This is a genomic window from Lutibacter oceani (assembly GCF_003384935.1).
In the GTDB taxonomy this organism is placed as follows: domain Bacteria; phylum Bacteroidota; class Bacteroidia; order Flavobacteriales; family Flavobacteriaceae; genus Lutibacter; species Lutibacter oceani.
Window position 1 is genome coordinate 230,686 of the sequence record NZ_QTTQ01000012.1, and the last position, 115,343, is coordinate 346,028.

Genomic DNA, 115,343 nt, shown 5'->3' on the forward strand with positions numbered 1-115,343 from the left:
CATGAACGAAGATGTTGAAAAAATTACCGCAAAACTAATTGATAAATACAACTTGCAATTAACTGAAACTTACAATTTAAATGTTGGTTCAAAAAATAAAGAAAGATTGATTAGACAGTTTTATTTAGTTTCAAAAAAATAGTACTTTTGATATATGAAAACACTTACAAAATTTGATAAAATCGGCTACCTTTTTTTACTAATTATATTTGGATTAGGCATTTATTACGCGAACACGAACCTTCAATATTTTGATGAAGTTTATACTGTAGAAGATGGTTTTGTTGAAAATGGATCGGCCATTTTTCTGTTTAGTTCATGCCTGTTGTTGCTGTACCGTTTTTTTAAATTGTTTAAACAAAAAGACTTCTTTTGGAAAATTGGAATTTTAGCAATAGCAATTGTTTTCTTTTTTGGAGCTGGTGAAGAAATTTCTTGGGGACAGCGTATTTTTAATATAGAATCTTCAGAATATTTTTTAGAAAATAACGCCCAAGGTGAAACCAATTTACATAATATGGTGGTTGATGGAAAAAAGATTAATAAGTTAGTTTTTAGTCAGCTTTTAACTGTAGTATTAGTAATATACTTAATAATTACTCCTTTTTTATTTAGAAAATACGGTTGGGTTAAAAATTTAGCAAATAAGTTTGCAGTTCCAATTGTACAATGGCATCATACCATTTCATTTTTAGTTGGCACATCATTACTGGTTTTTATTTCATCAAATAGAAAATGGGAAATATACGAATTGGCGTTTAGTGTAATTTTCCTTTTGATTTTTATAAAGCCATTAAATAAAGAAATCTATAGTTCTAATTAGGCATAAACTTTTTTAAAAATACTTTAAAAAGTTTAAATAGTATAAATCCATAAAAGGCTCCAATTAAAGCTCCTGTAAACACATCCAAAGGAAAGTGTACGCCAATATAAATTCTACTAAATGCTACTAATAACGCCCAAACTATTAGAAAATAGGTTATAAATTTATACGTGTTTTTTAATAGTAAACTAAAAAATACTGCAAGTACCATGGAATTGGATGCATGCGCTGAATAGTAGGAATATAAACCCCCACAACGCTCTTTCACCAATCTTATTAAACCTTGAATAGACTCGTCATGGCAAGGTCTTAATCTTTTAAAACCATACTTAAACAAGTTGCTAGTTTGATCACTTATTGTAATAAACAAAACAACAAATAATACCATTACAAAAGTTTTCTTTAAACCGAAGTTTTTAAACGATAAATAAAGTAATAATAAATACAATGGGATGGCACTGAACTTGTTTGAAATAAACAGCCAAAAACCATCCCATTGTGTAGTTCCTAAATTATTTAGGAAAATTAATAATTCAATGTCTTTATCAATAATTGATTCTATCATTGAATATAAAAAATTTATTATTGTTCTGTTGATTTTACAATTTGAACTAGTTCTAATTCAAAAACTAAATCCGTATTTGGAGGAATTACACCTCCAGCACCTTGCATACCATAACCTAAATGAGAAGGTATAAAAAGCATTGCTTTATCACCTATTTTCATTTGTTGAATACCCTCTTTAAAACCAGGAATTAACCTTGCTTCTGGTCCATATTCAGTTGTAAATGGAGCATATCCATTTTTTTTATCTCTAGCTTCACTATAAACTTGGTAAGCTTTGGCAACATCTTTATAACTTGTATCAAATAATTTACCATTAGTAAAATAACCTGCGTAATTTACTTTTACTTGAGCTCCAATAACTGGAACTTCACCATTTTTGGTTTCAGTTATTACATACTTCAAGCCAGATGTTAATTCTGTAGCTTTTAATAAATTATCTTCAATCTTTTTTAAAGTATTTGCAATTGCCAACTGAATTTTCTCTTCTTCTATTTTTTGTGCTGCTTCATGTTCAGCATAATATTCAGAAAAAACTGCTCCAGCCTTGAATTTCTTCGCAGCCCTTCCAATATTTATAATTTCTACTTTTCTAATTGTATCATTTTGAGCAATTGAATCTACAACAGACTGCCCTTTAATTACATTTCCAAATACTGTATGAATACCATCTAACCAAGGAGTTTTAGTATGTGTTATAAAAAACTGACTTCCATTAGCAGCAGGTCCTGAATTTGCCATTGACAAAATTCCGGCTTTGTCATGTTTTAATAAAAGGCTATCGTTTTCACCTCTAGGAAACTCATCAATAAACTTATAACCTGGCCCTCCAGAACCTGAAGCTAAGGGATCGCCACCTTGAATCATAAAATTCTTCATTACTCTATGAAAAGTTAAACCATCATAATAATGTTTTCCCTTTAAAGAATCAACTACATGTTTATTTGTCCCTTCTGCCAAGGAAACAAAATTAGCAACGGTTATTGGTGTTTTTTCAAATTCAAGTTTTAATAAAATAGTTCCCTTATCAGTTACCAAATCTGCATACATTCCATCTTCTAAATCAGTATATTTAGTTGGCTTGCAGGATACAGTTATTAAAGCAAATACAATAATAAATAATTTTAATATTCTCATATTTAAATTATCTTATTTTTTTACAATATCTAATAACTCAACTTCAAAAATTAAAGTATCAAATGGTCTTATAGCACCACCTTGACGTGGAGTTGAACCGTAACCTAATTCCTGAGGAATAAAGAATTTGTATTTAGAACCAACAGCCATTAATTGCAAACCTTCAGTCCACCCTTTAATAACTCTATTAACACCAAATTCAGCTGGAGTTCCTTTATCTACTGAGCTGTCAAATACAGTACCGTCTATCAAAGTACCATGATAATGTACTTTTACTTTTGAAGTTGCTACTGGCTTTTCACCGCTTCCTTCTTTCATAACTATATATTGTAAACCACTTTCTGTTGTTATAACACCAGCTTTTGATTTATTTTCTTCTAGAAATTTTTCTCCTTCCGCTTTTACATCAGCAAATTTTTCTGCGGCAATTTTTGCAGCCTCCTCTTGTTGCTGTTTTCTTTTTTCTTGCTGAAGTTTTTGGAAATAAGTATTTACTATTTTAGTAACTTCATTTGCATTAAACTTTAAATTTGTTGAGTCAATTCCGTTTTTTAATCCTTGAAAATATAATTCTTCATTAACATTTTCAAAATTACTTTTTATTTTAAGCCCCATATCCATTCCCAAAGCATAGCTAACAGAGTCTATTTCAGATTTCAATGGTTTATTTGAAACTCCATTTGAGTTACAAGAAGCTAATGATATTACAATTACACTTAGAAATAAAGATTTAATTACTTTCATTTTTTTTATTTATTTTAATTAATTGAACTTTATATATCAAGGGTTGGTTTACCCTAATTTTATTTTGATCTCCCAAATATCCAAAAACTTTATGAGATGGAAACAAAAAAGTTGCATTGTCTCCAACATTCATAAGTTTTAAACCTTCTCTAAGACCTTCAACAATCTCTTCTTTATCCACAATATAACTTTGAATACCTATTTCATTTTCGCTATAAATTAATTGATTATTTACATCAAATATTTCATAGGAATACAAAACTTCATCTTCGGTTTTAGGAAAATATGTATTTTCAGTTTTTAAATTAAACGAATACCAAAAACCATAATCACTTGCAATATAATTGTTTAATGAATCTGTTTTCATCAATTCTTTAAAAATATTTTCCTGAATTGCTATTAAAGATTTATTGTATTGCACAGATTCTTGCATTGTAGAAGATGACTTTCTTAATATAGGTTTTCTTGGTTGTGGATTATTACAAGAAAGCATCATTAAAATTAAAAAATAACTATAAAAACTAAGCCTCATAAGAATTTAATAATTCGGTTTTATAACCTGGTAATATTTTTAAAAATTTTGAAACTGTAGCATCTAAAGAAACCTCTGACCTTCCTCCTGCTGCATTGTCATGTCCTCCTCCATTAAAATGGTTTCTGGCAAATTCATTTACAGAAAAACTACCTTTTGATCTTAAAGAAATTTTTACAATTTTTTGCTCTACATCTTCAATAAAGATTGCTGCGAAAATAACATTCTCAACCGACAAGGCGTAATTAACTACTCCTTCTGTATCCCCTTTTTGATAATTAAATTCGTCTAATTCTTTCTGAGTTAACGTTATATAGGCTGTTTTTAGTTTATGAATAACTATTAAATTACTTAAAGCACAGCCTAAAAGCTGTAATCGTCCATAAGAATTTGTATCATAAACATGATTATGAATAGATGCATTATTAGCACCATTATCAATTAAATCGGCAATTATTCTATGCGTAACACTCGTTGTTGAAGCAAACCTAAAAGAACCCGTATCAGTCATAATACCAGTATATAAACAAGTAGCAATTTCATTATCTATTGCTGTTACCTCATCTAATTTTTCTAAAAAATGATAAACCATTTGGCAGGTAGAACAAATTGATGTGTCTGAAAATAAGTACTTTGCAATGTCATCTGGTTGTTGGTGATGATCAATCATAATAAAATTGCCAATAAAATCCTTTAACGTATTTTCCATATCAGAACCCACACGATGTAAGGCATTAAAATCTAATAAAAATATAATAGAAGCTTCATCAATTGCATTTTTAGCTTGTCTATTTTGCATATCAAACTTTAAAACGTCTTTGGAGCCTGGCATCCATTTTAAAAAATTAGGGTAATCATTTGGAGCAACAACAGTTACTTTATGTCCTTTATTATTTAAATAATGATACATTGCTAAACTAGCTCCAATTGCATCCCCATCGGGATTTCTATGTGGAACCAATACTATTTTTTTTGGGCTTGCAAGCAGCTGCTTTACTTCCTTAAAATCTCTTAACTTCATAAGTGGCAAATATACAATTTAATACTATAATTTTATTTGATGCACAATTGTATATTTGTTAAATTGAACTTAAAATTATAAAATGAATTATTTTAAACATCTATTACTGCTCTTGATAATAACTTTAGCAAGCTGCAAAACTGAACAAAAAACAAAAAATATAGCTTCCGAAGAAATAACAAGCGATTTTATAATTGCATTTGGTTCTTGTAACAATCAAAATTTAAACAATAATTTATGGGAGGAAATATTAAAAAACAATCCTAATATCTGGATTTGGGGAGGAGATGTTATTTATTCTGACACGGAAGACATGAGTTATTTAAAAAAAAATTATGAACTTCAAAAAAGTAATAAAGCCTATTTAAATTTTACAAAAAACATTGAAATACTTGAAACCTGGGATGATCATGAATATGGTTTAAACGATGGTGGAGAAGAATATTCAAAAAAAGAAGAATCACAAAAAATTTTCTTAGATTTTTATGATGTACCTAATAACGATGAAAGAAGAAAACGCACAGGTGTTTATTATGCCAAAGATTATACTATTAATAACCACCAACTTAAAGTTATTTTACTAGACACTCGTTATTTTAGAACTAAACTTACACCAGACACAAAAACTAAAAAAAGGTATAAACCTAACAAGTATGGAGAAGGAACAATGTTAGGAAAAACACAATGGGATTGGTTAAAAAAACAACTTGAAAATTCTACTGCCGATTTTAATATTATAGTAAGCAGTATCCAGTTTTTGTCAGCCGAACATGGTTTTGAGTGCTGGGGTAATATGCCCCATGAAATTGATAAATTAGAAAATCTTCTTAAAACTACGAAGGCAAAAAATACAATTATTCTTTCAGGAGATCGTCATATTTCTGAAATATCAAAAAAAGAAATTAAAGACTTAAAATATCCGTTAATTGATTTTACATCAAGCGGCCTTACACATTCTTATACAGGTTTTACAGCAGAGTCAAATAAATACAGGGTAAGTAATGTTGTATCAAAAAAGAGTTTTGGTTTATTAAAATTTGATTTCAAAAACAGTAAGGTAAATATGGAAATGAGAGGTGAAAATAATAAACTTTATGAAGCTTTTATTCAAAAATATTAGCTCATAATCTAATTTTAATAGGAAAACAGTATATTTGCCACGATTTTTTAAATTTAAGAAACATAAAATGGTAACAAACAGAACATTTACAATGCTAAAACCTGATTCTATTGAAAAAGGAAACATTGGAGCAATATTAGAAAAAATAAATGCTGCAGGTTTTAAAATTGTAGCATTAAAAATGACACAATTAAGTGTAGCTGATGCTAAAGAATTTTATGCGGTTCATAACCAACGTCCTTTTTTTGGTGAATTAGTTCAATATATGACACGTGGACCAATTGTAGCTGCAGTTTTAGAAAAAGAAAATGCAGTTGAAGATTTTAGAGTGTTAATAGGAGCTACAAATCCTGCTGAAGCTGCTGAAGGAACAATAAGAAAAATTTATGCTGAATCTATGAGTATTAACGCTGTTCATGGTTCTGATAGTAATGAAAATGCTGCTATTGAAAGTAATTTTCACTTTTCAGGAAGAGAAATGTTTTAAAAAACATTAAAAATAACTTAAAAAAAACCGCTCTAGAGCGGTTTTTTTTTATTAACACAATACTATTTTTGAAATAAGTGACTCTCCTAATTCCTCATTCATCATTTTAATTATTTTCTCTTTTCCGTAACTCAATTCTTCGCGTAATACAGAAGATTTTAATTTTACAATTAACGTTTTACCTTGTAATTCAATATTATTTGTATAAGATACAACCCCATTTCCCATAAGTTTTGCCCAAGCATCTTTAACCGACAATTGATGCATTCCCTTGGTAAGTTTATTCTCCTTTATTACATCTTTCATTAAATCTTGAATTGAATAAAATTCGTTTTGTCTTTTAGCCATTATAATTTAAATATTTTATAGGATTGCTGTGTTCGTTTTACAACTTCTTCTGTACGTTCTTCGTGCGTATCACTTATAAATAATTGTCCAAAATAATCATTATTAACCAAACCAATTAATTGCTCAACACGTGAATCGTCTAATTTATCAAAAATATCATCCAACAATAAAATTGGTTTTACGTTTGATTGCGACTTAATAAAATCGAATTGCGCTAATTTTAAGGCAATTAAGAATGATTTCTGTTGACCTTGAGAACCAAACTTCTTAACAGGATAACCGTCAATTTCAAAGGTTAAATCATCTTTATGCACACCAACACTGGTATATTGTAAAACACGATCTCGTTCTAAATTTTTTTCAAATAACTTAAGTAAATCTTCATCTTGAAGCTGTGTTTTGTAATACATATTTACTTGTTCCTTACTATTTGAAATGGCTTCATATCTTTTTTTAAAAATAGGAATAAATGCCTCTAAAAAAGCGGTTCTTTTTTCAAAAATAACAGTCCCATAATTCAATAATTGTTCATCATAAACCTTCAAATTTATGGCATCAAAAGTTCTGTTTGCTGCAAAATATTTTAATAATGAGTTTCGTTGCGCTAAAACTTTATTATACTTTAATATTGTTAAAAGGTAATTTTTATCTGATTGCGATATTACATTATCAACAAATTTTCTTCGGGTATCACTTCCTTCAATAATTAAATCTCTGTCAGCAGGAGAAATAATAACTAAAGGTAAATAGCCAATATGATCTGAAAATTTTTCATAAGCTTTACCATTTCTTTTAAGCACTTTTTTATTTCCACGCTTTAAACTACAAATTACAGTATCTAATTTTTCAGCTAATTGATACTCTCCTTGAATCATAAAAAAGTCTTGTTGATGCCTTATATTTTGAACCGCAACCGGATTAAAGTAACTTTTAGCAAAAGATAAATAATAAATTGCATCTAATACATTGGTTTTTCCAACACCATTATTACCAACAAAACAATTAATTTTATCCTCAAAATCAAAGGTTTGCGATTCGAAATTTTTAAAATTTACTAAAGTAATTTTTTGTAAATGCATCTAATTTGTATGAAACTTTAAAATTATTCAAAATAAATGAAAATTTAGGCACAATTGCATTTTTACTTTCCAATTAAAAATTCTATTTTTGCGCCTACAAATTTAACAACAAATGGCAACATATAAAAAGAAAGGGAGTAAAGCAAATAAAGCTCAAAATTCTGTAGAGAATCATTCTACAACTGCTGAAGTATTTAATACCTTAGATGAAACTGCATCAAGATCAGAACAGTTTATAATAAAACACCAAAAAATTATTTTTATAATTTTAGGGTTAGTGGTTGCTTCAATTTTAGGTTATTTAGCTTACCAGAAATTTGTAAAAGGACCTCAAGAAAAAGTAGCTGCTGATGAATTAGCTTTTCCAAAAGCTTATTTTGAAGATGCATTAACTAATTCTGTAGCAGTAGATTCACTATTAACTTTAGGTTTAAACGGTGCTGATGGAAAATATGGTTTTGTAGATATTTCCAGTGAATATAGCGGTACAAAAGCAGGAAATTTAGCTAATTATTATGCTGGTATTTCTTACTTAAAATTAAAAAATTATAAAGAAGCAATTAATTATTTGGAAGATTTTTCTTCTGAAGATGAATTGTTAGGACCAACTGCAAAAGGTGCAATTGGAGATGCTTTTGCTGATATCAACCAACCAGAAGATGCGTTAGATTATTATTTAAAAGCAGCAAATTTAAGAGATAATAATTTTTCTACTCCACTTTACTTGTTTAAAGCAGCAAATACTGCAATGGACATAGAAAAATTCGATAAAGCCTTAGAACTTTTTAACAGAATTAAAAAAGAATATCCAAATTCACAAGAAGCAAAAAATATTGATATTTATATTAATAAAGCGAAATTTGCATCTAAAAACTAAGTTGTAATGGCAACAACTAATTTATCTTATTACGATAAAGCTACAATCCCAAATGCGAAAAATTTTCGATTTGGGATTGTTGTTTCTGAATGGAACGCTGACATTACAGATAATTTATATTTAGGAGCAAAACAAGCGCTGTTAGAAAATGGTGCTTCTGAAAGCAACATTATAAAATGGGATGTTCCAGGTAGTTTTGAGCTGATTTACGGTTGTAAAAAAATGATTGAAACTCAAAAATTGAATGCCATTATTGCTATTGGGAATGTTATACAAGGTGAAACAAAACATTTTGATTTTGTGTGTGACGGTGTTACGCAAGGCATAAAAGATTTGAATATTAAATACGATGTTCCTATAATTTTTTGTGTTTTAACCGATAATAACAAACAACAATCTCTAGACCGTTCTGGTGGAAAACACGGTAATAAAGGTATAGAAAGCGCTATTGCAGCAATAAAAATGGCAGCTTTAAGAGAGTTTTAACACGCTACTTTTTTAAAAAACTTGACCACAACTTTATAATTCAGTATTTTTGAGGATTACTGTATAACTTATATATTTATGTTTGGTAAATTATTTAAACCTCGTTCGCATTATGTTTTTGACTATAAACCTCGTTATTATGACGAGCGCAAAGAACGTTTGCAAAAATTAGAGGATAAATATCACGGTAATAAAGAAGATAATGACGGTGCACCAAGAATTACTTTATCAAAAAATAATTTAAAAAACGATTGGGTTAAAAATAAAAGAAGTGCTACTGATAAAGCTTCAAACTTAAGATTGGCAATTATTATTGCTATTTTAGTTGGTATTGTTGCCTATATTTTTGAACTACACAAATTATTTTAATGTCGGATATTATTCAGCTTTTACCTGATCACGTTGCAAATCAAATTGCAGCAGGAGAAGTCGTTCAGCGGCCTGCATCTGTTGTAAAAGAATTACTGGAAAATGCAATTGATGCCAATGCTACTGATATTAAATTAATAATTAAAGAAGCTGGTAAAATTTTAATTCAGGTTATAGATAATGGCAAAGGAATGAGCCAAACCGATGCGCGGTTGAGTTTTGAACGCCACGCAACTTCCAAAATTAAAAAAGCTGAAGATTTATTTAATTTACATACCAAAGGTTTTAGAGGAGAAGCATTGGCTTCAATAGCCGCTATTGCTCATGTAGATTTAAAAACAAAACAAGCAGCAACTGATTTAGGTACCTATATAAAAATTGAAGGAAGTACAATTATTTCTCAAGAAAACACTGCTACTTCAAATGGAACTTCAATTGCGGTTAAAAATTTATTTTATAATATTCCTGCACGAAGAAATTTTTTAAAATCTAACACTATTGAAACACGTCATATTGTAAATGAGTTTCAACGTGTGGCCTTAGCGCATCCACAAATTTCATTTACATTTTATCATAATGAAAATGAAATTTACAATTTAATCTCAAGTAATTTACGTCAACGAATAGTAGCTATTTTAGGTAAAAAAACAAATGAAAAATTAGTGCCAATAAAAGAAGTAACTGATGTTGTAGAAATAAACGGATTTGTAACAAAACCAGAATTTGCTAAGAAAAAAAGAGGAGAACAATTCTTTTTTGTAAATGATCGGTTTATTAAAAATGCATATTTAAATCATGCTGTTACAAGTGCATTTGAAAGTTTACTTTCTGGAGGCTATTATCCTACCTATTTTTTATTTCTGAAAGTTCCAACAAAAAGTATAGATATAAACATTCATCCAACCAAAACTGAAATTAAATTTGACGATGAAAAAACCTTGTACGCAATTTTACGCTCCACAATAAAACATAGTTTAGGACAATATAATGTTGCCCCTGTGCTTGATTTTGAAAGGAGTGCATCATTTGATACTCCATATGGTTATAAAGATAAAAAATCTACTACTCCAAGAGTACAAGTAGATCCAAATTTTAACCCTTTTAAAAGCGAAGAACAGCGATCAATACAATTTCCTTATAAACGTGAAAAAACTGCACAATGGGAAAGTTTATATACCGGTTTAGACATTCAAAATATTGAAGTTGAATCGGAAACTGTAAATACTTCATTATTTTCAGAAGAAAAACCAAATAGTAAAACCTATCAAATTCATAATAAATACATAGTAAGTAGTATAAAATCTGGTATTGTTTATATCAATCAGCATTTAGCACATCAACGTGTATTGTATGAAGAATTTTTAGAAAATATTACCGTTAAAGAAGCAATGAGTCAACAATTATTGTTTCCTTTAGAAATTTCTTTTAGTAAATCTGATATTTCATTAATAAAAGAAATTAAAGAAGATTTAGAAAGTGTTGGTTTTTTATTTGATAGTATTTTAGATGATACTATTGTGGTTAAAGGAATACCTGTAAATATTACAGAAAGCCAAATAACAATAATAATAGAACAATTATTAGAAGATATTAAAAATGATATTCCGGATGCAAGTTTTAGTCAGTTAGATATTATGGCTAAAAGTTTGGCTAAAAGTTTAGCTATAAAAACAGGTAGTAAATTAGATTTAAAGGAACAAGAAGAATTGGTAAATAAACTATTTTCTTGTAAACAACCTGATTTATCTCCGTTTGGAAAAACTACCTTTGTAACAATAAATATTGATGAAATTGATAAAAAGTTTAACAATTATTAATTTGTATTCTAATTAAAATTATGGGAAGAATTACCGAAGCTGTTAAGCACCTTATAATAATAAATGTTATTTTATTTATTGCACCTCAACTTATTCAAGGTTTTGATTTGCAAAGTATGTTTGCTCTTTATTTTCCAGAAAATCCAAAATTTGGGTTTTGGCAATTTGCTACACATATGTTTATGCATGGTGGCTTTTCACATATCTTATTTAATATGTATGGTTTATGGGCATTTGGAACTCCTTTGGAGCAAATGTGGGGAAGAAATAAATTTCTGTTTTTTTACCTTTCTGCAGGTTTAGGTGCAGGGGTTATTTATACATTGGTAAATTATTACCAGTTTAATGGTGTTTACAATCAGCTTATAAATATTGGCTTGTCAACGGGTGAGATTCAAAATATTTTAACAACTGGAAGCTACAACAATCTAATTTTGGAAACAGTTTCAGAAGCAAAATTAAATGAGTTTTACGCAACCTACCATACACCTGCTGTTGGAGCATCAGGTGCCATATACGGAATTTTAGTTGCGTTTGGACTTAGTTTTCCAAATGCTAAATTAGCATTGATATTTTTCCCTGTTCCAATTTCAGCAAAGTATTTTATTCCTGCTATAATTTTGGGAGATTTATTCTTTGGAATGACAAAATACTCTGTTGGAAATGTAGCTCATTTTGCACACGTTGGTGGTGCCTTAATCGGATTTTTAATTGCTTGGTATTGGAAACAAAACCAATTTAAACGCTGGAATTAAATTGAATATAGTAAACGACATAAAACAGGCTTTTAACAAGGCAAATAGTGTAGAAAAAATAATTTACGTAAACGTATTTTTATTTTTAGTTACCGTTATATTTACTAAATTTAGTATTCAGTGGCTTGCTTTACCTACAAGTTTTGATAGTTTTTTGTATAAACCTTGGACATTAATTTCATATGCATTTGTTCACGAAAGGTTATTTCATGTATTATCTAATCTTTTAATTCTTTATTATATAGGAAATCTATTCTTAGATTTCTTCACAAAAAAACAATTTTTAAATTTTTATTTTTTAGGTGCAATTGTTGGTGCAATTGTTTTTTTAACCTACAATTATATTGCAACTAAAAGTGGTGCTCCATTAGGCGGAGCTTCAGCTGCAGTTACTACAATTTTTGTTGCTATTGCCACTAAAATACCTCGATATTCTTTGCAATTACGTTTTATTGGTAGTGTTGAATTATGGGTTTTAGCTGCAATTTGGGTAGCTTTAAGTATTTTGCAGTTAGCAAATCCAGATAATGGTGGTGCAATTGCACATTTAAGCGGGGCAATTTTTGGATTTATTTACGTAAAACAATTAGAAAAAGGAAATGATATTGGTAAATGGTTTGAAAGTATTGTTAATTTCTTTACAAATTTAGCTAAGCCAAAAAAGAAATCGCCCTTAAAAACTGTTTATAAATCTAAAAGCAGCACTTCAAAAAATGAAGTAAATAAAACCAGACAACGTAAAATTGACGATATTTTAGACAAAATAAGTAAGTCTGGTTATGAAAGTTTAACCCAAGAAGAAAAAGATTTTTTATTTAGAGCTGGGAAAAAATAAGAAATGAAAAAATTATCAATACTAGATAAATTATTATTTTTTGTCAATTCCCTTTTGGCAACACTACTACTAGTCTCATATTTAGGATATTTTATTTCACCCAATATATTTGCATTCTTTTCATTCTTAAGCCTTACAATTCCTTTTTCAATTATACTCAATTTGATTTTTATTGTTTACTGGGTTTTAAAATTAAAGAAACAATTTTTACTTTCAACAATTGTATTGCTAATTGGATATCAATATATTACAAAATTTTACAGTTTATCAGAGAAAAAAGTATTGCTTACAGAAGATGCAAAATTAATGAGTTATAATGTGAGAATGTTTAACTTGTATAATTGGATTGATGAAGAAAACATTGATCAAAAAATATTTGATTTTATTAAAGAAAAATCACCTGATATTTTATGTATTCAAGAGTTTCATCCTTCAAAAAAACTAAACCTTAACTATCCGTATAAATATGTTAAGATAAGAACCAATCAAAATAATTTTGGGCATGCAATTTTTTCAAAATACAAAATTATAAATTCAGGTTCTCTAAATTTTTCCAACAGTAGCAATAATGCAATTTTTGTAGATTTAATTAAAAATAACGATACCATTAGAGTTTATAATATTCACTTAGAATCATTAAAAATCAATCCGAAAGAAGAAACCTTAACGCAAAAAAATTCTGAAAAATTAAAATTAAGAGTCGAAAATGCCTTTAAAAAACAAGCAAATCAAGCTAAATTAATTATACAGCATCAAGAAAAAATTAACCACAAATCAATTATTTGCGGCGATTTTAACAACAATGCTTTCTCTTGGGTTTATAATCAATTAAAAAAGGGTAAAAATGATGCTTTTGAAATTGCAGGAAAAGGTTTTGGAACAACGTTTTATTATAAATTTCCTTTTAGAATAGATTTTATATTTACTGATGAAAAAATTGAGGTGAATAATTACAAAACTTATGACGTAAAATATTCTGATCATTTTCCTATTATGGCCCGTCTAAATTTTGAAACAAACTGATAAACATCAGTTGAAAAATCCTTTAAATAATTAACTTTACCATTTATAACAAATACCATTTTCCAATGAAAAAAATAATTTCGTTTTTATTTATTTGCACATTTATTTTAGGATATTCACAACAAAAAGAATTAACCATTGAAGATGCTGTATTGGGCTATTATAAAGGTCTATATCCTGCATCATTAACAAGCCTACAATGGGTTGAAAATTCCACTAATTATATTTTTCAAAAGGAAAACGAATTCGTTTTTACGGATGCTAAAACTAATAAAATTGTAAAAAAAATTACTTTAGAAGCACTTCAAAAACAATATCTTACCCTAAAAAAACTACCACGTTTACAAGAAATTAATTCATCTTCTTTAACTTTTAGAAACGGAAATTCAATAGAAGTATTCAATTATATAACAAACTCAAAAAGCAATACAATTACTTTTGATGAACATGCTAATAACAGTGAATTTAATTCCAAAGCAAAAGCAATTGCTTATACAATAGACAATAATTTATTTATTGCCAATGCTACAAATCCAAAAATTGCAGTTACCAAAATTGAAGATAAAAATATAGTTTCCGGGCAAGCCATTCACAGAAGTGAATTTGGGATAGTAAAAGGTACTTTTTGGAGTCCTGAAGGAAATTATTTAGCTTTTTATCAAAAAGATGAAACTAACGTTAGCGATTATCCATTGGTTGATATTAACACCTACCCTGCTACTTTAAAAAATATAAAATACCCAATGGCAGGCCAAGGGAGTGAAATGGCTAAAATTGGTATTTTTAATTTAAAAACACAATCCACAATTTACCTTGATATTGATACTTCAGATGAACATTATTTAACAAATTTATCGTGGACTCCAGATGAAAAACATGTGTTAGTTGCTGAAATCAACAGGGGTCAAAATCACGTTTGGTACAACAGTTATAGTGTTGAAACCGGTAAAAAAGTAACTACTTTATTTGAAGAAACCAGCGATAAATGGACTGAACCAGAATTTGATGCTGTGTTTTTACCAAAAAGCACCACAAACTTTTTATGGTTTAGTGAACGAGGTGGTTTTATGAATTTGTACCAATATACAACCGAAGGTAAATTGGTAAAACAATTAACAAAATTTAATTGGGTTGTTACTGAAATCTTAGGTTTTGACGCTTCAGCAAAAAATGTATTTATTACAGGAACAGGGGTTGATGCCAGAGAATCTCATACTTTTAAAGTAAATTTAAAAACGGGTAAATACACCAAACTAACTGCAGAAAATGGAACTCATTATACACAATTAAGTTCCAATGGAACTTATTTAATTGATAGTTACAGCAACTTAAATACGCCAAGAAAAACAAGTATTATAACTACAAAAAAAGGTAAATCTACTGTTATTTATACAGCTGAAAATCCATTAAAAGAGTACAATTTAGGTACAACTGAATTTGTAACTTTAAAAGGGAATGATGGAACGGATTTATACACACGCATAATTAAACCTGCTAACTTTGATGCTTCAAAAAAATACCCAGTTTTAATTTATGTGTATGGTGGGCCACATGCTCAAATGGTTACAAACTCCTGGTTGGGAGGAGCTAGCCTTTGGATGACTGCTTTTTCAACTTTAGAAGACTATATTATTTTTACTTTAGACAATAGAGGATCTGCAAACAGAGGTTTTGCCTTTGAAAGTATTATTCACCGTAATTTAGGTGATGCTGAAATTGAAGATCAATTAACAGGTGTTGATTATTTAAAATCTTTAAACTATGTGGATAGTAACAGAATTGCAGTAAATGGCTGGAGTTATGGTGGTTTTATGACAACTAGTTTAATGTTGCGTAATCCTGGTGTATTTACTACAGCTGTTGCAGGCGGACCCGTTATAGATTGGAAATATTACGAAGTAATGTATGGTGAACGTTATATGGATACACCACAAGAAAACCCTGAAGGTTATGAAAAAACAAAAGTCGCCAATTATATTAAAGATTTAGATGGTAAAATGTTAATTATTCACGGAAGTGTGGATCCTGTTGTAGTTCCACAACATAGCATGACTTTATTACAAGAAGCTGTAAAACAAAAAACACAAATAGATTTTTTCACTTATCCAATGCATGAACATAATGTACGAGGTGTTGATAGAGTTCATTTAGTAACAAAAATGATGAATTATATTGTTGAAAATAATAAATAAATTCTCATCACCCTGAATTTTCGATTTCTTAACTTCTAACTTAACTAAAAATAAATGATTTTAATAAGCACAGATAAAAATTCTATTGTAAAAATTGAAAAAGGTGAATTAATCAGTTACCAAAAAAATGGAGAAGAATTAATGCACCAAAAAGGAAACCCGGGTTGGAGAAATTCTGATACAGAAATGTTTCCAATTATTGGCCCAACTGAAGCCAACAATTTTAGTGTAGTAACTCCAAAAGGAAATTACAGCCAAGATCAGCATGGGCTTTTAAGAGAATTACATTATACTGCTAAAAATCAAACAGAAAACTCTTGCACTTTTATAAAAAAATATACAGCATATACTGCCGTTGAAAATTCAAAATATCCTGAGAAATCTTCTGCCAGGTTACTTTCTTGGCCTTATAATTTTTCATTCAAAAAAAGTTTTGAGCTAACAAATACATCATTAAAAATTACTTTTGAAGTTATCGCAGAAAAAGGAATGCCTTTTATGTTGGGATATCATCCTGCATTTATGCTAAACGGTAATTTAGATGAACTTGTAAAAACTGAAACAAAAGAAGTTACCATACCAGAAATTATGGAAGGTGGTGATACAGCATACCCCGTTTTAAATACCTCTGAAATTTCATTGCTTAAAAAAACGGGGTTCAATATTAAGATCAAAACTAGAGGTTTTAATAATTTTATGTTATGGACACCTGTTAAAAATATGCTGTGTATTGAGCCAATTACTGCGTATCCATATACTGGAGGTGAAATGCTCGCAAAAGAATTATTTAATATTTCTAAAGAATCAGATATTTTTAAAGTTGAACTTATTCCTTCTTAACCTTTTTTAAATCCAACAAATTAACAGGGTTTATACCTAAACCTTTAACATTTTTTTGTGTAAACCGTACCACCTCATCATAATACAAAGGAATTACTGCGGCAGACTCCATAACCAAACTATCCATTTTCTGGTATAGTTTATGTCGTTCTTTATTATTTGTTATTGTAATTGAATGTTCATACAAACTATCAAATTCTTTGGAACTATAATGCGTATAATTGGGTCCATTCGGTGAAAAATTCTTACTATGAAAAATAAACAAATAATTTTCAGCATCGGGATAATCTGCTACCCAACTTCCTCTAAAAATACTTAATTTACCTTGAACCTTTGTTTGTCTTAATGTTGATGGAGGCATTACATCAATGTTTACATTTAATCCTGTTTTTTCAACCTCTCGCTGAATATATTCACACAAATCTAAATATTGACTGTTGGTGCTTATAGTAACTGACGGATTTAAATTTCCAGTTTCTTCTATATATTCCTGAACTAATTGTTTGGCCTTTTCAGGTTGGTATGTATAACCTTTCATTTCATTAAAACTAGGCAATCCTTTAGGAATAAAACCATTAACTGCTGGAGTTCCAATGCCGTTTCGTAAATACAGAATCATTTTTTCACGGTTAAAACCATAATTTAGTGCTTTTCTAATTTTAATAGCATGTACTTCTTTTTCTGCTGCATCTAAATAAATACCTAAATACTCTGTATTTAAATAAGGGCTACTAATCATATTTATTTTATCCTGGTAATGCTCTTTAAGCTTTCCATCTGTTGTTAATAAATCATCTTTAAAAGACGCATCAATACTGCTCATAAAATCAATATTACCTTGTACAAATTGCAAAAATTCACTTTGTTTATCTGGCAAAAAAGTAATAGCCACAGCTTCTAAATAAGGTAAATTTTGTCCATTTTCATCTTTTTCATAATAACTATGGTTTTTACGAAAAACCAATTTGGTATTTTCAACCCACAATTTAAACTGAAAAGGTCCGGTACCTATTGGGTTTGCTCTAAATTTATCTCCAAAATATTCCACTGCTTCTTTTGGAATAACCGAACAATATTTCATACTCATTAAACTTAAAAACGGTGGAAACGGTTGCTTTAAATTAATCACAAAAGTACTGTCGTTTTTAGCTTCAAATTTTTCAACAAATTCTAATACCCATTTTCCTGGTGAAGTAACTTCTGGATCAACTAATCTATTAAAACTATATTCAAAATCATTAGCAGTAACCGTTCGTGTAGAATCTTTACCAAATAAAATATGTTTATGAAATTTAATACCTTTTTTTAATATGAACTCGTATGTTTTTCCTTTATTTGAAATTGTCCAAGATTTGGCAATATCTGGATGCACTTCCAATTTTTCATCCAGTTGTACCAAACCATTAAATAATTGATTTGTAACCCAAATAGTTCGTAAATCTTTTGCAAAAGCAGGATCTAAAGTTGTAATATTTGCGTGTTCATTATACCTAAAAACCTGTAAATCTCTTTTTTTAATTGCTTCATCAGTACAAGAAACCAACAACAGCCAACTAACAGCCAACAAGCAAATACTACTTTTCAAACCCATAATCTCGCTCTACTTTACAAATTCTAAGCTGGTATTTTTTATACCAAAGTGTTCTTCCTTTTTCTCGTGCCAATGTGTGTTCTGCATTGTTTTTCCAATTTAAAATAGCTTCTAAACTTTCCCAATATGATACTGTAATTCCCACATCATTTCTAGCCGATTCCATTCCTAAATAGCCTTTTTGAAGTTTCGCCAATGCTTCCATTTTTTCAGCTGTTTCCAAATAACCCTCATCAATGTCTGTTCGTAAGGCAGAAAAAACAACTGCGTAATAGGGTGGTTTTGGTGTATTTGCAATCATATTATAAAAATAAAATTCTGTACTTTTGCACTCGATAAATGTACAAGAATGAGCGCACAAAAAAAAGTCGCATTTTATACACTTGGGTGTAAACTAAATTTTTCCGAAACTTCAACCATTTCAAGGAGCTTCCAAAACGAAGGTTTTAAACGTGTTGAATTTGAGGAAAAAGCTGATATATACGTAATTAACACGTGTTCTGTAACCGATAATGCCGATAAACGATTTAAATCTATTGTAAAAGCTGCTTTAAAGAAAAATGAAAAAGCTTTTTTAATTGCTATTGGCTGTTATGCACAATTAAAACCCGAAGAATTAGCCGCTGTTGATGGTGTAGATTTGGTGTTGGGTGCTACTGAAAAATTTAAAGTTACGGACTATATAAATGACCTTTCAAAAAACGACATGGGAACTATTCATTCCTGTGAAATTGAAGAAGCTGATTTTTATGTAGGTTCTTATTCCATTGGAGATAGAACCCGTGCCTTTTTAAAAGTTCAAGATGGTTGCGATTATAAATGTACCTATTGTACAATTCCATTAGCCAGGGGAATTTCAAGGAGCGATGCATTAGAAAATGTATTGAAAAATGCCAAAGAAATTTCAGAAAAAGGCATTAAAGAAATTGTGCTTACAGGTGTAAATATTGGTGATTACGGTAAAGGTGAATTTGGAAATAAAAAACATGAACACACGTTTTTTGAATTGGTAGAAGCATTAGATAAAGTTGAAGGAATTCATCGTTTACGGATTTCTTCTATTGAACCCAATTTATTGAAAAATGAAACCATTGAATTTGTGGCAAACTCTAACAGTTTTGTACCGCATTTTCATATTCCTTTACAAACTGGAAGCGATTCTTTATTAAAACTAATGAAACGCCGTTACTTAAAAGAAACTTATACAAATAGAGTTGCGGCAATTAAAAAAGTAATGCCAAATGCTTGTATTGGTGTTGATGTAATTGTTGGTTTTCCGGGTGAAACTGATGAATTATTTTTAGAAACTTACAATTATTTAAACGAATTGGACATTTCTTATTTACACGTTTTTACATATTCTGAAAGGCCAAATACAGAAGCTGCTGAAATGGAAGGTATCGTATCAAAAAATGTACGAGCTAAACGTAGTAAAATGCTAAGAGGTTTGTCTGTTAAAAAACGGAGAGCTTTTTATGAAAGTCAATTAGGAAATGAATTAACGGTGCTTTTTGAAAGTGAAAATAAAGAAGGTTATATTCATGGCTTTACAGAAAATTATGTAAAAGTAAAAACGCCTTGGAATCCTGACTTGGTAAATACATTGCACCCTATTAAATTAACAACTATAGATGAAGATGGAATTGTGCGCTTTGATTGGATTAAAGTTCCTACTTTTGTTCAATAACTTAAAAAACGCAAATGACTGAATTATATACATACGGACTTCTGGTATTTACATCATTTTTTACGTTGATAAATCCTTTAGGAACTATGCCTATATTTATGTCAATGACCTCAACATTAGATAAGCAACGTAGAAAACAAACTGCTAAAAAAGCAACTTTAGTGGCGTTTTTTACCATTTTAGCTTTCGCTTTTTCAGGTCAAATTTTATTCGATTTCTTTGGTATTTCTGTTAATAGTTTTAGAATAGTTGGTGGTGTTATTTTCTTTGCTATGGGTTGGGATATGCTACAAGCTAGGTTAGGAAATATAAAACATGCAGATAACGAAGAAAAAATTGATGCGTATATTGAAGATATTTCTATTACTCCATTAGCAATTCCTATGATTTGTGGTCCTGGAGCTATTACAAATGCCATTATTTTAATGGAAGATGCAGGAACAATTTCACAAAAAACAGTTTTAATTACTGTTATTGCTTTTGTATTATTACTAACGTATTTAATTTTAGTTGGAGCAAGTAAAATTACAGACAAACTTGGTTCAACTGGTAATAAAGTAATGATGCGTTTAATGGGATTAATAGTTATGGTAATTGCAGTTGAATTTTTCTTTAGTGGTTTAAAACCCATTGTTTTAGGTATGATCCATCCATAATGAATAGTAAAACACATATTTATTTTGTTCCTGGCTTAGCTGCAAGTTCAAAAATTTTTGAATACTTAAAATTACCAAAAGAAACCTTTGAACTTCATTTTTTAGAATGGTTAATGCCCTTATCTGAAAACGAAAAAATTGAGGATTACGCAAAAAGAATGGCTCAATTAGTTCGTGAAGAAAATCCTGTTTTAATTGGAGTGTCTTTTGGTGGCATTATGGTTCAGGAAATGAGTAAACACTTAAACGCAAAAAAAATAATTTTAATTTCTAGTGTTAAAAACAGAAATGAATTACCAAAACGCTTAAAGGTTATTCAAAAAACATGGGTTTATAAATTGTTTCCATCCAAATCCATAAATAATATTGAAGATTTCTCAAAATACGCATTTGGTGATTTTGCTAAAAAACGTGTAAAATTATATAAAGAATATTTGTCGGTTAGAAATTCCAACTACTTAAATTGGGCCATTTACAATGTGCTACATTGGAAACAGAAAAAAACTTTAAAAAATATTATTCATATCCACGGAACTGAAGACCACGTTTTCCCAATTAAACACATAAAAAATTGTATTTCTATTGATAAAGGTACGCATGTTATGATTTTAAATAAAGCGAACACTATTAGTAAAATAATTACACAGGTCTTAAATTAATTGTTAAAATCTTAATTTTTTATTGCCAATTCAAATAAATTTGTACATTAAGAAAATGTTTAATAAATGCTATTATGAAAAATACTATTAAAATTTTAAGCTTAATTACCATAATTATGGTGAGTTCATTATTAATTTTTGCTACAAAAAATAATAGTGAAAATGAAGAAAAGGTAAAAACTACACTCAACGAAAGTGATAAAAACACAAGTGAAACCTATCAAATAAAAGCATTAAAAATACCCTCAAATTTAAATTTTGCCGGTGAAAAAATCCCCTTAGAAAAAGCCGATATTAGAGAACGTATAGATCGTGAATTATTGGTAAATACTTATTGGCAGTCTAACGGATTACTTTTATTTAAAAGAGCCAATAAATACTTCCCAATTATTGAACCAATTTTGAAAAAAAATGGTGTTCCAGACGATTTTAAATATTTAGCAGTTATTGAAAGTGGTTTGCAGAATGTAACTTCACCAGCTGGAGCAAAAGGGTTTTGGCAAATAATGAGTGGCACTGCTAGGGAAAACGGATTGGAAGTAAATTCTAATGTTGATGAACGCTATCATTTAGAAAAAGCAACACAAGTAGCCTGTAATTATTTAAATGCTGCTAAAGAACGTTTTGGAAATTGGACTATGGCAGCAGCAGCCTATAATGCCGGAAATGCAGGTATATCTAGAAAAATTGATGCTCAAAAAGTAACCGATTATTATGATTTACTTTTAAATGAAGAAACAAAAAGATATTTACCTAGAATTGTTGCCGTAAAAGAAATATTATCCAATCCAACTAAGTATGGATTTATTTTTGAAGATGAAGATTTATATTATTTAAAACCAACCCGATTTATAGAAGTTGATACAGCTATAACAGATATTGCCCTCTTTTCAAAGAATTTAGGAATAAATTATAATATTCTAAAAATACACAATCCTTGGTTACGTGAAAATAAATTGAACAACAAATCACGAAAATTGTATCAAATTAAAATTCCTTCAGAAATCTAATATGAAAATGACTTTAACTACAATTATTACCTTAATTATTATTGGTTTACTAGCAGGAATTTTAAGTGGTTTAGTTGGTGTTGGGGGTGGAATTATAATGGTACCGCTATTTGTTTTATTTTTAGGCTTAACACAACACAATGCACAAGGCTTAAGTTTGGCCGTAATGTTACCTCCTGTAACTTTTTTAGCAGTTTATAATTACCATACTACTGGAGACGGTGGTAATATAGACTGGAGAGTTGCTGTAATTGTTTCTGCCTTATTTATAATAGGTGGCTTTATTGGCTCTAAAATAGCACTGCAAATTGATCAACGAATGCTTAAAAGAATTTTTGGAGTTTTTATGTTGATTGTTGCAATTAAATTAATTTTCACAAAATAAATTTTAAGTAAAAAGGTTTTAAGTAGTAAATAGTAAAAGGTTTATTAAAAATATGCCTATATTCCCCTTTTTAAAATTTAAAACCAACAAATGGATTTCACCAACCCATTAGTGTATGGAGTTCCTTGCTTCTTAGCACTAATTTTACTTGAACTTACTTATAGCAAAAGTCACGATAAAAAAAACTTATATGAATGGAAAGATTTAGGAGCTAGTTTATTTATGGGAATTGGATCAGCAGTAATTGCTCCTTTAATAAAAACCATTTCTGCAATTGTAATTTTCAATTTCACTTTTGAACTTTTTAATCCTGAAATTAACGGAATTCGTACTAATATTTTAGGATGGGAATCTTTTGGATACGCTTGGTATATCTGGATAGCTTGTCAGATCTTAGATGACTTTACGTATTACTGGTTTCACAGACAAAACCATATGGTACGCTTTTTATGGGCTGCACATATTGTACACCATTCATCAGATAATTTTAATTTAGGTACGGCAGTGCGTAATGGATGGTTTACAATTTTATACAAACCTTTATTTTATATGTGGTTACCTGCTTTAGGTTTTAGACCCGAAATGGTAGTTGTTTGTTTAGGAATCGAAGCATTATGGCAATTTCAATTACATTCAGTTTATATTCCAAAAATGGGCTTTCTCGAGAAAATATTTAATACGCATACAATGCACCAAGTTCACCACGCAAAAAATGTAGAATATATGGATAAAAATCATGGAGGTTTTTTAAATATATTCGATAAAATATTTGGTACTTGGAAAGAATTAGATGATTCTGTTGATGTTCAGTATGGAGTAACCCATGCACCAAATTCTTATAATCCGTGGGTAATTCTTACTCATGAATACAAAGATATTTGGAATGATACAAAAAAATCTAAAAATTGGATGCATAAATTTATGTATACATTTGGCCCTCCTGGTTGGAGCCATGATTTAAGTACACAAACCGTAAAACAAATGCAATTAGAACTTAAACAAGAAAAGATTTGATTTAAATTATAAAATAATTTTTTACTTTTGACACTACTAACTAAAAACTACTATGATGAAAAAAATTAGTTTTATTTTATTGCTTTTATTTTGCACAATTACAATTGCCCAAGAAAAAAAAGACATCAATCCTTTTAGGATTGGAGTAAAAATTGGTACGCCAAACGTATTAGGTGGAAACTTAGAGTTTGTGACTCCTATTTTAAATAATAGAATAGCTCTTTTTATAGATTATTCTGGTTTTACAATTAAGGAAGATGAATCAAAAATTGCATTGAAATATTTTGAAGCAGGTACAAACATCTATTTTAAAAGTAGTGGCAAAGGTTTGTATTCATCTTTATCGTATGGAAAACTAAATCTAGATGGAAACTATACCGATGCAGAAACAATTAATGGCACTCAATATGACGGAAAAGCAGAAGGAAATATTTCAGTGAGTACATTAAATGCAAAACTTGGAGCTAAATTAGGTAGTAAATTTTATTTTAGAATTGAAGCAGGATATGGTTTTGGTGATATTCCCCAACAAATTGAAATAACTGGAACCGAAAGTGGTACGGGTATTACTAAAACAGATTATGTTGATGTCCCTAGTGATATTCCTGGTTTAAACGAAAACGGATATTTGTTATTTAATATAGGTTTTGGTATTTCTATATAATTTTAAAACTTTAAATAACTTAATAAATCAATAAAATATGGGATTATCTAATAATGACGTTTTTAAAAAATTGCGTGTAGCTCATAAATTAAGAGATACTGATATTATAAAAATTTGTGAATTGGTTGATTTTAAAGTTAGTAAAAGTGAACTCGGTGCCATTTTTAGAAGTGAAGATCATCCAAAATATATGGAATGTGGAGATCAATTTTTACGCAACTTTTTAAACGGTTTAATTATTCATTTAAGAGGCCCAATGCCTCCAAAAGGAGCTAAACCAATTGAAAAAAAGAAATAAAAATTTAATAATTTTTAGCAAAAAGACTTTTTAATACTCTTATATTCTTCAATAATTTCTTGAACAATTTCAGCGGCTGGTTTTATCTCATGTATTAAACCAGCTATTTGACCTATTTCCAATTCGCCGTTTTCTAAATAGCCTTCAAACATTCCTTTTTTAGCTCTTGCCCTACCTAATTTTTCTTTTAGCTGTTCAACTGAAGGGTTTAGTTTGTATAACTCCTGCAACTCATTGTAAAATTTGTTTTTTATTAACCTAACTGGTGCTAATTCTTTTAACGTTAAATGTGTATCTCCGTCTTGTGCTTTTACAACTTCTTTTTTAAAATTAATATGTGCAGAAGACTCTTCACTCGCTACAAATCTACTTCCAACCTGAACACCATCTGCACCCAAAACCATTGCTGCTAACATTCCTCTTCCTGAAGCTATACCTCCTGCAGCGATTACAGGAATTTTTAATTTTTCTTTAACCATAGGAATTAAGGTAAATGTAGTTGTTTCTTCTCTCCCATTATGGCCTCCAGCTTCAAAACCTTCTGCAACAACAGCATCAACACCTGCTTCCTGTGACTTCAATGCAAATTTTACACTACTTACTACATGAACAACGGTAATTCCATTTTGTTTTAAAAAAGGAGTCCACGTTTTCGGATTCCCTGCTGAAGTAACTACAATTTTAACGCCTTCATCAACAATTATTTGCATTATTTCCTCAATATTAGGATATAACATTGGTACATTTACTCCAAATGGTTTTTTTGTAGCTTTTTTACATTTTTGAATGTGCTCATGCAACACCTCTGGATACATAGAACCTGCACCAATTAAACCTAAACCACCTGCATTACTAACAGCTGAAGCTAACCTCCAACCACTATTCCATATCATACCAGCCTGAATTAATGGGTATTTTATATTAAAAAGTTTTGTAATACTATTTTCCATTTATTTAATTTTTAAGTATTTTAAACGTTTTAATTTCATTATTGAATTCAATTTGAATAAAATACAATCCTTTTGTTAAAAAAGAAAGATTTGCTATTGGACTACTTTTTAAAATTTTAGTTTGACACCTATTTTTTCCTAATACATTATAAACTGAAATCTTCATTTCGGAAATAGTTTTGGGAAAATTAAAACGTATTACATTTGTTACTGGGTTTGGATAAAATAAAACTTCATCATTTTTAACTTCTAAATTTTCAATTTCAAGAGCATCAAAAATTGTTACAAAATTAGGAATCCCATATCCAAATTGATAATCTATTGTTGGAATTGCTGCCGTTGAAGTTGCATACAAATGTGCGGACTCTCTTACTAATTGTGTAATTTCAGTATTTGTTTTATTTGGAAACGCTTGCCATAAACATGTAACAACACCTGCTAAAACTGGTGAAGAAAAAGAAGTGCCATTTGCAGCGGCAACATTACCAGAGCTATTTATTATATAAGTTCCTTGTCCTTGAGCACAAACATCTGGCTTTATTCTTCCATCAAAGGTTGGTCCAAAAGAACTAAATGAGGCAATATCTCCTAATGAATTTACAGCCCCAACAGTTAAAATTGAAGGCCCATCAGCCGGTGCGTTTATGTAAGGCCAAACGGGATCATTACCTTCATTTCCTGCCGAATTAACAATTATCATTCCCCTAGAGAAAGCAATTTCAGCACCTCTTGTAATAAAAGCAGTTTGTCCATCCATGTCACTATATTCATAATTATGAGCTGGATTATCAAAAAAAACAGAATAACCTAGGGAAGTATTTATCACGTCAACGCCTAAACTATCTGCCTTTTCAGCTGCTTCAACCCACAAGCTTTCTTCTAATTTTACTTCAACTGGTGCATTTTCTGTTCTGAATAAATAATAACTAGCATCAGGTGCAGTACCCACAAAATTAGTAGTTGCTCCATCCACACCATTTTCTAAATAACCTGCAATTGTTGATAAAACAGAAGTTCCGTGAGAATCACCTGCATAAAAATTAGTGCTTCTATTAACAAAATCATAACCCCCTAAAATTTGACCATTGTCTCGAATTCTTTTAAAAGCTAAAAAATTATCTACGTTTGGAAATCCTGCATCCATAACTGCAATTTGCATTCCTGTACCTGTAAAATTATTTTGGTGCAAGGTATCTCCACCCAACATAACAATTTGGTTTTCAGCATTTCCATAATTAAAATTAGTAGTAATTTCTAGCTGTTTATTTTTTAATTTAGATACTTTATTTAGTTTATTTTCGGGTTTTGAACTATTTAAACTTGTATTGGCGTATTCAATGGAATCAACAAAAAAATTGCCTGCCAAATCTAAATTTAATAACGCATCAATATTTACCTGTGTACCTTGAATATGTAATGCATTTAACCATTTAGATTTTGCCAAAACAATAATTCCTGCACTATTTTTAACTGCTGTAATATAAACGGACTCAATAGGAATATCATTATAATCCAGTGGAATGCTAAAACGTGTTCTTCTATCCAACGCACGTTGACTTAACATATTTAATGGTGTGGAATAATATGAAGTTTCACTTGGCTTGTCTTTAAAATATACCCAAGCATCTTCAACCTGTGAAAATGTAGTTGAAAATGAACATATTAATAAAAAGGTAAGTATATATTTTTTCAAGCTTCAAATAATTTTGATTAAAAATACTAATTTTTGAAGACAAAAATTACTTTTACAATTATTAAACTAAGCAATTACTCCAGAACCTAGTAATTCATCATTTACATACCATGCAACAAACTGACCTTCTGTTATGGCTGATTGTTTATTTTGAAACTCAACATACATTCCGCTTTCTACTTTATATAAAGTTGCATTTTCTAATTTTTGACGGTACCTTATTCTTGCCAATACTTGTAAAGATTCACCATTTTTTAAAGCCAAATCAGTGCGAATCCAATGTAATTCTTCATTTGAAACAAATAGCACATTTCTATACAAACCTGAATGATTTTTTCCTTCTCCAGTATAAATTACATTTTCAACAACATCGGTATCAATTACAAATAAAGGTTCTTTTGTTCCACCAACTGCCAATCCTTTTCGCTGTCCCTTGGTAAAATAATGAGCCCCTTGATGCTTGCCAACAATTTTACCATCAGCTATGGAATATTTATATTTTTTAGCAAAAAATGCCAATTCTTCCTCTTTAGACCTAAACGATGGAATTTCTCTATTATAAATTGTTGAATTTTCTGAAATCTGAACAATTACACCTTCTTTAGGTTGTAATTTTTGTTGTAAAAACTCAGGCAATCGTACTTTACCAATAAAGCACAAACCTTGAGAGTCCTTTTTATCGGCTGTTATTAAATCTTGTTCTGTTGCAATTTTACGTACTTCAGGCTTTGTTAATTCTCCTATAGGAAATAATGCTTTTGAAAGTTGCTCCTGCGATAACTGGCATAAAAAATACGATTGATCTTTATTTTCATCTTTACCTGTCAATAGTTTATAAACAGATTTTCCATTAATTTCTGCTTCGCCTTTTCGGCAATAATGACCAGTTGCAACAAAATCAGCTCCTAAATCCAGCGCTATTTTAAGAAAAACATCAAACTTTATTTCTCTGTTACATAATACATCCGGGTTTGGAGTACGTCCCATTTCGTATTCCTTAAACATATAGTCAACTATACGCTCTTTATACTGTTCGCTTAAATCCACTACTTGAAAAGGAATTCCCAATTTATCGGCTACTAACATTGCATCGTTACTATCTTCAAGCCAAGGGCATTCATTAGAAATTGTTACAGAATCATCGTGCCAGTTTTTCATAAACAAGCCAATAACCTCATAACCTTGTTCTTTTAACAAATATGCAGCAACACTACTATCTACACCACCGGAAAGACCAACAATTACTCGTTTCATTTTTAAATTTTAGAGTGCAAAGTTACGGATTACTTTTAGGAAGGAAAAGTTAATTTTAAATTGTACTTTTCGCAATAAATAAAATTTATGAAATTCACAAATGCTATTTCCAAACATAGAATTCCTATCTTAAAAAACAACTTGTTACTATTTTTTTTAACATCATTTATAATATTTTGGGTAACTACACTTATTGGAACCACTGATTTAGCAAATTGGTTTTTAGAAAATGCACTGGTTATAATTTTTATACTTGTTTTATTTACAACTTATAAAAATTTGCAATTTAGCGATTTAAGCTATTTGTTAATATTTGTCTATTTAATTTTACATGTGTATGGCGCAAAATATACGTATGCAGAAAATCCATTTGGGTTTTGGTTACAGGACTATTTTTCTTTAGCGAGAAATCATTACGATCGTATTGTACATTTTAGCTTTGGTTTTTTATTAGCCTACCCAATGCGTGAATTATTTTTAATAGGTTTTAAGTTTAAACCTTGGGTTGCTTGGCTTTTACCAATAGAAATTACATTATCGGTTAGTGGTTTTTATGAATTAATTGAATGGGCAGTAGCCGATATATTTTTTAAAGATCAAGGCACTGCATATTTGGGAACTCAAGGAGATGTGTGGGACGCTCAAAAAGATATTTTCCTTGCTTTTTTAGGTGCCATATTAGCAACTACCATTGTTTCAATAATTAAAAAAATAAAAGAACGTACTTAAAGTTATTAAAAATAAAATCTTATTATTTGTTAATTAAAAATGATTTTATCCAATCATTAGGAATCAAATCAATTGTCATATTAATTCGTTCTGTTGTTCCTGAATTAATAATTTTGTGTGGATCACTCAAACGTAAATACCAACATTCTCCAGTTTTCATTGGAACTGGTTTATTATTAAGGTAAAAAACAACTGCATTATTTAAAAGTACTGGAATAGTTAAACGAATAACGGATTTTGGTATTTCAATACCAAGTGTTGGATCTTTATGTTCAGCTACAACAGCTCCGGGTTCTAACCGTAATAACCTAACTAAAGTTACAGTGCAATGTTCTCTGAAAAAATCAACAACACTAGACAAATATTTGGATTGCTTAAGCTCATTAGTATCTAACCAATCAGTCCAAGATCCATCTGCATAATCCTCGGCTGGAGGGGGTATTGGTAAGGATTTATCTACCATATATGCAGGAGACCTTAAAGGTAGCACATCATAATAAATAAAATTTTTTAGTTTTAATGCCTCTATTTCCTCCAACATTTTATTGGTTTCAAAAAAGAAAGGTAGTTGAATTCGATCACTAAAAGTAGTCGTTTTATTTTCTAGTTTTTTCAAAGTAATACTATTTTTTAATGAAATTATATTGAATTAAACCCCGTTTATTTATAGTTTCTAAAAGGTACAATACAAAATCACAAATTTGGGTTAGCTTTCTAAAGTAACACAAAATACTATTTTTTTTTAAAGTACATAAAAAAAGCCTATCAAAAAATTGATAGGCTTACAATAAAAAAAGGTAATTATTATATTAAATAACTTTTACGTTTACTGCGTTCATTCCTTTTCTACCTTCTTGTAAATCGAATTCTACTTCATCACCTTCACGGATTTCATCGATTAAACCAGAAATGTGTACAAAATGTTCTTTGTTTGAGTCGTCTTCTTTTATGAATCCAAATCCTTTAGTTTCATTGAAGAATTTTACTGTTCCTTTACTCATTATTAAAAATTTTAATTTATTATATTATTTGCAAATATAGTAATTTTTATTTAACAGTGTTATTATTAATATTTTATATTTTAATTTTCGAAATTTATTTGATTGGTTAAATATGCTAAGATAATTGATAAATTTCTCTGATATCTTTTAAAATTTTATCGAAGTCTATTTTTAAATCTATAAGTTCTCCCGTATGAATATCCCAAACCCAACCATGTACAGTAACTTGTTTTTCTAATAATGCCTTTTGAACATCCGATGTTTTTAGCACATTAACGCATTGTTCTTGTACATTTAGCTCAACAAGTCTATCATATTTTTTATCCTCATTTTTAATTAAATCCAATTCTGTATGATGTAACCTGTATACATCTCTTATATTTCTTAGCCAAGGGTTTAATATTCCTAAATCTGCCGATTGCATTGCTGCTTTTACACCTCCGCAAGAATAATGTCCACATACAACTACATGTTTAACTTTTAAATGCGTTACTGCATAATTTATTACAGACATCACATTTAAATCTGTATTAGGTACCATATTTGCAATATTTCTATGTACAAAAACTTCTCCAGGTTGCACTCCCATTAAATCTTCTGAAGACACTCTACTATCTGAGCAACCGATATATAATATTTGTGGACTTTGTCCCTTACCTAATTCTGTAAAATAATTTTCATCTTCGGATAGTTTTTCAGTTATCCATGCTTTATTATTTGTAAATATTTTTGATATATCCACGGTTAGTGTTTTTTATTTATACTAGTTTTCAAATATTAATATTCAATTGAAATAATATTTGCTGCAATATAAAATTATTGTTTTAATTTATTTACATTTTCTTTTTTGCCGTTTTCATAATACTCCCACTCTCCAACTTTTTCATCATTTTCGTATTTACCTGTGTAAATTAATTTTCCATCAACATTATAATATTTTGCCAACCCTTCAAGTTTGCCATTTTTATAATTTAAATCATCTAATAAAATACCATTATCAGCAAATCGTTTTGTATTTCCGTGTAGTTTTCCAGTTTTATAATTTAAAATTTCAGTTATTTTACCAGTTTTATAGTAACTTTTAAATTCACCTTCTAAAACACCATTTAAGTAATTTTCTTCAATCATTATGGTTTTTCCATCTGGATGGTAATACAGCCATTTCCCTATTCTTTTTTTTCCATCCATTTCGCCTTTACTTTCCAAAATACCTTCAACTGTATAAAATTTTACAGAAGCAATAGTATTGTTTGAATTAAACTTTTTTATTGCGATTGGGTATTTTGAACTTGTAATGCTATAATATTTAAAAACACCTATTTCTTTGCCATTTTTAAACTCTCCTTCATATCTAATATTATTGTTTGTATAGTATTTTTTCCAAATCCCATTTCTATTTCCTTTTAAATCAAACTGATTTATTTTTTCTTGTGCATTTAATTGAGCACAAAAAAACATTAAGAAAAGAGTTATGACCTTAAAAATAATGGCTTTTTTCATTTTTTAATTTAATCAACTTCAATAGTTTTTACCCAATCTAAAAGTATTTTATATTGTTCTGTACTCATTTTAGCATCTTTATGAATCCATAAATAGCTGTTTAAAGGCATTTTATGTTCTTCTAACTCTTCTTCTAAATCTTTTATAATATGGCTTTTTTGATTGCTATTATAGGCTGTCCATTCTGAAAAGTTTAAATGTTCTTTACCTTCATTTACGTGTTGTGCCAAATACCAGGAAACTGGTGCAATTTCACTATACCAAGGGTATTTTGTGTAATTTGAATGGCAATCGGCACATGAAGTTTTAATAATTTCCTGAACATTTTCAGGAACAATCATTACTGTTGCAATATCATTTTTTCCGTCTTTTGAATCGTTTTTTTCAGGTCTAATAAACTGAATTAGTATAAAAACAACTAAAATTCCTAAAAGTATTTTTTTCATTTTTTTTCATTTTAAAAATTAAAGATATAACTATTCTTTTTATACTTTAAGCTGCATTTAATTTTTGTTAAAAATTATTTTTTTTAAAAAAATTTAATACATTTAACAAAATTAACTTAAAACCAATACAAATAATGAAACAATTTAACAAAAGTACAAACATTCTTATTTTTACATTTATTATTACAATTTTTCTTTTTACTAGTTGTACTGATGATGATGTTAGGAATGATCCCCTATCTATAATTGAATCTTCAGCCCCAATACAAGATCAATATATTGTGGTTTTAAAATCTGATTATGAAGGAAAAACTACTCGTAAAAAATTAGGCTACGACGCTGAAATTAAACAATTACGAAAAGAAATACCTTCCAAATTTTCCGAATTAAATATCAGTAATGATCAAATAAAACAAACTTATGGTTTTGCTTTAAAAGGTTTTACAGCTGTTTTAAATAGTAATCAGTTAGAAAAATTAAGAATGGATCCAAGAGTAAAATCTATCGAACAAGATTATATTATCTCACTTGGTAAACCAAGTGGAACACCAGGAGGTGGCGGAGGAGGAACAGATCCTGCACAAGAAACTCCTTGGGGTATAAATAGAATTGGAGGTACTACAGATGGAACTGGAAAAACCGCATGGATAATTGATTCTGGGATAGACTCTGATCACCCAGATATAAATGTTGATGTAAATAGAAGTAGATCTTATGTAACAAAAGGAAAATATAGTATTGAAGATGGTAATGGGCATGGAACACACGTTGCTGGTACAGTTGCTGCATTAAATAATAATATTGGTGTTGTTGGAGTTGCTGCAGGCGCCACAATTGTTGCTCTAAGAGTTTTAGATAGTAGAGGTAGTGGTCAATTTTCTTGGACAATTTCAGCTTTAGATTATATTGCTGCAAATGGGAGCGCTGGTGATGCTGTTAATATGAGTTTAGGTCCACAATCAAGATACACAGATACAGCTGTTGATGGAGCCGCAGAAGCCGTTGCTAGCTTAGGTATTAGAATTGCAATTGCTGCAGGAAATTCAAGTGATGATTCATTATATTATTCTCCAGCAAGAGTAGGTTTAAATAATTCTAACATATACACTGTCGCATCAATGACTTCAAGTGATTCTTGGTCTAGTTTTTCAAATTATGGGACTCCAGTTGATGTGATTGCTCCAGGTTCTTCAGTAAAATCTACATATAAAGATGGTGGTTACGCAACGTTAAGTGGTACCTCTATGGCATCACCTCACGTTTGTGGATTATTACTTTTAGGAAATGTTACAACAGATGGTTCTGTAACTCGTACTGGCAATTCAGACTCCTACCCTATTGCACACAACTAATTTTTTTGAAATAAAATTTTAAAACGCCTGAATATTATTCAGGCGTTTTTTTATCTTTAAATACTAATTCTTGTATGATGGGTATTTCAAATTTTTGGTTTTATACAATAATGATTGTAGTTATTCTACATATAATCGTTGCCTTTGTGTATTTATTGTATAAATTATCTCCAAAGAAAAAAGATAAAATTAAGAAGGATGAATAAACAATTCTTAATTGAACAACTAAATAATATTGAAAATGCAAAGCGCGTAAATAGGTTACGAGTTTCTAATTTAGTTCTAAAAAACCCAGAAATTTTCCCTTTTTTATTGGATATTGTATTTGATATTAGCGACAAAACATCTATAAAAGCAGCTTGGGTTTTAGAATTTGTTTGTAAAGAAAAACTTGAGTGGCTAACTCCATATTTAGATTATTTTACAGAAAATATTGGAAGTATAAAACAAGATAGCGCAGTAAGACCAATTTCGAAAATTTGTGAATTTATTGCCAAAGCATATACCTCAAAAAATAATTCAATTGTTAAAGATATGCTTACAAAAGAACATTTAGATAGCATTATTGAAACTGGTTTTGATTGGTTGATTAGCCAACATAAAGTTGCTGTTAAAGCATACACTATGACAACTTTATTTTTGTTGGGAAAAAACTACGATTGGGTACACCAGGAATTAAAATTAATAATTCAACAAAATATTACAAAAGAAACTGCAGCATATAAAGCCAGAGGAAAGTTAACATTGGCTTTGATAAACAAAAAATAAAACTACATATTTTAGCTAATATTCATTAATTTTGCATTTTTCAACACAAAACTAAAAAATGTCTTTAACAAATTTAAATGCCATATCTCCAATTGATGGAAGATACCGAAGTAAAGTAGAAAATTTAGCTCCCTTTTTTTCTGAAGAAGCGCTAATAAAATACAGGGTAAAAGTAGAAATTGAATATTTTATTGCTTTATGCGAAATTCCTTTACCGCAATTAGCAGATTTTAATGTTTCTCTTTTTGATGAATTACGAAGTATTTATATCGATTTCACTGCTGCTGATGCTCAAAAAATTAAAGATATTGAAAGCATTACAAATCATGATGTAAAAGCAGTTGAATACTTTATTAAAGAAAAATTTGATGCTTTAAATCTTCAAAAATATAAAGAGTTTATCCACTTTGGTTTAACTTCTCAAGATATCAATAATACGTCAGTTCCACTATCCATAAACGATGCTTTTGATGTAGTTTACTACCCAGAATTAGCTACTCTTTTAGAAAAATTAAGACAATTAGCAATTTCTTGGGCAGATATACCAATGTTAGCCCGTACACACGGTCAACCGGCATCACCAACTCGTTTAGGAAAAGAAATTTTAGTTTTTATTGAACGTATTGAACAACAGGTAAAACAATTACAAAATATACCATATGCTGCTAAATTTGGTGGAGCAACTGGTAATTATAATGCCCATAAAGTTGCATATCCAAGCATAGACTGGAAAGCTTTTGGAACTCATTTTGTTGAAAAAGTATTAGGATTACACCATTCTTTTCCAACAACACAAATTGAACATTACGATCATTTAGCTGGTATTTTTGATGCTCAAAAACGTATAAATACCATTTTAATAGACTTTAACAGGGATATATGGACCTATGTTTCAATGGATTATTTCAAACAAAAAATTAAAAAAGGGGAAGTTGGTTCATCAGCAATGCCACATAAAGTAAATCCGATAGATTTTGAAAATTCGGAAGGAAATTTAGGTATTGCTAATGCATTATTTGAACATTTATCGGCTAAACTGCCAATTTCTCGATTACAACGTGATTTAACAGATTCTACTGTGTTAAGAAATGTTGGCGTTCCTTTTGCACACACAATTATTGGCTTTACTTCAACGTTAAAAGGATTGAACAAGTTATTATTAAATGAAGAAAAATTTGCGGAAGATTTAGAAAATCATTGGGCAGTTGTTGCAGAAGCAATTCAAACAATTTTACGCAGGGAGGCTTATCCAAATCCTTATGAAGCCTTAAAAGGCTTAACACGTACCAATGAAAAAATTACACAAAAATCTATGGCCAATTTTATAGATAGCTTGGAAGTTTCAAATGAAATTAAGACTGAATTAAAAGCAATAACACCAAGTAATTATACTGGTATTTAAAAAAAACTAACATGAAAAAAATTGTTCTAATAATATCAATATTTTCACTACTTATTAGCTGTAATAATGAACCTCTAAGTCCTGATAGATTTAAATCTGGAACTTTTGAAATTCCTGAAGGAAAAGGGTATGAAAAAACGATTATTATTAGGCAAGATTCAATTCAAATTGAAAAATATGAAGACCGAATAGATACTTTATCAATTTCTTGGAAAAACAATTTTAATTATACGTTAAAAATGTTACATCCAAAAACAGCTATTGATGAAGATCCAATTCATGTTAAAATAATAAATCTTGAAAAAAATTCCTACGAATTTGAAGCAGTAATTGGACATTCTAATTTTATACAAAAAGGTGAAATTTTTAAAATAACAGACTAGTTATGGAAATATTTTTACAACCAGATACCTGGATAGCACTTTTAACACTTATATTTTTAGAAATTGTTTTAGGGATTGATAATATTGTATTTATCTCAATTGTATCAAATAAACTAGAAGAAAAAGATAGACCAAAAGCAAGAAATATTGGTTTACTTTTAGCAATGTTTTTTAGAATTGCCTTGCTATTTGGAATTTCATGGGTTTTACAATTGCAAAATGTATTATTTCATATTGATACATCATGGCTAAAAGCTGGAATTACTGGTCAAAGTTTAATTATTATTGCTGGTGGTGTGTTTTTACTATATAAAAGTGTTACTGAAATTCATCATAAATTAGAAGGAGATGAAAATGGAAAAAACACCAAAACAAGTAGCACAGTTTTAAACGCAATTATTCAAATTGTAATGCTGGATTTAGTATTTTCATTCGACAGTATTTTAACTGCCATAGGTTTGGTTAGTTTTGACAATCCTCCAGCTGGATTTGGATATTTTGGTGGTATGGCTATTATAATTATTGCTATTGTAATTTCTATTATTATTATGTTAGTTTTTGCAGGCCCTGTTAGTAAATTTGTAAATGAACACCCTACAATTCAAATACTTGGACTTTCATTTTTAATTTTAATTGGAGTAATGTTATTGGCCGAAGGTTCTCATTTAGCTAATTTTAGGTTCTTTGGTAATGAAGTTCACAGTATACCAAAAGGATACTTGTATTTTGCAATTTTCTTCTCACTATTTGTAGAGTTTTTAAATTTGAAAATGAAAAAAGGAAAAAAACCTGTTCAATTACATAATTCTACCATACTTGATGAAAAATTAAAGGATAAAAATTTACTTGATGAATAAACCTTGCTTTAAAAAAGATTTTAATTATGAATGATAGAAAAACTACAAATATTTTATTACTAGTAATTGTAATACCGTTTGTTTTTTATTTGTTAAAAACATTATCGTTTATATTTATTCCATTAATAGCATCAATGTTTATTGCGCTATTATTTTTACCGCTAATGCGTTGGTTTAATAGAAGAAATGTTCCCAAATTTATAAGTATTTTTGTGGTACTCTTAATATTTGTTGCACTATTTAAAATTGGTGGAGAATTGATAAAATTATCATCTAGAGAAATTTTAGCTGCTGATAATTTTTTTATTGAAAAAGCCTCTAGTAAATTATCAAGTTTATTTGTTTCAATTGAACAATTTTTTGGCATACAATATTTTGGTGAAAACGAAAATATAATTTCAAATTTTATAAATAAAGAAAATATTTCAAAAAACTTTGGTTCTACCTTAGGGTTTATAAGCAACACTTTATCAATGACATTAATGACAGCTTTTTTTGTGGTTTTATGGTTGGCTGAATCCATTAATTTTGAAAAATTACTAAACAATACTATTCTTAAACAAAAATTTGCTTCAGTTAAAACATTTATAAAAATTGAAAATGATTTAATTAAATTTATTAAAGTTAAAATTTTAGTAAGTTTATTTACAGGAATTGGTATTGGACTGGCTTGCGTATTTTTTGACATTAAGTTCCCAATTTTTTGGGGATTGTTTGCTTTTGTAATAAATTTTGTTCAAATGATTGGTTCATTTATTTCTGTTATTTTATTAGCACTTTTTGCGTTTGTACAAATTGAACCAACAAGCACCTTACTATTTTTTATACTTTCAATAACCGGTGTACAAGTGTTATTTGGAGGGATTTTAGAACCTATTTTTATGGGAAAATCTTTTTCTATAAACATTATAACCATTTTAGTAATGCTAATGCTTTGGGGCTATATTTGGGGAATTCCAGGTTTAATAATGGCAATTCCACTTACCGTATTTATTAAAATTATTTTAGAACAATTCCCAAAAACTAAATTAATTGCAGCTTTTTTATCTGGAAAGCATTAAATATTTAATTAAAAAGTATTAAATCCTCCATATAATTTAGTAACTTTAAGCTATAGAAGTTACAATTTAATATTGTGTTATAAATGTTACAAACAACTGTAATGTTTATTACTGTTCACCCTTATCGCCTCATTTACATTTGCACTAAACTAAAAAAGCAAATAACATGCACGATAAATATATTATATTCATTTCATTTTTACTTTTCAACGTAATTATTACTAAAGCTCAACAAGAAGTTTCTATTTCTTTAAATGAAGTTTTAGATAAGGTTGAAAATAACAATCACACGGTTAAAATATCAGAACAGGATTATAATGCTGCAAAAGCAGATTACAACCAAACAAATTCTATATTACTGCCAAACATTTCTATTTCACATTCAGCGATAGCAACCACAAATCCGTTAATGGCCTTTGGCTCAAAATTAAATCAGGAAATTTTAACACAAGCCGATTTTAATCCGGCCTTATTAAATGATCCAGATGAAATTAAAAATTTTGCAACTAAAATTGAAGTTCAACAGCCAATTTTTAATGCTGACGGTATTTTTATGCGTAAAGCTGCTAAAGCAAAAATGAATGCTTTTGAGTTGCAAACGGTAAGAACAAAAGATGCCATAAAATTAGAAGTTACCAAAGCGTATATGCAATTACAAGTTGCATATAAAGCAGTTGAAGTACTTGAAAAAGCCAAAGAAGCTGCACTTGAAAACAAAAAAATAGCTGAAAATAATTTTAAGCAAGGTTTTATGCAAAAAGCAGATGTACTATCTGTTGAGGTCCATGTAACTGAAGTTGAAAACCAATTGCTAAGTACAAAAAGTAATGTAAAAAACGCTTCAGATTATTTATTGTTTTTAATAAATGATACTAGTGATATAGTATTAAAACCTTCAACTATGTTAGTTGCCGAACTTAATTTAGATGTTTATAATCAACAACTTTCTGAAAACAGGGCCGATATTGAAGCAATGCAAAAAAGCACTGAAGCGTACAGTAATATGCACAAAGCTGACAAAATGAGTCTTTTACCTAGATTAAATGCCTTTGGTAGTTATGAAATGTATGACGACAAACTTTTTGGCACAAATGCCAAAGGGTATTTAGTTGGAGCTCAACTTTCCTGGAATGTTTTTGAAGGTTATAAACGCATTGGAAAAACTCAAAAAAGTAAAGCTGAATTAGACAAAGCAGAAATAAGTTTAGAACAGTATAAAAATCAAAGTCAGTTAGAATTTAACAGGGCAAAACGCCAATTAAAAGATGCTGAAAATAAATTGGCACTCACAAATTTGGCCTTAGATCAATCTAAAGAAGCTTTAAGAATTAGAACAAACAGATTTGAGGAGGGTTTAGAAAAAACATCGGATTTGTTAATCTCCGAAACTCAATATTTACAAAAACAACTGGAATATTTACAAACTGTTTTTAATTATAATTATACAAAAGCATACGTAAGCTTTTTAACAAAATAAATTACACAACTAAAACAATCAAATTTATTATATCTCAAAATATAAAATCGATGAAAAATACATTTAAAATACTAGCAATTGTAACTTTAATATTTGTAACAAGTTGCGGAAAAGATAAAACAAAAATAGCCGACAACAGAGAAATTGTTGCAGTACAAGTTAGCACCCCAACTTCACAGGATGGAACATTTTTAACCGCAAGCGGAAAAGTTGAAGCAGTTCAAAATGCTAATTTAAGTACCAGAATGATGGGATTTGTAAACAATGTTCATGTAAAAGTTGGTCAAAAAGTATCTCAAGGACAATTATTACTAAGCATTAACAGTGCAGATATTTCAGCGCAAAAAGCTCAGGTTAACGCTTCTATTACAGAAGCAACAGCTGCTTTTAATAACGCAGAAAAAGATTACAACCGTTATAAAGCTTTATTTGAAAACAATAGTGCTTCACAAAAGGAAATGGATGATATGACTGCCAATTACGAAATGGCAAAAGCGCGTTTAGAAAGTGCAAATCAAATGAAAAATCAAGTTAACGCTCAACTTTCTTATTCAAATATTACAGCACCTTTTAATGGAATAATTACAGGTAAATATGTAAATAAAGGAGATATGGCTAATCCGGGGATGCCTTTATTGAGCATTGAAAATCCTGGACTTTTTCAAGTAATAGCAATGGTTCCAGAATCTGAAATTACAAAAATTAAAACTGGATCTGAGGTAAAAGTTGTTATAAAATCTAACAACCAATTATTAAAAGGTAAAGTTACTGAAGTAAGTACATCAACAAAAAATACAGGTGGTCAGTATTTAGTTAAAGTTATTTTAGATAAAACAGATGTTAAATTACTTTCTGGAATGTTTACTTCAGTTCAGTTTCCAATTGAACAAGCTACAAAAACTGAAAATGGATTAATTTTAATTCCAAAATCAGCTTTAGTTAAACAAGGACAGTTAACTGGTATTTATACTATTGGAAATGAAAACACTGCCATTTTAAGATGGTTAAGAATAGGTAAAAGTTTTGGAGAAAACGTTGAAATTTTATCAGGTTTATCTTCAAATGAGCAATATATAATTTCAGCAGAAAGTAAATTATTTAACGGAGCAAAAGTAGCAATTCAATAAACTAAAATTTGCGTTAGGGATAGCAGTGGAAATACTTTTTTTATAAAAAAAAGATTGAAACGAATAGCCCGACCCAAAGGGTAACGCCCAAAAAATATAAAATTATGCAAGAAGGTATATCAGGTAAAATTGCCAATGTGTTTATAAATTCTAAGCTAACTATTTTGTTAATGGTAGGTTTAATGGCAATTGGTATTTATAGCTCTTTTCTGATTCCAAGAGAAGAAGAACCACAAATTATTGTTCCTATGGCCGATGTGTTGGTTGGTTACCCAGGAGCAAGTCCTACGGAAGTTGAAAGCCGTGTGGTTAAACCATTAGAAAAAATTATTTCGAATATTAAAGGTGTGCAACACGTACATAGTATTGCTATGAATGGGCAAAGTATGATGATTGTGCAGTTTTATGTAGGTGAAGATACAGAACGGTCGTATGTTAAATTATATGATGAATTAATGCGTCATCAAGGAATGTTTCCTCCGGGTGTAACGCAACCGTTAGTTAAAACGCGCTCTATTGACGATGTTCCAATGTTAGGTTTAACTTTTTGGAGTGAAAATTACAATGATTTTGAAATTCGCCAAATTGCTGAAGAAGTAACTTCGGAAATTGAAAAAATAAAAGACGTTTCTATTACCAAAGTTATTGGTGGAAGAAACCGTGAACTTAAAGTTGTTTTAGACAAGGATAAAATGGCAGAAAATGGTGTAGATGCATTAGGAATAATGCAACTAATTAAAGCCAATAATAGCAGTTCACAATCTGGTAGTTTTGTAAAAGGGGATGAAGAATTTTTAGTTACAACCGGAAAGTTTTTAACATCAAAAGATGATGTTGAGAATTTGGTAGTTGGTGTAAATCAACAAATGCCTGTTTATTTAAAACAAGTTGCAACAATATATGACGGACCTGGAACACCAAAAAGTTATGTAAGTTTTGGATATGGAAAAGGAAATGAACAATTTGCTTCTAATCCTAGTGAATATTCAGCTGTAACACTTTCTATTGCAAAAGTGAAAGGTGCAGATGCAATGAAAATTTCAGAAAAGATTTTGGACCATGTAGCACATTTAAAACAAAATTTAATTCCTAACGATGTTCATGTGGAAGTTACCAGAAACTATGGTGAAACTGCTTCACATAAAGTTGGTGAATTATTATTGCATTTAGGAGTGGCAATTTTAGCGGTTACAATTTTGGTGATGTTAGCTATGGGCTGGCGTGGTGGATTGGTTGTGTTTTTCTCTGTTCCGCTTACCTTTGCTTTAACTTTATTCAGTTACTACTTATTAGGATATACACTAAATAGAATTACATTATTTGCATTGGTTTTTGTTGTGGGTATTGTGGTGGATGATAGTATTATTATTGCCGAAAATATGCACAGACATTTTAAAATGAAACGTTTACCATTTAAACAAGCAGCCATTTATGCCATTAATGAAGTTGGAAATCCAACAATTTTGGCAACATTTACTGTAATTGCTGCTATTTTACCAATGGCTTTTGTTTCTGGGATGATGGGACCTTATATGAGTCCAATGCCAATTGGAGCATCTATTGCAATGATACTTTCTTTATTTGTTGCATTAACCGTAACTCCATATTTAGGATATCATTTATTACAAGAAAAAGATGAACAAGAGCATAAAGAAGAGCATGGTATAGAAACTGGATGGATTTATAAAATATACAAAAAAACAGAACAACCATTTTTAGACAGTAAAATTAAACGTTTTGTTATGTTGGGTATAACAGTTGTATTATTACTTGGATCTGTATTGATGTTTTTTACCAAATCTGTTGCAGTAAAAATGTTGCCTTTTGATAATAAGAATGAATTTCAGGTAGTGATTGATATGCCTGAAGGAACTACTTTAGAAAGAACAGCTGCAGTTACAAAAGAAATTGCCCAACACCTTTCTACTATTCCTGAAGTTGTAAATTATCAGAATTATATTGGAACCTCTGCTCCTATTACATTTAACGGTTTAGTTAGGCATTATGATGTTCGTGGAGGAAGTAATATGGCTGATATTCAGGTAAATTTATTATTAAAAGAAGATAGAGATTTACAAAGCCACGATATTGCTAAACTTGTACGTCCTGAAGTTCAAAAAATAGCAAAAAAATATGGTGCAAATGTAAAATTAGTTGAAGTTCCGCCAGGACCACCAGTATTATCAACTTTAGTTGCTGAAGTTTATGGACCAAATTATAACGAGCAAATAAAAGTTGCTGGTCAGGTTAAAAATATCTTGGAAAATACAACAGATGTTGTTGATACAGATTGGATGGTTGAAGATGCTCAAACTGAGTATAAACTTGAAGTAGACAAAGAGAAAGCAATGCTAAATGGTATTGCACCTCAACAAATTGTTGGAAACTTAACCTATTTGTTAACTGAGTATCCTATTTCTTATTTATACGATGAAAATTCGTTTGATGAAGTAAATATAGTTTTAGGCTTACGTGATTCAGACAAAACAAACTTGCAAGACATTCAAAATATAAAGATAAAAGGAATTCAAGGAAATATGGTTCCTGTAAGTGATTTAGTAAAAGTTAAAACAGATACTTTACAAAAAACTATCTACAGAAAAGATCAAAAACGGGTAGTTTATGTATTGGCAGATATGGCAGGAGGTTTAGAAAGTCCTGTATATGCAATTTTAGGAATGAAAGAAAAATTACAGAATATGGAAATTCCTAAAGGCTATAAGGTAAATGAATTGTATATGGAATCTCCTTCAGATGAAACTGACTTTACTGTAAAATGGGATGGCGAATGGCAAATAACTTTAGAAGTATTTAGAGATTTAGGTGCTGCCTTTTTAATTGTTATTATTATTATTTACATGTTAATTGTTGGATGGTTTCAAAACTTTAAAACCCCTATGGTTATGATGGCCGCAATTCCATTATCATTAATTGGAATTGTTTTAGGACACTGGTTATTAGGTGCATTCTTTACGGCAACTTCATTTATTGGGATGATTGCTTTGGCAGGTGTTATGGTTAGAAACTCAGTGTTGTTAATTGACTTTATTGAAATACGATTAAATGATGGAATTCCTTTAAAACAAGCAATTATAGATGCCGGAGCAGTTAGAACAACTCCAATTTTATTAACAACAGGTGCAGTTGTAATAGGTGCTTCCATTATTTTATTTGATCCTATTTTCCAAGGATTAGCAATATCATTAGTAGCTGGTGCAATTGTTTCAACATTATTAACATTAATTGTTGTACCATTAATTTACTATATGACCGAAAAAAAGAAGTGGGAAAATAATAAGTAGGATTGCTGAAAAGTGATTTTAGATGTCGTATTGAGCTTGTTGAAATATTATTTTTTATAATTAAATAAACTTCCACAGGCTCAGTTTGACTAGGTAAACTTAAATAAACTATTAAAAAAATTTAAATATGAAGTTACTGATTATTACAGCAGTTAAGGTGTTTGAAAAAGAAGTAAAAATGATTCTAAAAAAATCAGACATCAAAATATTTTCTTATACAGACATCAAAGGTTTTAGAGATTCAACAGAAGAATCTGTAGAAAGTAATTGGTTCGCATCTGAAATGAATGAAAGTCAATCGATAATGTTTTATTCCTTTGCAGATAAAGAAAAAACAGATGTATTATTTAATTATGTTAATGAATTTAATACAACACAAAAAACACTATCAAAAATTCACGTAGTAATTTTAAACGTAGAAAAATCAAATTAAAAAAATATGAAAACTAGAATTATACACATTGTTGCAGGAGCTTTTATTTTAATTAGCTTAATTCTTGCCGTAAAAGTAAATATCAACTGGTTATGGTTTACAGCATTTGTTGGTGCCAATTTATTTCAATCCGGTATAACAAAATGGTGCCTAATGGGTGTTATTTTAGAAAAATTTGGCATAAAAGATTAATATGATTTTGTAATTTTGTGTTTAATACATTTTTTTTATTAAACAATCTATTAAACATATAATTTCAATTGTACTTGTTACAACGTTACTGCTCCCTTTTGCAGTGCAATTTGTACACTCTTTTGAAACTCACGAACAATCAGTTTGTAATGCTCAAAATAAAACTCATTTTGATACGCATAAAATTGATTGTTCTGTATTTCATTTTAAAATAAATACAAATGCAATTGATTTTAAATTAAAATTAACTTTTTTTAAAAAAGCGTTTCATTTAGAAAAAGTTTATTTCAGCAAAAAGCAATTTAAGGCTGTAAATCTTAATTTTAAATCCTCAAGAGCACCTCCATTTTTATTGACTTAAGAACTAAAAAACAACTAGTTATCAATAAAAATATTTTATATGAAAGTATATATTTCAATCCTTTTAATAGGATTAACAATTGTTGCACATGCGCAACGTTCAGTTTCGGGTACCATAACCAACTCCCAAAACGAGCCACTTTTTGGTGTTGACGTTTTTATAGAAGAATTGCACAAAGGCACATCTACTAATGAAAATGGCTATTACGAACTAAATAATTTACCAAATAATTCAATTAAATTAACTGTAGCATTTATTGGGTTTGAAACTCAAATAAAAACCCTAAACCTTCAACAAAACGAAACAGTCTTAAATTTTATATTGCAAGAAGCTGTATTTAAAATGGATGAAATAATTGTTTCAACAGCATTTAATAAATTACAATCTGAAAATGTAATGAAGGTTGAGCGGGCAACTGCACAACAGTTAAAAAATAAAGGAGCAGCAACATTAATAGAAGGTTTAAGCTCAATTGCAGGAGTTTCACAGGTTTCAACTGGAATTGGAATTGGTAAACCTGTAATTAGAGGTTTAAGAGGAAACAGAGTTTTGGTTTACACACAAGGAATAAGACTCGAAAATCAACAATTTGGAGATGAACATGGGTTAGGTATTGACGAATCAAGTATTGAAAGTGTTGAAGTAATTAAAGGTCCCGCATCCCTTTTGTATGGATCTGATGCTTTAGGTGGAGTTCTCTATTTTAATCCTACAAAATTTGCAGAAGCCAACTCCTTTAATTTAAATATTAACCAATCCTATTATGCAAATACACAAGGTAGTAATACCTCTTTTGGAGTTAAACAAACTAACGATTCTTGGAAATTTTTAGTAAATGGAGCTCGCAATCAACATAGTGATTATAAAACAGGTGACAATGAAAGAGTTACTAATACACGTTTTAATGAAACTATTTTTAATACTGCAATTGGACACTCAAATAGTTTCATTTCCAGCACATTACGATTTAATTTCAACAATACTAAAGTTGGTATCCCTGAAGAAATTGGAATTCAAAATACACATAAAACTCCACTATATCCATATCAAGATTTAACAAACAAAATGGTGAGTTTTAATAATATTTTCTTTTTACCAACTTCTAAAATCACCTCAACTTTCGGGTATACTTTTAATAATAGAAAAGAGTTTGAATTACATCATGAAGAAGGTGAAGTACACGCAGAGGAAGAAGTACATCCTGAAGAAGAACTAGTTGCTTCTTTAAATTTAGACTTAAAAACATTTAGCTATGATGTGAAATGGAATTTACCAAAATCAGAAAAAGTTGAAACTATTATTGGTATTCAAGGTTTAAATCAAAAAAATAAAAATTTTGGTGAAGAAATATTAATTCCAAATGCCACAACAAATGATTTTGGGGCATTTTTAACTAGTTCTTTCGATTGGAAACAACATAGCCTTCAAGGTGGAATTCGCTTTGACACAAGAGCTATTTCTTCAGAAAAACATATTGTTTTACACGAAGATGAAGCACATGTTTTTGAAGCTATAGATAATTCCTTTGAAAATTTTTCAGCATCACTGGGCTATAAAACTACTCTTTTTAAGAAAATTACAAGTAGGTTTAATTTTGCCTCAGGATTTAAAGCTCCAAATTTAGCTGAATTAACATCAAATGGTATACATCACGGATCGAATAGATTTGAAATTGGAAATAGTGCTTTAAAAAATGAAAAAAACTTTCAATCGGATATTGCACTGGAATACTACAGTAAACATTTTGAAATTTTTGCCAATGGTTTTTACAATCATATAAATAATTACATTTTTATAAATCCTACAGGTGAATTTGAAGATGAATATGCAATTTACAAGTATACACAAGAAAATGCCAACTTATATGGAGGTGAATTTGGTTTTCATTTACATCCTCACCCATTAGATTGGTTACATTTACAAAGTAGTTTCGACTTTATAATTGGTAAGCAAAATAACGGAAATTATCTGCCTCTTATTCCAGCTCACAAACTAACAAATACATTAAGAGCCGAATACGATATAAATAATTGGCTAAAAAATGGATTTACTTTAATAACCGTTGAAAGTAATTTTAAACAAAAAAATATTAGTGAATTTGAAACAGCTACTAATAATTATAATTTAGTAAATATTGGTACAGGTGGAAAAATAAACATTTCAAAAATGTCTTTTAATATTAATTTAAATATTAATAATTTATTTAACACCTCTTATTTTTCACATTTATCACGTTTAAAAACAAATGGAATTCCAAATATTGGAAGGAATTTTATAACAAGTATCAAATTTGAAATCTAATTTTAAAAAATAAGAATCAAAGAAAAGCCTAAGAAAAATTCTTAGGCTTTTTTTTAGATAATTTAAAAGTTTTATTCTATTGAAAACAAAACATCTCCTTTAGCAACAGTATCTCCAGAATCAAATTTAATACCTGAAATTACACCATCTTTATTTGCTTCAAAATTGTTCATCATTTTCATTGCTTCTAAAACAACTACAATTTCCCCAGCTTTTACTTCATCGCCATTCTTTTTCTTAAAATCTACAATCATACCAGGTATTGGTGCTGTACAAGCTCCTTCGGTAACCACTTCTTTTGCTGCTTTCTTTTTCCATACAGATCTTGTAGTAGCTTTTGTATTTGGAATAGACACCATAAATGATTCTCCATCTACAAACACTTCCATTTCATGCATTTCGCCATTAGTACTAGTACCGGCCTTCAATTCGCCTGCTAAAGCTTTGGTAATTAAATTATTTTCTTTCTCAACATCTTCTAGGGTTTTAGCTTTCATATCATCAGGCATTTCTTCTAAACCATATTTTATTTTTAAGAATTTTTTTCCAGTAACAGGATATAATGCCAATAGTACTTCATCATCAATATCTTTTGCTAAACCTTTTGAACCTTTTTTAACGGCATCCATTTCTGGTTCTAAAACACTTCCTGGTCTAACCTCAATATGTTGTTCACCTCTAGGATAATCTTTTAGAGCTTTCTTTCTAAGTTCTGGATTAATAGGCAACGTAGTTTTACCATATAAACCATAACATAAATCTTTTACTTCTTCTGTAATTCTTGAGTATTCACCTTCATAAGAATCAAACAATACATTATTAACAGTTTGAACTCCAACTATTTGACTTGTAGGTGTTACCAATGGAATTTGACCTAAATCTTTTCTAACTTTAGGCAACATTCTAAATACATCATCTAATCTATCTAAAGATTCCATTGCTTTTAATTGATTTACTAAATTTGATAACATACCTCCTGGCGTTTGGTGTAAAATAACATCAGTATCAATTATAGCATATTTCGGACTATTATCTAAATGCTTATATTTTGGTATTACTTTTTCCATTTGAGCACTAATTGCAGATAATTTTTTAATATCTAAACCAGTATCTCTATTTGTACCTAATAATGAAATTACCAATGGCTCAATTGCTGCATGTGAAGTTCTATATGCATACGGAGACATACAAGTATCAACAATATCAACACCTGCTTCAATAGCTTTTAAAATTGCTAAATCACCCATTCCAGAGGTAAAGTGTGTATGCAAGTTTAAAGGAATATCTGTAATTTTCTTTAGTTCAACTACTAAGTTATAAATATCATAAGGAGCAATTAAACCTGCCATATCTTTAATACAGATAGAATCAACACCAAATTGCACTAATTCTTTAGCTTTATTTAAGTAATAATCAATATTATAAACTTCACCACCTAACCTTGGTTCGGTTAATGTATAACAAATTGTACCTTGAAAATGTTTTCCATTGTGTTTCACAACTTTTGCTGCTGTTTCAAAGTTCCTATAATCGTTTAACGCATCAAAACACCTAAAAATATCCATACCATTATCGCAAGCACGTTGCACAAAATTTTCAACAACATCATCGGCGTAATTTCTGTAGCCAACTATATTTTGACCTCTTAACAACATAAAAAAAGGTGTTTTAGGCATATATTTTTTAAGTGTTCTTAAACGTTCCCATGGATCTTCGCCTAAATATCTATGCATAGTATCAAAAGTAGCTCCTCCCCAAGTTTCAACAGCATGAAAGCCTACTTCATCCATTTGTTCAGCAAAAGGTATCATATCTTCAGTTCTACCCCTGGTTGCAAACAAGGATTGATGTCCATCACGAAAACTTAAATCCTGTATTTTTATCGGGTTTTCAGCTTTTGGCCTATCTGCACTATAATCCATTTTAGTCATTAGTAATGCCCCATGTTTATCGTATATCATTGTTTCGTGATTTTAAATTAATTTATTCTAGCTCCTATTGTTCTTCCTTTGCTAAATAGTAAACCTCTGTCATTCATTCTTCTTACCAATCCTATTTTACTCCAGCCATAACGTGGTACAATTTTGTCCTTGTTTTCTTCCATTTGAACATAAACTGTTGCAGCTATTACTGCTGCTCTTTTCTTTTTTTCAAGTAATGTCATAATATTATTTATTGAGGGATGTTTCCGTGTTTTTTTGCTGGTACTAACTCTACTTTAGAACTTAAAGCATCTAAAGCCATTACTAATCTTTCTCTTGTTTCACTAGGTAAAATTACCTCATCAATATATCCTCTTTCTGCAGCCAAATAAGGCACACCAAAAGCAGTTTCATATTCTTCAATTTTTTCTTGCGATTTAGCTGCTTTATCTTCTGCTTGCGCAATTTCTTTTTTATATTTTGAAATTACTTCTACAGCTCCTTTAGCTCCCATTACAGCAATTTCAGCTGTTGGCCAAGCAAAAACCATGTCAGCACCTAAATGTTTTGAACTCATTGCAACGTATGCTCCACCATAATCTTTTCTTACAACAACTGTAAATTTTGGAACAGTTGCTTCTGCATAACTCCATAATAATTTAGCTCCGTGTCTAATAATTCCACTCCATTCTTGTTGAACTCCGGGTAAATATCCTGGCACATCTACAAAAGTTACAATTGGAATATTAAATGCATCACAGGTTCTAATAAATCTACTTATTTTATCAGAAGCATCTATATCTAAACAACCTGCTAAAATCATAGGTTGATTTGCAATAATACCAACAGAACGATTATTTAATCTTCCAAAACCAACAATGCAGTTTTCAGCAAAATGCTCATGCACTTCGTAAAAATGACCAGCATCCAGTACTTCTTCAATAATATTTTTCATATTATAAGGTACTTTTGAATCATCTGGAATAATAGTATCTAAAACATCACAAGATCTTTTTGGATCATCACCCATTTCTAATACTGGAGTCAATTCCATATTATTATTTGGTAAATAATCCAGTAACTCTCTAATTTGCTCAATACAATCACTATCATCTTCACAGGCGAAATGTGCATTTCCACTTTTTGAATTATGAACCATTGCTCCACCTAATTCTTCAAATGTAGTTTCTTCTCCTGTAACTGTTTTTATAACATACGGACTTGTAATAAACATATTACTTGTTTTTTTCACCATAAAAATAAAATCGGTCATTGCAGGTGAATAAACAGCTCCACCAGCACAAGGTCCCATAATTGCAGAAATTTGAGGAATCACACCAGAAGCCCTTGAATTTCTAAAGAAAACATCACCATACCCTTTTAATGCATCAACACCTTCCTCAACTCTTGCTCCTCCTGAATCATTTAATCCAACTACCGGTGCTCCGGCTTTCATAGCTAAATCCATAATCTTACAAATTTTTGTAGCGTGCATTTCTCCTAAAGCACCTCCACCCGATGTAAAATCTTGAGAAAAAGCAAAAACGGTTCTTCCGTTAATTAATCCGTGTCCCACAATAACACCATCTGAAGCTATTTCAACTTGTTCCATTCCAAAATTTACTGACCGATGTTTAATCAATGAATCTATTTCATAAAAACTTCCTTCATCAAACAATAAATTAATGCGTTCTCGAGCTGTCAATTTGCCCTTGGAATGTTGTTTTTCAATTCTCTGTTCACCACCCATTTGAGAAGCTTTTTCTCTTCGAGTAATTAAGTAGTTTAATTTATCAGCAACTTTCATTTTATATATTTAGTTTTTCTAATTTTTTAGGCTTTTTTTAGGCCTTTTTTCCTAAATAAAGATAAAGATAGTAATCCATAAAAACACTTGTTTTAAGTGTAAAAAAAATTAAAAAATTCTATTTTAATTATTTTTAACACATAAATTTATTAACTATTTGACAATAAATAATTATTTATTCTTCTTTTATTTAGTTTATTCGTATTTTTATTAACATTATATTGTTTTATTAATAAAAATACAACTTCTGTAACAAATGTATTTTTACGTTTTTTAGAAACTCTCAAAAAAAAGAAAAAAAGAAAATTTAACAACCAAAAAAATGCTATTTAAAACGATTTCGAAATGCCAAATAAAAAAGGTAAAAAAATATTTTATTTAAAATTTATTTTTCGCTAAATATGAATATTTTAAGTAAAAAATTAGGTCCAAAAATGAGTTTTAACAAAAAAAACACCTAAAAAATTCTTAAAATGAAAAAAAAGTAGCAATTTTTAAAGTTTAATTTTCTAGAATCATTCTAAATTTCTACTTCACAAAATAATCTATCACTTTTGCATTCGTTTATTTTGCTTTTATACCTAAATTAGCTCGATTAAAATTAAAACCACCCTATGAAACCTTCTCAAAACCAAACTTTGACAAGCACATCTAATCCAACCAAAAGAATTATTATTGGAATCCAATTTTTATTTGTTGCATTTGGTGCAACTGTGTTAGTACCTCTGCTAATTGATGTAGATCCGGCAGTAGCTTTATTTACCGCTGGAGTTGGAACACTCATTTTTCACTTTATAACAAAAGGCAAAGTTCCTGTATTTTTAGGAAGTAGCTTTGCTTTTATTGCTCCAATTATTGCAGCTACAAAACTATACGGATACCCTGGTACACTTGGAGGAATTATTGCAGTAGGTATCGTTTATTCTATTGTGTCTGCAATTATAAAATTATGGGGATTAAAAGTTATTGAAAAAATATTTCCAGCAGTAGTTATAGGTCCAGTTATAATGATAATTGGTTTGTCTTTAGCGACAGCAGCAGTTGATATGGCAAAAACGAACTGGCCAATTGCTTTGGCTGCTTTAGCTACAGCAATAATTATTGTAACTTTTACAAAAGGAATGATAAAACTAATACCTATTTTTATAGGAATTATTGTAGGTTATACCATCTCAATTATAGCCGGAATAGTTGATTTTTCAGTGGTAAATGATGCTGCATGGTTTGCTTTACCAAAATTTATAACTCCAGAATTTAACTGGGGAGCTATTTTATATATGATTCCTGTGGCAATTGCACCAATTATTGAACACATTGGAGATATGTACGCCATTGGTGGTGTAGCTGACAAAAAATTTGTAAAAGATCCTGGATTACATAAAACTTTACTAGGAGATGGTATTGCTACAGCATTTGCTGGTTTTTTTGGAGGTCCACCAAACACTACCTATTCTGAAGTTACAGGAGCTATTGCATTAACAAAAATTACAGATCCAAGAGTATTGCGTATTGCAGCAGTTACAGCAATAGTTTTTTCACTTGTTGGAAAAATAAGTGCTATTTTAAAAACAATTCCTCAAGCAGTTTTAGGAGGTATTATGCTATTACTTTTTGGAATGATTGCAAGTATTGGAATTAAAACATTAATTGATGCTAAAACCGATTTTTCCATTACAAGAAACCAGGTAATAATATCAGTTATTTTAACTGTTGGAATTGGTGGAGCTCAATTAGGTTTTGGAAACTTTTCTTTGGCAGGCATTGGTTTAGCCTCGGTTGTTGGAGTAATTTTAAATTTAGTACTCCCAAAATCAAAAGAATCGATTAAAAATTAAATCTAAAGTTTCAATTTAAGTTTTTTTTTTAGAAAAATTTAAAGAACCATTTTATTATTTTTTAATCGCTTTTATTGAATAAAGCAAAGGAAACAGCTGCTGATCTTTTTTCATTTTAAACAATCCATCATCAGTTTTTTCCATTTCGGGAAAAACATTATATGGTGATTTTTCATATTCATGTAAAAACTCAATATGCATCCCTGCGTTAGTTAATGCAGTAACAACTTCACCTAAACCATGGTTCCAACCATACTCCCTACTAATAATATCTGCATTATTATTTGTGTAAGTTCCTTTATATTCTTCATAAATTACGTCACTATTCTGATAAGGGTATACCAATTTTGGAGGCGTTTGTAAATAATTAAACATCCAAACTATAGGATGAAATTCTATTAAATAAAATACACCTCCATTTTTCAACTTATTTGCAATTATTTCTCCCCAGGTTTTTAAATCTGGTAACCAGCCAATTACTCCATAAGATGTAAAAACGATATCGAATTTTCCTTTCACTTTTTTAGGAACATCGTACAAATTACTCTCAATAAATGTAGCGTTTAAACCCAATTCAGAATTTAACCTTTTAGCTACTTTAATTCCTTCATCAGATAAATCTATACCCGTACATTTAGCACCTAACCTACTCCAACTTAAGGTATCCTGACCAAAATGACATTGTAAATGCAACAAAGATTTTCCGCTTACATCTCCTACTTCTTCTAATTCAAATGAATTTAATGACGTTTTACCTTTTTTAAAACCTTCAACATTATAAAACTCAGATTTTGAATGAATACTTACTTTCTTATTCCAAGTTTCCTTATTTACCTCAAAATATTTACTGTCATTATTTTTCATTTTATATTAATTAAAAATTATTAAAATTAACCATATTATAGGAATTGACTCTACCCAAAAACCTGTATAATATCTCGATTTTATTTCTGAAGAAAACCATAAAAAAATCCCTGTAATAATTGCAATTATGATATCAGTTGTTAAAAAGAAGTTATTCCAAAATCCCAAAATTACAAATAACACCAATAACACAGTTCCTAAAATTTTGGATTTTTTTACTCCAAACAATTGAGGTAAAGTTTTTAAACTTTTAAAATCTGATTTTACATCTCTAATATCAAAAGGGATGGTAATGGCAATTAAAATTAAAATTCGCTGAATAAATTCTATATAAATTGTTGAATTAAATTTAATTTCCGCTTCAACTAATGGAAAAAGTACCGAAATTCCAGCCCAAGCTAAAGCAATACTAAATATTTTTACTGTTGGAAAATACCTAAAAGAAAATTCCATCTTTTCAGTTTTAAAAAAAGGAATCACGTAAAATACAGTCATTACTGCAAATGGAAAAAGTATAATTAACGATTTTAAATTAAAACTTGTAAAAAAAGTTATAAAAATTACCATTATTATTGAAATAATTGATAAAACCGATACTTTAAATTTATTATTTAAAAACCAGCTTTTAAACCAGCTAAGCCGTTTTGTTTTTATTTCATAAAACCGAATAAAGTTATAGGAAGCCAAAATAGAAAATGCAACAAAAAAAGGGACTAGATTATTAAAAACATTAAATTTAAGCAACGTTATTTTAGTAATACAAAAACCTGCAAAAGCAACATGAATATTACTAAAAATATAAAAATCAAGAATCCTTTTTAAACTGAGCATTAAACAAAAATACAATTTATTAACATATTTAAATCTTGGTTAACAAAATATTATAATTAAGTAAATCAAGGCTATTTTCATTATAGTATTTTCTGTAATTTTGGCACATTAAATTATTCATATAACAATTTACTAAATGAAAACAGATTCTTTTGTTTTAAGACATGTGGGACCTCGTGAAAAGGGAACAAATGAAATGGTTAAAACTATTGGAGTTTCTTCAGTAGCCGAATTAATAGATAAAACAATTCCAAAAGATATTCGATTAACAAACGATCTAAACTTACCAAAAGCAATGAGCGAGTATGAATACATGACTCATATTCAAGAACTTGCAAATAAAAATAAGTTATTTAAAAACTATATAGGTTTAGGCTATCACCCTACAATTCTTCCAGGGGTAATTCAAAGAAATATTCTTGAAAATCCGGGATGGTATACGGCATATACACCATACCAAGCAGAAATTGCACAAGGTCGATTAGAAGCGCTGTTAAATTATCAAACAATGGTAACTGAACTTACAGGTATGGAGCTGGCTAATGCTTCTTTGCTTGATGAGGGAACTGCAGCTGCCGAGGCCATGATAATGTTATTAAATACAAGATCCAGAGAACAAAAAAAGAATGATGCAGTTCAGTTTTTTGTTTCAGAAGAAGTTTTACCACAAACCATTGATGTTTTAAAAACGAGAGCAATTCCTTTAGGAATTGAGTTAATTATTGGAAATCACGAAAATTTTGAATTCAATAAGAATGTTTACGGTGGAATTGTACAATATCCTGCAAAAAATGGTGAAGTCTATAACTATGAATCATTTGTAAAGAAAGCTCATGAAAAAGAAGCTAGAGTAACCGTTGCGGCTGATTTATTAAGTCTTTCAATTTTAACTCCTCCAGGTGAATGGGGTGCAGATATTGTAATTGGTACAACGCAACGATTTGGAATTCCAATGGGATATGGTGGTCCACATGCTGGTTATTTTGCTACTAAAGAAGCATACAAACGTAATATACCTGGTAGAATAATTGGTGTTACTCAAGATAAAGATGGCAACCGAGCATTACGTATGGCATTGCAAACCCGAGAACAACATATTAAAAGAGAAAAAGCGACATCAAATATATGTACTGCTCAGGTTTTATTAGCCGTTATGGCAGGAATGTATGGAGTTTTTCACGGTCCAAAAGGATTAATATATATAGCAAATACAATCCAAAATTTAACAGCAACCTTAAATAAAGGAATCACTAAAATTGGTTTAAAACAATTAAATAACACATTTTTTGACACATTAACTATTGAAGTTTCAAATGCTACAAAGGTGAAAGAAATTGCTGAAGGCAAAGGTGTTAATTTCTATTATCCAAATTCTAAAAATGTAAGTATTTCATTAAATGAAACTTCTAGTTTAGAGGATATCAATACAATTCTTGAAATTTTGACTGAAGCTGAAGGAAAAGAAACCTTTGTTTTAGATTCAATTACTGAAAATAATTTAGACTTATTTGCAAAACGTACATCTAACTTTATGACTAATGAAGTTTTTGAAAAATACCATTCAGAAACTGAAATGATGCGTTACATAAAAAAATTGGAGCGTAAAGATTTATCATTAAATCATTCAATGATTTCTTTAGGTTCTTGTACTATGAAATTGAATGCAGCAACAGAAATGCTACCTTTAAGTTGGCCAAATTGGGGAGTTATGCACCCATTTGTACCTATTGACCAAGCGCAAGGTTATCATGAGGTTTTTAAAGGTTTAGAAACCGCTTTAAATGAAATTACAGGTTTTTATGCAACATCATTACAACCAAATTCAGGTGCACAAGGTGAATATGCAGGTTTAATGGTTATTAAAGCATATCACGAATCGAAAGGAAATCACCATAGAAACATCTGTTTAATTCCTGCATCAGCTCATGGAACAAATCCAGCTTCTGCTGTAATGGCAGGAATGAAAGTAGTTGTAACAAAATCTAATGAACAAGGAAATATTGATGTGGATGATTTACGTGAAAAAGCGGAATTACACAAAGATAATTTAGCAGCTTTAATGGTTACTTACCCTTCGACACATGGAGTTTTTGAAAGTACTATTAAAGAAATTACTGAAATTATTCATAAATATGGCGGACAAGTTTATATGGACGGTGCAAATATGAATGCCCAGGTTGGATTAACAAATCCTGCAACAATTGGAGCAGATGTTTGCCATTTAAATTTACATAAAACTTTTGCAATTCCTCACGGTGGTGGTGGTCCAGGTGTAGGTCCAATTTGTGTTGTAAAACATTTAGCGCCATTTTTACCTTCAAACCCAATTATACAAACAGGTGGAGAAACTCCAATTACTGCAATTTCTTCAGCTCCTTGGGGATCGGCATTGGTTCTGTTAATTTCTTATAGTTACATTAAAATGCTTGGAACAAAAGGTTTAAAAGAAGCAACAATTTACGCTATTTTAAATGCAAATTATTTGAAGGCCCGTTTAGAAAAACATTACAAAATTTTATATTCAGGTGAAAATGGTTTTGCTGCCCATGAAATGATTGTTGATTTTAGAGAATTTAAAGAAAAAGGAATTGAAGTAACCGATATTGCTAAACGATTAATGGATTATGGTTATCACGCACCTACTGTTTCTTTTCCTGTAGCAGGAACGCTAATGATTGAACCAACTGAAAGTGAAAACAAAGCGGAATTAGATCGTTTTTGTGATGCTTTAATAAAGATAAAAAGTGAAATTGATACTATGGAAAGCGGAGACACAAATTCGCCTCTAAAAAATTCACCACATACGCAAGAAATGCTAACCGCTGATGAATGGAATTACCCATATACGCGTCAAGAAGCAGCTTTTCCATTACCTTATTTAAAAGAAAACAAATTTTGGCCTTCTGTTAGAAGAGTTGATGATGCATTTGGTGATCGGAATTTAATCTGTTCTTGCAACCCGATTGAAGATTATATGGATCACTAAAAGCACTTCATATTAATATGAAATTAAAAAAAAGTCTATGGAATTCCATAGACTTTTCTTGTTTTCAACAAAAAACATAATATCATTATTTATAGTTTCTTCAATTTTAACATCGCTTTAATATGTTAGTTTCAAAAAAATTAACATTTATTAGATAATTGTTAGTTCGAAAACATTATCGTAAAAAATATTTACACTTATTTTTATACTATTCTGCAAAGTAGTACTTTTGCAATTCGATATAAATTTAATATCTTATTATAAATGAAAAAAATAACGAAAGAAACCTATATCAATTGGTATAAAGACATGCTTTTCTGGAGAAAGTTTGAAGACAAATTAGCAGCCCTTTATATTCAACAAAAAGTAAGAGGATTTCTACATTTATATAACGGTCAGGAAGCTGTTTTAGCAGGTGCTTTGCACGCAATGAAAGAAAATGATAAAATGATAACTGCTTACCGTAATCACGTTCAGCCAATTGGTTTAGGAGTAGATCCCAAAAAAGTTATGGCAGAATTATTAGGTAAAGTAACTGGAACTTCCAAAGGTATGGGAGGATCTATGCATATTTTTTCACCTGAGCATAATTTTTATGGAGGTCACGGTATTGTTGGAGGACAAATTCCTTTAGGAGCTGGTTTAGCTTTTGCTGATAAGTACTTTGAAAGAGATGGGGTAACTTTAACCTACTTTGGAGATGGTGCAGCTCGTCAAGGTTCTTTACATGAAACTTTTAACATGGCAATTAACTGGAAATTACCAGTTGTATTTATTTGTGAAAATAATGGATATGCAATGGGAACTTCAGTAGAACGTACTGCAAATCATGATGAAATTTGGAAGTTAGGTTTAGGGTATGAAATGCCTTGTGGACCAGTTGACGGGATGAATCCTGTTAAAGTAGCTGAAGCAATGGACGAAGCTATTGAAAGAGCAAGACGTGGTGACGGACCAACTTTATTAGATATTAAAACCTATAGATATAGAGGTCATTCAATGAGTGATGCTCAACACTATAGAACAAAAGATGAAGTTGACGAATACAAAAAAATTGATCCAATTTCTCAAGTCTTGGCAGAAATTAAAGATAAAAAATATGCTACAGATGAAGAAATTAAAGCCTGGGATAAAGAAGTAAAAGATAAAGTTGCAGAATGTCAAAAATATGCAGAAGAATCTCCATTTCCAGAAAAACAACAATTATACGATATGGTTTACGAACAAGAAGATTATCCTTTTTTAAAACATAGATAAATGGCAGAAATAATTACAATGCCACGTTTAAGTGATACAATGACTGAAGGAGTTGTAGCGCAGTGGTTAAAAAAAGTAGGTGATAAAATTTCAGAAGGCGATATTTTAGCTGAAATTGAAACAGATAAAGCAACCATGGAATTTGAATCTTTTAACGAAGGTACACTTTTATATATAGGCTTGAAAGATGGAGAAAGCGCTCCAGTAGATTCCCTATTAGCAATTATCGGTGAAGAAGGTGAAGATATTGATGGTATTATAAAAGATTTTAAAATTACCCCTTCAAGTGAAGATTCTAAACCTGCTAAAGAGGAAACTCCAAAAGCAGCTGCTCCTATTCAAGTTCAAGAAACAGCAGCATCTCCAACTGCAGCAACTCAGAGTACAGCAGTACAACAACCAGTTGTAAATACTGGAAAGGTAATTGCTTCTCCATTAGCTAAAAAAATAGCTGCAGAAAAAGGAATTAACCTTGCACATGTAGCTGGGACGGGAGAAAATGGTAGAGTTGTAAAACAAGACATTGAAAACTATGTACCAGTATCTGCTGCCGCTCCTGCTTCGCCAGTTATGGCATTAGGCGAAGAAAGTTTTGAAGAAACAACCAATTCTCAAATGCGTAAAACAATTGCACGCAGGTTGGGTGAATCTAAATTTACAGCTCCACATTATTATTTAATGTTAGAGATTAATATGGATAGTGCTATTGCATCACGTAAAGTTATTAATGAAATTCCTGATACTAAAGTTTCGTTTAACGATATGGTTGTAAAAGCAAGTGCAATGGCATTAAAAAAACATCCACAAGTAAATTCTCAATGGTTTGATGATAGAACTCGTGTAAATCATCATGTTAACATTGGTGTTGCTGTAGCTGTTGAAGACGGACTTTTAGTACCTGTAATTCCTTTTACAGATCAAAAAAGTTTGACTCAAATTGGAGCAGAAGTAAAAGATAAAGCTATTAAAGCAAAAACTAAAAAATTGACTCCTGCCGAAATGGAAGGAAGTACATTTACAGTTTCTAATTTAGGTATGTTTGGTATTTCTGAATTTACTTCAATTATAAATCAACCAAATTCAGCAATTTTATCGGTTGGCGCTATTGTACAAAAACCAGTTGTTAGAAATGGAGAAATTGTTGTTGGAAACACAATGAAAGTAACTTTGGCTTGTGACCATAGAACTGTTGATGGTGCTACTGGAGCAGCATTTTTACAAACTTTAAAACAGTATATAGAAAACCCTGTTACAATGTTAGCATAACATTTTTCAATATTTATAAAACAAAAACCCATTACATATGTAATGGGTTTTTTATTTAAAAGGAAATAATTTTACATCCCAATTACAGCTCCTTTCATAGAGTATAAAATATATAACATATCTTTTTTGGTTTCTTCATCAATGTTATGTTTACTTAAAGTCATTAAAATATCATCCACAGCACTTAAAAATTCTTTTTCTGTTGTATTCAATCCTTTATGAGCTGAAGGCAAATCCTTTCCTGTATAAGTTGCACCCCCTCCTGTACCTGCAGATAAAAATTCTTTTACATGTGTTTTGAAACTTTCAAAATGTTCTGGATTCTCTTTTAAAGGTAAAAACACATGATTAATAACAGGATTGTCTAAATGAGCTTGAACAATATCATCCACTATAGATGAAATTCCATCCGTTCCTCCTAAGCGATCAAATAAACTGGCTTCAACCGGTTCTTCATTAACAACTACGGCCAAATTTTCATTTGAGGCTTCTTGAGTATTTGATTTCTTATTTGAACAATTAGAAACAAATACTGCTGTTAATACAATGACAATTAATTTAATAGTTTTCATATTTCTCTTGATTTAATTAGTTACTTGGTTTAATATTTTGATTTACACTAAATAAATTAGCTGGATCATATTTCTTTTTAATTTCAGTTAAACGTTTGTAATTATGCTTATAACTGGCTTTTACACGCTCTTGACCTTCATCCATCATAAAATTTGAATAAGCTCCTCCTGATGAAAATGGATGTAAAGCATCCCAATAATCTTTACACCATTTAGTTATTTTATCTGCATCTTCTGGATTTGGAGAAACTCCAACAATTACTCCTGCATATTTTGCATCACGATATGCCCAAGGAGTATCTTCAGCACTAACTCTACTTGCTGCACCAGTAATTGGATACAAGTGCATTTGTGAAAGTGGCGTTGGAATATTTGAACCAAATTTTAAATGTTGCGCTCTAACTTCGGAACCCAATTCATTAAAAAAGTCTGCCCTCCAATACCATTGTAATCCATGAGGTAATAAACCATCAAACAAGGTTTGTATTGAAGGGTAAGGCATTTCTCCCACATGTTCAAAAAGTGGATTTAATTCTTTAACTGGTTTAAATAATTCATTAAATTTATCTGGATCCCCAACATAGCACCAAACAATTCCGCAAAACTGCTTATTATGTAAATGTTCTGGAAAAGGTGCTCCAGGAATAACCATTGTAGCAATAAATCCGTTTAACTCATCAGGAGCATTTTGAATAAATTCATGATACCATTCCATAATTTCTTCAGTTCTTTCAATAGGCCATAAAGTTGGACCTCCTATTACATTTTTTACAGGATGTCCTTGAAATTTAAAGGAAGTTACAATTCCAAAATTTCCACCACCACCACGAATTGCCCAAAACAAATCAGCATTCTGATTTTTATTAACTGTAACGAAAGAACCATCTGCCAAAACCATATCAGCTTCTAACAAATTATCAATAGTTAATCCGTATTTACGCGATAAATGGCCAACTCCACCTCCAAGTGTTAAGCCTCCAACTCCAGTTGTGGATATAATTCCGGCAGGCACAGCTAATCCAAACGGATGTGTTGCATGATCAACTTCTCCCCAAAGATTTCCACCACCAACTCTTACTGTATTATTTGAAGTATCTACACGAATAAATTTAATTCCTGATAAATCAATGACTAATCCATCCTCACAAATACCTAATCCACCACCATTATGTCCTCCACCTCTAACAGCAACCAATAAATTATTTTCTCTACCAAAATTAACAGCTGCTATAACATCCGCAACATCAACACACATTACAAACATCCCAGGATGCTTATCAATCATTCCATTGTATACTTTTCGAGTTTCATCATAATCAGCATCTGTAGGTTTAACTAATCTTCCTCGTAATTTAGAAGCGAACTCTTCCAATACGGAAGTGTCTAAGTTTTTAATTAAATTTGACATACTCTTTGATTTTTTAGTTAGTATTTTTTTTTAAAGGATTATCAGGCTTTAATTCTAAATTTTAGGTTCTAACATATATTTCCAATTCTTGAATTGATAATTTAAATAAAATAAACATGATAGCTAACATATTATGTGGGAAATTAAATAGTACTTTTCCTAAAATTTTTAATCTTACGCTATACTATTAACTTGGGAAGACTCTTTTTGCTAATTCTTGGTTTTAACCTTTAGTCTTCTCAATCATATGATTGATTACATGCGTGTGCTCATGTTGAGGACTGAACATAACAATCTCCGCATCAGCGTTAACCTTTACATTGTGCCCTGAAGGCCAATAAAATAGTTCATTTGCATCAACAACCTCTTCAATACCGCTGGCATCAGTAGTGGTAAGCTGACCACTTAAAAGAAATCCCCAATGTGGACACTGACACAAATTCCCTTCAAGCCCCATAAACAAAGGTGTTGTATCAACTCCTGCAGAGAGGCTAAAATACTCTCCACTAATTTTACCTAATCCAGTAGCATCTCCAAAATCTGTTTTCTGACGGATAATAGCTCCTGGAATCTGCATTTTAACTTCAATATCGTCTTTTGCAATTTTCATAATTGTTTATTTTTAGTTATTTGGATAAAATTACCCTATAGTAATGTTGTTTTACTGTTTCTATAAATTCTAGAATTTAAAAATCTAACTATTAAACTGTAAGACTTTTGACTGTTGTTAGGGTATACCACGTTTAAACAGACTTACAATCTTCAAAAAATATAGATTATACTTGTTTTTAAACAGTTACAATTTAGAAAGATAAAATGATGACTAATACAACAATTCGTTCAAAAAATAAGAATTTTAAACCATGAAGTAATTTTAACAGATATTAAATTATATGTTGCTGAATATATTTAGATGGAAGTACTCCATATTTTTCTAAAAAACACTTTGAAAAGTAAGCAGGGCTATTAAATCCAGATTCATATGCTATTTCTGAAATATTTCCATTTTGCTTATAAAGTAAATTCAATGCTTTATGTAATCTAAATTCTTTTATGAAGTTATTTGGCGATTTTCCTGTTAAATTTATCAATTTACGGTATAACTGAGATTTACTATAACCTAAATCTTTACTGAAATTAGTGACATTAAAATTAGGCTTATTCCAAATTGCTTCAATGTAATCCATTAAATGTAGTAGAAATTTTTCTTCCGAAGGCTTTAAAGCTCTAATCAATTCCTTATTAATAATTGTATTTCTATTTTCACTTTCATATAAATCTTTTACCTCGTTAGAAATAACAAGCTGTTCTGCTACAACCTCACATATTCTGGTAGCCTGCACAATTGCCTCTTCAAAAATACCTTCTTTTTCAGATACTGGAACACCTGCGCTTAAAGCAATTTTCATTTTTCTGTTTTTTATATCAAACTTGGGAGTTATGTATTTGAAATTCGCTTGAATTTTTAAGGCACAAAAAACAGCATTACTAACCGATTTAAAAGAAACTAAATAATTATTATTATCCTTTTTTACAATACTACCTTTAAAATGTTTAATTGATTTTGAAACACTATTATGAAATTTTTGAGTAAATAAACTAAATTGATTTGCTTCTAATCTGTTTAAATAATTACTGGTTTCAATAACCATTATTACTCTAAAAGCCGGGTCATTTATAATATTTAATTCTGTATTTTGAGCTTTTTCTGGATCTTCAATTCGTCCTAAAAAAGATTCAACAATATTTTTATCAACTTCAATTATACTATGAGGAAATTCACCATGAGCATGGTTATGCATATCTTGAATTGCTTTTTTATTAGGAGCTTCAATTAAACAAAATGCTGTATTTCTATCTTCATCACACCAATAAGTTAACCCCTTACAACCAAATTTATGTTCTATTTTCAAATCAATTTGATGCATTTCAGCAACATGTTCCGCTTTAATTTCTTTCGGAATATCATGACGATCCATATATATAGGCATAGTATAAATTTTTCATACAATATAACAATTTTTAATTATAACTTAATTATAGAAAGCTTAATGCTAAGTATTTATCAATAAAAAAGCCTCAACTTTCGTTGAGGCTTTAAAATATTATCTATTTAAAAAATTAATTATTTTTTAAATTTAGCGTATTTAGATTTAAATTTATCAATACGTCCTGCAGTATCTATTAATTTAGATTTACCTGTGTAAAATGGATGTGAAGATCTTGAAATCTCTAATTTTACTAATGGGTATTCAACACCATCTACATCAATTGTTTCTTTAGTATTTACTGTTGAACGAGTTAAAAACACATCTTCATTAGACATATCTTTAAATGCTACCATTCTATAATTTTCTGGGTGTATACCTTTTCTCATCGTAAACTCGTTTTAATGCTGTTTTTATTTTTCAGACTGCAAATTTAACTATATTTTTGAAACTTCAAACAAATAATTTATTTTATTTACATAAAAATTAATAAAAAGCTAATTTAAATTATGTCAAACAAATCATTATTAGGTTTATTTCTATTTATTTCGTTAATATCATGTAAAAGTGAGTATAAATTTGTTTTAAACGCTCCTAATAAAATTCAATCTAATAAAATTCTTGAAATTTCAATTTCTGAAAAAGAAGGAAAACCTATAAAATCTGTTCAATTTTCAATTGATAATCAAAAAATTACTTCTGAAGGAACTTCGGTAAGTATTAATATTAATGATTATAGACTTGGTAAACATGAGGTGACTGCACTTGTTTTTTACGAGGATAAAACCAAAAAAGTAACAAAACCTGTATATTTTATGGCAGATACTAGTCCGGAAATATACACTTATAAAATAATAAATACCTATCCACACGATAAAGAAGCTTATACTCAAGGTTTGGAGTATAAGGATGGTTTTTTATATGAAAGCACTGGCAGAAAAGGGACATCTTATATTAGAAAAGTGGAATTAGAAACTGGTAAAGCATTGCAACAAAAAGATTTAGATGCTGCCTATTTTGGGGAAGGAATTACAATTTTTAATAATAAAATTTACCAACTTACCTGGCAGAGTGGTATTGGAATTGTGTATGATTTAGAATCTTTTGAAAAAGAAAAGGAATTCAAATATACTAAAAGTCGTGAGGGATGGGGATTAACAAATAATGGAGAACAATTAATAAAATCTGATGGTACTGAGCGAATTTGGTTTTTAAATCCTGAAACTTTAATTGAAGAAAGTTATATTGAAGCTTATACTAATAAACAAAAAGTTGAAAAATTAAATGAGCTTGAATACATCAATGGTAAAATTTATGCAAATATTTGGCAAAAAAACTCCATTTTAATTGTGAATCCAACAACTGGAAAAGTTGAAGGAGTTGCTAATTTAAATGGCTTAAAAGAAGAAATCTTAAAAGAACAAAACCTAACTGATAGTGATGAGGTTTTAAATGGTATTGCTTTTGACAAAGAAAATAACAGAATGTTTGTTACTGGAAAACACTGGAGTAAACTTTATGAAATTGAATTGATTAAAAAATAATTTTCTATAAATTATTTTTACATTTACAAAAACAACCTTAATGCGCTATTATTTTACCCTTTTAATAGTAATTAGTTTAATAATTTTGTCTTCTTGCAGAAAAGACTTTAGCGCTGAACTAAGTACTGGAAACTTATCATTTTCAAAAGATACGGTGTATTTGGATACTGTTTTTACAAATATAGGATCAAGTACCTACAATTTAAAAGTTTATAATAAAAGTAATAACACTATTTCTATTCCATTAATAAAACTGGGAAGAGGAGAAAACTCAAACTACCGATTAAATGTTGATGGTACTGCTGGAAAATTATTTGAAAATGTTGAAATTTTAGCTAAAGACAGTATTTATATTTTTATTGAAACAACTATTAATTATAACCAAGTAACAGATCCTATTTATGTAGATTCAATAGTTTTTGATACTGGAGAAAACTTACAAAATGTAAAGCTTATTTCACTAGTTAAAGACGCTCATTTTTTATACCCAGCAAAAAATTCAGAAGGTATTGTAGAAACTATCACAACTGGTTTAAATGCTAACGGCGAAGCAATTAAAATCAATGGGTTTTATCTTAACAACAATACAATATTTACCAATAACAAACCCTATGTAATTTATGGTTATTGTGCCGTTCCTAAAGATAAAACACTAACAATTGAGGCAGGGGCTAATATCCATTTTCATTCAAATTCTGGAATTATAGTTAATAAAGGTGCATCTTTAATAGTTGAAGGTGAATTAAATAATGAAGTAATTTTTGAAGGCGATAGATTAGAGCCTCAATATAGTAATATACCTGGCCAATGGGGAACTATTTGGCTGCGTGCCGGAAGTAAAAATAATGCAATAAATAATACCATAATTAAAAATGCTTCTATTGGAATAATTATAGATTCTATTGGAAATAATAACTTCACACCTACTTTAAATATAAAAAACACTCAAATTTATAATAGCTCAAACTTTGGAATTTTAGGTAGAGAAACCAATATTAAAGGAGAAAACTTAGTAATTAATAATAGCGGACAAGCATCTTTAGCGTGTACTATTGGCGGTACTTATAATTTTACACATTCAACTTTTGTTAATTTTTGGAATGGTAGCTTACGTCAATTCCCAAGTGTGTTAATTAACAACTATTTTACCTATTCAAATGAAAATGAACAAGTTGTAAAAACACGTGATTTATTGGCTGCCAATTTTACAAATTGTATTATTGATGGGAATTCAAATATTGAATTAATTATTGATAAAGTAGAAGGTGCTATATTTAATTATTCATTTAAAAATAATTTAATAAAATTTAACGATTATAACGAAAGTTACAAGGATCTTGAAATCTATAACTTTGAAGATTCAAGTTACTATGCAGATAATATTTTAAATGGAAATTCGGATTTTAAATCACCTACAACAAATGAGTTAATAATTGGTGAAAACTCTGATGGAAATCAAAAAGCAAATCTTAATGGAACTTCTTTAATCCCTTATGATATTTTAGGAATATTAAGAGCTAATCCGGCCGATATTGGAGCTTACCAACATATTATTTTTGATTAAAATAATCAGCCTTTTCAATTTTATACCAATTATATTTCTCAGTACTTTCATAATAATCAAACTTATAAAATTTTAAACCAATTTTCTCAAGTACTTTATACGAAGCAATATTTTTAGGCATAACAATGCCAATTATCCTATTTAATTTTAAAATTTCGAAACCGTATTTTATAATTTCTTTTGAAACTTCTGTAGTAATTCCTTTATCCCAATATTGTGGTAAAATTCTAAATCCAATATCAGTTTCATTTAATTCCGGCAAATATTTTAAACCTGCAAAACCAATCACTTTATTATCTGGTTTATAAATTACTGCCCATCTTCCATAACCAAACTTTTTATAATCTTTAAATAAAACTTCTGAAATAATTTCTTCAGCTTCATTTACTGATTTTAACACAACATCACCCGTATATTTTTGAACTTCAGCATTAGAACCAAACTCAAAAATTGCAGGAGCATCTTCCATCTGGAATTTTCTTAAAATAACCCTATCCGTTTCAATTAAATTAATAACAATTACTTTTTAATTTACTTTAATTTGTATACAACACCGTTTTCCATAACAAATGTTACGTTTTCCATAGTATGAATGTTAAAATGGTGTATTTTTACCCAAATATAATAAGTTATTTTTTAATTATATTAAATATGAAAAACGTTATAATAACAGGAACCAGCCGTGGAATTGGATTTGAATTGGCTCAGATTTTTGCTAAAAACAATTATCAAGTTTTAGCATTATCTCGAAATTCTGAACCGTTAAAAAAACTCAAATTAAAAAATATTTCAACTTTATCTGTGGACCTTTTGAATGAAGAAGACTTGAATAAAGTAGTAAACTTTATTTCTAAAAACTGGAAGAATGTTGACATACTAATAAATAATGCTGGAAAATTAATAAGTAAACCTTTTTGTGAACTTACATCTAACGACTTTTTGGAAGTGTATAAAGTAAATGTTTTTGCAGTTGCTGAATTAACAAAATTAGTAGTTCCATTTTTACAGAAAGGAAGCCATGTTGTAAATATTAGCAGTATTGGAGGCGTTCAGGGAAGTATGAAGTTTCCAGGCTTAGCAGCTTATAGTTCTTCAAAAGGAGCTCTTTTAACCTTAACTGAAGTTTTGGCTGAAGAATTTAAAACTCAAGAAATTTCTTTTAATACATTAGCTTTAGGAGCAGTTCAAACCGAAATGTTAGAAGAAGCTTTCCCCGGTTATAAAGCTCCCGTTTCAGCTAAAGAAATGGCTAGTTATATTTATAATTTTGCTGTTACAGGAAGTAAATTTTACAATGGGAAAATATTACAAGTATCCTCAACCACTCCATAGTACATGATTGAAAAACTTTCAAAATACATACCAGAAAATGCGGTTGAGTTAGTTAATGAAATTCTTTTAAATCATCCGATATCAATAAAAATTGTAAATGAAAGAGCCACAAAACATGGTGACTTTAAAAGAAATATTAATAACAAATTTCAAATTACTATAAATAATAATTTAAACCAATACCAATTTTTACTTACACTTATTCATGAAATAGCACATTTTGTAACATTTAAACAATATGTTCGTGTAAAACCACACGGAATTGAGTGGAAACGAAACTTTCAACATTTAATGCTCCCTTTTATTAGCCCAGCAATTTTTCCACAAAACCTACTTCCTTTACTCGCTAATTATATTAAAAACCCAAAAGCAAGTACCGGATCTGATGTTAAACTAACATATGCCTTAAAACAATATGATGAAAATTCAGGAAAGAGTTTTATCTTTGAGTTACAACATGGTAGTATTTTTTTATTTAAGGATAAAACTTTTAAAAAAGGAAACAAACGAAGAACTAGGTATGAATGTGTTGAAATGAATAGTAAAAGAACCTATTTATTTAATCAAAATGCAGAAGTAGAAACACTATAATATGAACAAAAATTATTACGCAGTTATTATGGCAGGTGGAGTTGGAACTCGATTTTGGCCCCTTAGCACCCAACAATTCCCAAAACAATTTCATGATATGTTAGGTACAGGAGAATCTTTAATTCAAAAAACCTTCCACCGATTTGAGAATTTAATTCCTACTGAAAATATTTTAATTGCAACTAATAAAAATTACGAAAATTTAGTTTTAGAACAATTACCAAAAACAACTAAAAAACAGTTGCTTTTGGAGCCTGCAATGAGAAATACGGCGCCATGTATTTTGTACAGCGCGTTTAAAATATTTAACGAAAACCCAGATGGAATTATGGTTGTTGCTCCATCAGATCATTGGATTGAAAACGAACAAGAGTTTTTAAATAATATACAAACATCTTTTGATTTTTGTGCAGATACCGATGCTCTATTAACACTTGGAATTCAACCAACTAATCCAAATACTGGTTATGGATATATTAATTTTACCGAAGCTGAAAATAGTATTAAAAAAGTTAAAAACTTTACCGAAAAACCAAATTTAGAAAAAGCTAAACAATTTTTAAAAAGTGGTGATTATCTTTGGAATGCAGGAATTTTTGTTTGGAGTGTGAAAAGCATTTTAAATCAATTTGAAACTCATTTACCAGAAATGTATTTGTTATTTAAAAATGGTATTACTTGTTATAATTCAGAAAAAGAAGAAACATTCATTGATGAAAGCTACCCAAATTCAGAAAATATTTCAATAGACTTTGGAATTATGGAAAAAGCTCCAAATGTATTTGTTTTACCTGTAAATTTTGATTGGAATGATCTTGGAACTTGGGGATCACTTTATAATAAATTAGATAAAGATAAAAATGAAAATGCTTTTGTTGGAGGTGATGTTATTTTTAGAGATTCTAAAAATAATATTATAAGAACGCAACCTGGTAAACGTGTTGTAATTCAGGGATTAAATGATTTTATTGTTGTAGAAAAAGAAAATGTATTGTTAATTTGTCCAAAAGACAAAGAACAGGAAATAAAGCAAATAACAGAAGAAGTTAAACTAAAATTTGGAAATGAATTTGTTTAAAATACCTACGTGATGGAAACTAAAAATACAAATCAACAAACTAATTTTTCCGATAATAATCCTCAACCAAATACAGATTTTAAAGGTGTTTGGGAAAGTATCAAACAATTTTTACATGAACTACTGGATATTAGAAAAGATACCGACAAAAAAGGCACTATTGAAGATATAAAAGGAAATATCTCAATGAAAGGTCACACTGCCTGGGTATTGGTTTTTTCTATTTTAATTGCCTCTATCGGGTTAAATGTAAGTTCTACAGCTGTAGTAATTGGAGCAATGCTTATATCCCCACTAATGGGACCAATTTTAGGTGTTGGGCTATCAATTGGCATAAATGATATTGATACCTTAAAACGTTCGCTAATTAATTTAGGTGTTATGGTAGGTTTAAGTTTAGCAACTTCATTTTTTTTCTTTTTAATTCCTATTTTCAGAAATGAAACCCCTGAACTTTTAGCAAGAACTGCTCCCGATGTTAGAGATGTATTTATTGCCATTGCCGGTGGTTTAGCCTTAATAATTGCATTAAGCAGGCGAAGTAAACAGACAAATACTATTGCTGGTGTTGCCATTGCCACTGCTTTAATGCCACCTTTATGTACAGCTGGATACGGGCTTGCAACTTGGAATTTAAGTTATTTTGGTGGCGCTATGTTTTTATTTACTATAAACACCATATTTATTGCACTTGCTACTTTTGTAATTGTTAAGTTTTTAAGGTTTCCAATGTTAAAATACATTAATTCGGCAAAAAGAAAACGCATTGCTAGAACTGCATCAACAGTTGCCCTTTTAGTTTTTTCAGGAAGCATATATCTGTTTTTTAATTTATTTCAAGAAAATCAATTTAGGCAATCTGCACAAAACTTAATTAATGATATAAAAGAAAGTGGTGTTAGTATTATTGATGAAGTTGATAAAAATATTAATTATTCAGATAGAAGTATTCAGATTTTTGTATATGGAAACAAATTAGACCAAGAACAAATTGAAAAATGGAACTCGAAACTTCCTGATTATGGATTAATAGATACTAAATTATTAGTGCAACAAGGCGCCGATGATTCTGACCTGAGGAGTGAAGTTCAAAACCTGTCTGATCTATACATTCAAAATCAAAAAATAATATCTTCAAGAGATGAAACCGTTAAAGAAAAAGAAGATAAAATAAAACTTCTAACAGCCCAGCTATCTAAATACGAAGCAAGTGAAATTCCATTTATTCAAGTAAGTAAGGAGGCTCAAATTAATTACAATGGTTTATCGCATTTAAGTTATGCAAAATTGGTACACACTAACTTTAACACTATAGATACAATTACTGTTTTTAATGCTAAATGGTACGACACTGTTCCAAATATAACTAACCAACAGTTACTTTTACAAAAGTGGTTAAAAACACGTTTAAATTTAGATACTTTACAATTAAATAATAATTAAATTTTAATATTATAACTTATGAGTAAAGAAGGTTGGAATAAAATATATAATAAGACAAATAAATTAACCAAACCTTCAAATAAAAGCCATTTAATTTCCAATAAAGATATTATAGATCTAGAACTATTAATTAAAGATGTGCTTGTAAATTTTTTAAAGCAAGGAAATGTTCATCTTGGACTAAAAATATATATTAATAATGTTCTAAGAAATGATGTATCAAATAAAATGCTATCAAACATTCCTTCAAAAGATATCAGTCTGGAAGATTGGTCAAAAATTATTTTTGGCGAAGAAAAATTTGGAATAATATTAAACAGTCTAGAACAATATAGTAATGATTTATCAGAAAAAGCAGCTACAATTGTAAAACCTCTTCTAGAAATTGCAGGTTTACCTTTAGGTGGCCTATCCTTTATTTTTTTTATGGGAAATTATGGTTATACTCCTTTTGGAATTCATAAAGAAGCTACTGGAGAAGAAGGTTTTTTGTTTCATTTAGGTCCGAAAAGTAAACAGTTTTATACTTGGGATGACCCAAAATTAAATACAATTAAGCACAACACAGAAATCTTTAAAGAAATTGATATAATGATTCCTAAATCTAAATGTTATCATCTAAATTCCGGAGATGCTATGTTTATTCCCCATCAAGTTTATCATATTGCTAATACTTCTGAATTCTCAATGAGTTTTGTTATGGATTATATTAACCCTACAAATGAAAATCTAGAAATTAATTTAATGAAATCTGCTGAAAATGAGAATAATAATACTTTAACCAATGAGTACCATTCCCCTTTAACATCAAATATTGATAGTAATGAATGGAGTAATATTTTAAATAAAAAGTCTTTATTTTCTAAATTAGAAACAAGTTTAAAGAGGCATATTTATTCATTAAAAAGCAATGGCGGGATTTTAAAAAAATCAATAATCGTAAACAGTAGTGGTATCATTCCTAATGGTTCATTCTCTATTAAAGGGAAAGAAATATTTCCCATATTTTATGAAAAAATACTTGATGAAAAATTACTTCTTTTTGCAAGGGGTCACCAATTTAAATTAAATTTTAATGAAAATATTCCCATGATAATTAACAAACTTAATAATGGCGAAATACTTAATCTTGATTTTATTCGTGAAACTTTAGAGCCTAAATGGCAAATAACTGATATTTTTAGTTTTATTGGAGACTTATTAAGGGTAGAGGCAATAGTTGTTAATGACTAAAAATCAAAAATTACTCCAAATCTAGGCAAAACATTTCCTGAAGTATTTTCTATTGCTTCAAGGTTATATTTAGTATTATCTGAAGTGCTAACCTGCTTATTTCCATTTTCATCTAATAAGGGAATTAAATAGGATTGTGAAGTTGATTTACTTCCATATACATTTTGAACATCGAAATAAAAGTTTAATGAAAGTTTTTTCCAATACCACGTTTTATCAACTCTAATATCTAATTGATTATACGTATTAAAACGCTCTGAATTTAACTTATTGTAATCTAATATTCCACTATTAGAAACATCGTAATTTGTAATTATTGAAGAAACTTCAAAATTATAAGGCGTATAAGGTTGTCCGCCAACTAAGCGAAACTTAGCTCCTATTTCCCAATTTTTTAGCAATTTTTTTCCTCCTGTAACAGTTAATAAATGCCTATTATCCCAAGATGAAGGAATGTAGTTATTTAGTTTGTCTTTAAATTCACTTTTTACAAATGTATAAGAAAGTATACCATACAAACCACTGTATGATTTCTTCTGGGCTAACAATTCAAAACCATAAGATTTTCCTTTTGAATTTGATGTAACCTCCTCATTTCCAATAACCCCAAAATCTGAACCTAAATTTGCTAAACTAATTTGATCTCTTACAGAAAATGGATAATTTTTATATTTTTTGTAAAAACCTTCAAATGTAATTTTTGAACTTGAATTTGGGTTTAATTCAAATCCAGAAACATAATGTGTTGCTTGTATAAATTTTAAGCTATTATTTTTATTCACCAATTCATTTAAATTGTTTCTATATCCCATAATTGTATATGCTGGAAGTTGCTTGTAAATTCCAGATGAAACATTTAAACTTAACTTATCGTTTATTTTATAGGATAAAGATACCCTTGGCGAAAATTGGTTCAAAGGATTTTGCATTTCACTATTATAATCAACAGCATCTAACCTTAAACCTGCAGAAATTCCAAGTTTAGTATTAAATGATTTGGAAATTTGACCAAAAACGGCATATTTTAACATAGATAATTCCGAAGTAAAATCAATTTCTGAAACACCAGATGCATTTGAAATTTGTTGAAAAGTAGTGTTTGTATATTTGGCATTTTCTAAACCGACACCAACATTTAATTTATAATTATTTTTTAATGTAGATGTATTTTCAAAACGCAGTTTGTTTTCAACTTCTTTTGAAGAATAATCCAATAACAAATCCGTAGGATTATTAGTGTTATTAAAATACTTTTTAGCATTGTTACTCCATTCATTTCTACTAAACACAATTTGTTGCATTGTATTTTCACTATAATGCTTATAATTTGCACCAATGGTATAATTCCACTGTTCTTGTACAGGGATATTACTTAAAATATAGCGGTTTCTTTTAATAGTTTCTTCATCTATAACATTTTTATTTACACTTTCGTTCAGCTTAAAATTATCAATGGCGCCCAAACCAATTATAGCAATTTCACTATTAGAAGATAATTGATGATTAACTTTAAACTGAAAATCGTTATATGTTGGTAAAAAAGGTAATTTTATTAACTTGAATAAAAATTGCAAATAAGATTGACGCACAGAAGCTATAAAAGTAGTTTTATCACTTAATGGTCCATCTAGTGTTAAACCTGCATCAGAAGTGCCAAAAGTAGCTCTAGTATTTAATTTTTCTGGGTTTCCTTCCTTTTGAGTAAACTCAATAATAGAACTTAAAGAATTCCCTCTATTTGAAGTAAAAGCACTTGTATAAAAATCTACTTTTCTAATTAAATCGGCGTTTATTATTCCAACAGGTCCGCCCGATGAACCTTGGGTTTGAAAATGGTTAATTACTGGAACTTCAATACCATCTAAATAAAATTTATTTTCAGAGGGAGCCCCTCCTCTAATAATAATATCATTTCTAAAACCTGGATTTGAAGCTACTCCAGGTAAAGATTGAATTACTTTTAAAACATCTCGGTTACCTCCTGGGTTTTTTTCAATTTCTGCAATACCTAAAGACTGAACAGATAATGGACTCTCAACTGACTTTTTAAATAATTTGCTTTGAATAACAACCTCAGATAATTGTTCACTACCCTGTAATAATTCAATAAAAATATAAGGAGTTTTATCAATTGTAACTAAATAATCATCAGATAACTTAGTTTGATACCCTAAGAATGAAACTTCAATTTTAACATACCCCAAAGGCACATTTTTAATAACAAACATACCAAATTTATCAGTACTTGTGCCTAAATTAGTACCTTCAACAATAATATTTACAAAAGGTAACGTTTCTCTTGTTTGCACATCAATTACCTTTCCTTTTATGCTCCCGGTTTCTTGTGAAAACACTAATGAGAAATTACATATAACAAGAAGATAAATTAATATGTTTTTCATTTTTTTAAAATTATAATTTTACAAATATATTATTTTTGTTTAATCTTTTTATTTTTTTATTGAACAATTTAATACAATGCACAAAAAAACCTCAATCAGAATTAGAATGAGGTTTGTGGTGAGAGGAGGATTCGAACCTCCGAAGCTTGCGCAGCAGATTTACAGTCTGCCCTCGTTGGCCACTTGAGTATCTCACCAAATAATTTAAACTAAAAAACTTCTCTAAATCGAGAAGCTTTTTGTGACCTGGCTGGGGCTCGAACCCAGGACCACCTCCTTAAAAGGGAGGTGCTCTACCAACTGAGCTACCAGGTCGTCTTTTTCCTTTTTAGCGGCTGCAAATATAAAGGTATATTTTAAAAAAACAAACTACTTTATTGATTTGTTTCATTTAAATATGCTTCTCTAACTTTTCTGAATAAATTTGATGAATAAACAAAATTCACAATAGCCTCATTTTCAGTTTTAAAAATCTCTTTATTTGTTCCTTCCCACGCTTTTACACCATCTTTTAAAAAAACTATTTTTTCTCCAATTTCCATCACCGAATTCATATCATGAGAGTTAATTACGGTAATCATATCATATTCTTTTGTTATTTCCTGAATTAAATTATCAATTAAAGTTGCCGTATTTGGATCTAAACCTGAATTTGGTTCATCACAAAATAAATATTTCGGATTCATTACAATTGCTCTTGCAATAGCAACTCTTTTTTGCATTCCTCCAGATATTTCAGCAGGAAACTTTTTATTAGCATTTACAAGATTTACTCTATCCAACACAAAATTAACACGATTCAACATTTCAGAATAGCTGTTTTTAGTAAACATTTTTAAAGGAAACATTATATTTTCTTCAACCGTTAATGAATCATACAATGCACCTCCCTGAAACACCATTCCAATTTCTTTCCGTAACTGTCTTTTAGTTTTTATAGTAAGTTCAGTATGCTTTCTTCCATCAAAACATATTTCTCCTTTTTCAGGAATATGCAACCCTAATAAACACTTTAAAAATACAGTTTTACCAGAACCGCTTTGACCAATAATCATACTTGTTTTCCCTTTTTCAAAGGTTGTTGAAACACCTTTTAAAACAGGAATTCCACTAAATTCTTTATATAAATCTTTAACTTCAATCATTTATCCTAATAGCATTTGAGTTAAAAAGTAATTTAATAATATAATTACAACGCTTGTCCAAACAACAGCTTGTGTACTAGCTCTACCAACTTCTAATGAACCTCCTTTAACATAATAGCCATGATAAGCAGGTATAGTTGCTATAACAAATGCAAAAACCAACGTTTTAATAAGTGCATATTTTATAAAATATGGATCAAAATCTAATTGAATTCCATAAATATAATCTTCGCTAAAAAATCTTCCAGTTAATAAACCAGCAATATAACCTCCATATATACCTAAAAACATTGCTAAAACTATTAATATTGGATAAAAGAACAGTGTTGCTATAATTTTGGGTAAAACTAAATAATTTAAAGAATTAATCCCCATTACTTCCAAGGCATCAATTTGCTCTGTAACTCTCATAGTTCCAATACTTGATGATATATAAGACCCTACTTTACCAGCTAAAATAACACTCATAAAAGTGGGTGCAAATTCTAAAATCATGGATCGTTTCGTTGCAAATCCAATTAAGTATTTTGGTATAAAAGGACTATCCACATTTAAAGCTGTTTGAATAGCCACAACACCTCCCACAAAAAAGGATATAAACATTATTATCCCTAAAGATTTTAAACCTAAATCTTCAATTTCTCTAAATAATGTTTCCTTAAAAACCGACCATTTTTGTGGTTTTTTAAAAACTTGTTTCAGCATAATAAAATACTTTCCAATATGCTCTAAATAATTCATGTAAATTTCTTTTTGGCTAAAATATTAAATTAATACCATGTTTAATCTTTTTGTAACATAAAATTCATACGCTCGAATAAAAAATTAGTAATTTTGAAATCATAAAATTATTTAAAATGAAAAAACTTATTATACTATTTTTTTTAAGCATCTCACTAATTCAATGCATTGCAATAAAAGCTGAATCTAATACAGCACCTGCACAAGAAAGTTCAAATAAAATTTATCAAACAGCAGTACAAAAAAATCCAAAATTGGTTGTTGGAATTGTTGTTGATCAAATGAGGTATGATTATTTAGTTAGATTTTATAATAAATATGGTAACGGCGGATTTAAACGTTTAATGAAAAATGGTTACAATTTAAAAAATGTACATTATAATTACATTCCAACATACACTGCAGTTGGACATACTTCTATTTATACAGGTACTACTCCAGTTAATCACGGTATTATATCAAATAATTGGTATGATAGATTTGAAAAAAAATCCATTTATTGCGTTGATGATGTTAATTTTGAAACCGTTGGTGCAAAAACAGGTGGTAAAAAATCGCCTTATAGAATGTTAACTACAACTATTACTGATCAACTTAAGTTGGCTCAAAATATGAAAGGGAAAACCATTGGCATTTCCATTAAAGATAGATCGGCAATTTTGCCTGCAGGTCATACCGCAGATGCTGCTTATTGGTTTGAAGGTGGAGATGAAGGCAAATTTATTACAAGTACCTTTTACATGAATGAATTGCCAAATTGGGTTTCTAACTTTAACAATTCTGGTAAAGCAGATAGCTATTTAAATGAAACCTGGAATACGTATTATAATATTTCAACCTATACTGAAACATTACCTGACAATAATAATTTTGAAGGTAAATTTAAAGGAAAAGAAACTCCTACATTCCCTTATAACTTAGCTGAATTAAGGACATTAAATAGTAATTATAGCTTACTCAAAGCAATTCCTTCGGGAAATTCAATTACTACAGATTTTGCTGAAGCAGCTATTTTAGGAGAACATTTAGGAAAAAGTGATTTTACAGACTTTTTAGCAGTTAGCTATTCTAGTACTGACTATGTAGGACATCAATTTGGGGTTAATGCAAAAGAATTAGAAGATACCTACATTAGATTAGATAAAGATTTAGAGCGCTTTTTAAACTTTTTAGATATTGAAGTTGGACAAAATAACTATACTATTTTTTTAACAGCTGACCACGCTGCAGTTCAGGTACCTGCCTATTTAAATTCTTTAAAAATTCCGGGAGGCTATTTTGACAACCAAAAATTTGAGGAATTTGTAAACAACATTACTTTAGAAAACTTCAATTCAACAGAGTTGATTGAAAATATTTCTAATTATCAAATATTTCTAAATAAACAAAAAATAAAAGAACTAAAGCTTGATATTCATAAAGTATCACAAATAATTGCAGATGAAATTTTAATATTTGAAAACATATACAAAACAGTAACCGCACATACATTACAAACTACAAGTTTTACATCAGGAATACTGCAAACACTCCAAAATGGGTACAATCAAAAATTATCCGGAGATATTTTATTTGTTCCAAACCCTTCAACAATTTCATATTCAAAAACAGGAACTACACATGGGTCTGGTTACGCTTATGACACACATGTACCACTTATTTTTTATGGTTATAATATTAAATCAGGAAGTTCAAACAATTACTATCCAATAGTAGATATTGCTCCAACATTATCAACTTTTTTAAATATTACTGAGCCAAATGGCGCTACAGGAAATGTAATTCTTGAAGTATTAGAATAAAAAAAGCCCTCGTTTGAGGGCTTTTTTTATTCTAATTATTTTTTTAACATCTATAAACCACGGCATTTATATTCATACCTGCTCCAACAGAAGCAAAAATAACAACGTCTCCACTATTAATTTCTTGATGTTCAATTTTTCCGTTTTTTACTAAATCAAATAAAGTTGGAACCGTTGCAACTGAACTATTTCCTAATTTGTGTATACTCATTGGCATAACCCCTTTTGGAACTTTTGTTTTATATAAACGAAAAAATCTCTTAATTATAGCTTCATCCATTTTTTCATTAGCCTGATGAATAAAAACTTTTTTAACTTCAGAAATATCAAGACCACTTTTGTCCAAAGCTGATTTCATAGCTAATGGAACATGGTTTAAACCGTATTCATAAATTTTGCGTCCTAACATTTTAATGTACCTAACATCAGGGTCTTCATTCTTATTAAACGATTTCCCAAAAAACAAATAATAACATTCATCTAAAGTATCAGTTTGGGTTGCATGACTTAAAACACCATTTGTACCTTTCTCTGAAGCTTCAATAACACAAGCTCCTGCTCCATCAGCAAATATCATTGAATCTCTATCAAATTCATCAACAACACGTGAAAGCGTTTCAGTTCCAATTACTAAACATTTTTTAGCAATTCCAGCTTTAATAAATGCTTCTGCTTGAATAACTCCCTCAATCCAGCCTGGACAACCAAAAAGAATATCATAGGCTACACAGCCGGAGTTTTTAATACCTAATTTATATTTTACTCTTGAGGCTAAACTTGGTAAAACATCACTTTGTATGGTACCGCTTTTAACATCTCCAAAATTGTGTGCTAAAATTATATAATCTAGTTCCTCTTTATTAATTCCAGCATCTTCAATGGCTTTTTTTGCAGCTAAATAACCTAAATCAGAAGAATTTAAATCTTCTGAAGCATAGCGCCTTTCCTCGATACCTGTAATTGCTTTAAATTTTTCAATAATTTCTTCATTTTCGTTCCCAAAAGGAGTACCATCTTCATTTAAAAAATTACTATTAATAAAATCTGAATTCTTTTTAACTATACTTGGAATATAGCTTCCGGTTCCTGTTATTACTGATCTCATTTTTTTATAAAAAATTAGTAATCAAATTTAAGAATGTATTAATTATTTAGCTCTGAAACTTTAATTTTCATTACGGTGGCTATCGATAGTGCTCTTGACTTTATGGCGTGTGCCATTTCACCTTCAAACAACTCATCAACAGATGCGTTAAACATTGATAACCAGCTTTTAAAATGAACTGGTTTAAATGGTTTTTCCTTTTGTAATTCTAAGTGTGGGGCCATTGCATTTTTACGATACCCACCGGAATAAAACAATATATTTTCCCAAAAATCAACTAAAGTTTGTAAATGCTTTTCTAAATGTTCAGGCTGCTCAAAATCAACAAAAAAATGATGCATTAAATCATCATTCATTAGCTTTATATAGAAAGTTTTAACCAGTAAATAAATATCCTCTCTATGCTGTATATCGTTTTTCATAAATGTCTTAAAGAAATGATTTATCAAAAGCTATAGGAAGCAAATCTATAATAGAATTTGTTTTAATTATTTTCCCTTCTTCACCCATAAAATATACTTCAACATTAAACTTTTGTTTTAATTCATATTCTGATAAGGTTTGCCTACAAGCTCCGCAAGGAGCAACTGGTTCTTTTAAAATTTGAGAATTTGAACTTGCTGAAATAGCAAGCTTTAAAATTTTAACATTTGGATAATCTGATGCTGCTTTCCAAACAGCAACGCGTTCTGCACACATACCTGAAGGATATGCTGCATTTTCCTGATTATTTCCTGTAATTATTAATCCGTTTTCTAGTAAAAGGGAAGCTCCAACTTTAAATTTTGAATAAGGAGCATATGCATTTTTTTTTGTATCAATGGCTTTTTGCATTAACACCTGCACTTCATTTGGAAGTTCCTCTATAGATTCATAAACGGAAATACTAGTTGTTAAATCAACTTTTTTCATTAAAATAGTGCTGTTTAGCTATTAATTAACTTCAAAAATATCTCCAAAATCAAAAGATAATGAGAATCGAAGTGTATTTTCTAATGGATTATTAATGTCTGATGCATTAAACAAATACGAAATATCTAATTTTGAACTTTTAAAGTTAAATCCTGATCCAATTGTAAAATATTTTCTGGCTCCTTTTAAATCACTTTCATTAAAATAACCAGCTCTAATTGCAAATGAATTATCGTACATATATTCTGCCCCTAAAGCCCATGTAAACTCTTTTAGTTCTTCGCTAAAACCATTTGGTGCATCGTTAAAAGATTTGAATATTCCACTAAAAAAACTTACATCGTCTTGAACGTATGGTGGCTCTCCATCTTCTGAAACACTTGGCGTAGGTACTAATAATTTATTTACTTCAAGGTTCAAACTAACTTTATTATAATTATCTAAAATAAAATCGAAACCACCTCCAACTTTTAAGTTAGTTGGAATAAAATTGTCTTGCCCATCATCGGAATAAGAAACTTTAGGACCAATATTGGAAACATTATAACCACCTCTCCAAACTCCATTAAAATCTCCATAATTATTTTCAGCAGATTGAAAATATCCAGAAATATCTACTGCAAAAGAATTAACAGGGTTAATTGTTGAATTTGCTGATTCTATACCTAAATCAGATCGGATATAACGCAATGTAACACCCATTGAATATGTTTCACTCAATTTTATTGAGTAAGATCCGTCTACTGAAAATTCGTTTAATTTTTCTGTTCCTTCAGGTGCACCATTAATATCTGTTAAATCTATTTGTCCTAAGTTAAAATACTTTAAACTTGCAGCCCAAGCACTTCTATCGTCAATCCTATTTGCAAATGTGAAACCGCCTAAAAACACATCATTTGTTAGTTCTCTAAGCCAAGGTGTATATATTATTCCTAAAGAAAATTGAGATTTCATAAATGCATATTTAGATGCATTCCAATGTTGTGAGTTTGCATCAGGTGATGTTGCTACCCCAATATCTCCCATACCTCCTGCTCTAGCATCTGGTGCAATTAATAGAAAAGGTGCGGCTGTTGTTATTGGATTGGGAACCTCTTGAGCCTTACTATTTGAAATTGCTAATAAAACAGTTAGGGTAACTAAAAATATTTTTCTCATTAATGGTTAATTTAATTATTGAATTAAACTCTTATTGCAAAATTACTAATTTTTCAATTTTCTGAGCCGAAGTATTTGAATTAATTGACTTTACTTTCAATTTATAAACATAAACTCCTTTTCCTATTTTTGATCCAAAATCATCTAAACCATTCCAAACTATTGTTCTACTTAAATTTCCTTCAGTTTGAATAGTTTCATTTAATGTTTTAACCAATTTTCCTGAAACAGTAAAAATTTGTACTTGAACATTAAGCAACTCATTGGGTCTGTTATGATTAAACCAAAACTCTGTGTAATTAACAAACGGATTTGGATAATTTAATACATTGCTTAAAGCTAAATCCATAGTATCAGCTACAAAAAAAGTAAACGTTGATTCTGTTAAGTTATTGTAGGTATCCCAAACTTTTAAAGTTAGTGTATGCAAACCGGGTAAAAGATCTCTTAAAGGATAATTTAATTTTCCTTTTTTGTAGTCGTTTAAATCTGTTTGATAATAATCATTTAAAATAATTGGATTGGCTTGATCATTGTCTAAAATTGCAACTATATCGTGATCAACGGCAGTTATTGAAGTGTTTATACCATTTTCATCTTCTAAAACAGCAATAAAAACTGGAGAACTATCTGTAGTTCCTCCATCAATAAAATTTAAATCATTCATGTATAATTCAACAATTGGACCCGTATTATCCTCTGGAGCTTCAGTATTAATTCCTCCAATGGTAACATCAAAACTATAACCCGCCTTATCAATTATTTTATTTGATGCATAAAAACTTAATTTTCCCTTTCCATAAGCTACTTTTAAATCTTTTGGAGCAACAAAATCAAATGAAAATTTTCCATTTTCTACTTTTGATCTTCCAGTAAATATTTTACTATCAATTACATCAAATTGCATTACAACATTTCTATTATCATTATCTAAAGTAGCTTTGTTTATAGGTTTATCGAAAACTGTAACATCAATTTCTCCATTAAAACTATCAAGTAAATTATTATTAATATCTACAACATCTCCTTCAAATTTAACATAAGACAATGCTTTAATTGTATCTAAAGATTCTGAAACATCTATATCATTCATTTTTGTTAATTTGGCTGCAGGTTTTGGTACACTTAGATGCATTGCTGGATCTCCAAAATTGAAAATAAAAAATCGTTGTGTTGTTGAAAATTGATTTTTTACAGTCATTAATACTTCTGCAATAGATAAATCTTCATTATTAAAACTTAAAAGTGGTTTTACAAGTTGCTCATTTAACGCCTGACCAACACTTATATAAATTTCTCTAGTTGTTGAAATAAGTGTACTTGCTCCATAATTTTCTTTCCAAAATAAAAATTCTCCAGCAGTTTTCCTTAAAGGATTATCAAACCTGGTAAACTCACAGGTAACAGTAATAAATAATGGTAATTTATGTTGATTTTTTAAACTTTGAATTTCTGGCAAACGAAAAACTCCTTCACCTGCCCAACCATCTTCACCTCCGTGCCCAAAATAATCTACCAATAAAGTTCCTTTATCAATTTGATTAATAATATCTAAATTAACTGTTGGATATTTTTTACCTGAAGCCGAAGACTCTTGGGCATAAGCATCTAAATATATTTTTTTTATATTAAAAACGGGTTTATTTGCAAAAATTGAATCTGCAATTTTTTCCATATTTAATTGTAAAATTTCTTCACCAGCCCTATCAACATCATCTGCTATTAAAGTTATTTTATTACGCCATTCTCCAAATGATGCATCACTGTAATAATCCAGTAATTTATCTACAACTTGCTCAGCCTGAATTACATCTGAAACTGGTATTCTTCCTGTGCTAATATCTTGTCTTTCAAAAGAGTTTAATTCCCCTTCATTTTCATCCATCATTCCATAAAAGTCATCGGTCACATATGACGATGCTAAATTAAAACTATTATATGCTTCAAAAACTGGTACAATATTATTATTACCTTCAATTCTATCCTTATAATCATAAGAAGCATCACCAAATAAACATATATATTTAAGTTGGTTTGTAGTTGCATTATCATATAAATGCTTTACAAAATCTCTAATTGCCGTTAAATCTGGAGAACCTGAAGAAAACTCATTATAAACCTGATCTAAACGAACAACTTTTGTAACCAACCCTGAATTATTACTGTGATAATCTGCCAAACGCTGTGCCTGATTTACTAAAAATTCTTGCGTAACAATTAAGTAATCAATATTTTCTAAACTATGTAAATTCTGATTTTCAACAGTACTTACTTCCAATAATTCTGGGATAAAATAATCGTTTTCAGGAATTAAAATAAACTCTGATAATTGACCTCCACTTACTTTAAATGTAAAGTTAGAGTTTGTTGATTGACTTTCAACTATTTTAGGAATTATTGGGTTTGTAATATCCCAAATCCATTTAATATTAGAGCTATTTTCAATTGAAAATTCATTTATTCCAGTTGAATTTAAAACATCAAAATTTCTAAATAAAAACTGTTCATTTTTTGCAATTAACTTTCTTTTTCCTAAAACTTCAATATAATCTAGATATGCTTTTGCACTCGGATTTCCATTGTTATTATATGTAATTTCAACATCAATTTCATTCCCCGAAACAGTTACATTTCCAGTATTTTCATTTGCAATTGCTTTAGTTAAACCTCCAATTGCACCATAATTTATATTAAACAGATTTTGATTGTTCACTTTTACCTCCATAGTGGATGTTAATGATGATTCTACAACTCCGCGAACTCTAACCAAAACATCTTCTAATTCATCAATTTCATCAAAAGGGATTTTATAATTCCTAACATTTTGAATATTAAAAGCATCTCCAAACCACTGCTGACCTACTGCAAACAAATTAACTTCATCTTTTTCATAAAAGGTAAAATCATCAAAATTTGTTATCGTAGAAATACTTGAACCAGTAACTGGAGTTTGAGCTGAAATTCTTTTACCTTCAGAATCTCCAATAAATAAAAAGTAAAAAGATTTATCTGAAAATATATTAAATTGATGTTTTACAATATTTATGCTTGGATTTGAACCATATTTCCAAGAATGAGGTCCTTGTGCATAAAAAAGAATATAATCTTCATCATCAAAACTGTTATCATTTTCTCCATTTACAAAAATTGCATTTTCCTGTAAACCATCATAACGAAAATCACTATTCTTTAAAGGTAACATTGCTCCTCCATTACCATAAATACTAATATTTTTTGGATTTATGGAATTTATATTAACACCTAAATCTTGTAAAAATTCTTTATCAATTTTATAAACACCTGTTTTATTAATTGAAAATTTAAACCAGTTACCCGATGCTAATACCGAATTTTTAACGGTAGTTGTTTTTGCTGATTTTTTATTTGAACTGGTTAACGAATACTCTAAATCAAATGAAACAATTCTTTTAATTTGATTGTTTATTTTAACAAGGGGCTTTAAATTTAATACTGCTAAAGAATTATTTTTAGCATTTACAATATTAAAATTTGCAGAAATTTCGTTTTCAATATAGCTTGTATTGTATTTATTATTGCTATCAATATTTTCATAAACCACATTTTTAATTGAAAATTCATTTAAATTAATATTTGAACTGACTTGCCAGCTGCTATTAAATGTCGGATTTAAATTTTCATCTAAAAAATTATACTTTACTAAATTTGTATTAATTGAAGACTTATTATTTATAACAAACTCAACATTATCTTCCCACTCCAACTTAAATGATTTTATTTCATTTTGCTGAGCAAAAATCATATTTCCAACAACAAATAAAAATAGGATTATTATTTTTCGAAATTGTTTCATTAACTCAAAAACGTTATATATTTGGGATTATTTCTAAATATTATACAACATTACATATAATAAAGAACAAAAACAATCGTTAGAAAAAAACATAATTAATTATTTTGTTGTAAAAAAATTATTTTAATGTAAATTGCAACTCTTAAAACCCTAATAAGTTTAGTATGAACTTTGATAATATTAAAAGAATTTCAAAGGTATTATTTTTAATAATCTTAATAATATCATTTGTAAGTTGCCATAATAGAAATCCTCGAAAAATTGTATCTCTTACAGGATGGAATTCCTCAGAAAGAAGTGCAGTTGGAAATTACGATTCTAAAATTGGATACAGAGGGCAAGAAGCTCCTCCTGGTATGGTATTAATTGAAGGTGGTTCTTTTACAATGGGACAAATTCAAGATGATGTTCTTTTTGACTGGAATACAACGCCAGTAAAGCAACAAGTTAGATCCTTTTATATGGATGAAACTGAAGTTACGAACTCCGAATATTTATTTTATTTAGATTGGATGGAAAAAGTTTTTCCACCTAATAATATAAACTATGAACATATTTACCAATCTGCCGTTCCTGATACTCTGGTTTGGAGAGATGTTTTAGGATTTAATGAATTATTAACTGAAAATTATTTAAGACACCCAGGTTATGCCGATTACCCTGTAATTGGAGTTAGTTGGGTTCAAGCAACACAATATTGTAAATGGAGAACAAACAGAGTAAATGAAAAAATATTGATGGATAAAGGTATTTTAAAACCTTTATTTGAGCTAGATTCGTTAGAAGTTGAAGGTAAAGATCACTTTGACACTGAAACATATATTATAAACCCAACCGCTCTTTTTGATGGAGATTCTACTATTTACAAAAAAGGAATACCAACAAGGCATAAAAAAGGAGATCTTAAACCTAAACGAGGGGAATTTTCAGGAAGACACGTAAAAGTTTCAGATGGAATTTTATCAGCTAAATTTAGACTTCCAACAGAAGTTGAATGGGAATATGCTGCAAAAGCAGTTGTAGAAGGTAGAGAATATAACAATATAAGAGGAAGAAAAAAATACGCTTGGAGTGGCAAGTACACAAGAAATAAAAGCAAACGTTATATGGGTGATCAACTTGCAAACTTTAAACAAGGTAAAGGAGATTACAGTGGTGTACCTGGTTGGAGTAATGATGGAGCAGATATAACTATTGAAGTAAAATCATACGAACCAAATGCTTTCGGTTTATATGATATGTCCGGTAATGTTGCCGAATGGGTTGCTGATGTTTACAGACCTATTATTGATAATGATGCCAATGATTTTAATTATTTCAGAGGAAATATATTTACAAAAAAAATGATTGATGCTGAAGGTAAAGTTGTTATTGCAGATAATTTTACTGTAAGTTATGACACTTTAGATAACGGACAAATAGTTCCAAAAGCATTACCAGGTAGTGTAAAATATACTCCAGTTTCAAAACGTGATGCTTATATGAGAAATAACTATGATAAGGCATATAACATTGATGCAAAAGATGGTGATTTAGCATCCACAAAATTTTATGCTAAAGAAGAAGATGAATTAGAAACTAAACCTCGTATGTATAATTCACCCGTAAAACCTAGAGAAATTGGTGAAAGTGGATTTATTAAACAACAATATGATACCGAAAAACGAACTACTTTAATTAGTGATAAAGCACGTGTTTATAAAGGCGGCTCATGGAAAGACAGAGAATATTGGTTAGATCCATCTCAAAGAAGATATTTACCAGAATATATGGCAACTAATTATATTGGTTTCAGATGTGTTACTGACAGAATTGGACCTATGACCTATAAAAGAAGAATGCCTACAACCACCAAAATTAGGTATTAAAAACAATATAAAACAAATTACTAACCTCATTGAAAATTTCAATGAGGTTTTTTTATATTTAGAGCATGATAATAGACCTTAAACAAATTTACAAACTGTATTCTAACAGTTACTTAGCAGATACAGACACAAGAAATATTAGAAAAGGAAGTATCTATTTTGCCTTAAAAGGAGAACACTTTAATGGGAATAAATTTGCAAAAGAAGCTTTGCAATTAGGAGCTGCTTATGCCGTAATTGATGAAGAAAAATATCAAAACGAACCAAATATAATTTTGGTTAAAGATGTATTAACAACCCTTCAAAAATTAGCAAATTACCATAGATTACAATTGAACCTCCCAATAATTTCATTAACAGGAAGTAATGGTAAAACAACAACTAAAGAGCTTATAAACGCTATTTTATCAAAAAAATACAAAACCACAGCTACAAAGGGAAATTTAAATAACCATATTGGAGTTCCTTTAACACTATTATCAATGACTCCTAAAACTGAAATTGGAATTGTTGAAATGGGTGCCAATCATTTAAAAGAAATTGAATTTTTATGTAAAATAGCTGAGCCAAATTTTGGATATATCACCAATTTTGGAAAAGCACACTTAGAAGGTTTTGGAAGTGTTGAAGGTGTTATTAAAGGAAAATCTGAACTGTTTGATTTCCTTAGAGAAACTAATGGAACCGTTTTTGTGAATTTAAATGATGAAACCCAAATAAAAAAATCAGCTGGAATAAAGAGTATAACTTTTAATAGCAATGAAATTGAATTTATGGATGCAAATCCCTTTGTAAAAGTAAAATTTAAAGATTTGGTTATTAAGAGTAATTTAATAGGAAAATATAATTACTCTAATATTGCTGCAGCTATTGCAATTGGACACTATTTTAAAATTTCAGAAGCAGCAATTAAAGAGGCTATTGAAGCGTATGTTCCAACAAATAATCGGTCCCAAATAATTCAAAAAAAATCATTAAAAATTATTTTAGATGCTTATAATGCAAACCCAAGTAGTATGGTAGCAGCTTTAGAAAATTTTAGTTTATTAAAAGACAAAACTAAAGTTGTTTTTTTAGGAGACATGTTTGAATTAGGTAAAAATAGTGAAGCTGAGCATCAAAAAATTGCTGAATTAGCAACAACTTTAAATTTTGATAAGGTATATTTAATAGGAAAAGCATTTTCTACAACGAATGTAAAAAATGCTTTTAAATATGTTAATTTTGAAGATTTTATAACTTCAAATGAAAAATTAGATTTTAAGAATTCAACCTTATTAATTAAAGGCTCTCGCGGAATGGCGTTAGAAAGAATTTTAGACCTTTTCTAATTTTAATTTTTCTCTGTGATAATCAATAAGACCATCAATAGGTCTTCTTACAACTTTACCTAATACAATTCTATAATAATTGGCAACATCTTCAATGATATCTTTTCCAAAAAAAGCGATTGATCCAACAAAATGAACTGGTACTTCTTCACATTCTTTGTAAGTTAAAACTCTATTTTTAAAGAATTCAACTATTCCTTTTCTCAGCACTTTATTAAAATAAGCTGTACGTTCATTTTTTAATAAAAATTCAGCAAAAGTTGCTAAATATGCATTAGGGTTTTCTTCTTTATAAATATTTTTTTTAATAGTATCTGCATCTAAATCAAATTGCTTTTCAAAAAGCTTAGCAGCTTTTTTTGGCATTTTTCCATAGTAATAATCTTGAATCAAAATTTTACCAAAATGGTTACCACTAGCTTCATCCATTAAAATATAACCTAATGAAGGAACCCTTACTTCAACATTTTCACCATCAAAATAACAGCTATTTGATCCTGTACCTAAAATACAAACAATACCCGGTTGAGTTGTTACTGCATAAACTGCTGCAAAAGTATCTTCTTTTACTACAATTTTTGCATTTATAAAAAATGATTCAAATATAGACGTTAAAAGTGAAGTCATCCTATCGGTACCACATCCAGCACCATAAAAATAAACTTCTGCTACTTCATTTTTAATACGCGTTATTTCCTGATTTTCTTGGATTCTATTTAATACAGCTTCTGCATTTAATATCTCTGGATTTAAACCATTTGTACGAGTTTTAAAAACCTGATTTCCAGATTTATCTAAACAAATCCAGTCAGCTTTCGTTGAGCCTCCGTCTGCTATTAGAATCATTTTTTATTGTGTTTTTTTAATTACTTAACGCTATTAATGTATTCAGCAAGATCAACTAATTTAGTTGAATATCCAAATTCATTATCATACCAAGAAACTATTTTAACAAAATTATCATTTAAACCAATACTTGCATTTGCATCAAATACACTTGTTCTTGGTTCAGAAACAAAATCTTGAGAAACTACACCTTCATCAGTATAACCTAAAACACCTTTTAGTTCATTTTCAGAAGCATCTTTAATTGCTGCTTTAACTTCTTCAAAAGAAGCACCTTTTTCTAAACGACACGTTAAATCTACTACAGATACATCAACAGTTGGAACTCTAAAAGCCATACCTGTTAATTTACCGTTTAATTCTGGAATTACTTTTCCTACTGCTTTTGCAGCTCCTGTAGATGCAGGTACAATATTATTTAATGATGCACGTCCTAATCTGAAATCTTTTCTAGATGGACCATCAACTGTAAATTGAGTTGCAGTTGCAGCATGTACTGTTGTCATTAAACCTTCAACAATACCAAAATTATCGTTAAGAACTTTAGCAATTGGTGCTAAACAGTTTGTTGTACAAGATGCGTTAGATACAATAGTATCAGCAGCAGTAATTTTTTTATGGTTTACACCCATTACAAACATTGGCGCATCTGCAGATGGTGCAGAAATTGCAACTTTTTTAGCTCCCGCTTTAATGTGTTTTCCTGCTCCTTCTAAATTTGTAAAGATTCCTGTACAATCAAGTACAACGTCAGCTCCTACAGCATCCCATTTTAAATCTTCTGGGTTACGTTCAGCAGTTATTCTTATTTCTTTTCCATTAACAACCAAGTTACCATTTTTAACATCAATTGTTCCATCAAACTGCCCATGAACAGAATCATACTTTAATAAGTAAGCTAAGTGATCTACAGCTAATAAATCATTAATTCCTACTACTTCAACATTTGGTCTGCTAGCTGCTACTCTAAAAGCAATTCTACCAATTCTACCAAATCCGTTAATTCCAATTTTAATTGTTGACATTTTTATTGTTTTTATCTATTAATCTATATTACACTGAAGTTATTTCAGCTACTTTTAATAATTCTTTATCTATATCGTTGTTCATTTTAATAGCCTTGTTAAGCCCAACTGTAGTTACCTGATTATTGGTAATTCCTACCATAACTCCAGATGATCTATCCAACAAATACTCAACTGCAGCAACACCTAACCTACTAGCAAGTACTCTATCAGAACAACTTGGTGATCCTCCACGTTGCATATGTCCTAAAACAGATACTCTAATATCATAATCAGGAAAAATTTCTTTAATATGATCTCCTAATTCGAATACATTTTTCCCAATTTTATCTCCTTCAGAAACCACAACAATACTTGATGTTTTTCCTTTTTCTTTACTTGTTTTAAGAGATTCCACTAACCTGTCCAATCCTAAATCTTTCTCTGGAATTAAAATTTCTTCTGCTCCTGCTCCAATCCCTGTATTTAAAGCAATAAAACCAGCATCACGCCCCATAACTTCAATAAAAAACAACCTGTTATGTGAACTAGCTGTATCTCTAATTTTATCAATTACTTCAACAACTGTATTTAATGCCGTATCATAACCAATGGTTCTATCTGTTCCATAAATGTCATTATCAATAGTACCAGGAATACCAATAATAGGAAAGTTATACTCTTGAATAAATTTTAATCCTCCAGTAAAAGTACCATCACCACCAATAATCACTAAAGCACCAATCCCTTCTTTTTTTAAATTTTCATATGCTTTGGCTCTTCCTTCTTCTGTCATAAAATCTTTGGATCGAGCTGATTTTAAAATAGTACCACCTTTGTTTATAATATTACTTACATGTCTTGCAGATAGTTCTTTAAAATCTCCTTCAATCAATCCTTGGTATCCTCTGTAAACACCAATACAATCTACTCTGTAATATGTACAAGCTCTAACAACTGCTCGTATTGCAGCGTTCATCCCTGGGGCATCTCCTCCTGAGGTTAAAACTGCTATCTTATTTATAGGTTCATTCATAGGTTAAAATTAATTAGTCAAAGGTACTTTGTAAAGGAATTTTATCCTATAAAACTACTTGATTTTCACTAAAACGATTTCGTGCTATAACGTTATAAAACCCCGATTTGTCGAGGTTAAATAAATTATATTAGAAATCTAAATTTCAGTTATTTAGAGTAAAAATAATCAAAATATTTTTTATACTCTTAGAGAATTAAAAATATTTTTTTTAATAAAAAAATGAATTTTAATTTTTTCAGTAAAAAAGAGAAATTTAAATGAAAAAATTCCTCTTTTTTATTCATTTTTTAATTCTCTACTCTTTAAGTTTCAAAATATAGGAATTTAACGGTTCTAAAACAATATTTACAACACCAACACCATTAGCTACTTTTAGTGTAAATTTTTCTTTATTATAAAGCTGATCCACTAAAGTATAATTACCATCTTTTAATTCCCAGGAAGTTATAACTTCTGAAGGAATTTGGAGATCCAAATCGTAATGTACCATGGTATCAAAATTTGAAGTAATTAATAATTTCTCGTTTTCAGACCACCTAACAAATGAAAAAAGTTTTCTATTATAATTATCTAATTTTTCTCTATTATAACTATGAATTTCCTTATAGTTACCCATTAAAGCTTCACTTTTAATTGTAAAGTTCAATAAGCGCTTGTAAAAATCTCTTAGTTCCTTTTCTTCAGTAGTTGACTGACCTCCATCGAATTTCCCATTATTCATCCATCGTTGATGATTTGGAACACCTACATAATCAAAAATTGAAGTCCGTGTTGGTGAACCAAAACCTGCGTTTTCTGCTCCTGGCTCTCCTACTTCTTGCCCAAAATAAATCATTGTTGGTGAAGTACTTATAGTTGCAGAAACTACCATAGCTGGTTTTCCTTTTTCAGCTGAACCAGCAAAATCTGGACTTGCAATACGCTGCTCATCATGATTTTCTAAAAAGTGTAACATATTGTGCTCTATATCCGCTTTATAATCTTGAATCCCAATAATATGATCCGTCCAACCATGACCTTGCATAATATGCTTTATAGTATCATATAAAGCAACTTTATCATATAAGTAATCCATTTTTCCTTTATGAATATAATCACGGTACATATCTGGGTTGTATACCTCAGCCAATAAAAAAGCATTTGGTTTTTTCATTTTTATAGAAGAATTCATATAACTCCAAAATTCTACTGGAACCATTTCAGCCATATCATAACGGAACCCATCAACTCCTTTATCCAACCAGTACAATGCAATATCCTTAAATTTCACCCAAGAATCCGGAACTATTTTGTCTTTCCAAAATTTAAAATGTGTTTTACAATCTTCATTTTCAAATCCTTCTGGTAATTCTGAGAAATCTTTTCTACCATCTGGACTTACTCCATAATTCACTTTTACTGTTTCGTACCAATCATGAAAATCTGGTTGTGATGCCCTGGAACCATTTCCTGTCCATTTTGAAGGATTTTCATCAAATTCTCCATCAATAAGCAAATGTTTTTCTCCTCCTAAAGGTAAATATCCATTTTTCCATATTGGTAATTTAAAAGCTTCTCCTGGGTTATAATAAAAGTTATTATTTACATCGTATTGCTTTGTTTTATCATCTGTTTCACCAAAATCCTCAATTCCTTTTGGGTTTGATTTACCTTCGTAATTACGTGCAACGTGATTTGGAACAATATCAATAATCACCTTCATTCCAACTTTATGAGTTCGTTCAATTAAAGCTTCAAATTCTTGCAAACGATTTTCTACATTTACTGCCAAATCAGGGTTTACATTGTAATAATCTTTAACAGCGTAAGGAGAACCAGCTCTACCTTTTACAACTTCCGGATCATCGTTTGAAATACCAAATTCTGTGTAATCTCTTATTACATCATGATGAGGAACACCCGTGTACCAAATATATGTAACCCCTAATTCTTTTATTTCATTTAGCGCTTTAACTGTAAAATCATTAAATTTTCCAACTCCATTATCTTCAATAGTTCCCCAAGGTTTATTTGTTGTATTTGTATTTCCAAACAAACGTGTAAACACTTGATAAACTACTTCTTTTTTTGCTGTTTTAACTTCCATATTTTCTTTTAACTCTTGCTTTTTGTGGTTACAAGCCACAAAAATAAATATTAGCACCATAAAAGTACTGGAAAATTTTAATTTCATTTTTAAAATATTTTTGGTGTTACCAAAAAAACTTCATAAAATTTTCTATTTAAGGAAGTATTTATGAAGTTTATTAAGGATACATATTAATATATATATATTTTATAGTCCCAAGCTTTTAGAGTATTCATTTTCTCTTTTGAAAAATTAACCTTTTCATTTGTGAAAAATTCAACTGATTCCCCAATTTTATCAAGCGTAAATTCAAGATTTTTATTAGATAAATTTGCAATAAATGTAACTTTTTGACCGTTTTTTTCACGCGAAAAAGCTAAAATGCTTTTATCATCTGAAGTTTGTATTCTTATATATGAAGCAGCATTTTTACCTCCGTTTAAAGCTGTATTATTATTTTTTAATGCTCCTAACTTTTTTAGTAAATCAAAATATGCTCCTTTTTCTTTAGGGATTTCATCCTTTTCAAAAAACTTTAATCTGTGTGACAAATCATATTCTTGACCGCTATAAATCAAAGGCATTCCTTTCATAAGGTAAATTAACGCCGTAAAAACTTCTTTTTTATTTGGCATTCTTTCAAGTAATGTACCATTCCAAGAATTCTCATCATGATTTGTAATAAAGTTCATATTAATATCATCTTTTTCCAAAATAGAATCATTTCTTGTTACGTATTCATCAAATGCGCTTACATCTTTCTTTCCATTTGCAATTTCATTAAAAATATGATGCGCTTCCCAACCATAGTGCATATCAAATGCTTTGTGAAGTAAATCTGGTTGTTCTGCTTCAGCTAACATAAATATTGGCTTAATCTTTTTTAATTCATCAACAGCAGTTTCAAAAAAATCAACAGGAACTTTATGTGCAACGTCCATTCTATACCCATCAATGTTATAATTTTCAACCCAATACTTTAAATCAGAAATCATTTCTTTTCTCATTTCCTTATTGTCATAATTTAAATCTGCTGTATCTGTCCACCCCCAAGATTCACCGGTATCTGGATTTATCGGGTCAATAATTTCTCCTTTTTCATTTTGAGTATAAAAATCCGGATGTGCTGTTATCCAAGGATGATCCCAACCTGTATGATTTGGCACCCAATCTACAATTACATAAATTCCATTTTTATGGGCTTCTTTTACTAAATTGTCAAAATCTTCTTTAGTACCAAATTCAGGATTTATAGCTTTATAATCTGAAACAGAATAATAACTGCCTAAATATTTTTTACGCAATTCTACATCTTCAATTTCACTTGTAAAAAGATCTCCAGTAGCCTTTCTTTTTATTTCTGAAATTGGATTTATAGGCATTAACCATATAATTTTCACACCTAATTCTTTTAAAACAGGTATATCTTCCGTAAATTTATTAAAAGTCCCTTCTGGTGAATACTGACGAATATTAGCTTCATAAATTACTGCACTTTCCAACACTTCATCTGATATTGGTTTTAATGCAGCAATTTCACCTTTTTTAACCTGCTCTTTTTGAGGTTCTGATTTACACGAAATAAAAGCAGTTAATGCGATTAAAATAATAAGTAATTTTTTCATTCTTTAATTATTTAATAATTGGAATTAAACTAATAGCAAACCCTCCACCTGGAGCCAATTTCAAGTTTAAAATAGATTGGTTTGTAACTTCTATTTTTCTAATATTTAAAGCTGTTGGATTTTTATCCCAATCCGCATCTTTTCCATCTTCATAAATAATAGCTTCATACGTTTGGTTTGGACTTAAAAAATCAAAATTAATTACTAATTCTCTCGAATTTTCATCTGTAATTCCACCTACAAACCATTTTTCTGAATTTTTCTCTTTTCTAGCAATGGTAACAAAATCTCCAATTTCACCATTTAAAACCTTTGTTTGTTGCCAATCTACACCAACATCTCTAATAAACTGTAATGCTGGATTCCCTTCATAATTTTCAATTAAATCCGCTGCCATTTGCACTGGACTGTAAATTACAACATACAACGCTAATTGCTGAGCAATTGTGGTATTTACTTGATTGTCTTTTTTCCAATTGTCAAATTTTATATCAAAAATACCTGGTGTATAATCTATTGGACCTGCTAACATTCTTGTAAATGCAACAATTGGTAAATGCTCTGGTGGATTCCCTCCATCAGAAGCCCAAGCGTTAAATTCTTGTCCGCGTAGCCCTTCTCTGGAAATTGTATTTGGGTAAGTTCTACGTAAACCGGTAGCTTTAATTGGTTCATGCGCATTTATTGCCACTTGGTATTTTGCAGCTTTGTTTACCGCATTATTGTATTGATTAACCATATATTGACCATGGTGGAATTCTCCTTTTGGTAGAATTTTACCTACATAACCCGTTTTTACCGCGTGAATACCTAAACTTTGCATTAATGCATACGCAGTATCTTGTTGTTTTTCATAGGTTTCAGTTGCTGCTGATGTTTCATGATGCATAATTAATTCTACACCTTTTTCTTTTCCATAACGTACTACTTCTTTTAAATCGTAATCTGGATATGGAGTTACAAAATCAAAAACACCTTCTCTATCTTCAAAACCAATCCAATGTTCCCAACCTGCATTCCAGCCTTCTACTAAAACACCTCCAATATTATTTTTTGCAGAAAAGTCTATAAATGCTTTTGCGTTTTCTGTAGTTGCTCCGTGTTTCCCATGTGGTTTTGCATCGGTTGTAAAAGAAGTCATATCTTGATTACCACTATAATCCCAAGTAGATTTTCCTAAATGCATTTCCCACCAAATTCCAGTATATTTTGTTGGTTTAAACCACGAAATATCTCCTAATTTATTTGGCTCATTTAAATTTACAATTAATTTAGATTCAATTAAATCTCCTGCTTTTTCTGCAATTTGAATTGTTCTCCAAGGAGTCGTAAATGGTGTTGTTCTTTTTACTTTATAATCTGTATTATTTGATCCAACAAGTTCGCTTTCCAGTCCAAAATTTTCTGTATCAACTTTTAAAGTCATACCTGAATAATCAACCAAGGCAGCTTCATGAAAACTTAAATACAATCCGTTGTCAGTTTTCATAGTTACAGGAGTATTTACCGCGTTTTCCGGAATTGATGTTTGAGCTAAATCTTTATGATTTGCTTTTGATTTCGCATCAATTTCTGATAATTTTGTGGTATTGTATAAATGCTCATAAATATCCCAATCACCAGGAATCCACCATACTTCATGGTCTCCCGTTAAATTAAATTGTGTATTTTCATCTGTAATAAAAACTTCTGATAAATTTTCTTGTTCAGGAAACTCATATCTAAAACCCAACCCGTCATTATACACTTTAAAAACAAGCGTTATTTTTCTTTTAAGTTCTGCTATTTCTTGCAAGTCTAATTTAAGTTCATTGTAATTGTTTACAACTTCTGATTGCTCTCCCCAAGGCATTTCCCAAGTTTCATTAAAACTACTTGACGTTGCATTAACAAGTTCAAAACCAGCTTTTAATGAAGGAGCATCTTTTAAATCGAAACCCAGTGAAGAAGTTTTAATAACCTCCTTATTTTTAAAGGTTATCTTATAAGTTGGCTCTCCTTTTTCATTCAACTGAAATTCTACTGTAACAGAAGCATCTGGTGAAGAAATTTTAGTTGGCAATTCATTTTTTTTAGCGCAAGAAAAAAACAATACGCTAACTAACAGTATGCTAATTTTCAAAAGTTTCATTATAATTTATTTTTAATTTTTAATTTCTAATAATACAACTGAATAAGGTGTTTCAATAGTTACAACACCATCTTTTACTTGTGTTTCAATTCCTGAATAGGCATCGTTTAAAATGGTTCCTTCTTCAAATATCCCATTTATATTCAGTTCTTTTTTCCCTTCATTTAAATCCAGTCCAATTACAACTTTATCTATAAAGCTTTCTTTTAAATAGGTTCTTTGAAAAACATACGGACTTTCACTTAACATTTTATGAATTCCAGCTCCAATACTTGGATGATTGCTTCTAAATTTCCCTAATTTTTGCCAATGTGTTAAAATTTCTTGAGTTTTAGTATTGGTAGCTATTTCCTCCCAATTCATTAATGAACGTAAGTTAGCATCACCATTAGCTCCATCTACCATTAATTGCCTTGCAGATTCATCTCCATAATACATTTGAACTGCTCCAGGGCACAACAATAATTTAGTTGCAGATTCAAAAGGTTTGGTTCTTTCTTTATCAAACGGTGATCCATCGTCATGTGAACTAATATAGTTCAACACTCCAAACCCTTTCAATTGATTATTTAAAATAGTATCATATCTTGAAAATAATTCTTCATAATTATTTTGAGCAGCATTCCATTTAAATTCAAAATTTATTAAACTGTTAAACCCATTTTCAAAATAGTTTACTTTTTTATCTCCAAAATCATACAATTGTCCACCTGAAATTCCGTAATTATATACTTCACCAACCATATAAAATGGATTATCATCTAACACTTTATCTGGATTATTTTCCTTCCATTGGGCAAATGCATAATTACACTCATTTTTAAATTCTCCCCAAATACTTTCCTCTGTGTGTTTTACAGTATCGGCTCTGTAACCATCAATTCCAAATTCAGTAATATAATCTGTAAGCCATTTCATAATGTAGAACCTTGGTGCTTTTGGGTAACCTGTTCTTGCAAAAAAATCGTCTAACTCTTTTATTTCTTGCTCATATCTTCCTTCTGCTTTCCATTTTTTGGCTAAAGCTTCAGGAATTTCAACATTTTTATTGCTTTCTGTTTTAATATCTGGCAGGTTTTTCACCAACGTACACATTACTGTAGATTCATAATCTTTATAAGTACATTGCACATCCGTTCTTACCCAATCAGAAGGCCAAACCGGATCTATTTCTGTTACAGGTCCAGTATGATTTATTACACCATCTAACACTATTCTAATATTGTGTTTATGAGCAGTTTCCACCAATAATTTTAAATCTGCTTTTGTTCCAAAATTTGGATCTAAAGCTGTCCAATCTTTAGTCCAATATCCGTGAAAACCAAATGAAAGCCCTGTTCCTTCATCCACTGCACCGTGAATTTGCTCAACAATTGGAGTCATCCAAATTGCATTTATTCCAAGATCAGTAAAATAGCCTTCTTCAATTTTTTTAGTTATTCCAATAATATCTCCTCCTTTAAAACCACGTAATTTTGCAGCTTTACCAGTTCTATCAAAATTCACATCGTTTGATGTATCTCCATTTAGAAACCTATCAGTTAGTAAAAAATAAATATTTGCATTTTCCCAAACAAAAGGAACTTTTTTTGCAATTGGATTCATTTCATTTTCTTGTTTTTTATCTGAACAACTTGCTGCAACAAAAACTAACAACAATGCTACAATGGTTTTTTTCATAATTGTTTAAAACTTTATTTTAATATTTTTTGAAATTGAAGGTTTAATTTCTACTGAAATTTTCAAAGTTTTATGAATAGCATTCCATTCAAAATCATATCCATTAACTTTTTTTGGTTTTTTTGAAACATTATGAATAACTAAATTAATTATTTTATTGGAAGAATTATAATTTTCTCCCTGTTCCAACTCAAATTCTAAGCTTAATCGATTTCGATTGTAATTGCTTTTAAATGAAAATAGTTCAAATTGCCCTTTTTCAAAAGCATTTGGAGTTTCACCATCATCATTATATAATTTACCTTCACTTTCTTTTAATGTTTCATCAAAATAAAAATGCAAATCGAATTTACTTAAATTGTATTTTGAAGTATTTTGAATTGACTCAATCATTGGAATAAAAGCTCCTCCACGTACATATGTTGGAATACTTTCTTCAACTAAATCTACAGTTAAAGTTTGTCCGCCTTCCACTTTTTCATCGGTATAAAAATGATACCAATTTGAGTTTTTTGGAAATGTAACTTCTTGTTGTTTTATACCCGATTTAACTATAGGACTTACTAAAAAATTATTTCCCCACAAATAGGTTTTATCATTATTTAACATTGTTATAGTTGAGTCTTCAAAAAACAATGGTCGCATTAAAGGTGTTCCGTTTTTATTATTTTCAAAAGAAAGTGTGTAATTATAAGGCAACAAGTTATAACGTAATTTGATAGATTTTTTAGCTAATTCCTTAGTATTTTGCTCCCTAAAAACTGGCTCAGACGGCACTTCTTCTTGCGCATGAGGTCTAAAAATTGGTTGAAAAACACCATATTGCAACCAACGCGTGTATAATTCATCATCTAAATTTGCACCTGCAAAACCACCTAAATCTGAATGCATATAACCTAAACCTTGCATTCCCATTTGCAAGGCAATTTCCACTTGCGACTGCAATCCGCCCCAAGATCTGTTAACATCTCCAGACCAAGGAATTAATCCATAATGCTGTGAACCCGAATATCCGGCACGCATTAAAATAAAAGGTCGTTGGTTTGGAAACTCTTTTTGGTAGCCTTCAAAAATTAATTTAGCCCAATTATGGCCATAAATATTATGCACTTCATCGGCTGTTCCGGTAGCGTGTAATAAGTCCGACGGATGCAATTCTGGTTCCCCTAAATCTCCCCACCAACCTGCAACACCCATATTGTTGTGTTTTTTGTAAACATTCCAAAACCATTGCTCACCCTCAGGTTTAAAAATATCTATAATTCCAGTATTTCCAAAATAAAAATCATACGTATACGGTTTCCCTTCTTTAGTTTTTCCTAAAATATCTTTTTCAACTGCTTCATTCCATTTATTTGAAGTTGTTAATACAAAAGGCTCGGTTATTAAAATGGTTTTTACTCCTTTTGTTTTTAAATCTGCAATCATTTTTTGCGGATTTGGAAATGAATCTTTATAAAACTCCAAATTTCCCATGGTACCTTTTATGTCTTTTCCAAACCAATACAAATCTAAAATAACCGCATCAACAGGAATTTCTTCTTCTTTGAATTTATTAATTGTATTTAAAACTTCCTTTTGAGAATGATAGCCAAATCTGCTTGAAAAATTTCCTAAAGCCCAGCGCGGAATCATTGGTTGTTTTCCTGTTAAAGTTGTGTATTGTTGAACTAAATCTTTCCAAGAATCTCCAGCAACAACTTGATATGTTTTTCTCCCAGAAACAGTTTCATATTGTAAAGAATTATCCTTTTTACTATCTAAATCTAAATATCCTATTGGAGCATTGTCAAAATGAACAGCGTATAAATTAGAAGAATAAACCAATGGAATGGTAAAATTCATTAATTCTGAATGTGTTTCATAACCGTAATGTGCTCTGTTATATAGTTGCAATCTATTTCCTCTTCGGTTCATTCCCAAAGCACGCGCACCTCCACCATACAAAATTTCTGTTGCGCTTAAGTTAAAGTCTAAAACTTCATTTTCTTCATTTTTTATATAGCCTTTTCTTTCAGAAATTATAGGTTTGTTTTTATAAAAATAAGTAACTTGAAATGGTGATTTTATAACTTTTACTAAAATCCCTGAAGTTGATATCGTTATTGAATTATCACTTTCTGAAATTTTAAATTTTACTTTTTTAGGCTGTAAAACTACCGCATGAGAAATTGGGTTATAAACTTCTCCTTTTGGAATAAATGAAGTTTCAATTATTTTTGTTGAAAATGGCTTAATTAAATAAAATCCATCGTTAGTTTCAATAGTAACAAGTCCATCTTTTTCATCAAAACTCACTAATTTACGATTTGGATTTTGCGCATTCACAAAAAAACCAACAAATAAAAGCAGTAATATATTTAATTTTAAAAATTTCATTTATTATTTTTTTAGTAAAAATTCAACAGGAATTTGAAATCGCTGATTCCAAGAATTTTCTGAATGATCTTGGCCTTCAAACTTTAAATTTCTTGAATTTGACGCATCAAATCCTTTTAACTTTAATATTTCATCAACCCTATTCTGATATGGTAAGTAGTGTTCATCCAAAGTTTTTGTACCATAATCAAAATATATTTTATGAGTCTTTGGAGAAGGTAAATTTTTACCTAAATATAAAAAGAATGACTCAGGAACTGGGCTATTTTCTTGTGGCATAAAACCAACCCAGTGTGTTGATAAACAAGCTGCACCACCAAAAATTTTAGGATATTCACACAAAGCATACATAGAAATTAAACCGCCCATACTTGAACCTGCAATAAACGTATTTTTTGTATTTGTATAAACAGAAAAATTACTATCAATAAACGGTTTTACTTCTTCAACAATAAACTTTAAATAATTATCTGATTGTAATCCTTTAAAATCTGTTCCAAATTGTTTTTCAGAAGTTTCAAAAATTGAATCTTTAAATTTTTGAGGTAATAAATCAAATGGTTTTTGAGGATAATAATCGGTATGACGAATATCTGAATGATTCCAAATTGCAACAACAATTGTATTTTTAATTTTCGCTGAATCTATTAAACCACTTACAATTTCATCTACTTTCCACTCTTGCTTATTCCAAGTGGTTTCTGCATCAAATAGCATTTGGCCATCGTGCATATATACTACTGCATATTTTTCATTTTCAGAATAACTATCTGGCAACCAAATATCTACATTTCTAGATCTTACAAACTTTGACGGAAAGTTTTCCACCCTTTTAATAATACCTGAACTTAAATTCCCTGTAAATTCTGAAAATTTTATTGGCAAACTTTCTTTTAAAACCGACTGTTTTTCTTTACATGAAAATACTATTAAAACAAAGCTAACAACTAATATGCTTTTAAACATTTTCATTGTTTACATTTTAGTAGTTAAAATGGTAATTCCTTCTGGTGCTATTTTTAAAGAATCTCCCCAAATAAATGCTTCCGAAGAAATGATATTTTTAACTTGTTTTCCTTGCAAACCAACTTCATTAAATCTTGATAAATCTAATGTTATATCCTTTTTATTTTTATTTAAAATAACTGTAACTATTTCATTATTTAATACTCTAAATAATACATAAGTACCATTTTGTGGTCCAAAATGAATTGTTTTTCCTGAGTGAATGGCCTCACTATTTTTACGATAATTTAGTACTTTCTTCAAAAACAACTGCATATCTAGTTGGTCTTTGCTCAAACCTTCTCCTGAAAATGCATTTACTTTATCACCATTCCAACCACCGGGAAAATCAGTTCTAATTAAACCGTGATCACCAGGTTTTGCAGTATCGTTTAACAATATTTCTGTTCCGTAGTATAACTGAGAAATTCGCGGTAAACTCAATAAATAACCCAAAGCCATTTTAGTTTTTACAACATCTTCACCAAGTTGAGTGTAAATTCTACTCATATCATGATTGTCTGGAAAAATCATAATATCATTTGGTTTTGCATACGAAAAATCATTTGCCAAACCTTCGTACATTTTCACAAACCCTTTATCCCAACTTTCATCTTCATTTAAAGCATCTACAATGTTACGCTGCATTGGAAAATCCATTGTTGAAGTTAAATTAGACTCATAACCATCTTTGTTTTTTTGACCTTTTTGCCAATAACCAACTAATAGTGGGTTTAAACTCCACTCCTCTCCTACAATACTGAAATTTGGATATTCGTCCATAATTGCCCCGGCCCAATTACTCATAAAATGTTTATCTGGATATGGGTACGTATCTTGACGAATTCCGCCTAAATCCAATGTTTCAATCCACCATATACTATTCTGAATTAAATATTTTGCCATTAAAGGGTTCTTCTGATTCAAATCGGGCATTGTATCAACAAACCAACCATTGGTCATACCCTCCTTATCAATTTTTGAAGCATAAATATCTTGATTTGTTGTTCTTCTATGAGTTGAATAAATCGTTTCCCCTCCTTTTTCAAAATTTTCTTGATAATTTACCCAATCTTTTGTTGGCAAATCTTTCATCCACCAATGTTCGCTACCTATATGATTGGCAACTTGATCCATTATTAATTTAATGCCTTTTTCTTTGGCTTTTTTGCTCAATTCAACATATTCCTCCAAAGTTCCAAATCGAGGATCTACTTTGTAAAAATCGGTCATTGCATACCCGTGATAAGAGCTTCGTTTCATATCATTAATTAACACTGGTGTTGGCCAAATGGCAGTAAATCCCATTTCATTTATATAATTTAAATGATTTGTAATTCCCTTTAAATCACCACCGTGACGTGCATAATCGTGATTTCTATTAATTTTAGTTTCACGCAAACCTTTTACAATGTCATTTGATGTATCTCCATTAGAAAAACGATCTGGAGTAATTAAATAAATTGCATCTGAACTATCAAAACCTTTTCTGTTTTTTGAATTTTTGTTACGTTCTTTCAATTCATAATCAACAGAAAAATTATTCCTTTTACCTGCTTTTAGAAAATCAATAGTAAATGTTCCTGCAACTGCTTTTGAAAGGTCAATATTTAAAAATAAATAGTTCTCGTTTTCAGTTCTTTTTGTATCAATTAATTGAATATATTCACTATTTATAAATGGTTTATATGTAGCAATACCTTTTCCATAAACCATTATTTCAAGTTGACTATGATTCATACCAACCCACCAGTTTGGTGGTTCTATTCTATTTATTTTTTGAGCATAAGTAGTTAAACTAACAAAAAATAACAATAACAGTAAGCGATAAATTTTCATATATTTTTATTTTAATTAATTCCTGATGTAACTGTAAAATAGTAAATTATAGTTTTACAAATTCTTTTGAAGGTAATAAAACCTCTTTGTCATTAACAAACATTTTAATTTGGTTTCCAGATTCATTAAAGAATTTACATGTTGTTTGGCTCTTAAAAACCTTAATAATAGTACCTCTAAAATTAATTGTAAATGAATACGATTTCCATTCTTGTGGAATTTGTGGATTGAATGATAGCATTCCATCTTCATAAACACGCATTCCTCCAAACCCCTGAACTACAGACATCCAAGTTCCCGCCATACTTGTAATATGACAACCTTCGTGCACTTCGTGGTTATAATCATCTAAATCTAAACGAGCAGTTCGTAAATATTGTTCGTATGCTTTTGGCATTCTGTCTATTGAAGCTGCTAAAATTGAATGTACACAAGGTGATAATGAGGATTCGTGAACAGTTAATGGTTCGTAAAAATCAAAATGACGTTTTAATTCATCTTTGGAGAATTTATCTTCAAAAAAGAACATTCCTTGTAATACATCTGCTTGTTTAATATAACATGACCTCAAAATACGATCCCAAGACCATTTTTGATTAATAGGTCTTTGTGATTTATCTAATTTTTTAACTGGAATTAATTCTTTATCTAAAAACCCATCTTGTTGCAAATACACATTTTTTTCTTCATCGAAAGGGAAATACATATTATCTGAAACCTCCAACCATTTATAAGTTTCCTGAGCTTTCAAATTTGTTTTTGAAATTACTCTTTCAAAATCTTCAGGATAGTTATGTTTCACTTTATTTAAACATTCCACAGCATATTCAATACACCATTTTGCTAAATAATTTGTGTAAAAGTTGTTGTTTACATTGTTTTCATATTCGTTAGGTCCTGTAACTCCTAAAATTACGTATTTATCTTTAGCTTCAGAAAAATTTGCTCTTTGATGCCAAAAACGTGCAATTGCAATTATTACTTCCAATCCGTTTTTTACAACGTACTCAAAATCTTGTGTGTAATTTACATAGTTATAAATTCCATACACCATTGCTCCATTTCTATGAATTTCCTCAAATGTAATTTCCCATTCATTATGGCATTCTTCACCGTTCATGGTAACCATTGGGTACAATGCTGCTCCATTAGTAAAACCAAGTTTTTCGGCATTCTCAATTGCTTTACCCAATTGATTGTAACGATACATTAAAAGGTTTTTTGCAACATTGGCATCTTTGGTTGCCATATAAAATGGAATACAATAAGCTTCCGTATCCCAATAGGTACTTCCTCCATATTTTTCACCCGTAAAACCTTTTGGACCAATATTTAAACGCGCATCTGTTCCTAAATAAGTTTGGTTTAATTGAAAAATATTAAAACGAATTCCTTGCTGTGCTTTTACATCGCCTTCAATTACAATATCGGCTGTGCTCCAAATTTTTTCCCAAGATTTTATTTGAGTATTTAATAATGCCTCAAAACCTAATTTGTTTGCATTTTCAACATTAGAAAGTGCTGCTGCATTTAAATCTTCAATCTTATAATTTAATGAACTTGTATAACTTGCATATTTATATATTGATGCTGTATCTCCCTCATTAACACTTACTTTATAAGTATATGTAAGTTTTTTATCTTCAACTTTAGTTTGTTGGCTTAAAGTAATTTCTTTAGAGTTTAAAGCAAATGCAACTTGCATTGCTGTACTAACATGAAATTCAGTTTTTAAGGTTTTAGATAAAATACAACCGCTATTTTCACCCTCAATAATTTCTAAAATTTCCCAAAAATATTCATCGTAATTAGAATCTTCATTCACAATACCTGCATCAACATATGGTGAAAATGTAATTTCTCCAGAAAAGTTTAGCGCTTTAATATGATATTCAATTGCTCCAGTTTCATTGCTATCAATGCTAATAAACCGCTTTGTATGTACTTCAATTTTATCTCCAGAAGTTAATTGAGCAACAAAAGAACGACTTAACCAGCCTTCTTTCATATTTAATTCACGTTTAAAATTAGAAACTTTACACGTATTTAAATCTAACTCAGTTTCGTTAATTTTAATATGAATACCAATCCAGTTTGGTGCATTTAACACTTTCGCAAAATATTCCGGATATCCATTTTTCCACCAACCTACTCTTGTTTTATCTGGATAATAAATACCACCAATATAGCTACCCTGAAAAGTAGCACCTGAATAGTTTTCCTCAAAATTGGCACGTTGTCCCATTGCTCCATTTCCTATACTAAATAAGCTTTCAGAAGCTTTCACATTCTCATCATCAAACACATCTTCAATTAGAGACCATTCATTTGGAATTATATAGTTCTTGTTCATTTCTATTAACTTTTGTAATACTCGTAGTTACGAGATTTCTTTTCTTTAATCATATTTAGAATACTATTTAAAAAGTAACTTAAAAAAAATACTTTACTCATTTAAAATTCAGTATTCACATATTTAATTGTTTATCAATTTATTTAAAAATTCAGAAGTAAAACCTGTCATATCTTTAAAAACGACATCGGCTTTTCCTAAAACTTCAGCATCTCCAATTCCAACACATTTCATATTGGCTAATTTTGCTGCTTCAACCCCTGCAATTGCATCTTCAACAACCACACAGTTTTCTGGTTTCATATTCAGTTTCTTCGCTCCAATTAAAAATACTTCTGGATCTGGCTTCGCTTTTGACACATCATTTCCATCAACCAAGGCTGAAAAACGCTTATACAAGCCTACTTTTTCTAAAATTAATGGTGCATTTTTACTTGCAGAACCTAAAGCATATTTAATATTGTGTGCATCTAAATAATCTAACAAATTAGATACTCCCGGTAAAATTTCTTCTGAAGTCATTTTATTAACAAAGCTCAAATATTCTTCATTTTTTTGAACTAAATATTTTTGTTTTTCTTCTTCTGAAAGTTGAACCTTTCCAATGTTTAATAAGATTTCTAATGATTTTATTCTACTTACACCTTTTAAAAGTTCATTATGCGCTTCTGTAAATTCAAAACCTAATTGGGTTGCTAAATTTCTCCAAGCCAAAAAATGATATTTTGCAGTGTCTACTATAACACCATCTAAATCGAATATAAATGCTATTTCTTTTTTCATTTAATTTTCTGTTACTACTGTGTCATCAACATCTTTAACTTTTATTACCAATACTGCTGCAATTAATAAGGACACACCACTAATTATTAAAGCAAATATTGGATTTCCTCCGTAAATATATTTTACAATTGGCCCACCAATTAGGGCATTTAAAATTTGAGGCAATACAATAAAGAAATTAAATATCCCCATATAAACACCCATCTTTTTAGCTGGAATTGAGCCTGCTAAAATTGCATAAGGCATTGCCAAAATACTTGCCCAAGCAATACCAATACCAAGCATAGATAAGATTAACCAGTTTTCATTTGGCATAAAATAAATTGATATTAAGCCTAAACCTCCAATTACTAAAGAAACTGCATGCGTCATTTTTCTTCCAATTTTTTTAGCTACTGCTGGTAAAAAGAAAGCATACACTGCAGAAACCGCATTGTAAACACCAAATAAAATTCCTACCCAATCACCTGCAGTTTGATATGCTGTTCCGTGATCGTCTAATGATAATCCATAAATATGGTGTGCAATTGCAGGAGTTGAAAAAACCCACATTCCAAATAACCCAAACCAAGAGAAAAATTGAACTGAGCTCAATTGTTTCATTGTTAAAGGCATTTTTTTGAAATCGGAAAATATATCGAATAAACTAGAAGCTTCTTCTTCAAGCTCCTCTTCTTCGTTCGACATTAATGCCATTTCTTCAGGAGAATACTCTTTAGTGGTAAATACTGTAATTAAAATACTAATTACCAAAACAGAAGCTCCAATAATAAATGAAAGTAACAAATTTGTAGGAACTTCGCCTGGTTGTGATTCATTTAAAACACCAAACCAATTTGTTAAAACGTACGGTAACCAAGAACCTATTACTGCTCCAATACCTATTAATACAGTTTGAATACTAAATCCTAATGTTCTTTGATCTGAAGGTAAAATATCAGCCACCAAAGCCCTAAAAGGCTCCATTGCAACATTAAAAGAAGCATCCATTATCATTAACATACCTGCGCCAACCCATAAAGCTGGCATAAATGCTGTAAACATATCAGCATTTGGCATTAAAATTAATCCCATAGATGCTAATAAAGCTCCTGTTAAAAAATAAGGTCTTCTTCTACCAAGTTTTGTCCAAGTTCTGTCACTGTAATATCCAATAATAGGTTGTACAATTAAACCTGTTAAAGGTGCAACTATCCAAAACCAAGACAATTCGTGCACATCGGCTCCAAAAATTTGTAATATCCTACTTGCGTTAGCATTTTGTAGCGCAAAGCCCATTTGAATTCCTAAGAATCCAAAACTCATGTTCCAGATATCCCAGAAACCAAGTTTCCGTTTTTCCATAAATGTTAGTCTTTAAATAATAATACAATGCAACATTAAAATAATGTTGTATGCTTGTGTGAAATGTGTAAAAATAGTAGTTGTAAAATTGCTTTTACGAAACAAATATATAAATTAATTTTCTTATTTTAAACCTTTTAAAGTTCATTATTGTTAAAAAAAATTAAAATATAAGTACTACAACCTTTGAGTTAATAAGATTTTTTTAATTTTCAATAAAAGTTGATTTTCTTATTTTTAAATTTGTAGAAATTACTTCTTTTTGATATTCTGTTGGAGAAATATGCTCAATTCTATTAATTAATAATTCAGCTGCATGCTCACCCATTAAATAGCCATGCTGAACTACAGATGTAAGCGGTGGGGAAGTAAATTCAGAAATTAAACCACTTGTAAAACCAATTATTGCAATATCATTTGGAATACTTAAACCTCTTTCTTTTGCAATAATTAAAGCATTTGCTGCATATATTTCATTTACAGCTAAAATTGCATCAGGCTGATTTTTTGAATTAAATACTTTTTTTATCTGCTCATACAAATTTTCACTATCGTTTATCTTATAAATTAAACTTTCGTCAATTTCTAAACCAGCATTTTTTAAGGCTTTTAAGTAACCTTCTTTTCTTAAAGAACCCACAGTTATATAATCTTGTGTAGTTAAAAGCGCAATCTTTTTTGAACCTATTTCAATTAAATGTTCAACAGCATTATATGCTCCTCCAACATCATCAATTATTACTTTATCACATTCAATACTTTCAATAATTCTATCAAACATAACCAACGGAAACTCATCTTTTATAAGTGCTTCAAAATGATTGTATTTTTTGTTTTTTTGAGTCCCTCTAGCTACAGATACTATTAAACCATCTACACTGCCATTGGTTAACACGTTAAAATTCAGTACTTCCTTTTCATAAGATTCATTGGATACACATACCATTACATTATACCCTCTTTTATTAGCATATTGCTCTATTCCATCAATTACTGTTGAAAAAAAATGATGCACAATCTCTGGAATAATAACACCAATTACAGAGGTTTTCTGATTTCTAAGTTGTAAAGCTAAATTATTTGGTTTGTAGTTGTAAAAATCTGCAAAAGCCTGTATTCGTTCACGAACTTCTTCACTTATTTCATGGCTTCCTTTTAACGCTTTTGATACTGTAGAGATAGATACTCCAAACTCACTTGCAATTTTTTTTAATGTTATTCTTGTCTTCATAATTTATTGGCTTACCTCCTTTACAAATATATAAGTTCTGGTTAAATTAGGATAATTTAATCTTGTAAACATTCAAATAAAATTCTAAATTTAGGCTGAAATTAAAAAATGGGATAAAAAAAGCTATTCAACTCTAACGTTAGAGTTGAAAAGTTATGAACACGAAAACGTTTGCGTAACTTAATTTGAAACAAATATCATTGTTAAGTAAATGTTAACTTCTTACCTTCACACAGTGAAAAGTAGTAAAAATAGTATAATTTTTAAAAACAAACCTTAATTATTAATTAACTTAAAATAGATGAAAAATTTTAGAATTTTTTTGTTTAGTGTCATACTTCTATTTCCTGTTTTAATGTTTGCGCAACAAACAATAAAAGGAACAGTAACTGAAGCAACAGGTAATTCAGCATTACCTGGAGTTGGCATTATTATTAAAGGAACTATTAAAGGAGCTGCAACAGATTTTGACGGAAACTATTCAATAGATAACGTTAAACCTGGTGATGTATTAGTGTTTTCCTATATTGGATTTAACACACAAGAAATAACTGTAGGAAACAATACAACAATTAATGTTGTTATGGTTGAAAGTGCAGAATCCTTAGATGAAGTAGTTGTTATAGGTTATGGTACCACAACCATAAAAGATGCAACTGGATCTGTAGCTGCAGTTACAGAAAAAGATTTTAACAAAGGAAACATTGTAACACCTGCTAGTTTGATTTCTGGTCGTGTTGCTGGTGTAAATGTAACAACAGATGGTTCTCCTGGTGGAGGTTCAGCTATTAGAATTAGAGGAGGGTCTTCTTTAGGAGCATCAAACGATCCGCTTATTGTAGTTGATGGTTTACCAATATCTAACTCAACAGCAGGAGGTTCAAGATCTGTATTAGCTTCAATAAATCCTAATGATATAGAATCTATGTCTATATTAAAAGATGCATCTTCAACCGCTATTTATGGTTCTAGAGCATCCAATGGGGTAATTATTATTACTACTAAAAAAGGAAAATCTGGATTTAATGTAGATATTAACTTTAAAGCTGGTTACCAAACTTTAGCTGATAAAATTGAAGTTTTTAGTGGAGATGAATATAGAACTTTAATTGCTGATAGAGTCGCTGCAGGTCAAGGTGGTATTAGTATAGAACAATTAGGAAATGCAAATACCGATTGGCAAGATGCAATTTATGAAGAAAAGTTTACATTTGACCAATCAGTTTCTGTAAGTGGAGCTTTATTCAACAATGTTCCTGCAAGAGTTTCCTGGGGGAATACTAAGCAACCTGGTTTACGTAAGACTTCAAATTTTGAAAGAAACTCATTAACATTTAATATTAATCCATCACTTTTAGATGAGCATTTAAAAATTAATTTTAATGCTAATATTAGTTCTGAAAATAACAGATTTGCATCTGGTGTTGAAGGTGCTGCTATTTATTTTGATCCTACGCAACCTATATATGATGCGACTTCTCCTTTTGGTGGTTTCTTTGAATATCATACTAATGGAATTAGAGACAATGCAGGAAGAAATCCTTTAGCAAGTTTATTACAAAGAGAAAACACTAGTATTGTTGATAGATTATATGGAAATTTAGAATTTGATTACAAACTTAAATTCTTACCAGAATTAAGAGCAGTACTTAATTTAGGTTACGACAGATCTTATGGTGTTGGTTCTAACATACTTTCCACAGAAAGTATTAACGGTTTTAGATTTGAAGAAGATGGTGTAGTATCATACATAGGTGAAGAATCTGAATATACTAGTGAAAGAAAAAATCTTTTATTAGATGCATACTTAGCTTATAATAAAGAATTAGAAAACTTAAATATTGAAGCTACAGCTGGTTACTCATACCAAAAATTTACTGCTGAAGATTTTAATACAGGAAATATGAGAGATCCTGAGGCTGAAAGAGATACAAATACACATCCTGATGTGGTATTACTTGGTTTCTTTGCTAGAACAAATTTATCATTTATGGATAAATACTTGTTAACACTTTCTTACAGAAGGGATGGTACTTCAAGATTTAACTCAGACAACAGATGGGGTAATTTCCCTGCAGCTGCATTAGCTTGGAAAATTAACGAAGAAGATTTCTTAAAAGATTCGAATATAATATCAGAATTAAAATTACGTCTTGGTTGGGGTATTACAGGTCAGCAAGATATTCCTGCTTCATATGCTTTCTTAGGAAGACATGTAACTGGAGATAGTTTTTCTCAATACATATTTGGAAATTCAGCTGTTGTAGTTGGGATTCCTCAATCTAAATTTGAAGATATAAAATGGGAAGAAACAACAACTTATAATGCTGGTTTCGACTACGGATTTTTTAATGACAAAATTAAAGGTTCTATTGAGGTTTATTTAAAAGAATCTAACGATCTTTTAGCTAATGTAGCCGTAGCAGATGGTTCTAACTTTAGTAATGCTGGTTGGCAAAACATTGGTAAATTTACTTCTAAAGGGTTGGAATTTGCAATTGGTTCTGATATTGTTAGTACAGACGATTTAAATGTAAATGTAAGTTATAACTTAAACCTTAATAGAACTGAAATTGATGAATTAGCATTTGGTCAGGATATAGAAGTTGGTGGTATTGGTGGTGGTACTGGATCAAGAATTCAAGTACACAGAGAAGGATTTGCACCTTACTCATACTTAGTTTACAAACAATTATATGATACTGCTGGTGCTCCAATAGAAGGTGCTTATGCAGATATTAATCAAGATGGTATTATTAATACAAGTGACCGATATATCTATAAAAAACCTAATGCAGATATTACAATGGGTTTCCAATCTGGAATTAATTATAAAGACTTTGATTTAGTATTTAATTTAAGAGCTAGTTTTGGAAATTATATGTATAATAACGTAAATTCATCAAGAGCTCAATATAATTTACTTCAAGATGTTACTGCTTTAGGAAATATACCTACTGCTGTTTTAGAAACAAATTTTGTTGAAACTGCAAATGTTTTAATATCTGATTATTATTTAGAAAATGCATCTTTTCTTAAAATGGATAACCTAAACCTTGGTTATACTTTTAATAAATTCAATAGTGATATTTCTAGTATTCGTGTTTGGACAGGTGTACAAAATGTATTTACTATTACTAATTATAGTGGATTAGATCCAGAAGTTTTTGGAGGTATAGATAACACAATTTATCCAAGACCTAGAACTTTCTTAATGGGTGCTAATATTAAATTTTAAAAAAACAGAAAATGAAAACAAAAAATATATTTAAATTATTATTTTTCTTTTTTGGAATCCTAATCTTCTTTAGCGCTTGTACTAATGAATTAGATGTTACTCCAAAAGATGATGACGAATTTTTATCTGAAGATTTTTATGCAAGTACCGATTCTTACAGACAGGCATTAGCAGGAATCTATGGTAACCTTTCGTTAACAGGAACTACTGGGCCAGCCTCATCTAACTTACAAGGGATAGATGCAGGTACCAGTCAATATGGTAGAACTTTATGGTATTTACAAGATTTAGCTGCTGATGAAGTTATTTGGTCTTATGAAAATGATGAAGGCGGAGCTGTAAAAGCAATTCAAAGAAACACTTGGAGTTCTTCAAATACAATTCTATTAGGATTTTTTAGTAGAGCAATGTTCTCAGTTGCGTTAACAAATGACTTTTTAAGACAATCATCAGAAGAAAATTTAGCTTCAAGAGGACATTCAGCAATTTCAAGTGAAATTAAAACATATAGAGCTGAAGCTCGTTTACTAAGAGCATTAGCATATTATCATTTAATGGATTTATTTGGAAAAGCTGCTTTTGTAACAGAAAATGATCCAATTGGAGTTTATCAAGGTCCTGAATACAACAGAGAGCAATTATTTACTTTTATTGAATCTGAATTGAAAGCTATTGAGGGTGATCTTGTTGGTGCTAATCAAAATGAATATGCCCGTGCTGATAAAGCTGTTGCTTGGATGATTTTAGCTAAAATGTATTTAAATGCTGAAGTGTATATTGGACAAAACAAATACACCGAATGTTTAACTTATTGTAACAAAATAATTGGAGGCGGATTTTCATTAGCTTCAAATTATAGCTATAATTTCCTTGCTGATAATGATTATAATGAAGCAGGTCAAAACGAAATTATTTTCCCGCTAGTTGTTGATTCTAAAGTAACTCAAAACTGGGGACCAACTACTGTTATAATTAATGGTGAAGTTGGTAGTCTTGAAGGTAATGCAGTTGCACTTGGTGTAGATAACGGTTGGGGTGGTGCCTTAAGAGTTAGAAAACAATTTGCAGATAAATTCTTAAATGGGGATGTTCCCTTAACTGATAAAAGAAATACATTAACTACTGAAGGTCGTGAAGTTGAAATTATAGATGTTGGAGACAGAGATTCAGGCTATATAATTAGTAAATATAAAAATATTGGTGTTGATGGTAGCCGTGGTGGTGTACACTTTGAATTTGTAAATACAGATTTCCCTTTATTTAGATTAGCTGACGTTTATTTAATGTATGCTGAAGCTGTTGTTAGAGGTGGTTCAGGAGGAACCATGGGAGAAGCTGTTGTATATGTAAATGCTTTAA

Annotated in this window: 100 protein-coding genes and 2 tRNA genes (2 of these 102 only partly in view); 50 read left to right on the forward strand and 52 right to left on the reverse strand. The window is 29.7% G+C overall.

Annotation, left to right across the window (positions count from 1 at the left end; genetic code table 11):
* Nucleotides 1-142, forward strand: partial view of an ArnT family glycosyltransferase gene (locus tag BX611_RS13955; RefSeq protein WP_115882441.1) — the end only. 1,484 nt of this gene lie to the left of the window's left edge; 142 of the gene's 1,626 nt are visible here — the last part of the coding sequence; its start codon lies beyond the left edge, outside the window; its stop codon occupies nt 140-142.
* A gap of 12 nt (nt 143-154) precedes the next feature.
* Nucleotides 155-823 carry a hypothetical protein gene (locus tag BX611_RS13960; RefSeq protein ID WP_115882443.1) on the forward strand — a complete coding sequence of 223 codons (669 nt, stop codon included), beginning with the start codon at nt 155-157 and terminating at the stop codon, nt 821-823.
* Here the strand turns inward: BX611_RS13960 and BX611_RS13965 are convergent.
* Genes BX611_RS13965 through BX611_RS13985 form a run of 5 tightly spaced genes read right to left on the reverse strand, consistent with a single transcriptional unit; the run spans nt 816 to nt 4,821 of the window.
* A complete protein-coding gene (locus tag BX611_RS13965) occupies nt 816-1,388 on the reverse strand; it encodes a phosphatase PAP2 family protein (protein WP_115882445.1) in 573 nt (190 codons plus the stop codon). The two genes, BX611_RS13960 and BX611_RS13965, sit on opposite strands and share 8 nt — an antisense overlap.
* Before the next feature lie 17 nt (nt 1,389-1,405).
* Entirely contained in the window at nt 1,406-2,524 is a 1,119-nt protein-coding gene (locus BX611_RS13970; protein WP_115882447.1) for a peptidylprolyl isomerase, read from the reverse strand.
* Nucleotides 2,525-2,536: 12 nt separating this feature from the next.
* A complete protein-coding gene (locus BX611_RS13975) occupies nt 2,537-3,268 on the reverse strand; it encodes an FKBP-type peptidyl-prolyl cis-trans isomerase (protein WP_115882449.1) in 732 nt (243 codons plus the stop codon).
* On the reverse strand, nt 3,255-3,800 hold the full coding sequence (gldI, locus tag BX611_RS13980) for a gliding motility-associated peptidyl-prolyl isomerase GldI (protein WP_115882451.1): 546 nt from the start codon (nt 3,798-3,800) through the stop codon (nt 3,255-3,257). The genes BX611_RS13975 and gldI overlap by 14 nt, the downstream gene beginning before the upstream one ends.
* Nucleotides 3,790-4,821 carry a DHH family phosphoesterase gene (locus tag BX611_RS13985; protein ID WP_115882453.1) on the reverse strand — a complete coding sequence of 344 codons (1,032 nt, stop codon included), beginning with the start codon at nt 4,819-4,821 and terminating at the stop codon, nt 3,790-3,792. Before BX611_RS13985 ends, gldI begins: the two co-directional genes overlap by 11 nt.
* An 82-nt stretch (nt 4,822-4,903) precedes the next feature.
* Here BX611_RS13985 and BX611_RS13990 point away from each other — a divergent pair, with 82 nt between their 5' ends.
* Nucleotides 4,904-5,941 (forward strand): alkaline phosphatase D family protein, encoded by a 1,038-nt coding sequence (locus BX611_RS13990; RefSeq protein WP_115882455.1) that lies wholly within the window; start codon nt 4,904-4,906, stop codon nt 5,939-5,941.
* A 67-nt stretch (nt 5,942-6,008) separates the two neighbouring features.
* Nucleotides 6,009-6,428, forward strand: a complete 420-nt coding sequence (locus BX611_RS13995; RefSeq protein ID WP_115882457.1) for a nucleoside-diphosphate kinase — start codon at nt 6,009-6,011, stop codon at nt 6,426-6,428.
* Between the two features lie 51 nt (nt 6,429-6,479).
* Here BX611_RS13995 and BX611_RS14000 read toward each other — a convergent pair whose 3' ends face one another.
* Nucleotides 6,480-6,776, reverse strand: a complete 297-nt coding sequence (locus tag BX611_RS14000) for a DUF721 domain-containing protein (RefSeq protein WP_115882459.1) — start codon at nt 6,774-6,776, stop codon at nt 6,480-6,482.
* The gene (gene recF, locus BX611_RS14005) at nt 6,776-7,855 is read right to left on the reverse strand and encodes a DNA replication/repair protein RecF (protein WP_115882461.1); all 1,080 of its coding nucleotides are present in this window, start codon (nt 7,853-7,855) and stop codon (nt 6,776-6,778) included. Before recF ends, BX611_RS14000 begins: the two co-directional genes overlap by 1 nt.
* Before the next feature lie 112 nt (nt 7,856-7,967).
* On the opposite strand from recF, the gene BX611_RS14010 reads away from it, so the two are divergent.
* The 9 genes from BX611_RS14010 (at nt 7,968) to BX611_RS14050 (ending at nt 17,049) form a co-directional block, all read left to right on the forward strand.
* The gene (locus BX611_RS14010; RefSeq protein WP_115882463.1) at nt 7,968-8,732 is read left to right on the forward strand and encodes a tetratricopeptide repeat protein; all 765 of its coding nucleotides are present in this window, start codon (nt 7,968-7,970) and stop codon (nt 8,730-8,732) included.
* Nucleotides 8,733-8,738: 6 nt separating this feature from the next.
* On the forward strand, nt 8,739-9,218 hold the full coding sequence (gene ribH / locus BX611_RS14015) for a 6,7-dimethyl-8-ribityllumazine synthase (RefSeq protein ID WP_115882465.1): 480 nt from the start codon (nt 8,739-8,741) through the stop codon (nt 9,216-9,218).
* A gap of 78 nt (nt 9,219-9,296) precedes the next feature.
* Nucleotides 9,297-9,587: a hypothetical protein gene (locus BX611_RS14020; protein WP_115882467.1), complete on the forward strand. Its 291-nt coding sequence runs from the start codon at nt 9,297-9,299 to the stop codon at nt 9,585-9,587.
* Nucleotides 9,587-11,404, forward strand: coding sequence for a DNA mismatch repair endonuclease MutL (mutL, locus tag BX611_RS14025; protein ID WP_115882469.1), 1,818 nt, complete (start codon nt 9,587-9,589; stop codon nt 11,402-11,404). Before BX611_RS14020 ends, mutL begins: the two co-directional genes overlap by 1 nt.
* Before the next feature lie 20 nt (nt 11,405-11,424).
* On the forward strand, nt 11,425-12,159 hold the full coding sequence (locus BX611_RS14030) for a rhomboid family intramembrane serine protease (protein WP_115882471.1): 735 nt from the start codon (nt 11,425-11,427) through the stop codon (nt 12,157-12,159).
* Nucleotide 12,160: 1 nt separating this feature from the next.
* Nucleotides 12,161-12,994 (forward strand): rhomboid family protein, encoded by an 834-nt coding sequence (locus tag BX611_RS14035; protein ID WP_115882671.1) that lies wholly within the window; start codon nt 12,161-12,163, stop codon nt 12,992-12,994.
* A gap of 3 nt (nt 12,995-12,997) precedes the next feature.
* Nucleotides 12,998-14,017 (forward strand): endonuclease/exonuclease/phosphatase family protein, encoded by a 1,020-nt coding sequence (locus BX611_RS14040; RefSeq protein ID WP_115882473.1) that lies wholly within the window; start codon nt 12,998-13,000, stop codon nt 14,015-14,017.
* Between the two features lie 65 nt (nt 14,018-14,082).
* Nucleotides 14,083-16,209 carry a S9 family peptidase gene (locus tag BX611_RS14045; RefSeq protein WP_115882475.1) on the forward strand — a complete coding sequence of 709 codons (2,127 nt, stop codon included), beginning with the start codon at nt 14,083-14,085 and terminating at the stop codon, nt 16,207-16,209.
* Between the two features lie 54 nt (nt 16,210-16,263).
* The gene (locus tag BX611_RS14050; RefSeq protein WP_115882477.1) at nt 16,264-17,049 is read left to right on the forward strand and encodes an aldose 1-epimerase; all 786 of its coding nucleotides are present in this window, start codon (nt 16,264-16,266) and stop codon (nt 17,047-17,049) included.
* On the opposite strand, the gene BX611_RS14055 is transcribed toward BX611_RS14050, so the two are convergent.
* Complete coding sequence (locus BX611_RS14055) at nt 17,036-18,640, reverse strand: ABC transporter substrate-binding protein (protein WP_115882479.1); 1,605 nt, start codon at nt 18,638-18,640, stop codon at nt 17,036-17,038. The two genes, BX611_RS14050 and BX611_RS14055, sit on opposite strands and share 14 nt — an antisense overlap.
* Nucleotides 18,624-18,941 (reverse strand): antibiotic biosynthesis monooxygenase family protein, encoded by a 318-nt coding sequence (locus BX611_RS14060; protein WP_115882481.1) that lies wholly within the window; start codon nt 18,939-18,941, stop codon nt 18,624-18,626. The genes BX611_RS14055 and BX611_RS14060 overlap by 17 nt, the downstream gene beginning before the upstream one ends.
* A 48-nt stretch (nt 18,942-18,989) precedes the next feature.
* On the opposite strand from BX611_RS14060, the gene mtaB reads away from it, so the two are divergent.
* The 8 genes from mtaB (at nt 18,990) to BX611_RS14100 (ending at nt 25,013) form a co-directional block, all read left to right on the forward strand.
* Complete coding sequence (mtaB, locus tag BX611_RS14065; protein ID WP_115882483.1) at nt 18,990-20,327, forward strand: tRNA (N(6)-L-threonylcarbamoyladenosine(37)-C(2))-methylthiotransferase MtaB; 1,338 nt, start codon at nt 18,990-18,992, stop codon at nt 20,325-20,327.
* A gap of 14 nt (nt 20,328-20,341) precedes the next feature.
* Complete coding sequence (locus BX611_RS14070) at nt 20,342-20,983, forward strand: MarC family protein (RefSeq protein ID WP_115882485.1); 642 nt, start codon at nt 20,342-20,344, stop codon at nt 20,981-20,983.
* Complete coding sequence (locus BX611_RS14075) at nt 20,983-21,642, forward strand: alpha/beta hydrolase family protein (RefSeq protein ID WP_115882487.1); 660 nt, start codon at nt 20,983-20,985, stop codon at nt 21,640-21,642. Before BX611_RS14070 ends, BX611_RS14075 begins: the two co-directional genes overlap by 1 nt.
* Nucleotides 21,643-21,716: 74 nt before the next feature.
* Nucleotides 21,717-22,652 carry a lytic transglycosylase domain-containing protein gene (locus BX611_RS14080; protein ID WP_115882489.1) on the forward strand — a complete coding sequence of 312 codons (936 nt, stop codon included), beginning with the start codon at nt 21,717-21,719 and terminating at the stop codon, nt 22,650-22,652.
* Between the two features lies 1 nt (nt 22,653).
* Entirely contained in the window at nt 22,654-23,037 is a 384-nt protein-coding gene (locus BX611_RS14085; RefSeq protein WP_317047905.1) for a sulfite exporter TauE/SafE family protein, read from the forward strand.
* A 90-nt stretch (nt 23,038-23,127) separates the two neighbouring features.
* Complete coding sequence (locus BX611_RS14090; RefSeq protein ID WP_115882491.1) at nt 23,128-24,051, forward strand: sterol desaturase family protein; 924 nt, start codon at nt 23,128-23,130, stop codon at nt 24,049-24,051.
* A 55-nt stretch (nt 24,052-24,106) separates the two neighbouring features.
* Nucleotides 24,107-24,715 carry a hypothetical protein gene (locus BX611_RS14095; RefSeq protein ID WP_115882494.1) on the forward strand — a complete coding sequence of 203 codons (609 nt, stop codon included), beginning with the start codon at nt 24,107-24,109 and terminating at the stop codon, nt 24,713-24,715.
* Nucleotides 24,716-24,752: 37 nt separating this feature from the next.
* A complete protein-coding gene (locus tag BX611_RS14100) occupies nt 24,753-25,013 on the forward strand; it encodes a DUF1456 family protein (RefSeq protein WP_115882496.1) in 261 nt (86 codons plus the stop codon).
* Nucleotides 25,014-25,027: 14 nt separating this feature from the next.
* Here the strand turns inward: BX611_RS14100 and BX611_RS14105 are convergent, their stop codons facing one another.
* The 3 genes from BX611_RS14105 to mnmA form a co-directional block, all read right to left on the reverse strand.
* Complete coding sequence (locus BX611_RS14105; RefSeq protein ID WP_115882498.1) at nt 25,028-25,963, reverse strand: NAD(P)H-dependent flavin oxidoreductase; 936 nt, start codon at nt 25,961-25,963, stop codon at nt 25,028-25,030.
* A gap of 4 nt (nt 25,964-25,967) precedes the next feature.
* Nucleotides 25,968-27,656 carry a S8 family serine peptidase gene (locus BX611_RS14110; RefSeq protein ID WP_181897252.1) on the reverse strand — a complete coding sequence of 563 codons (1,689 nt, stop codon included), beginning with the start codon at nt 27,654-27,656 and terminating at the stop codon, nt 25,968-25,970.
* A 66-nt stretch (nt 27,657-27,722) separates the two neighbouring features.
* A complete protein-coding gene (mnmA, locus tag BX611_RS14115; RefSeq protein ID WP_115882500.1) occupies nt 27,723-28,910 on the reverse strand; it encodes a tRNA 2-thiouridine(34) synthase MnmA in 1,188 nt (395 codons plus the stop codon).
* Nucleotides 28,911-28,997: 87 nt separating this feature from the next.
* Here mnmA and BX611_RS14120 point away from each other — a divergent pair, with 87 nt between their 5' ends.
* The gene (locus tag BX611_RS14120) at nt 28,998-29,639 is read left to right on the forward strand and encodes a DUF2238 domain-containing protein (RefSeq protein ID WP_115882502.1); all 642 of its coding nucleotides are present in this window, start codon (nt 28,998-29,000) and stop codon (nt 29,637-29,639) included.
* Between the two features lie 22 nt (nt 29,640-29,661).
* On the opposite strand, the gene BX611_RS14125 is transcribed toward BX611_RS14120, so the two are convergent.
* From BX611_RS14125 to BX611_RS14145, 5 genes are all read right to left on the reverse strand, one after another.
* Nucleotides 29,662-30,255, reverse strand: a complete 594-nt coding sequence (locus BX611_RS14125) for an aspartyl/asparaginyl beta-hydroxylase domain-containing protein (protein WP_240324986.1) — start codon at nt 30,253-30,255, stop codon at nt 29,662-29,664.
* Between the two features lie 193 nt (nt 30,256-30,448).
* Entirely contained in the window at nt 30,449-30,640 is a 192-nt protein-coding gene (locus BX611_RS14130) for a cold-shock protein (RefSeq protein ID WP_115882507.1), read from the reverse strand.
* A 115-nt stretch (nt 30,641-30,755) separates the two neighbouring features.
* Entirely contained in the window at nt 30,756-31,382 is a 627-nt protein-coding gene (locus BX611_RS14135; protein WP_115882509.1) for a carbonic anhydrase, read from the reverse strand.
* 74 nt (nt 31,383-31,456) lie between these two features.
* Nucleotides 31,457-32,140: a toxin-antitoxin system YwqK family antitoxin gene (locus BX611_RS14140; protein ID WP_115882511.1), complete on the reverse strand. Its 684-nt coding sequence runs from the start codon at nt 32,138-32,140 to the stop codon at nt 31,457-31,459.
* Nucleotides 32,141-32,148: 8 nt separating this feature from the next.
* Nucleotides 32,149-32,586 carry a heme-binding domain-containing protein gene (locus BX611_RS14145; RefSeq protein ID WP_115882513.1) on the reverse strand — a complete coding sequence of 146 codons (438 nt, stop codon included), beginning with the start codon at nt 32,584-32,586 and terminating at the stop codon, nt 32,149-32,151.
* A gap of 134 nt (nt 32,587-32,720) precedes the next feature.
* Between BX611_RS14145 and BX611_RS14150 the strand changes: the two genes are divergently transcribed.
* From BX611_RS14150 to BX611_RS14210, 12 genes are all read left to right on the forward strand, one after another.
* Nucleotides 32,721-33,938, forward strand: a complete 1,218-nt coding sequence (locus BX611_RS14150; protein ID WP_115882515.1) for a S8 family serine peptidase — start codon at nt 32,721-32,723, stop codon at nt 33,936-33,938.
* Between the two features lie 198 nt (nt 33,939-34,136).
* The gene (locus BX611_RS14155) at nt 34,137-34,706 is read left to right on the forward strand and encodes an adenylosuccinate lyase (RefSeq protein WP_115882517.1); all 570 of its coding nucleotides are present in this window, start codon (nt 34,137-34,139) and stop codon (nt 34,704-34,706) included.
* Nucleotides 34,707-34,764: 58 nt separating this feature from the next.
* Nucleotides 34,765-36,108 carry an adenylosuccinate lyase gene (purB, locus tag BX611_RS14160; protein ID WP_115882519.1) on the forward strand — a complete coding sequence of 448 codons (1,344 nt, stop codon included), beginning with the start codon at nt 34,765-34,767 and terminating at the stop codon, nt 36,106-36,108.
* 11 nt (nt 36,109-36,119) lie between these two features.
* Nucleotides 36,120-36,491: a hypothetical protein gene (locus BX611_RS14165; protein ID WP_115882521.1), complete on the forward strand. Its 372-nt coding sequence runs from the start codon at nt 36,120-36,122 to the stop codon at nt 36,489-36,491.
* A 2-nt stretch (nt 36,492-36,493) separates the two neighbouring features.
* The gene (locus BX611_RS14170) at nt 36,494-37,348 is read left to right on the forward strand and encodes a TerC family protein (RefSeq protein WP_115882523.1); all 855 of its coding nucleotides are present in this window, start codon (nt 36,494-36,496) and stop codon (nt 37,346-37,348) included.
* Nucleotides 37,349-37,374: 26 nt separating this feature from the next.
* Nucleotides 37,375-38,409 (forward strand): AI-2E family transporter, encoded by a 1,035-nt coding sequence (locus BX611_RS14175; protein WP_115882525.1) that lies wholly within the window; start codon nt 37,375-37,377, stop codon nt 38,407-38,409.
* A 166-nt stretch (nt 38,410-38,575) separates the two neighbouring features.
* Nucleotides 38,576-39,886 (forward strand): TolC family protein, encoded by a 1,311-nt coding sequence (locus tag BX611_RS14180; RefSeq protein WP_115882527.1) that lies wholly within the window; start codon nt 38,576-38,578, stop codon nt 39,884-39,886.
* Between the two features lie 50 nt (nt 39,887-39,936).
* Nucleotides 39,937-41,013 carry an efflux RND transporter periplasmic adaptor subunit gene (locus tag BX611_RS14185; RefSeq protein WP_115882529.1) on the forward strand — a complete coding sequence of 359 codons (1,077 nt, stop codon included), beginning with the start codon at nt 39,937-39,939 and terminating at the stop codon, nt 41,011-41,013.
* 104 nt (nt 41,014-41,117) lie between these two features.
* A complete protein-coding gene (locus BX611_RS14190; RefSeq protein ID WP_115882531.1) occupies nt 41,118-44,315 on the forward strand; it encodes an efflux RND transporter permease subunit in 3,198 nt (1,065 codons plus the stop codon).
* 127 nt (nt 44,316-44,442) lie between these two features.
* Nucleotides 44,443-44,748 carry a hypothetical protein gene (locus tag BX611_RS14195; RefSeq protein ID WP_115882533.1) on the forward strand — a complete coding sequence of 102 codons (306 nt, stop codon included), beginning with the start codon at nt 44,443-44,445 and terminating at the stop codon, nt 44,746-44,748.
* A 6-nt stretch (nt 44,749-44,754) separates the two neighbouring features.
* Nucleotides 44,755-44,940 carry a YgaP family membrane protein gene (locus tag BX611_RS14200; protein ID WP_115882535.1) on the forward strand — a complete coding sequence of 62 codons (186 nt, stop codon included), beginning with the start codon at nt 44,755-44,757 and terminating at the stop codon, nt 44,938-44,940.
* Nucleotides 44,941-45,340: 400 nt separating this feature from the next.
* A complete protein-coding gene (locus BX611_RS14210) occupies nt 45,341-47,602 on the forward strand; it encodes a TonB-dependent receptor (protein WP_115882539.1) in 2,262 nt (753 codons plus the stop codon).
* Nucleotides 47,603-47,673: 71 nt separating this feature from the next.
* Here the strand turns inward: BX611_RS14210 and BX611_RS14215 are convergent, their stop codons facing one another.
* The 3 genes from BX611_RS14215 to BX611_RS14225 are packed head-to-tail and all read right to left on the reverse strand — an operon-like array spanning nt 47,674 to nt 51,331.
* Nucleotides 47,674-49,563: a pyruvate carboxylase subunit B gene (locus BX611_RS14215; protein WP_115882541.1), complete on the reverse strand. Its 1,890-nt coding sequence runs from the start codon at nt 49,561-49,563 to the stop codon at nt 47,674-47,676.
* A 17-nt stretch (nt 49,564-49,580) separates the two neighbouring features.
* Nucleotides 49,581-49,766, reverse strand: a complete 186-nt coding sequence (locus BX611_RS14220; protein ID WP_115882543.1) for a hypothetical protein — start codon at nt 49,764-49,766, stop codon at nt 49,581-49,583.
* Between the two features lie 8 nt (nt 49,767-49,774).
* Nucleotides 49,775-51,331 carry an acyl-CoA carboxylase subunit beta gene (locus BX611_RS14225; RefSeq protein ID WP_115882545.1) on the reverse strand — a complete coding sequence of 519 codons (1,557 nt, stop codon included), beginning with the start codon at nt 51,329-51,331 and terminating at the stop codon, nt 49,775-49,777.
* 614 nt (nt 51,332-51,945) lie between these two features.
* Between BX611_RS14225 and BX611_RS14230 the strand changes: the two genes are divergently transcribed.
* Nucleotides 51,946-53,166: a uracil-xanthine permease family protein gene (locus BX611_RS14230; protein ID WP_115882547.1), complete on the forward strand. Its 1,221-nt coding sequence runs from the start codon at nt 51,946-51,948 to the stop codon at nt 53,164-53,166.
* Nucleotides 53,167-53,220: 54 nt separating this feature from the next.
* On the opposite strand, the gene BX611_RS14235 is transcribed toward BX611_RS14230, so the two are convergent.
* Together BX611_RS14235 and BX611_RS14975 are read right to left on the reverse strand one after the other, a co-directional pair.
* Nucleotides 53,221-54,030, reverse strand: a complete 810-nt coding sequence (locus BX611_RS14235) for a class I SAM-dependent methyltransferase (protein WP_115882549.1) — start codon at nt 54,028-54,030, stop codon at nt 53,221-53,223.
* Nucleotides 54,031-54,036: 6 nt separating this feature from the next.
* Nucleotides 54,037-54,483, reverse strand: coding sequence for a UbiA prenyltransferase family protein (locus BX611_RS14975; RefSeq protein ID WP_147296431.1), 447 nt, complete (start codon nt 54,481-54,483; stop codon nt 54,037-54,039).
* A 514-nt stretch (nt 54,484-54,997) separates the two neighbouring features.
* Between BX611_RS14975 and gcvP the strand changes: the two genes are divergently transcribed.
* The 3 genes from gcvP (at nt 54,998) to BX611_RS14255 (ending at nt 60,370) form a co-directional block, all read left to right on the forward strand.
* On the forward strand, nt 54,998-57,847 hold the full coding sequence (gcvP, locus tag BX611_RS14245; protein WP_115882553.1) for an aminomethyl-transferring glycine dehydrogenase: 2,850 nt from the start codon (nt 54,998-55,000) through the stop codon (nt 57,845-57,847).
* 264 nt (nt 57,848-58,111) lie between these two features.
* Nucleotides 58,112-59,104: a pyruvate dehydrogenase (acetyl-transferring) E1 component subunit alpha gene (pdhA, locus tag BX611_RS14250; RefSeq protein ID WP_115882555.1), complete on the forward strand. Its 993-nt coding sequence runs from the start codon at nt 58,112-58,114 to the stop codon at nt 59,102-59,104.
* Complete coding sequence (locus BX611_RS14255; protein WP_115882557.1) at nt 59,105-60,370, forward strand: pyruvate dehydrogenase complex dihydrolipoamide acetyltransferase; 1,266 nt, start codon at nt 59,105-59,107, stop codon at nt 60,368-60,370. It begins immediately after the preceding gene.
* Between the two features lie 71 nt (nt 60,371-60,441).
* On the opposite strand, the gene BX611_RS14260 is transcribed toward BX611_RS14255, so the two are convergent.
* The 5 genes from BX611_RS14260 to BX611_RS14280 all read right to left on the reverse strand — a co-directional run bounded on the left by BX611_RS14260 (nt 60,442) and on the right by BX611_RS14280 (nt 64,727).
* A complete protein-coding gene (locus BX611_RS14260; RefSeq protein WP_115882559.1) occupies nt 60,442-60,942 on the reverse strand; it encodes a group I truncated hemoglobin in 501 nt (166 codons plus the stop codon).
* Between the two features lie 16 nt (nt 60,943-60,958).
* Nucleotides 60,959-62,350 carry an FAD-binding oxidoreductase gene (locus tag BX611_RS14265; RefSeq protein WP_115882561.1) on the reverse strand — a complete coding sequence of 464 codons (1,392 nt, stop codon included), beginning with the start codon at nt 62,348-62,350 and terminating at the stop codon, nt 60,959-60,961.
* 223 nt (nt 62,351-62,573) lie between these two features.
* Entirely contained in the window at nt 62,574-62,927 is a 354-nt protein-coding gene (locus tag BX611_RS14270) for a cupin domain-containing protein (protein WP_240324985.1), read from the reverse strand.
* A gap of 307 nt (nt 62,928-63,234) precedes the next feature.
* Complete coding sequence (locus BX611_RS14275; RefSeq protein ID WP_115882565.1) at nt 63,235-64,341, reverse strand: nickel-binding protein; 1,107 nt, start codon at nt 64,339-64,341, stop codon at nt 63,235-63,237.
* Between the two features lie 134 nt (nt 64,342-64,475).
* Nucleotides 64,476-64,727: a type B 50S ribosomal protein L31 gene (locus BX611_RS14280; protein ID WP_115882567.1), complete on the reverse strand. Its 252-nt coding sequence runs from the start codon at nt 64,725-64,727 to the stop codon at nt 64,476-64,478.
* Between the two features lie 120 nt (nt 64,728-64,847).
* Between BX611_RS14280 and BX611_RS14285 the strand changes: the two genes are divergently transcribed.
* Both BX611_RS14285 and BX611_RS14290 read left to right on the forward strand, forming a co-directional pair.
* On the forward strand, nt 64,848-65,882 hold the full coding sequence (locus tag BX611_RS14285; protein WP_115882568.1) for a glutaminyl-peptide cyclotransferase: 1,035 nt from the start codon (nt 64,848-64,850) through the stop codon (nt 65,880-65,882).
* A 40-nt stretch (nt 65,883-65,922) separates the two neighbouring features.
* The gene (locus BX611_RS14290) at nt 65,923-67,446 is read left to right on the forward strand and encodes a hypothetical protein (RefSeq protein ID WP_115882569.1); all 1,524 of its coding nucleotides are present in this window, start codon (nt 65,923-65,925) and stop codon (nt 67,444-67,446) included.
* Here the strand turns inward: BX611_RS14290 and BX611_RS14295 are convergent.
* On the reverse strand, nt 67,433-67,966 hold the full coding sequence (locus BX611_RS14295) for a GNAT family N-acetyltransferase (RefSeq protein ID WP_317047909.1): 534 nt from the start codon (nt 67,964-67,966) through the stop codon (nt 67,433-67,435). The genes BX611_RS14290 and BX611_RS14295 overlap by 14 nt on opposite strands.
* A 131-nt stretch (nt 67,967-68,097) precedes the next feature.
* Between BX611_RS14295 and BX611_RS14300 the strand changes: the two genes are divergently transcribed.
* The 5 genes from BX611_RS14300 to BX611_RS14320 are packed head-to-tail and all read left to right on the forward strand — an operon-like array spanning nt 68,098 to nt 73,123.
* Nucleotides 68,098-68,778 carry an SDR family NAD(P)-dependent oxidoreductase gene (locus BX611_RS14300; RefSeq protein ID WP_115882677.1) on the forward strand — a complete coding sequence of 227 codons (681 nt, stop codon included), beginning with the start codon at nt 68,098-68,100 and terminating at the stop codon, nt 68,776-68,778.
* Between the two features lie 3 nt (nt 68,779-68,781).
* Nucleotides 68,782-69,369, forward strand: coding sequence for a SprT-like domain-containing protein (locus BX611_RS14305; RefSeq protein WP_115882571.1), 588 nt, complete (start codon nt 68,782-68,784; stop codon nt 69,367-69,369).
* 1 nt (nt 69,370) lies between these two features.
* Nucleotides 69,371-70,447, forward strand: a complete 1,077-nt coding sequence (locus BX611_RS14310; protein ID WP_115882572.1) for a mannose-1-phosphate guanylyltransferase — start codon at nt 69,371-69,373, stop codon at nt 70,445-70,447.
* A gap of 12 nt (nt 70,448-70,459) precedes the next feature.
* Nucleotides 70,460-71,890 (forward strand): DUF389 domain-containing protein, encoded by a 1,431-nt coding sequence (locus BX611_RS14315; RefSeq protein WP_115882573.1) that lies wholly within the window; start codon nt 70,460-70,462, stop codon nt 71,888-71,890.
* An 18-nt stretch (nt 71,891-71,908) separates the two neighbouring features.
* Nucleotides 71,909-73,123, forward strand: a complete 1,215-nt coding sequence (locus BX611_RS14320) for an RNA methylase (protein ID WP_115882574.1) — start codon at nt 71,909-71,911, stop codon at nt 73,121-73,123.
* Here BX611_RS14320 and BX611_RS14325 read toward each other — a convergent pair.
* The 5 genes from BX611_RS14325 to BX611_RS14345 form a co-directional block, all read right to left on the reverse strand.
* Nucleotides 73,120-75,525 (reverse strand): TonB-dependent receptor, encoded by a 2,406-nt coding sequence (locus BX611_RS14325; protein WP_115882575.1) that lies wholly within the window; start codon nt 75,523-75,525, stop codon nt 73,120-73,122. The genes BX611_RS14320 and BX611_RS14325 overlap by 4 nt on opposite strands.
* A gap of 116 nt (nt 75,526-75,641) precedes the next feature.
* A tRNA-Tyr gene (locus BX611_RS14330) sits at nt 75,642-75,722 on the reverse strand.
* A gap of 45 nt (nt 75,723-75,767) precedes the next feature.
* Nucleotides 75,768-75,840, reverse strand: a tRNA-Lys gene (locus BX611_RS14335).
* A 59-nt stretch (nt 75,841-75,899) separates the two neighbouring features.
* Entirely contained in the window at nt 75,900-76,670 is a 771-nt protein-coding gene (locus BX611_RS14340) for an ABC transporter ATP-binding protein (protein WP_115882576.1), read from the reverse strand.
* Complete coding sequence (locus tag BX611_RS14345) at nt 76,671-77,411, reverse strand: MlaE family ABC transporter permease (RefSeq protein WP_115882577.1); 741 nt, start codon at nt 77,409-77,411, stop codon at nt 76,671-76,673.
* 116 nt (nt 77,412-77,527) lie between these two features.
* Here BX611_RS14345 and pafA point away from each other — a divergent pair, with 116 nt between their 5' ends.
* Complete coding sequence (gene pafA, locus BX611_RS14350; protein ID WP_115882578.1) at nt 77,528-79,213, forward strand: alkaline phosphatase PafA; 1,686 nt, start codon at nt 77,528-77,530, stop codon at nt 79,211-79,213.
* 43 nt (nt 79,214-79,256) lie between these two features.
* On the opposite strand, the gene BX611_RS14355 is transcribed toward pafA, so the two are convergent.
* Genes BX611_RS14355 through porU form a run of 5 tightly spaced genes read right to left on the reverse strand, consistent with a single transcriptional unit; the run spans nt 79,257 to nt 86,220 of the window.
* The gene (locus BX611_RS14355) at nt 79,257-80,318 is read right to left on the reverse strand and encodes a 3-oxoacyl-ACP synthase III family protein (RefSeq protein WP_115882580.1); all 1,062 of its coding nucleotides are present in this window, start codon (nt 80,316-80,318) and stop codon (nt 79,257-79,259) included.
* Nucleotides 80,319-80,356: 38 nt separating this feature from the next.
* Nucleotides 80,357-80,740, reverse strand: a complete 384-nt coding sequence (locus BX611_RS14360) for a group III truncated hemoglobin (protein WP_115882582.1) — start codon at nt 80,738-80,740, stop codon at nt 80,357-80,359.
* 7 nt (nt 80,741-80,747) lie between these two features.
* Complete coding sequence (gene cdd / locus BX611_RS14365; RefSeq protein WP_115882584.1) at nt 80,748-81,230, reverse strand: cytidine deaminase; 483 nt, start codon at nt 81,228-81,230, stop codon at nt 80,748-80,750.
* A 21-nt stretch (nt 81,231-81,251) separates the two neighbouring features.
* Nucleotides 81,252-82,388 carry a type IX secretion system outer membrane channel protein PorV gene (gene porV / locus BX611_RS14370; protein ID WP_115882586.1) on the reverse strand — a complete coding sequence of 379 codons (1,137 nt, stop codon included), beginning with the start codon at nt 82,386-82,388 and terminating at the stop codon, nt 81,252-81,254.
* A 31-nt stretch (nt 82,389-82,419) separates the two neighbouring features.
* A complete protein-coding gene (gene porU, locus BX611_RS14375; protein ID WP_240324984.1) occupies nt 82,420-86,220 on the reverse strand; it encodes a type IX secretion system sortase PorU in 3,801 nt (1,266 codons plus the stop codon).
* Between the two features lie 164 nt (nt 86,221-86,384).
* On the opposite strand from porU, the gene gldJ reads away from it, so the two are divergent.
* Together gldJ and BX611_RS14385 are read left to right on the forward strand one after the other, a co-directional pair.
* Complete coding sequence (gene gldJ / locus BX611_RS14380; RefSeq protein WP_115882588.1) at nt 86,385-88,088, forward strand: gliding motility lipoprotein GldJ; 1,704 nt, start codon at nt 86,385-86,387, stop codon at nt 88,086-88,088.
* 71 nt (nt 88,089-88,159) lie between these two features.
* Nucleotides 88,160-89,419 (forward strand): UDP-N-acetylmuramoyl-tripeptide--D-alanyl-D-alanine ligase, encoded by a 1,260-nt coding sequence (locus BX611_RS14385; RefSeq protein ID WP_115882683.1) that lies wholly within the window; start codon nt 88,160-88,162, stop codon nt 89,417-89,419.
* Here the strand turns inward: BX611_RS14385 and BX611_RS14390 are convergent.
* The 14 genes from BX611_RS14390 to BX611_RS14455 all read right to left on the reverse strand — a co-directional run bounded on the left by BX611_RS14390 (nt 89,405) and on the right by BX611_RS14455 (nt 110,746).
* The gene (locus BX611_RS14390; RefSeq protein ID WP_115882590.1) at nt 89,405-90,265 is read right to left on the reverse strand and encodes a BadF/BadG/BcrA/BcrD ATPase family protein; all 861 of its coding nucleotides are present in this window, start codon (nt 90,263-90,265) and stop codon (nt 89,405-89,407) included. The two genes, BX611_RS14385 and BX611_RS14390, sit on opposite strands and share 15 nt — an antisense overlap.
* A gap of 20 nt (nt 90,266-90,285) precedes the next feature.
* Complete coding sequence (gap, locus tag BX611_RS14395) at nt 90,286-91,290, reverse strand: type I glyceraldehyde-3-phosphate dehydrogenase (protein ID WP_115882592.1); 1,005 nt, start codon at nt 91,288-91,290, stop codon at nt 90,286-90,288.
* Between the two features lie 28 nt (nt 91,291-91,318).
* Complete coding sequence (gene pfkA, locus BX611_RS14400) at nt 91,319-92,305, reverse strand: 6-phosphofructokinase (RefSeq protein ID WP_115882594.1); 987 nt, start codon at nt 92,303-92,305, stop codon at nt 91,319-91,321.
* 298 nt (nt 92,306-92,603) lie between these two features.
* On the reverse strand, nt 92,604-94,481 hold the full coding sequence (locus BX611_RS14405) for an alpha-amylase family glycosyl hydrolase (protein WP_115882596.1): 1,878 nt from the start codon (nt 94,479-94,481) through the stop codon (nt 92,604-92,606).
* An 86-nt stretch (nt 94,482-94,567) separates the two neighbouring features.
* The gene (locus BX611_RS14410) at nt 94,568-96,001 is read right to left on the reverse strand and encodes an alpha-amylase family glycosyl hydrolase (protein WP_115882598.1); all 1,434 of its coding nucleotides are present in this window, start codon (nt 95,999-96,001) and stop codon (nt 94,568-94,570) included.
* Nucleotides 96,002-96,008: 7 nt separating this feature from the next.
* Nucleotides 96,009-98,132 (reverse strand): glycoside hydrolase family 97 protein, encoded by a 2,124-nt coding sequence (locus BX611_RS14415; RefSeq protein WP_115882600.1) that lies wholly within the window; start codon nt 98,130-98,132, stop codon nt 96,009-96,011.
* 12 nt (nt 98,133-98,144) lie between these two features.
* Nucleotides 98,145-99,812, reverse strand: coding sequence for an alpha-amylase family glycosyl hydrolase (locus tag BX611_RS14420; RefSeq protein ID WP_115882602.1), 1,668 nt, complete (start codon nt 99,810-99,812; stop codon nt 98,145-98,147).
* Nucleotides 99,813-99,818: 6 nt separating this feature from the next.
* Entirely contained in the window at nt 99,819-102,191 is a 2,373-nt protein-coding gene (locus BX611_RS14425) for a glycoside hydrolase family 31 protein (protein WP_115882604.1), read from the reverse strand.
* Between the two features lie 3 nt (nt 102,192-102,194).
* Nucleotides 102,195-103,163, reverse strand: a complete 969-nt coding sequence (locus BX611_RS14430; protein WP_115882606.1) for an alpha/beta hydrolase — start codon at nt 103,161-103,163, stop codon at nt 102,195-102,197.
* Nucleotides 103,164-103,166: 3 nt separating this feature from the next.
* Entirely contained in the window at nt 103,167-105,035 is a 1,869-nt protein-coding gene (locus BX611_RS14435; protein ID WP_115882608.1) for a glycoside hydrolase family 13 protein, read from the reverse strand.
* A 46-nt stretch (nt 105,036-105,081) separates the two neighbouring features.
* Nucleotides 105,082-107,388: a glycoside hydrolase family 65 protein gene (locus tag BX611_RS14440; protein ID WP_115882610.1), complete on the reverse strand. Its 2,307-nt coding sequence runs from the start codon at nt 107,386-107,388 to the stop codon at nt 105,082-105,084.
* Nucleotides 107,389-107,511: 123 nt separating this feature from the next.
* Nucleotides 107,512-108,171: a beta-phosphoglucomutase gene (gene pgmB, locus BX611_RS14445; protein WP_115882612.1), complete on the reverse strand. Its 660-nt coding sequence runs from the start codon at nt 108,169-108,171 to the stop codon at nt 107,512-107,514.
* Nucleotides 108,172-109,515: an MFS transporter gene (locus tag BX611_RS14450; RefSeq protein ID WP_115882614.1), complete on the reverse strand. Its 1,344-nt coding sequence runs from the start codon at nt 109,513-109,515 to the stop codon at nt 108,172-108,174. It lies immediately after the preceding gene.
* A gap of 205 nt (nt 109,516-109,720) precedes the next feature.
* Entirely contained in the window at nt 109,721-110,746 is a 1,026-nt protein-coding gene (locus tag BX611_RS14455; protein WP_115882616.1) for a LacI family DNA-binding transcriptional regulator, read from the reverse strand.
* Nucleotides 110,747-111,047: 301 nt separating this feature from the next.
* Here BX611_RS14455 and BX611_RS14460 point away from each other — a divergent pair, with 301 nt between their 5' ends.
* Complete coding sequence (locus BX611_RS14460) at nt 111,048-113,984, forward strand: SusC/RagA family TonB-linked outer membrane protein (RefSeq protein ID WP_115882618.1); 2,937 nt, start codon at nt 111,048-111,050, stop codon at nt 113,982-113,984.
* 11 nt (nt 113,985-113,995) lie between these two features.
* On the forward strand, nt 113,996-115,343 hold the 5' portion of the coding sequence (locus BX611_RS14465) for a RagB/SusD family nutrient uptake outer membrane protein (RefSeq protein WP_115882620.1). The gene runs 266 nt beyond the window's last position; 1,348 of the gene's 1,614 nt are visible here — the first part of the coding sequence; it begins with the start codon at nt 113,996-113,998; its stop codon lies off the right edge, out of view.

Bases quoted from the DNA above. Each gene is read 5' to 3' on its own strand.
- BX611_RS13960 (WP_115882443.1), top strand. From the start codon at position 155: ATGAAAACACTTACAAAATTTGATAAAATCGGCTACCTTTTTTTACTA.
- BX611_RS13965 (WP_115882445.1), bottom strand. From the start codon at position 1,388: ATGATAGAATCAATTATTGATAAAGACATTGAATTATTAATTTTCCTA.
- BX611_RS13970 (WP_115882447.1), bottom strand. From the start codon at position 2,524: ATGAGAATATTAAAATTATTTATTATTGTATTTGCTTTAATAACTGTA.
- BX611_RS13975 (WP_115882449.1), bottom strand. From the start codon at position 3,268: ATGAAAGTAATTAAATCTTTATTTCTAAGTGTAATTGTAATATCATTA.
- gldI (WP_115882451.1), bottom strand. From the start codon at position 3,800: ATGAGGCTTAGTTTTTATAGTTATTTTTTAATTTTAATGATGCTTTCT.
- BX611_RS13985 (WP_115882453.1), bottom strand. From the start codon at position 4,821: ATGAAGTTAAGAGATTTTAAGGAAGTAAAGCAGCTGCTTGCAAGCCCA.
- BX611_RS13990 (WP_115882455.1), top strand. From the start codon at position 4,904: ATGAATTATTTTAAACATCTATTACTGCTCTTGATAATAACTTTAGCA.
- BX611_RS13995 (WP_115882457.1), top strand. From the start codon at position 6,009: ATGGTAACAAACAGAACATTTACAATGCTAAAACCTGATTCTATTGAA.
- BX611_RS14000 (WP_115882459.1), bottom strand. From the start codon at position 6,776: ATGGCTAAAAGACAAAACGAATTTTATTCAATTCAAGATTTAATGAAA.
- recF (WP_115882461.1), bottom strand. From the start codon at position 7,855: ATGCATTTACAAAAAATTACTTTAGTAAATTTTAAAAATTTCGAATCG.
- BX611_RS14010 (WP_115882463.1), top strand. From the start codon at position 7,968: ATGGCAACATATAAAAAGAAAGGGAGTAAAGCAAATAAAGCTCAAAAT.
- ribH (WP_115882465.1), top strand. From the start codon at position 8,739: ATGGCAACAACTAATTTATCTTATTACGATAAAGCTACAATCCCAAAT.
- BX611_RS14020 (WP_115882467.1), top strand. From the start codon at position 9,297: ATGTTTGGTAAATTATTTAAACCTCGTTCGCATTATGTTTTTGACTAT.
- mutL (WP_115882469.1), top strand. From the start codon at position 9,587: ATGTCGGATATTATTCAGCTTTTACCTGATCACGTTGCAAATCAAATT.
- BX611_RS14030 (WP_115882471.1), top strand. From the start codon at position 11,425: ATGGGAAGAATTACCGAAGCTGTTAAGCACCTTATAATAATAAATGTT.
- BX611_RS14040 (WP_115882473.1), top strand. From the start codon at position 12,998: ATGAAAAAATTATCAATACTAGATAAATTATTATTTTTTGTCAATTCC.
- BX611_RS14045 (WP_115882475.1), top strand. From the start codon at position 14,083: ATGAAAAAAATAATTTCGTTTTTATTTATTTGCACATTTATTTTAGGA.
- BX611_RS14050 (WP_115882477.1), top strand. From the start codon at position 16,264: ATGATTTTAATAAGCACAGATAAAAATTCTATTGTAAAAATTGAAAAA.
- BX611_RS14055 (WP_115882479.1), bottom strand. From the start codon at position 18,640: ATGGGTTTGAAAAGTAGTATTTGCTTGTTGGCTGTTAGTTGGCTGTTG.
- BX611_RS14060 (WP_115882481.1), bottom strand. From the start codon at position 18,941: ATGATTGCAAATACACCAAAACCACCCTATTACGCAGTTGTTTTTTCT.
- mtaB (WP_115882483.1), top strand. From the start codon at position 18,990: ATGAGCGCACAAAAAAAAGTCGCATTTTATACACTTGGGTGTAAACTA.
- BX611_RS14070 (WP_115882485.1), top strand. From the start codon at position 20,342: ATGACTGAATTATATACATACGGACTTCTGGTATTTACATCATTTTTT.
- BX611_RS14075 (WP_115882487.1), top strand. From the start codon at position 20,983: ATGAATAGTAAAACACATATTTATTTTGTTCCTGGCTTAGCTGCAAGT.
- BX611_RS14080 (WP_115882489.1), top strand. From the start codon at position 21,717: ATGAAAAATACTATTAAAATTTTAAGCTTAATTACCATAATTATGGTG.
- BX611_RS14085 (WP_317047905.1), top strand. From the start codon at position 22,654: ATGAAAATGACTTTAACTACAATTATTACCTTAATTATTATTGGTTTA.
- BX611_RS14090 (WP_115882491.1), top strand. From the start codon at position 23,128: ATGGATTTCACCAACCCATTAGTGTATGGAGTTCCTTGCTTCTTAGCA.
- BX611_RS14095 (WP_115882494.1), top strand. From the start codon at position 24,107: ATGAAAAAAATTAGTTTTATTTTATTGCTTTTATTTTGCACAATTACA.
- BX611_RS14100 (WP_115882496.1), top strand. From the start codon at position 24,753: ATGGGATTATCTAATAATGACGTTTTTAAAAAATTGCGTGTAGCTCAT.
- BX611_RS14105 (WP_115882498.1), bottom strand. From the start codon at position 25,963: ATGGAAAATAGTATTACAAAACTTTTTAATATAAAATACCCATTAATT.
- mnmA (WP_115882500.1), bottom strand. From the start codon at position 28,910: ATGAAACGAGTAATTGTTGGTCTTTCCGGTGGTGTAGATAGTAGTGTT.
- BX611_RS14120 (WP_115882502.1), top strand. From the start codon at position 28,998: ATGAAATTCACAAATGCTATTTCCAAACATAGAATTCCTATCTTAAAA.
- BX611_RS14130 (WP_115882507.1), bottom strand. From the start codon at position 30,640: ATGAGTAAAGGAACAGTAAAATTCTTCAATGAAACTAAAGGATTTGGA.
- BX611_RS14140 (WP_115882511.1), bottom strand. From the start codon at position 32,140: ATGAAAAAAGCCATTATTTTTAAGGTCATAACTCTTTTCTTAATGTTT.
- BX611_RS14145 (WP_115882513.1), bottom strand. From the start codon at position 32,586: ATGAAAAAAATACTTTTAGGAATTTTAGTTGTTTTTATACTAATTCAG.
- BX611_RS14150 (WP_115882515.1), top strand. From the start codon at position 32,721: ATGAAACAATTTAACAAAAGTACAAACATTCTTATTTTTACATTTATT.
- BX611_RS14155 (WP_115882517.1), top strand. From the start codon at position 34,137: ATGAATAAACAATTCTTAATTGAACAACTAAATAATATTGAAAATGCA.
- purB (WP_115882519.1), top strand. From the start codon at position 34,765: ATGTCTTTAACAAATTTAAATGCCATATCTCCAATTGATGGAAGATAC.
- BX611_RS14165 (WP_115882521.1), top strand. From the start codon at position 36,120: ATGAAAAAAATTGTTCTAATAATATCAATATTTTCACTACTTATTAGC.
- BX611_RS14170 (WP_115882523.1), top strand. From the start codon at position 36,494: ATGGAAATATTTTTACAACCAGATACCTGGATAGCACTTTTAACACTT.
- BX611_RS14175 (WP_115882525.1), top strand. From the start codon at position 37,375: ATGAATGATAGAAAAACTACAAATATTTTATTACTAGTAATTGTAATA.
- BX611_RS14180 (WP_115882527.1), top strand. From the start codon at position 38,576: ATGCACGATAAATATATTATATTCATTTCATTTTTACTTTTCAACGTA.
- BX611_RS14185 (WP_115882529.1), top strand. From the start codon at position 39,937: ATGAAAAATACATTTAAAATACTAGCAATTGTAACTTTAATATTTGTA.
- BX611_RS14190 (WP_115882531.1), top strand. From the start codon at position 41,118: ATGCAAGAAGGTATATCAGGTAAAATTGCCAATGTGTTTATAAATTCT.
- BX611_RS14195 (WP_115882533.1), top strand. From the start codon at position 44,443: ATGAAGTTACTGATTATTACAGCAGTTAAGGTGTTTGAAAAAGAAGTA.
- BX611_RS14200 (WP_115882535.1), top strand. From the start codon at position 44,755: ATGAAAACTAGAATTATACACATTGTTGCAGGAGCTTTTATTTTAATT.
- BX611_RS14210 (WP_115882539.1), top strand. From the start codon at position 45,341: ATGAAAGTATATATTTCAATCCTTTTAATAGGATTAACAATTGTTGCA.
- BX611_RS14215 (WP_115882541.1), bottom strand. From the start codon at position 49,563: ATGATATACGATAAACATGGGGCATTACTAATGACTAAAATGGATTAT.
- BX611_RS14220 (WP_115882543.1), bottom strand. From the start codon at position 49,766: ATGACATTACTTGAAAAAAAGAAAAGAGCAGCAGTAATAGCTGCAACA.
- BX611_RS14225 (WP_115882545.1), bottom strand. From the start codon at position 51,331: ATGAAAGTTGCTGATAAATTAAACTACTTAATTACTCGAAGAGAAAAA.
- BX611_RS14230 (WP_115882547.1), top strand. From the start codon at position 51,946: ATGAAACCTTCTCAAAACCAAACTTTGACAAGCACATCTAATCCAACC.
- BX611_RS14235 (WP_115882549.1), bottom strand. From the start codon at position 54,030: ATGAAAAATAATGACAGTAAATATTTTGAGGTAAATAAGGAAACTTGG.
- BX611_RS14975 (WP_147296431.1), bottom strand. From the start codon at position 54,483: ATGGAATTTTCTTTTAGGTATTTTCCAACAGTAAAAATATTTAGTATT.
- gcvP (WP_115882553.1), top strand. From the start codon at position 54,998: ATGAAAACAGATTCTTTTGTTTTAAGACATGTGGGACCTCGTGAAAAG.
- pdhA (WP_115882555.1), top strand. From the start codon at position 58,112: ATGAAAAAAATAACGAAAGAAACCTATATCAATTGGTATAAAGACATG.
- BX611_RS14255 (WP_115882557.1), top strand. From the start codon at position 59,105: ATGGCAGAAATAATTACAATGCCACGTTTAAGTGATACAATGACTGAA.
- BX611_RS14260 (WP_115882559.1), bottom strand. From the start codon at position 60,942: ATGAAAACTATTAAATTAATTGTCATTGTATTAACAGCAGTATTTGTT.
- BX611_RS14265 (WP_115882561.1), bottom strand. From the start codon at position 62,350: ATGTCAAATTTAATTAAAAACTTAGACACTTCCGTATTGGAAGAGTTC.
- BX611_RS14270 (WP_240324985.1), bottom strand. From the start codon at position 62,927: ATGCAGATTCCAGGAGCTATTATCCGTCAGAAAACAGATTTTGGAGAT.
- BX611_RS14275 (WP_115882565.1), bottom strand. From the start codon at position 64,341: ATGCCTATATATATGGATCGTCATGATATTCCGAAAGAAATTAAAGCG.
- BX611_RS14280 (WP_115882567.1), bottom strand. From the start codon at position 64,727: ATGAGAAAAGGTATACACCCAGAAAATTATAGAATGGTAGCATTTAAA.
- BX611_RS14285 (WP_115882568.1), top strand. From the start codon at position 64,848: ATGTCAAACAAATCATTATTAGGTTTATTTCTATTTATTTCGTTAATA.
- BX611_RS14290 (WP_115882569.1), top strand. From the start codon at position 65,923: ATGCGCTATTATTTTACCCTTTTAATAGTAATTAGTTTAATAATTTTG.
- BX611_RS14300 (WP_115882677.1), top strand. From the start codon at position 68,098: ATGAAAAACGTTATAATAACAGGAACCAGCCGTGGAATTGGATTTGAA.
- BX611_RS14305 (WP_115882571.1), top strand. From the start codon at position 68,782: ATGATTGAAAAACTTTCAAAATACATACCAGAAAATGCGGTTGAGTTA.
- BX611_RS14310 (WP_115882572.1), top strand. From the start codon at position 69,371: ATGAACAAAAATTATTACGCAGTTATTATGGCAGGTGGAGTTGGAACT.
- BX611_RS14315 (WP_115882573.1), top strand. From the start codon at position 70,460: ATGGAAACTAAAAATACAAATCAACAAACTAATTTTTCCGATAATAAT.
- BX611_RS14320 (WP_115882574.1), top strand. From the start codon at position 71,909: ATGAGTAAAGAAGGTTGGAATAAAATATATAATAAGACAAATAAATTA.
- BX611_RS14325 (WP_115882575.1), bottom strand. From the start codon at position 75,525: ATGAAAAACATATTAATTTATCTTCTTGTTATATGTAATTTCTCATTA.
- BX611_RS14340 (WP_115882576.1), bottom strand. From the start codon at position 76,670: ATGATTGAAGTTAAAGATTTATATAAAGAATTTAGTGGAATTCCTGTT.
- BX611_RS14345 (WP_115882577.1), bottom strand. From the start codon at position 77,411: ATGAATTATTTAGAGCATATTGGAAAGTATTTTATTATGCTGAAACAA.
- pafA (WP_115882578.1), top strand. From the start codon at position 77,528: ATGAAAAAACTTATTATACTATTTTTTTTAAGCATCTCACTAATTCAA.
- BX611_RS14355 (WP_115882580.1), bottom strand. From the start codon at position 80,318: ATGAGATCAGTAATAACAGGAACCGGAAGCTATATTCCAAGTATAGTT.
- BX611_RS14360 (WP_115882582.1), bottom strand. From the start codon at position 80,740: ATGAAAAACGATATACAGCATAGAGAGGATATTTATTTACTGGTTAAA.
- cdd (WP_115882584.1), bottom strand. From the start codon at position 81,230: ATGAAAAAAGTTGATTTAACAACTAGTATTTCCGTTTATGAATCTATA.
- porV (WP_115882586.1), bottom strand. From the start codon at position 82,388: ATGAGAAAAATATTTTTAGTTACCCTAACTGTTTTATTAGCAATTTCA.
- porU (WP_240324984.1), bottom strand. From the start codon at position 86,220: ATGAAACAATTTCGAAAAATAATAATCCTATTTTTATTTGTTGTTGGA.
- gldJ (WP_115882588.1), top strand. From the start codon at position 86,385: ATGAACTTTGATAATATTAAAAGAATTTCAAAGGTATTATTTTTAATA.
- BX611_RS14390 (WP_115882590.1), bottom strand. From the start codon at position 90,265: ATGATTCTAATAGCAGACGGAGGCTCAACGAAAGCTGACTGGATTTGT.
- gap (WP_115882592.1), bottom strand. From the start codon at position 91,290: ATGTCAACAATTAAAATTGGAATTAACGGATTTGGTAGAATTGGTAGA.
- pfkA (WP_115882594.1), bottom strand. From the start codon at position 92,305: ATGAATGAACCTATAAATAAGATAGCAGTTTTAACCTCAGGAGGAGAT.
- BX611_RS14405 (WP_115882596.1), bottom strand. From the start codon at position 94,481: ATGAAATTAAAATTTTCCAGTACTTTTATGGTGCTAATATTTATTTTT.
- BX611_RS14410 (WP_115882598.1), bottom strand. From the start codon at position 96,001: ATGAAAAAATTACTTATTATTTTAATCGCATTAACTGCTTTTATTTCG.
- BX611_RS14415 (WP_115882600.1), bottom strand. From the start codon at position 98,132: ATGAAACTTTTGAAAATTAGCATACTGTTAGTTAGCGTATTGTTTTTT.
- BX611_RS14420 (WP_115882602.1), bottom strand. From the start codon at position 99,812: ATGAAAAAAACCATTGTAGCATTGTTGTTAGTTTTTGTTGCAGCAAGT.
- BX611_RS14425 (WP_115882604.1), bottom strand. From the start codon at position 102,191: ATGAAATTTTTAAAATTAAATATATTACTGCTTTTATTTGTTGGTTTT.
- BX611_RS14430 (WP_115882606.1), bottom strand. From the start codon at position 103,163: ATGAAAATGTTTAAAAGCATATTAGTTGTTAGCTTTGTTTTAATAGTA.
- BX611_RS14435 (WP_115882608.1), bottom strand. From the start codon at position 105,035: ATGAAAATTTATCGCTTACTGTTATTGTTATTTTTTGTTAGTTTAACT.
- BX611_RS14440 (WP_115882610.1), bottom strand. From the start codon at position 107,388: ATGAACAAGAACTATATAATTCCAAATGAATGGTCTCTAATTGAAGAT.
- pgmB (WP_115882612.1), bottom strand. From the start codon at position 108,171: ATGAAAAAAGAAATAGCATTTATATTCGATTTAGATGGTGTTATAGTA.
- BX611_RS14450 (WP_115882614.1), bottom strand. From the start codon at position 109,515: ATGGAAAAACGGAAACTTGGTTTCTGGGATATCTGGAACATGAGTTTT.
- BX611_RS14455 (WP_115882616.1), bottom strand. From the start codon at position 110,746: ATGAAGACAAGAATAACATTAAAAAAAATTGCAAGTGAGTTTGGAGTA.
- BX611_RS14460 (WP_115882618.1), top strand. From the start codon at position 111,048: ATGAAAAATTTTAGAATTTTTTTGTTTAGTGTCATACTTCTATTTCCT.